Source organism: Fodinibius sp. GM21 (assembly GCF_058386955.1).
This window is the reverse complement of the sequence record NZ_JBYEIQ010000005.1, coordinates 1-115343: the sequence shown is the minus strand read 5'-3', so window position 1 is coordinate 115343 and position 115343 is coordinate 1. Positions and strand designations below refer to the sequence as shown.

General features: G+C 42.6%; 106 protein-coding genes (1 of these 106 running past the window's edge). 43 read left to right on the top strand and 63 right to left on the bottom strand.

Annotation, left to right across the window (positions count from 1 at the left end; translation table 11 throughout):
- From rpoN to ACT3IB_RS13470, 9 genes are all read right to left on the bottom strand, one after another.
- A protein-coding gene (rpoN, locus tag ACT3IB_RS13510; protein ID WP_491539551.1) for an RNA polymerase factor sigma-54 crosses the window boundary here: on the bottom strand, positions 1 to 1058 show its 5' portion. The gene continues 436 nt to the left of window position 1, outside the view; only the first 1058 of its 1494 coding nucleotides appear in the window; its start codon is at positions 1056 to 1058; its stop codon lies beyond the left edge, outside the window.
- 17 nt (positions 1059 to 1075) lie between these two features.
- On the bottom strand, positions 1076 to 1666 hold the full coding sequence (locus ACT3IB_RS13505) for a DUF3109 family protein (protein ID WP_491539550.1): 591 nt from the start codon (positions 1664 to 1666) through the stop codon (positions 1076 to 1078).
- A 59-nt stretch (positions 1667 to 1725) separates the two neighbouring features.
- A complete protein-coding gene (gene dprA / locus ACT3IB_RS13500) occupies positions 1726 to 2913 on the bottom strand; it encodes a DNA-processing protein DprA (RefSeq protein ID WP_491539549.1) in 1188 nt (395 codons plus the stop codon).
- Positions 2849 to 3859 carry a GTPase ObgE gene (gene obgE / locus ACT3IB_RS13495; RefSeq protein ID WP_491539548.1) on the bottom strand — a complete coding sequence of 337 codons (1011 nt, stop codon included), beginning with the start codon at positions 3857 to 3859 and terminating at the stop codon, positions 2849 to 2851. The genes dprA and obgE overlap by 65 nt, the downstream gene beginning before the upstream one ends.
- A 1-nt stretch (position 3860) precedes the next feature.
- Positions 3861 to 6050 carry a S9 family peptidase gene (locus ACT3IB_RS13490; RefSeq protein WP_491539547.1) on the bottom strand — a complete coding sequence of 730 codons (2190 nt, stop codon included), beginning with the start codon at positions 6048 to 6050 and terminating at the stop codon, positions 3861 to 3863.
- Positions 6051 to 6164: 114 nt separating this feature from the next.
- Positions 6165 to 7016: an acetyl-CoA carboxylase, carboxyltransferase subunit beta gene (accD, locus tag ACT3IB_RS13485; RefSeq protein WP_491539546.1), complete on the bottom strand. Its 852-nt coding sequence runs from the start codon at positions 7014 to 7016 to the stop codon at positions 6165 to 6167.
- A 189-nt stretch (positions 7017 to 7205) separates the two neighbouring features.
- Positions 7206 to 7865, bottom strand: coding sequence for a tRNA (adenosine(37)-N6)-threonylcarbamoyltransferase complex dimerization subunit type 1 TsaB (gene tsaB / locus ACT3IB_RS13480; protein ID WP_491539545.1), 660 nt, complete (start codon positions 7863 to 7865; stop codon positions 7206 to 7208).
- A 60-nt stretch (positions 7866 to 7925) separates the two neighbouring features.
- Positions 7926 to 9917 carry a DUF3857 domain-containing protein gene (locus ACT3IB_RS13475; protein ID WP_491539544.1) on the bottom strand — a complete coding sequence of 664 codons (1992 nt, stop codon included), beginning with the start codon at positions 9915 to 9917 and terminating at the stop codon, positions 7926 to 7928.
- A 30-nt stretch (positions 9918 to 9947) separates the two neighbouring features.
- Complete coding sequence (locus ACT3IB_RS13470) at positions 9948 to 11249, bottom strand: dihydroorotase (protein ID WP_491539543.1); 1302 nt, start codon at positions 11247 to 11249, stop codon at positions 9948 to 9950.
- 126 nt (positions 11250 to 11375) lie between these two features.
- On the opposite strand from ACT3IB_RS13470, the gene xseA reads away from it, so the two are divergent.
- The 3 genes from xseA to ACT3IB_RS13455 all read left to right on the top strand — a co-directional run bounded on the left by xseA (position 11376) and on the right by ACT3IB_RS13455 (position 13731).
- Positions 11376 to 12569, top strand: coding sequence for an exodeoxyribonuclease VII large subunit (gene xseA, locus ACT3IB_RS13465; protein ID WP_491539542.1), 1194 nt, complete (start codon positions 11376 to 11378; stop codon positions 12567 to 12569).
- 54 nt (positions 12570 to 12623) lie between these two features.
- Positions 12624 to 13076, top strand: coding sequence for a hypothetical protein (locus ACT3IB_RS13460; RefSeq protein WP_491539541.1), 453 nt, complete (start codon positions 12624 to 12626; stop codon positions 13074 to 13076).
- Between the two features lie 100 nt (positions 13077 to 13176).
- Positions 13177 to 13731: an HDIG domain-containing metalloprotein gene (locus tag ACT3IB_RS13455; protein WP_491539540.1), complete on the top strand. Its 555-nt coding sequence runs from the start codon at positions 13177 to 13179 to the stop codon at positions 13729 to 13731.
- 6 nt (positions 13732 to 13737) lie between these two features.
- On the opposite strand, the gene pheA is transcribed toward ACT3IB_RS13455, so the two are convergent.
- From pheA to ACT3IB_RS13370, 17 genes are all read right to left on the bottom strand, one after another.
- Complete coding sequence (pheA, locus tag ACT3IB_RS13450) at positions 13738 to 14889, bottom strand: prephenate dehydratase (RefSeq protein ID WP_491539539.1); 1152 nt, start codon at positions 14887 to 14889, stop codon at positions 13738 to 13740.
- Positions 14890 to 15068: 179 nt separating this feature from the next.
- Positions 15069 to 16187 (bottom strand): ABC transporter permease, encoded by a 1119-nt coding sequence (locus ACT3IB_RS13445; protein ID WP_491539538.1) that lies wholly within the window; start codon positions 16185 to 16187, stop codon positions 15069 to 15071.
- The gene (locus ACT3IB_RS13440) at positions 16184 to 17317 is read right to left on the bottom strand and encodes an ABC transporter permease (RefSeq protein WP_491539537.1); all 1134 of its coding nucleotides are present in this window, start codon (positions 17315 to 17317) and stop codon (positions 16184 to 16186) included. The genes ACT3IB_RS13445 and ACT3IB_RS13440 overlap by 4 nt, the downstream gene beginning before the upstream one ends.
- Positions 17310 to 18050 carry an ABC transporter ATP-binding protein gene (locus ACT3IB_RS13435; RefSeq protein ID WP_491539626.1) on the bottom strand — a complete coding sequence of 247 codons (741 nt, stop codon included), beginning with the start codon at positions 18048 to 18050 and terminating at the stop codon, positions 17310 to 17312. The genes ACT3IB_RS13440 and ACT3IB_RS13435 overlap by 8 nt, the downstream gene beginning before the upstream one ends.
- Positions 18043 to 18966, bottom strand: a complete 924-nt coding sequence (locus ACT3IB_RS13430) for an ABC transporter ATP-binding protein (RefSeq protein WP_491539536.1) — start codon at positions 18964 to 18966, stop codon at positions 18043 to 18045. The genes ACT3IB_RS13435 and ACT3IB_RS13430 overlap by 8 nt, the downstream gene beginning before the upstream one ends.
- A gap of 99 nt (positions 18967 to 19065) precedes the next feature.
- Positions 19066 to 19968 (bottom strand): HlyD family secretion protein, encoded by a 903-nt coding sequence (locus ACT3IB_RS13425; RefSeq protein WP_491539535.1) that lies wholly within the window; start codon positions 19966 to 19968, stop codon positions 19066 to 19068.
- A 7-nt stretch (positions 19969 to 19975) separates the two neighbouring features.
- Positions 19976 to 21256: a TolC family protein gene (locus ACT3IB_RS13420; RefSeq protein WP_491539534.1), complete on the bottom strand. Its 1281-nt coding sequence runs from the start codon at positions 21254 to 21256 to the stop codon at positions 19976 to 19978.
- 6 nt (positions 21257 to 21262) lie between these two features.
- Complete coding sequence (locus tag ACT3IB_RS13415; protein ID WP_491539533.1) at positions 21263 to 21868, bottom strand: TetR/AcrR family transcriptional regulator; 606 nt, start codon at positions 21866 to 21868, stop codon at positions 21263 to 21265.
- Between the two features lie 291 nt (positions 21869 to 22159).
- Positions 22160 to 23872, bottom strand: a complete 1713-nt coding sequence (locus ACT3IB_RS13410) for an ATP-binding protein (protein WP_491539532.1) — start codon at positions 23870 to 23872, stop codon at positions 22160 to 22162.
- Positions 23873 to 23896: 24 nt separating this feature from the next.
- The gene (locus tag ACT3IB_RS13405; RefSeq protein ID WP_491539531.1) at positions 23897 to 25177 is read right to left on the bottom strand and encodes a hemolysin family protein; all 1281 of its coding nucleotides are present in this window, start codon (positions 25175 to 25177) and stop codon (positions 23897 to 23899) included.
- 102 nt (positions 25178 to 25279) lie between these two features.
- On the bottom strand, positions 25280 to 26056 hold the full coding sequence (locus tag ACT3IB_RS13400) for an enoyl-CoA hydratase/isomerase family protein (protein ID WP_491539530.1): 777 nt from the start codon (positions 26054 to 26056) through the stop codon (positions 25280 to 25282).
- A gap of 9 nt (positions 26057 to 26065) precedes the next feature.
- Positions 26066 to 26962, bottom strand: coding sequence for a hypothetical protein (locus ACT3IB_RS13395; RefSeq protein WP_491539529.1), 897 nt, complete (start codon positions 26960 to 26962; stop codon positions 26066 to 26068).
- Positions 26963 to 26968: 6 nt separating this feature from the next.
- Complete coding sequence (locus tag ACT3IB_RS13390) at positions 26969 to 27409, bottom strand: hypothetical protein (RefSeq protein WP_491539528.1); 441 nt, start codon at positions 27407 to 27409, stop codon at positions 26969 to 26971.
- A gap of 16 nt (positions 27410 to 27425) precedes the next feature.
- Entirely contained in the window at positions 27426 to 28214 is a 789-nt protein-coding gene (locus ACT3IB_RS13385; RefSeq protein ID WP_491539527.1) for a PspA/IM30 family protein, read from the bottom strand.
- A 360-nt stretch (positions 28215 to 28574) separates the two neighbouring features.
- Complete coding sequence (locus ACT3IB_RS13380) at positions 28575 to 29231, bottom strand: phosphoribosyltransferase (RefSeq protein ID WP_491539526.1); 657 nt, start codon at positions 29229 to 29231, stop codon at positions 28575 to 28577.
- A 17-nt stretch (positions 29232 to 29248) separates the two neighbouring features.
- Complete coding sequence (locus ACT3IB_RS13375) at positions 29249 to 29482, bottom strand: hypothetical protein (protein ID WP_491539525.1); 234 nt, start codon at positions 29480 to 29482, stop codon at positions 29249 to 29251.
- A gap of 2 nt (positions 29483 to 29484) precedes the next feature.
- Positions 29485 to 29889: a TraR/DksA family transcriptional regulator gene (locus ACT3IB_RS13370; RefSeq protein ID WP_491539524.1), complete on the bottom strand. Its 405-nt coding sequence runs from the start codon at positions 29887 to 29889 to the stop codon at positions 29485 to 29487.
- Positions 29890 to 30184: 295 nt separating this feature from the next.
- On the opposite strand from ACT3IB_RS13370, the gene ACT3IB_RS13365 reads away from it, so the two are divergent.
- Genes ACT3IB_RS13365 through ACT3IB_RS13355 form a run of 3 tightly spaced genes read left to right on the top strand, consistent with a single transcriptional unit; the run spans position 30185 to position 34406 of the window.
- Positions 30185 to 30844, top strand: coding sequence for an ABC transporter ATP-binding protein (locus ACT3IB_RS13365; protein WP_491539625.1), 660 nt, complete (start codon positions 30185 to 30187; stop codon positions 30842 to 30844).
- 4 nt (positions 30845 to 30848) lie between these two features.
- Entirely contained in the window at positions 30849 to 33212 is a 2364-nt protein-coding gene (locus ACT3IB_RS13360; protein WP_491539523.1) for an ABC transporter permease, read from the top strand.
- A gap of 3 nt (positions 33213 to 33215) precedes the next feature.
- Complete coding sequence (locus tag ACT3IB_RS13355; RefSeq protein WP_491539522.1) at positions 33216 to 34406, top strand: efflux RND transporter periplasmic adaptor subunit; 1191 nt, start codon at positions 33216 to 33218, stop codon at positions 34404 to 34406.
- 55 nt (positions 34407 to 34461) lie between these two features.
- On the opposite strand, the gene ACT3IB_RS13350 is transcribed toward ACT3IB_RS13355, so the two are convergent.
- The 4 genes from ACT3IB_RS13350 to ACT3IB_RS13335 form a co-directional block, all read right to left on the bottom strand.
- Positions 34462 to 35583 (bottom strand): GNAT family N-acetyltransferase, encoded by a 1122-nt coding sequence (locus ACT3IB_RS13350; RefSeq protein ID WP_491539521.1) that lies wholly within the window; start codon positions 35581 to 35583, stop codon positions 34462 to 34464.
- 2 nt (positions 35584 to 35585) lie between these two features.
- Entirely contained in the window at positions 35586 to 36683 is a 1098-nt protein-coding gene (locus tag ACT3IB_RS13345; protein ID WP_491539520.1) for a DUF3419 family protein, read from the bottom strand.
- A gap of 127 nt (positions 36684 to 36810) precedes the next feature.
- Positions 36811 to 37374: a menaquinone-dependent protoporphyrinogen IX dehydrogenase gene (gene hemG / locus ACT3IB_RS13340; protein WP_491539519.1), complete on the bottom strand. Its 564-nt coding sequence runs from the start codon at positions 37372 to 37374 to the stop codon at positions 36811 to 36813.
- Between the two features lie 451 nt (positions 37375 to 37825).
- Positions 37826 to 39166, bottom strand: a complete 1341-nt coding sequence (locus ACT3IB_RS13335) for a thymidine phosphorylase (RefSeq protein ID WP_491539518.1) — start codon at positions 39164 to 39166, stop codon at positions 37826 to 37828.
- A 68-nt stretch (positions 39167 to 39234) separates the two neighbouring features.
- Here ACT3IB_RS13335 and ACT3IB_RS13330 point away from each other — a divergent pair, with 68 nt between their 5' ends.
- The gene (locus ACT3IB_RS13330; protein ID WP_491539517.1) at positions 39235 to 40362 is read left to right on the top strand and encodes an NAD(P)-dependent oxidoreductase; all 1128 of its coding nucleotides are present in this window, start codon (positions 39235 to 39237) and stop codon (positions 40360 to 40362) included.
- Here the strand turns inward: ACT3IB_RS13330 and ACT3IB_RS13325 are convergent.
- Positions 40355 to 41116 (bottom strand): TatD family hydrolase, encoded by a 762-nt coding sequence (locus tag ACT3IB_RS13325; RefSeq protein ID WP_491539516.1) that lies wholly within the window; start codon positions 41114 to 41116, stop codon positions 40355 to 40357. The two genes, ACT3IB_RS13330 and ACT3IB_RS13325, sit on opposite strands and share 8 nt — an antisense overlap.
- Positions 41113 to 41964 carry a hypothetical protein gene (locus ACT3IB_RS13320; RefSeq protein ID WP_491539515.1) on the bottom strand — a complete coding sequence of 284 codons (852 nt, stop codon included), beginning with the start codon at positions 41962 to 41964 and terminating at the stop codon, positions 41113 to 41115. The genes ACT3IB_RS13325 and ACT3IB_RS13320 overlap by 4 nt, the downstream gene beginning before the upstream one ends.
- 139 nt (positions 41965 to 42103) lie before the next feature.
- Between ACT3IB_RS13320 and ACT3IB_RS13315 the strand changes: the two genes are divergently transcribed.
- The 12 genes from ACT3IB_RS13315 (at position 42104) to rodA (ending at position 55003) form a co-directional block, all read left to right on the top strand.
- Positions 42104 to 42886, top strand: coding sequence for a tryptophan 2,3-dioxygenase (locus ACT3IB_RS13315; protein WP_491539514.1), 783 nt, complete (start codon positions 42104 to 42106; stop codon positions 42884 to 42886).
- 25 nt (positions 42887 to 42911) lie between these two features.
- The gene (locus ACT3IB_RS13310) at positions 42912 to 44105 is read left to right on the top strand and encodes an aminotransferase class V-fold PLP-dependent enzyme (RefSeq protein WP_491539513.1); all 1194 of its coding nucleotides are present in this window, start codon (positions 42912 to 42914) and stop codon (positions 44103 to 44105) included.
- A 192-nt stretch (positions 44106 to 44297) separates the two neighbouring features.
- Entirely contained in the window at positions 44298 to 45362 is a 1065-nt protein-coding gene (recA, locus tag ACT3IB_RS13305) for a recombinase RecA (RefSeq protein WP_491539512.1), read from the top strand.
- A gap of 2 nt (positions 45363 to 45364) precedes the next feature.
- Complete coding sequence (locus tag ACT3IB_RS13300; protein ID WP_491539511.1) at positions 45365 to 46033, top strand: regulatory protein RecX; 669 nt, start codon at positions 45365 to 45367, stop codon at positions 46031 to 46033.
- Positions 46030 to 47109, top strand: coding sequence for an AI-2E family transporter (locus ACT3IB_RS13295; protein WP_491539510.1), 1080 nt, complete (start codon positions 46030 to 46032; stop codon positions 47107 to 47109). The genes ACT3IB_RS13300 and ACT3IB_RS13295 overlap by 4 nt, the downstream gene beginning before the upstream one ends.
- 81 nt (positions 47110 to 47190) lie before the next feature.
- Positions 47191 to 47793 (top strand): phosphoribosylglycinamide formyltransferase, encoded by a 603-nt coding sequence (gene purN / locus ACT3IB_RS13290; protein WP_491539509.1) that lies wholly within the window; start codon positions 47191 to 47193, stop codon positions 47791 to 47793.
- 15 nt (positions 47794 to 47808) lie between these two features.
- Positions 47809 to 49389, top strand: coding sequence for a bifunctional phosphoribosylaminoimidazolecarboxamide formyltransferase/IMP cyclohydrolase (gene purH / locus ACT3IB_RS13285; RefSeq protein ID WP_491539508.1), 1581 nt, complete (start codon positions 47809 to 47811; stop codon positions 49387 to 49389).
- 133 nt (positions 49390 to 49522) lie between these two features.
- Positions 49523 to 50575 (top strand): rod shape-determining protein, encoded by a 1053-nt coding sequence (locus ACT3IB_RS13280; RefSeq protein WP_491539507.1) that lies wholly within the window; start codon positions 49523 to 49525, stop codon positions 50573 to 50575.
- Positions 50576 to 50590: 15 nt separating this feature from the next.
- Positions 50591 to 51433, top strand: a complete 843-nt coding sequence (gene mreC, locus ACT3IB_RS13275) for a rod shape-determining protein MreC (protein ID WP_491539506.1) — start codon at positions 50591 to 50593, stop codon at positions 51431 to 51433.
- Complete coding sequence (mreD, locus tag ACT3IB_RS13270) at positions 51430 to 51900, top strand: rod shape-determining protein MreD (RefSeq protein ID WP_491539505.1); 471 nt, start codon at positions 51430 to 51432, stop codon at positions 51898 to 51900. The genes mreC and mreD overlap by 4 nt, the downstream gene beginning before the upstream one ends.
- Positions 51901 to 51903: 3 nt before the next feature.
- Positions 51904 to 53775, top strand: a complete 1872-nt coding sequence (mrdA, locus tag ACT3IB_RS13265) for a penicillin-binding protein 2 (RefSeq protein WP_491539504.1) — start codon at positions 51904 to 51906, stop codon at positions 53773 to 53775.
- A complete protein-coding gene (rodA, locus tag ACT3IB_RS13260) occupies positions 53753 to 55003 on the top strand; it encodes a rod shape-determining protein RodA (RefSeq protein WP_491539503.1) in 1251 nt (416 codons plus the stop codon). The genes mrdA and rodA overlap by 23 nt, the downstream gene beginning before the upstream one ends.
- A gap of 3 nt (positions 55004 to 55006) precedes the next feature.
- On the opposite strand, the gene rnhB is transcribed toward rodA, so the two are convergent.
- Positions 55007 to 55606, bottom strand: a complete 600-nt coding sequence (rnhB, locus tag ACT3IB_RS13255; RefSeq protein ID WP_491539502.1) for a ribonuclease HII — start codon at positions 55604 to 55606, stop codon at positions 55007 to 55009.
- A gap of 112 nt (positions 55607 to 55718) precedes the next feature.
- On the opposite strand from rnhB, the gene ACT3IB_RS13250 reads away from it, so the two are divergent.
- A complete protein-coding gene (locus tag ACT3IB_RS13250) occupies positions 55719 to 56828 on the top strand; it encodes a vWA domain-containing protein (protein WP_491539501.1) in 1110 nt (369 codons plus the stop codon).
- A 59-nt stretch (positions 56829 to 56887) separates the two neighbouring features.
- Here ACT3IB_RS13250 and ACT3IB_RS13245 read toward each other — a convergent pair whose 3' ends face one another.
- The 13 genes from ACT3IB_RS13245 to pyrG all read right to left on the bottom strand — a co-directional run bounded on the left by ACT3IB_RS13245 (position 56888) and on the right by pyrG (position 72641).
- Positions 56888 to 57439 (bottom strand): OmpH/Skp family outer membrane protein, encoded by a 552-nt coding sequence (locus ACT3IB_RS13245; protein ID WP_491539500.1) that lies wholly within the window; start codon positions 57437 to 57439, stop codon positions 56888 to 56890.
- An 18-nt stretch (positions 57440 to 57457) separates the two neighbouring features.
- Complete coding sequence (locus ACT3IB_RS13240; RefSeq protein WP_491539499.1) at positions 57458 to 57994, bottom strand: OmpH/Skp family outer membrane protein; 537 nt, start codon at positions 57992 to 57994, stop codon at positions 57458 to 57460.
- Between the two features lie 76 nt (positions 57995 to 58070).
- Positions 58071 to 58508, bottom strand: a complete 438-nt coding sequence (locus tag ACT3IB_RS13235) for an OmpH/Skp family outer membrane protein (protein WP_491539498.1) — start codon at positions 58506 to 58508, stop codon at positions 58071 to 58073.
- 92 nt (positions 58509 to 58600) lie between these two features.
- Positions 58601 to 61081 carry an outer membrane protein assembly factor BamA gene (gene bamA / locus ACT3IB_RS13230; RefSeq protein WP_491539497.1) on the bottom strand — a complete coding sequence of 827 codons (2481 nt, stop codon included), beginning with the start codon at positions 61079 to 61081 and terminating at the stop codon, positions 58601 to 58603.
- Between the two features lie 50 nt (positions 61082 to 61131).
- Positions 61132 to 61950, bottom strand: coding sequence for an undecaprenyl pyrophosphate synthase (gene uppS / locus ACT3IB_RS13225; RefSeq protein WP_491539624.1), 819 nt, complete (start codon positions 61948 to 61950; stop codon positions 61132 to 61134).
- 80 nt (positions 61951 to 62030) lie between these two features.
- Positions 62031 to 62507: a 6,7-dimethyl-8-ribityllumazine synthase gene (gene ribH / locus ACT3IB_RS13220; RefSeq protein ID WP_491539496.1), complete on the bottom strand. Its 477-nt coding sequence runs from the start codon at positions 62505 to 62507 to the stop codon at positions 62031 to 62033.
- 3 nt (positions 62508 to 62510) lie between these two features.
- The gene (locus ACT3IB_RS13215; protein ID WP_491539495.1) at positions 62511 to 63350 is read right to left on the bottom strand and encodes a PHP domain-containing protein; all 840 of its coding nucleotides are present in this window, start codon (positions 63348 to 63350) and stop codon (positions 62511 to 62513) included.
- Between the two features lie 2 nt (positions 63351 to 63352).
- Positions 63353 to 64993, bottom strand: a complete 1641-nt coding sequence (locus ACT3IB_RS13210; protein WP_491539494.1) for a S41 family peptidase — start codon at positions 64991 to 64993, stop codon at positions 63353 to 63355.
- A 20-nt stretch (positions 64994 to 65013) separates the two neighbouring features.
- Positions 65014 to 67014 (bottom strand): LysM peptidoglycan-binding domain-containing protein, encoded by a 2001-nt coding sequence (locus ACT3IB_RS13205; protein ID WP_491539493.1) that lies wholly within the window; start codon positions 67012 to 67014, stop codon positions 65014 to 65016.
- 52 nt (positions 67015 to 67066) lie between these two features.
- Positions 67067 to 68737: an NAD+ synthase gene (locus ACT3IB_RS13200; RefSeq protein ID WP_491539492.1), complete on the bottom strand. Its 1671-nt coding sequence runs from the start codon at positions 68735 to 68737 to the stop codon at positions 67067 to 67069.
- A 10-nt stretch (positions 68738 to 68747) separates the two neighbouring features.
- A complete protein-coding gene (locus ACT3IB_RS13195; RefSeq protein WP_491539491.1) occupies positions 68748 to 70424 on the bottom strand; it encodes an amidohydrolase in 1677 nt (558 codons plus the stop codon).
- A gap of 91 nt (positions 70425 to 70515) precedes the next feature.
- A complete protein-coding gene (locus ACT3IB_RS13190) occupies positions 70516 to 70977 on the bottom strand; it encodes an NUDIX domain-containing protein (protein WP_491539490.1) in 462 nt (153 codons plus the stop codon).
- A gap of 11 nt (positions 70978 to 70988) precedes the next feature.
- Positions 70989 to 72641: a CTP synthase gene (gene pyrG / locus ACT3IB_RS13185; RefSeq protein ID WP_491539489.1), complete on the bottom strand. Its 1653-nt coding sequence runs from the start codon at positions 72639 to 72641 to the stop codon at positions 70989 to 70991.
- 163 nt (positions 72642 to 72804) lie between these two features.
- On the opposite strand from pyrG, the gene dnaE reads away from it, so the two are divergent.
- Both dnaE and trxA read left to right on the top strand, forming a co-directional pair.
- Positions 72805 to 76287, top strand: a complete 3483-nt coding sequence (dnaE, locus tag ACT3IB_RS13180) for a DNA polymerase III subunit alpha (RefSeq protein WP_491539488.1) — start codon at positions 72805 to 72807, stop codon at positions 76285 to 76287.
- 124 nt (positions 76288 to 76411) lie between these two features.
- Positions 76412 to 76747, top strand: coding sequence for a thioredoxin (trxA, locus tag ACT3IB_RS13175; RefSeq protein ID WP_491539487.1), 336 nt, complete (start codon positions 76412 to 76414; stop codon positions 76745 to 76747).
- An 84-nt stretch (positions 76748 to 76831) separates the two neighbouring features.
- Here the strand turns inward: trxA and ACT3IB_RS13170 are convergent, their stop codons facing one another.
- Both ACT3IB_RS13170 and ACT3IB_RS13165 read right to left on the bottom strand, forming a co-directional pair.
- Complete coding sequence (locus tag ACT3IB_RS13170; protein ID WP_491539486.1) at positions 76832 to 77251, bottom strand: ATP-binding protein; 420 nt, start codon at positions 77249 to 77251, stop codon at positions 76832 to 76834.
- A gap of 60 nt (positions 77252 to 77311) precedes the next feature.
- The gene (locus ACT3IB_RS13165; protein WP_491539485.1) at positions 77312 to 78619 is read right to left on the bottom strand and encodes a Glu/Leu/Phe/Val family dehydrogenase; all 1308 of its coding nucleotides are present in this window, start codon (positions 78617 to 78619) and stop codon (positions 77312 to 77314) included.
- A gap of 315 nt (positions 78620 to 78934) precedes the next feature.
- On the opposite strand from ACT3IB_RS13165, the gene ACT3IB_RS13160 reads away from it, so the two are divergent.
- The 3 genes from ACT3IB_RS13160 (at position 78935) to ACT3IB_RS13150 (ending at position 81555) form a co-directional block, all read left to right on the top strand.
- Entirely contained in the window at positions 78935 to 79432 is a 498-nt protein-coding gene (locus ACT3IB_RS13160; RefSeq protein ID WP_491539484.1) for an HNH endonuclease, read from the top strand.
- A gap of 106 nt (positions 79433 to 79538) precedes the next feature.
- A complete protein-coding gene (gene mnmA, locus ACT3IB_RS13155; protein ID WP_491539483.1) occupies positions 79539 to 80669 on the top strand; it encodes a tRNA 2-thiouridine(34) synthase MnmA in 1131 nt (376 codons plus the stop codon).
- Positions 80670 to 80799: 130 nt separating this feature from the next.
- Complete coding sequence (locus ACT3IB_RS13150; protein ID WP_491539482.1) at positions 80800 to 81555, top strand: hypothetical protein; 756 nt, start codon at positions 80800 to 80802, stop codon at positions 81553 to 81555.
- A 19-nt stretch (positions 81556 to 81574) separates the two neighbouring features.
- Here ACT3IB_RS13150 and ACT3IB_RS13145 read toward each other — a convergent pair whose 3' ends face one another.
- Positions 81575 to 82438 carry an anti-sigma factor domain-containing protein gene (locus ACT3IB_RS13145; RefSeq protein WP_491539481.1) on the bottom strand — a complete coding sequence of 288 codons (864 nt, stop codon included), beginning with the start codon at positions 82436 to 82438 and terminating at the stop codon, positions 81575 to 81577.
- Between the two features lie 79 nt (positions 82439 to 82517).
- Between ACT3IB_RS13145 and ACT3IB_RS13140 the strand changes: the two genes are divergently transcribed.
- Entirely contained in the window at positions 82518 to 83693 is a 1176-nt protein-coding gene (locus ACT3IB_RS13140; RefSeq protein WP_491539480.1) for a metallophosphoesterase, read from the top strand.
- Positions 83694 to 83699: 6 nt separating this feature from the next.
- Here the strand turns inward: ACT3IB_RS13140 and ACT3IB_RS13135 are convergent, their stop codons facing one another.
- The 3 genes from ACT3IB_RS13135 to ACT3IB_RS13125 form a co-directional block, all read right to left on the bottom strand.
- Entirely contained in the window at positions 83700 to 85790 is a 2091-nt protein-coding gene (locus ACT3IB_RS13135; RefSeq protein WP_491539479.1) for a thioredoxin domain-containing protein, read from the bottom strand.
- Positions 85791 to 86231 (bottom strand): methylglyoxal synthase, encoded by a 441-nt coding sequence (locus tag ACT3IB_RS13130; RefSeq protein ID WP_491539623.1) that lies wholly within the window; start codon positions 86229 to 86231, stop codon positions 85791 to 85793.
- A gap of 146 nt (positions 86232 to 86377) precedes the next feature.
- Positions 86378 to 88225: an adenylate/guanylate cyclase domain-containing protein gene (locus tag ACT3IB_RS13125; RefSeq protein WP_491539478.1), complete on the bottom strand. Its 1848-nt coding sequence runs from the start codon at positions 88223 to 88225 to the stop codon at positions 86378 to 86380.
- Positions 88226 to 88361: 136 nt separating this feature from the next.
- On the opposite strand from ACT3IB_RS13125, the gene ndk reads away from it, so the two are divergent.
- On the top strand, positions 88362 to 88793 hold the full coding sequence (gene ndk, locus ACT3IB_RS13120; protein WP_491539477.1) for a nucleoside-diphosphate kinase: 432 nt from the start codon (positions 88362 to 88364) through the stop codon (positions 88791 to 88793).
- Between the two features lie 76 nt (positions 88794 to 88869).
- Complete coding sequence (locus ACT3IB_RS13115) at positions 88870 to 90039, top strand: exo-beta-N-acetylmuramidase NamZ family protein (protein WP_491539476.1); 1170 nt, start codon at positions 88870 to 88872, stop codon at positions 90037 to 90039.
- 3 nt (positions 90040 to 90042) lie between these two features.
- On the opposite strand, the gene rlmB is transcribed toward ACT3IB_RS13115, so the two are convergent.
- Entirely contained in the window at positions 90043 to 90792 is a 750-nt protein-coding gene (rlmB, locus tag ACT3IB_RS13110; RefSeq protein ID WP_491539475.1) for a 23S rRNA (guanosine(2251)-2'-O)-methyltransferase RlmB, read from the bottom strand.
- A 77-nt stretch (positions 90793 to 90869) separates the two neighbouring features.
- Here rlmB and ACT3IB_RS13105 point away from each other — a divergent pair, with 77 nt between their 5' ends.
- The 3 genes from ACT3IB_RS13105 (at position 90870) to ACT3IB_RS13095 (ending at position 92425) form a co-directional block, all read left to right on the top strand.
- Positions 90870 to 91217 (top strand): hypothetical protein, encoded by a 348-nt coding sequence (locus ACT3IB_RS13105; protein ID WP_491539474.1) that lies wholly within the window; start codon positions 90870 to 90872, stop codon positions 91215 to 91217.
- A 1-nt stretch (position 91218) separates the two neighbouring features.
- Positions 91219 to 91551 (top strand): hypothetical protein, encoded by a 333-nt coding sequence (locus ACT3IB_RS13100; RefSeq protein WP_491539473.1) that lies wholly within the window; start codon positions 91219 to 91221, stop codon positions 91549 to 91551.
- Positions 91552 to 91615: 64 nt separating this feature from the next.
- The gene (locus tag ACT3IB_RS13095; protein ID WP_491539472.1) at positions 91616 to 92425 is read left to right on the top strand and encodes a glycerophosphodiester phosphodiesterase; all 810 of its coding nucleotides are present in this window, start codon (positions 91616 to 91618) and stop codon (positions 92423 to 92425) included.
- Positions 92426 to 92440: 15 nt separating this feature from the next.
- Here ACT3IB_RS13095 and ACT3IB_RS13090 read toward each other — a convergent pair whose 3' ends face one another.
- Genes ACT3IB_RS13090 through ACT3IB_RS13075 form a run of 4 tightly spaced genes read right to left on the bottom strand, consistent with a single transcriptional unit; the run spans position 92441 to position 94561 of the window.
- Complete coding sequence (locus ACT3IB_RS13090) at positions 92441 to 92860, bottom strand: secondary thiamine-phosphate synthase enzyme YjbQ (protein ID WP_491539471.1); 420 nt, start codon at positions 92858 to 92860, stop codon at positions 92441 to 92443.
- A gap of 1 nt (position 92861) precedes the next feature.
- The gene (locus ACT3IB_RS13085) at positions 92862 to 93692 is read right to left on the bottom strand and encodes an alpha/beta hydrolase (protein WP_491539470.1); all 831 of its coding nucleotides are present in this window, start codon (positions 93690 to 93692) and stop codon (positions 92862 to 92864) included.
- Positions 93693 to 93734: 42 nt separating this feature from the next.
- On the bottom strand, positions 93735 to 94277 hold the full coding sequence (gene thpR, locus ACT3IB_RS13080) for an RNA 2',3'-cyclic phosphodiesterase (protein ID WP_491539469.1): 543 nt from the start codon (positions 94275 to 94277) through the stop codon (positions 93735 to 93737).
- Between the two features lie 8 nt (positions 94278 to 94285).
- Positions 94286 to 94561, bottom strand: coding sequence for an acylphosphatase (locus tag ACT3IB_RS13075; protein ID WP_491539468.1), 276 nt, complete (start codon positions 94559 to 94561; stop codon positions 94286 to 94288).
- Between the two features lie 171 nt (positions 94562 to 94732).
- Between ACT3IB_RS13075 and ACT3IB_RS13070 the strand changes: the two genes are divergently transcribed.
- The 6 genes from ACT3IB_RS13070 (at position 94733) to ACT3IB_RS13045 (ending at position 100875) form a co-directional block, all read left to right on the top strand.
- Positions 94733 to 95671: a hydrogen peroxide-inducible genes activator gene (locus tag ACT3IB_RS13070; RefSeq protein ID WP_491539467.1), complete on the top strand. Its 939-nt coding sequence runs from the start codon at positions 94733 to 94735 to the stop codon at positions 95669 to 95671.
- 84 nt (positions 95672 to 95755) lie between these two features.
- A complete protein-coding gene (locus ACT3IB_RS13065; protein WP_491539466.1) occupies positions 95756 to 96703 on the top strand; it encodes a TerC family protein in 948 nt (315 codons plus the stop codon).
- Positions 96704 to 96712: 9 nt separating this feature from the next.
- Positions 96713 to 97150 (top strand): hypothetical protein, encoded by a 438-nt coding sequence (locus ACT3IB_RS13060; RefSeq protein WP_491539465.1) that lies wholly within the window; start codon positions 96713 to 96715, stop codon positions 97148 to 97150.
- Positions 97147 to 98130, top strand: coding sequence for an MBL fold metallo-hydrolase (locus ACT3IB_RS13055; protein ID WP_491539464.1), 984 nt, complete (start codon positions 97147 to 97149; stop codon positions 98128 to 98130). Before ACT3IB_RS13060 ends, ACT3IB_RS13055 begins: the two co-directional genes overlap by 4 nt.
- Positions 98131 to 98132: 2 nt before the next feature.
- The gene (locus ACT3IB_RS13050; protein ID WP_491539463.1) at positions 98133 to 99866 is read left to right on the top strand and encodes an ATP-dependent DNA ligase; all 1734 of its coding nucleotides are present in this window, start codon (positions 98133 to 98135) and stop codon (positions 99864 to 99866) included.
- A gap of 55 nt (positions 99867 to 99921) precedes the next feature.
- Positions 99922 to 100875, top strand: coding sequence for a DNA-3-methyladenine glycosylase family protein (locus ACT3IB_RS13045; protein WP_491539462.1), 954 nt, complete (start codon positions 99922 to 99924; stop codon positions 100873 to 100875).
- Between the two features lie 150 nt (positions 100876 to 101025).
- Here the strand turns inward: ACT3IB_RS13045 and ACT3IB_RS13040 are convergent, their stop codons facing one another.
- The 4 genes from ACT3IB_RS13040 to rsmA all read right to left on the bottom strand — a co-directional run bounded on the left by ACT3IB_RS13040 (position 101026) and on the right by rsmA (position 106093).
- Positions 101026 to 102843: a sodium:solute symporter family protein gene (locus tag ACT3IB_RS13040; protein ID WP_491539461.1), complete on the bottom strand. Its 1818-nt coding sequence runs from the start codon at positions 102841 to 102843 to the stop codon at positions 101026 to 101028.
- Positions 102844 to 103024: 181 nt separating this feature from the next.
- Positions 103025 to 104713 carry a chaperonin GroEL gene (groL, locus tag ACT3IB_RS13035; protein ID WP_491539460.1) on the bottom strand — a complete coding sequence of 563 codons (1689 nt, stop codon included), beginning with the start codon at positions 104711 to 104713 and terminating at the stop codon, positions 103025 to 103027.
- Between the two features lie 54 nt (positions 104714 to 104767).
- Positions 104768 to 105061, bottom strand: coding sequence for a co-chaperone GroES (gene groES / locus ACT3IB_RS13030; protein ID WP_491539459.1), 294 nt, complete (start codon positions 105059 to 105061; stop codon positions 104768 to 104770).
- A 255-nt stretch (positions 105062 to 105316) separates the two neighbouring features.
- Positions 105317 to 106093, bottom strand: a complete 777-nt coding sequence (rsmA, locus tag ACT3IB_RS13025; protein ID WP_491539458.1) for a 16S rRNA (adenine(1518)-N(6)/adenine(1519)-N(6))-dimethyltransferase RsmA — start codon at positions 106091 to 106093, stop codon at positions 105317 to 105319.
- A gap of 179 nt (positions 106094 to 106272) precedes the next feature.
- Here rsmA and ACT3IB_RS13020 point away from each other — a divergent pair, with 179 nt between their 5' ends.
- From ACT3IB_RS13020 to ACT3IB_RS13010, 3 genes are all read left to right on the top strand, one after another.
- Positions 106273 to 107487 carry an alanine dehydrogenase gene (locus tag ACT3IB_RS13020; protein ID WP_491539457.1) on the top strand — a complete coding sequence of 405 codons (1215 nt, stop codon included), beginning with the start codon at positions 106273 to 106275 and terminating at the stop codon, positions 107485 to 107487.
- A gap of 120 nt (positions 107488 to 107607) precedes the next feature.
- Positions 107608 to 107922: a hypothetical protein gene (locus ACT3IB_RS13015; protein WP_491539456.1), complete on the top strand. Its 315-nt coding sequence runs from the start codon at positions 107608 to 107610 to the stop codon at positions 107920 to 107922.
- Positions 107891 to 108259 carry a hypothetical protein gene (locus ACT3IB_RS13010; protein WP_491539455.1) on the top strand — a complete coding sequence of 123 codons (369 nt, stop codon included), beginning with the start codon at positions 107891 to 107893 and terminating at the stop codon, positions 108257 to 108259. The genes ACT3IB_RS13015 and ACT3IB_RS13010 overlap by 32 nt, the downstream gene beginning before the upstream one ends.
- A 58-nt stretch (positions 108260 to 108317) precedes the next feature.
- Here ACT3IB_RS13010 and acs read toward each other — a convergent pair whose 3' ends face one another.
- Positions 108318 to 110216 carry an acetate--CoA ligase gene (gene acs / locus ACT3IB_RS13005; protein ID WP_491539454.1) on the bottom strand — a complete coding sequence of 633 codons (1899 nt, stop codon included), beginning with the start codon at positions 110214 to 110216 and terminating at the stop codon, positions 108318 to 108320.
- Positions 110217 to 110374: 158 nt separating this feature from the next.
- Here acs and ACT3IB_RS13000 point away from each other — a divergent pair, with 158 nt between their 5' ends.
- The 3 genes from ACT3IB_RS13000 to ACT3IB_RS12990 all read left to right on the top strand — a co-directional run bounded on the left by ACT3IB_RS13000 (position 110375) and on the right by ACT3IB_RS12990 (position 114229).
- Positions 110375 to 112837, top strand: a complete 2463-nt coding sequence (locus ACT3IB_RS13000; protein WP_491539453.1) for a ligase-associated DNA damage response DEXH box helicase — start codon at positions 110375 to 110377, stop codon at positions 112835 to 112837.
- A 95-nt stretch (positions 112838 to 112932) separates the two neighbouring features.
- On the top strand, positions 112933 to 113607 hold the full coding sequence (pdeM, locus tag ACT3IB_RS12995; protein WP_491539452.1) for a ligase-associated DNA damage response endonuclease PdeM: 675 nt from the start codon (positions 112933 to 112935) through the stop codon (positions 113605 to 113607).
- Between the two features lie 4 nt (positions 113608 to 113611).
- Positions 113612 to 114229 carry a DUF6992 family protein gene (locus ACT3IB_RS12990; protein ID WP_491539451.1) on the top strand — a complete coding sequence of 206 codons (618 nt, stop codon included), beginning with the start codon at positions 113612 to 113614 and terminating at the stop codon, positions 114227 to 114229.
- Between the two features lie 3 nt (positions 114230 to 114232).
- On the opposite strand, the gene ACT3IB_RS12985 is transcribed toward ACT3IB_RS12990, so the two are convergent.
- Positions 114233 to 114799 (bottom strand): RNA polymerase sigma factor, encoded by a 567-nt coding sequence (locus ACT3IB_RS12985; protein ID WP_491539450.1) that lies wholly within the window; start codon positions 114797 to 114799, stop codon positions 114233 to 114235.
- Positions 114800 to 115343: the final 544 nt, after the last annotated feature.

Sequence of the window (115343 nt, the reverse complement as noted above, 5' to 3'; positions counted from 1 at the left end):
GAATCAATAAACCACTGCGCCGACTCTATCTTATTCTTGATAAAATTCTTCGTTTCCTTGGTCTGTTTGTTGGTCTTTTTCTTCTTTTTTAGATCATCCCACATTTCTTTATAACGCGGAGATATGCGTAGCGGAGGCACATTTCCATTATTGAGTGTAATCACAAAGTCACCTTCTTCTTCACCTTCAACATCCCCTTTTTCTGCAGGCTGATAATAAACCTCAAAATCAGGCTCAATATAATTTGAGGTATCATCTACTGCAGTTCCTACTGCACCCGGCTTGGGATCCAATCCGGTAACACAATCAAAAGCCGTTTGGAGTTCTTCATTATCGATATCGAGCTTCTTTTTTAACTTTTTGAAGTGTTTTTTCTCAAAAAGGTCCCAGTGATCGCGCAGCATTTTAATAGCATTATCACGACCTTCCTCATCATCCATCAATTCAAGCTGTACAAGCAGACAATCGCGAAGGTCGCGCGATGCAATACCCGGTGGATCCAGTCGCTGGATCTCCTTACGAACCTTCTCGACTTCCTCCTCATTGGTAAGTGTACCGTGATTAAAAGCAATGTTATCGACCACGGCCTCAATTTCGCGGCGAAAATATCCATCTTGATCCAGCGAGCCCAAAATCTGATCTGCAATCAACTTCTGCTCTTCATTAAAGTCCAGCAGACTAACCTGATGTTCGAGCTCTTCCAACAATGATTCGTGATAAGGATTCGGCAAATCGCGCCAACTTTCATCTCCACCACCGGTATAACTCGAGCCACGGCTATAATTTTCACCGTCGTACTCAGTATTTTGCATGAACTCATCCCAATCGATCTCTTCATTTTGATCAACGGGATCCAACTCTTCATCTTTCTGCTCTTCCCATTCCGATTGCTCCAACTCTTCAAAAGAATCTTCCTGCTCTCCCTCTTCCAATACCGGATTTTCTTCCAACTCTTCTTTAATACGCTGCTCCAACGCCACCGTCGGTAGCTGCAGTAACTTAATATACTGTATCTGCTGGGGAGACAGTCGCTGCTGTTGCGACTGCTTCTGATTCATTTGCTGGCCCGTTTTAATCATAGTACAGCGGCCTCACTATTTTGGATTCTCATTTCTTTACATCTTTCTTCAAACTCATCGTACCAATCTTTACCATACCGGCGGACAAGCGGTTCTTTTAAAAATTCCGATAAATAAATATCATCTTTTTCACCTTTTATACATGCCGCAGAGCATAATTTATTGACGTATTCAAAATTGGCATATTCTGTTTCACCCACTTTTTTCAGCCGAACGGGATACAAATGACAACTTATCGGTTTTTCCCATTCTATGCGACCTTCCAGAAAGGCCTTTTGAATAGCACAATAGGCTACATCATTATAGTAAGTAACAAAAATACACTCTTCATTATCACGGCAGGACAATTCTAAACCCTGTTTTGATTCTTGAACAACACCCTGTCTTTCAACGGTTTTACGAGATTCAGGATGCAGTTCATCCTTCAATATTTCAAAAGCCTGTTCTAAACGAGGAAGCTCATCTTCGGTAACAGGAGCGCCGGCATCACCAACCACACAGCACGCTCCTTTGCACTTCGGCAAATCGCATGCAAAGTGCGCCGTAGCAATATCATCAGACAATATGGTGTTTTGAACTCGAAACATTTAGATCAAAATACCTTTTCTGAGGACTAATTTAAAAACAGAATAGAAACAATAGCAGATTATAACAATTCAAAATTTTTGCCTGCCGTCTGACGGATTGCACCCTGCATTTCGAGCTCCAGGAGCTTTGGCATCAACTTATGTGTTTCTATTTCTAACCGTTCTGCCAGATGATCGATGTGTAACGATTGTTCGTCCAACGTTTCACAAATACTTATCGCCAGGTCATCCAACTCCATAGATTCCCATTTATTCTGAGAAGACCCGGAGATTTCTTCAGAATCCGATTCAGGTTCCTTCTCCCGGATATGAACATGAACTTCGGTAAGGATATCCTCAACATTCTGGACGAGCTTTCCCATACCTCTCTTAATGAGACTGTTACAGCCGATGGCATTGGGATGCCCGACTGGATGTGGAATCACGAATACCTCCCGATTTTGATCCAACGCCGACTTTGCAGTAATCATACTACCGCCCTCCAACCCCGATGCCACTACCAGTGTTCCCAAACTCATACCACTGACAATACGATTACGAACAGGAAAGTTACCCATCTCCGGGGCTGTTCCCAGCGGAAATTCAGAAATGACTGCGCCTCCGGTATCCACGATCTTTTTCGCCAACCCTTTATGATCACTCGGATAGATCCAATCTATGCCCGATCCAAGTACTGCAACTGTTTTTCCACCGGCATCTACTGTAGCCTGATGGGCTGCCCCATCCGTACCATAGGCCAACCCGCTAATAATTGTTAAATTCTGGTCAACCAGCTCCTTTGCAAATTTTTGGGCCATTTTCTTTCCATATTTCCCTACGCGACGTGTTCCAACAATAGAAATGGCATTGGTATCGAGCACCGAGCGATCTCCTTTAATCCAGAGCATTAGCGGCGGGTCGTAAATTTCGCGCAATAATTCAGGATAATCATCATCCCAGTATGTCATGATTTGTGCGCCAGTACGTTTGGTCTTTTCAAGAATGCGATCTACTTCATCCCACTCGTTGAAACCCAGAACCTCTTCGGCCGTTTTAGGACCAATTCCACGTATGGACTCCAGTTCATAGCGCTCAAGACGAAAGATAAGCTGCGGATGTTCTACGGCTTGCAACAACAACCGAATGCGCTGCGCACCCAGGTTATCAAGCAAATGTAATGCTACAAATTCTCTTACAGGCGGTTTATACGTCTTCTCTTGTTGATTCAACTTCTTGTAATTTCTCCCAGATGATTTCTTTAAGTTCATCTATATGGTAGTTGGTTGCAGACGAAATTTCAACTACCGGGATATCTAAATCAACTTTTTTCTCTTCATCGAGCTCATAATTCTCTTGTAGATCCATTTTGGTGATCGCCAAAACCCGAGGTTTATCCAACAGATCAGACCGATATTGTTTCAGTTCTTCAATCAACGCATTGTATTCGTACTCAATATCCTGCTGCGAGCTCACCATAAAAAGCAGTACGTTGTTGCGCTCGATATGACGCAAAAATTGAATCCCGAGTCCGCGACCATCATGCGCCTCTTCAATAATGCCGGGAATATCCGCCATCACAAATGTACGGTAATCGGGCATCGTCACAACACCAAGATTAGGCTGCAGGGTTGTAAATGGATAGGAATCAATCTTTGGCTTGGCACCGGACATCGTTGAAAGGAGCGTACTTTTTCCTGCATTAGGAAAACCTACAAGGCCTACATCGGCAATAAGCTTGAGCTCAATTTCTATCGCCCGTTCTTCCCCCTCTTCCCCGTCTTGGGCGTGCTGGGGAGTCTGATTGGTAGCACTTCGGAAGTGCCAGTTTCCCAGTCCGCCTTTACCTCCCTGGGCCACTACAATTTCTTGTTCATGTTCGGTGATTTCACCAAGACGTTCTTTTGAATCGGCATCATAAACCACGCAGCCTAATGGGGCTTCCAAGATCTCATCTTTTCCACTTTTACCCTTCTTTTTGCTGGGACCTCCACGTTCTCCGTCTTTGGCATTCACATATTTACGATACCGTAGGTCAAGCAGTGTATTCAGTTGCTCATTCCCTTTCAAGATAACGTCACCGCCATCACCACCGTCACCACCGTCGGGACCACCTTTTGGCACGTATTTCTCCCGACGAAAATGAACTGATCCCGGTCCACCATCACCGCCGGTAACATAAATTTTTGCGTAATCAGCAAATTGAACTCGACCCATACTATAAATTTTCTAAAATAAAATTGCTCATCATTTTATAGAGGTGATTGCGTGCATTGCCTCCATAAATCGCATGACTTCTGTTCGGATAATACATCGACTCAAATTGCACGCCTTCTGCCACCAATTCATTTACTAACTCAACGGAATTCTGGAAATGAACGTTGTCATCACCGGTGCCGTGCACCAACAAATAGTTACCTTCAATCTGATCGGCGTAGGTAATTGGAGATCCTTTTTTATAGCCTTCCGGATTCATTTGCGGCGTCTGCATAAAACGCTCGGTATAAATGGTATCATAATAACGCCAATTTGTAACCGGAGCCACAGCAATAGCTGTATCAAAAATATCATTACCCTGTGCCAGTACCAGGCTCGACATGTATCCGCCATAACTCCACCCCCAAATACCTAATCGGTCTTCATCAATAAAATCATAGGTTTCTGTTAGATACCTGGCAGCATCAATCTGATCGACAACTTCGTACTGTCCTAATTTTTTGTAGATCTGCTTCTCAAAATCACGACCACGAGCACCCGTTCCGCGATTGTCGATACTTACCACAACATACCCCTGCTCAGCAATGTATTTGTGCCACATCGCCCGCTGACCGGAACTGAAACTCTTTGTTACGGTCTGGGATCCCGGTCCGCCATATACATAAAACAGTGTAGGATATTTTTTATCGGGATTAAAATCAGAAGGCCTCATGATATATCCATTCAGCTCAGCCTGCTCTAACGGTATCTTAATATACTCTTTTGACGGCATTGTATATTCTGAAAGCTTTTGCTCTAACTCTTCATTGTCTTCAAGCATCCGAACCTGGGTACCACCTCCTTCATGCAAAGTATAAGCCGGGGGATTTCCGGGGGACGAAGTGGTCTTTATATAATATTTATAATCCCGACTCATATTGACGCTATTCCAGCTCTCACCATCACTCATCTTTGTCTTCCCGCTACCATCAACATTAATACTATACAAGTGCCGCTGTAGCGGGGATTCTTCTGTACTTACATAGTAAATCTTATCGGAACGTTCATCATATCCCAAGTAATTAGTCACCTCCCAGTTGCCTTTGGTAATCTGGCGAATCTGCTCACCGGACATATCATACAGATAAATATGATTATAACCCGATTCCTCGGTTACATATATAAACTGCTCTCCGTTCTCCAGGAATTTCAAATCATCATTCACATCTATCCATGCATCCGAAGTCTCTGTTTTGATAATCTCCGTATTACCGGTATTCACATCAGCCAGCATCAAATCCTGTTTATTCTGCAGTCGATTCATCCGTCGAATCGCCAAAACCTCAGGATCTTTCGTCCAATTGATTCGGGGAATATACTGGTCGTTTTCGGATCCCACATTCATCCATGTCGTTTCCTCGGATTGCAGATCATAAACCCCGATTTTGACAATCGCGTTTTTTTCGCCGGCTTTGGGATATTTGAAGCGCGTAAGCCCTGGATATAACTCTCCCCAATCCGTCATAAAAAACTCTTTTACATGAGACTCATCAAAACGGTAAAAAGCAATCTTTTTCCCGTCAGGTGACCAGTACCACCCCTTGGCAAAACCGAATTCTTCTTCGTACACCCAGTCGGTAGCCCCGTTAATTATATGATTAAATTTTCCATCCTCAGTGATAGCTTTCTCTTCACCAGTTTCTAAGTCCACCAAGTAGAGATTATTATCCTGCACAAAAGCCGCTTTGTTTCCCGAAGGTGATAGCTGTGCGTACTGCTGCTTTTTACCAGACTGCGTAAGTTTTTGCGTTTCACCGGTTTCGAGATCATAGACAAAATAGTTTTCCCGCGTACTTCGTCTCCAGATCTGTTCAACATCCGATTTTATTAGAATCTTCTTTTCATCAGAAGAAAACTGGTATCCCTGAATTGGAATTGGTTTGTCTCTGCCATCAACCTGCAAATCGGTGGCTGATACAAGAACTTCGTAATCTCCCTTTAGAATATTGTACTTGCGTAGTTCAATATCGTTTTGCGTACGCTCCAGAGCCGTATAAAACTGTCCATCCTGCATCCAGTTTACGTTGCGTATCTGCTCTGGGGAAAACGTCTGGTCAACAACATGCTCAAATGCAATTTGTTTTTTATCCTGAGCCAAAGCTGGCTGAATCAGCCAACCTATTGCAAAAATAAATAGAAATAGTTTTTTCATAACAGGGGAATTAAATACTACAAATGGCGCCCCGAAATTTCAGAGTGCCATTCTAATAGGGTTTGCACGAATGTTATCGCGCTTTAGGATTATGTTGTAAAATGTAGTCAGAACTTACTCCTCGTATTTATGGAGTAGAATCTTAATCAGCTTGGTGAGTTTGTCTTTAATTTGAGGACGGGGAGTTATAAAATCCAGAAAACCATGCTCAAGAAGATATTCCGACCGTTGAAATCCTTCTGGTAAATCGCGGCCGATCGTCTGGCGAATGACCCGGGGACCGGCAAAACCTATTAGCGCTTCCGGTTCAGCAATATTAAAATCACCAAGCATTGCAAAGCTAGCTGTCACTCCACCCGTTGTCGGATTTGTCATCAGTGATATATAAGGTACACCGGACTCTTCGAGCTGTGCCAACTTCGCCGACGTTTTGGCCATCTGCATCAAGCTCAAAACGCTTTCCATCATACGCGCGCCGCCTGATTGGGAAATGATAATAAGCGGCTTTTCATTTTTACGAGCATGATCGATCGCCATACCAATACGCTCACCTACGACCGAGCCCATACTACCACCGATAAAATTAAAATCCATACAGGTAATCACCACATCCAGCTCATTCATTTTACCAATGCCCACGCGCACGGCATCAGTTTTACCTGTTTTTTCCTGATATTCATCGAGGCGGTCGCTGTATTTCTTGCGATCTTCAAATTCCAGCGGATCGGTAGGTACAATATCCTGGCCAATCTCCTCAAATTCTCCTTTATCAAAAAGGAAAGAGAAATATTCATCACTCCCGATACGGAAATGATACCCGCTCAACGGATCTACCCAGAGGTTATCCTCAAGTTCCCGTCGGTGCACCGTTTCGCCGGTTTTAGGCACTTTAACCCAAACGCCCTCCGGCATTTCTTTACGCTGATCGGTTTGTATATTTTTGTCTTTTCTCTTAAACCAAGTCATGTATGTCCTGTTTCTTTTAAATGATTCCCAAAAATAATGATTATCAGTCGAAGCTAAAATCTTTTATTTCTGCTTAGGATACAACTTCCTACATCAAAACTATGGAGCTAAACTACACAGATTTTTACTCATCTTCGAAATGACAACAAAAAGAGGGTTGGGCATGGTAACAAGAAAAGCACAATTCCATCAACCAACCTGGTTCGAAGTATAATATTTCGGCTCGAATGTTACCGGATCTTCCACCCGGTAAAAATCAGAAAACCCAGTCTGATACAAGCTTATAAGTGATTTGGCAGAAATGAAATGGGATCCAAACGTTTTGCCCTTATCTAATGCCTTTTTACCGATTCTTTTTAATCCCGTCCCGATAACCCTATCACCACTCCGAAACATCTTTTCAAATGCCTCAATCGGAATCACTTCAACCTCTTCTTCGGTCGTTAGCTGTTCGTTATCAATTACAAATTTTTGATGATACACATGCACCCGCCGCGCATCAATAATACTGTGAATATGCATTGCTTTCGGATCCTGTTGATGTGCATACATCGCAAATGAAGCCAGTGTATTTATACCAATTAAGGGTACCTCCGTCTGAAAAAGCAATCCTTTAACGGCACTAGCACTGATACGTAATCCCGTATAAGAACCCGGCCCCTCACTTACTAAAACAGCATCAAGATCCTTGATTTCGAAATCGTGCTCATCCTGCAACTGTTCTATAAAGAGAAAAAGTTGCTCGGAATGCGTGCCCCGTTGGGTTGTCCTCTGCTCATATATATTCCCATTCTCATCGTAATAAGCTACAGAGCATACATTGGTCGCCGTTTCCAAAGCAAGCAGCATTGTAAAATTACGTTTGTTAAAAGATTTCCGTTATACCAATTTTACCCTTAAAAATAGCTGTTATTCTTCAACAAGCCATGAGCTGTTACTGAGCTCAACCCAACGGTCGTACAACTTGTATAATGATGGAAAATAGTCTGCTGAAAAATTCCGTTGATCAATGTTTATCTGATATCGGTAATTAAGTTGTCCGGTTGTATTGTCATACCGTTCTAAAAACTCAGCACCGGAAAACTTAATTGTTCGATCATCATCGACAGCTACGCTAAAGCCTTGGGGCAATTCAATTGAATATGAGAGGTCCAGCTTTTCGGGTGCATCAAGCGTAATAGGCAGATTACGATCGGGACCTGAAAATGGATTTTCATTCCTGTATCCAACCACCATGGGACTAAAATTGAGACCATCGGTAAAACTCGTCGCATAATTCTCAATTTTAAAATCCGCTGATAATTCTATTTGTTGGCCGTATTTCTCTTCATTTTTGACTACTACATTGGAGACGCTCATCTGGGGATATCCATCGAATAACGTTTGCCGCAAGATCTTCTTGTCACTACTTCCATCCGCTTTTTGCTGACGTATTATTTGAGCCGGATAACCCCGCTGCACAGATTCTACTGTTCCGATAAGTGTACCATTCCGTTGGAGCCGTCCATCTATTTGAACCTGTATATCAAAAAGACTTTTATCGGGGTTAATATCGATCCATTCATAACTATCTTCTCTGAGCACTAACCCACGGCTACCGTAGGTATCAACCGGAATCAGCCCCGGCTGACTATACGCAAATCCGGCATCCATCAGGTATGATTCTTCTCCAATTTCGGATCGTACCATCATCCCGTTAAACTGATAAAAGGAAGGGAAATCCATATTAATTTTTCCGGACTTCCGGGTCGAAATCAGAACAGGATTCGCTTCAATGTTGGCGGCACGAAGCATAGCAACAAGAGTCTGGTTGATAGCTGCCTGGCTCGAAGATTCTCCCGCCAGCACTTCTTTTCCCGTAGTTTGGCTAAAGGCCGTATGCTGGCCTGAAAAGTTAATACGATTGTTAAGGTAGTGATAAATGCTGTCCTGAATCTGACTTTCAGGTGCCCCATCCAACGCCGCTGCTATTGAATCTCCCGCTGTTTTTGCCGCTCCATTTCTGTTGATTAATTCCCATGGATCCGTTTTATCCCGGATACGGGCAACTACTACTTCCCAGTTGTTTTCGAGCTGCTGTCGCGGAATCCCAAACTCACTCAACAAAAATTTAATCTTCCCCCGGTAATCATCCAGCGAAGATATATAAGCTTCTTCTTTGACAGGAGGAATATCCCGCGCTATCCATCGCTCAGTAACAATAGGCTGCGGCTGGGGAATGGTAAACACTTTAGGGACGGAACTGGTATCGGTATACACCACATCATGTGTTATGGTGCCATCAAAGTTTTCTGTGTAAGATTGGTATCGCAAGTATTTGGGATACGTAATCGTTAGCTTCGCATTATCTGTGGGTACTTTGTGAGAAAGATAAAAGTCGGGCAACTCCTCAATATAACGACGTTCGATCGTATAGCGATATTCAATCACTGCTCCATCCTCAACGGCAGGCATAGCAAACTCTTTGACGCTATAACGCGAATTAATGTTGATGGTACGAATATCCTGCTCCGACAAAGTTGCACGTTCACCGGAAGGAAGGTAGGTATAAGCCTCAAGGGAAGTTACACGCTCCATATCATTCTCAAAATAATACGGTATCGCAACAACAGAGGCTTCCCGGACCGAATCATCGAAAACTTTAATCCGAATATGGTGCTCCAATATTGCAATTATTGACTCATTTGCCTCTTGAAAAGATATATTAAGCTCTTTGTTGGTTATCCTGTAGGGCGTCTCATCATTCGGTTGTTGCATCTGAAACAGTGAGTCGGGGATGTTACCAAACTCTGCATCCGGCACATTTTGTGCTGAACCCCCACCAATACTAAGCAATAAAATAAATGTTGTCAGAAAATATCGATCCAAAAGAAATGCTGTCAATTCATATTTAGAACTCAATAACGTATAACCAGCCGTTTCATTCTGTTATTAAATCTCATTAACCACAAAACGGCCATTATTGTAAATTGCCTCAGCTCGCCCCTTCAATGTTTCTCCTAAATAAGGAGAATTTTTTGATTTGGATCGTACTGTTGATTCAGCAAATGTCCACTCCTCATCTACATTAAAAAGGGTCAAATTCGCTTTAGCCCCTTCTTCAATTTTTGGAATATTCAGATTTAAAATCTCACGAGGTTTTTCTACAAACTTTGTCAGCAATGTTTGTAGATTAAGTACATTCGAATCCAGCAGTCTTTTCACACTAATACTCCATGCCGTCTCCAAACCTATAATTCCGTTGGGCGCATAGATAAATTCCACTTCCTTCTCCTCGATCGCATGAGGCGCATGATCGGTACAAATCGTATCAATAGTACCGTCAGCCAGTCCTTCAACCATGGCATCAACATCTTTCTGCGTACGTAGCGGGGGGTGCATTTTTACGTTCGTATCGAAATCACGCCGTTCAATTTCCTCGTCTGTTAAATCAAAATGATGGGGACAAACTTCTGTTGTTACGTTGATGCCATCAGCCTTGGCCTGTCGCACCAGATCTACCGCCTTCGCCGTACTGATATGCGCCACGTGAATATGTCCCCCGGTAAATTCGGCCAATAAGATATCCCGCGCGATCATTGTTTCTTCCGCAATGCCGGGGGTTCCATCAATACCAAGCCGGGCAGACACTTTTCCCTCATGCATATGTCCCGGACGCGAAAGCTTTAAATCCTCCTCGTGATTAATAATCGGCATCTCCAGCATCGAGGAATATTCAAGTGCCACACGCATAAGTTGCGAATTATATACGGGATCACCATCATCACTAAACGCCACGGCACCGCCTGCCTTCATATCACCCATCTCGGCAATCGATTTGCCTTCACGCTCTTTAGATACACAACCAATAGGATATACCTCAACAGCTAATTTCTCAGATTTTTTCTTAATAAACTCAACAACGTCTCGGGTATGAATGGGTGGATTCGTATTGGGCATGCAAGCTACTTCCGTGAATCCCCCGAAAGCGGCCGCAGCACAACCGGTTTCGACTGTCTCTTTATGCTCATATCCGGGCTCGCGTAGGTGCACATGCATATCCATCCATCCGCCGGAAACATAGGCCCCACCGGCATCGTGGACTTGCACGTTATTATCTTCTTGTGGATGCAAGTCGGTGCCGATCTCAGAAATAATTCCATCCATTATCTGAATATCAACCGCTTGTGAACCGTCAAAATCTCCACCGACCGGCCGGACATTTTGTAATAGTAAATTAGGCGTGTAACTCATAAAAACTTTCCGTTATTTTTATGAGCAAATATACATGTTTTCAACAGAATTCAATAACCTGCAAATGGTGTCAGCCATCAGAAAAAAGATAACTGCTGAATACTGACTATCGAAAGCTTAGTAATAATGGATCAATCAGATCTTTTTACCCCACAAATACTCTCAGTATCGGAATTAACCGGCGAAATAAAAACTCTGCTCGAAGGCAATTTTCTCGACATCAAAGTTGAAGGGGAAGTCAGCAATGCTTCTACCAGCAGAGCAGGGCATACCTATTTTACGATCAAAGATGAAGATGCACAGCTTTCGTGTGTTATTTGGCGTGGTGTTAATCAACGACTGGGCATTGAGCTCGAAGACGGACAACAAATTATTGCCGGAGGCGATATTCAAGTTTATCCACCACACGGAAAATACCAGCTTATTGTGCGATCTGTTGAACAAGCAGGTAAGGGTGCATTGCAAGAAGCCTTTGAAAAACTCAAAAAAGAACTTAAAGAAGAAGGGCTTTTTGATGACGAGTACAAAAAGGCATTACCCCAATTCCCGTTTAAAATTGGGGTGATCACCTCTGCCACGGGAGCCGCTTTTCATGACATCCGTGATACGTTGGAACGTCGCTGGCCGGTGGCCGAAGTACTGCTCCACCATGCGAGCGTGCAGGGCGTAAATGCAGCTCCACAACTGGTAAAAGCCATCAACTGGTTTTCGCAAAAACAAAATGTGGATTTACTCATCGTTGGTAGAGGCGGCGGATCGCTGGAGGATCTTTGGCCATTTAATGAGGAAGCCGTAGCCCGGGCACTATTCAATTGCAATATCCCAACCGTTAGCGCTGTGGGTCATGAAGTGGACTTCAGTATCTCCGATTTCGTAGCTGATGCCCGTGCTGCCACGCCTACTCAAGCTGCTATTTTGGCAACGCCCGACATCAACGAAGTTCGCATGTTCGCCGATGACCTAACTACCCGACTACATGATATTATCCACGAGCGAACGACCGAGCAAAAAGAGCGTATCCAACAGCTGGTGCAATCACATGCCCTGCAAGTGGTTCAGCAAAAGGTGGAAAATAATCACGAAAAAGTGAATAATTTGGTGGATCGCATGCATCATCGGCGGGAAGTCCATTTCATGAAAAAACATGATAAACTCAAAGAATTGCGTCATCGACTGGAGCTTAAAAATCCCAATACAGCCCTTGAACAAGGGTATTCGCGTATCTGGCAAGAGGAAGAATGGGTTCGTTCTGTTGATGAATTTGATGCTGATAAGGAAGTTACCATCGAATGGAAAGATGGAGAAACAACGTTGAACTGAAGATATTTCCACCTATAAACACTACATTGAAACATCTAATGCAAATATCTAATTATGCTTGAGCAATATCGTATTCAAATCGATTACAAAACACGTGAGCGTCAAATATTAAATGCCCTATTGGCACTTGTTACCGGATGTCTCACGCTTATTTATCCTAATTTTCTATACCTGATTGCAGGCGGATATCTCGTGGCCCTGGGTTTACTATTTATTGCATTTCGCCTTTCACCCACACTTTCAGCAATACCCATTGTAACAGGAGTGCTAATTTTTATTTTTCCGGAGCTTATTCCCGTCACCTTCGCTGCCTTTTTAGGACTATTTGGATTTATCCTACTATTTGGATTTCAATTTTCTATAGTAGGTGCTCTTACACTGATCATTGCTTTACTCATTGTAGCTAATCCCGATTCTGTGGCCTATCTGATTGCCACCTTTTTACTGATTTATTCTGTGTCAAATCTTATTCGTTTTTATCAGGATTGGAAGCGCCAGCGTGCATAGTAAATCCATTGGAAGTTCAGAAAAGCTTTGATAATACTATCTCTCAGACTGAATAACTTATTTTTTCAATGTGATCTTTTACGCCAAAATAAATAAGCCCATGAAAAACCGAAATCAATCCGTAGAATTACTAAAACAGTATATTGAAAACGAGAATCTCCGGCATCACTGTCATATGGTGGCTGCCGCCATGGAGGGGTATGCCCGAAAACTGGAGAAATTTCACGAAGAGATCGAAGCGTGGTGGACGGCCGGCCTGCTGCACGACCTTGACTGGGAAAAGTATCCTGAAGAACATCCCAAAAAAGCGGTAGAAGAAATCCTCCCTGAAGAAGGATATCCGCAAACTATTATTCAAGCAATTGAAGCTCACGCTCCTGAACGTACCGGACGTGAGCCGGAAACAGAAATAGAACGTTATCTATTTGCCTGTGACGAACTTTCCGGTTTCATGAATGCAGTTTCTCTGGTTCGTCCCAATGGTTTCGCAGATATGCGAGTAAAGTCAGTTACAAAAAAACTTAAAGACAGCAGTTTTGCAGCGGATGTACCACGCGACGATATCAAAAAAGGTGCCCAATTAATTGATACTGACCTTCATGATCATATTACATTCTTAATTGACGTATTCAAGGAAGAACCCCAATCTCAATAATATATCTTACTCATCAGGGGTTCCCACTTGGGCCGGATAACACCCAAGCACCTTCAGCGAGCTGGCTTCTTGTTCTAATTCCTGAAGAGCCAACCGGACTTCAGGGTTCGCAATATTTCCTTCTATATCCAGATAAAACTGGTACTTCCACGGTTCATTGGGCTTGGGACGCGATTCGAGTTTCGTCATATCAATGCCGTGATCGGCTATAATATTCAGACAACCGACCAGCGCTCCCTGCTGATGCGTGGTCACCATCAGTAATGAGGTTTTGCAAGGAATCTGAGGATCGACCTCCACCGGTTGGGGTCCCACCACCACAAAACGAGTAAAGTTTTCGGATTGGTTGGCTAAATCGCGTTTCAATATGTTGAGTCCGTAAATATCAGCGGCATGGCTTCCCGCAATAGCAGCTTGGGATAAATCTCCATCTTCCAGCACTTTTTTTGCCGACATCGCCGTATCGATATAAGATTCAACTCGACAATCATGGAGCTTTGCCAGAAAGTTACTACACTGTGCAATGGCTTGGGGATGTGACATAATTCGCCGAATGCGATTAAGGGGAATATCCTCCAACGCCAATAAGCAATGAATGATGCGAATCGCTTCTTCTCCAACAATATGTAAATCATCATCTGCTAAAAGATCATAGGTTTCATTAATGGAACCTGCAGTCGTATTTTCAATAGGCAGGATAGCGTAATCCACCTTTTGATCTTTCACGGCCTCGGCCGCCTGTCGAAAAGTGTCATAACCGAAACAATCAATTTTGTTATAGCGCTCTTCAAAATGTCGATAAGCGGCCTGATGACTAAACGCTCCATCGGTTCCCTGGTATGCTATTTGAACAACATCTGCCTCCTTTTCAACATTATGATGGTCAACAAGTGAATGCGTCTGAAAACGGACAGAGTGGTGAATAATATCCGTAAACAACTGTTTGGCAAAGTAGCGATCAAGGCCGGCTTCGCGAGCCAACTTTGTAATCTTTGACAGTAATTCTTCTTCCCTTTCGGTATCTCTTATATCAGACTCATCATCGATTTTTAACTCCGAAATTTCGCGGACTAATTCCTGCCGCTTGGCCAAAGACTCAACAATGTTTTTATCTGTTTTATCGAGTAATTTACGTATAGAGTCAAGTTTATCAGACATCAATAATAAAATGGTGTTAAACTGAATAAGAATTCATAGAATATTGCATTCCCGGCTTTAATGAAAGAATTATTACTTTCCCTGAAGATAAACCATAAAGCTATGATTGCAGCAAATCAGGCCTCCAGAACAGAAGATTATTTTGCTATTCTGTTTATTGATGTTTGTAGGCTACAAATTTAAGAGCTAGATTTACGATACCTGAAAATAGCGGCCGGCAAAATCACTCCCGCCATTACCGCAAGTAACGCGACTAAATGCTGAACCTCTCCCCATCCTGCTCCTTTAAGCATCACACTTCGCATTATCTCGATAAAATGAGCAATAGGATTGAAAATGGTAAGATCCTGTGCCCAAACCGGCATGCTTTCAATGGGAGTAAACAATCCACCCATCAGTATGAATACGACCATAAGAAACCAAGCAATAAACATGGCTTGCTGTTGGGTATCTGTGACTGTTGATATAAATAATCCAAGTCCCTGCACGACCAGTAAAAAGATTCCGGCAATCCCAAAAAGTAGCCATGCACTACCTACAAAGGGTACGCCAAATCCATAGCGGGCAATAAGCAAACCAATTGCCAGCTCGAAAAGTGCAATAATCCAGAATGGCAATAACTTTCCGGTAATAAACTGATAGCGTTTGATCGGCGTAACATTAAGCTGCTCGATAGTCCCAATTTCCCGTTCACGTACAATATTCATCCCCGACAAAAACATCCCGATCATCGAAACAAGCACCACTAAAATACCGGGTACCATATATTGGATATAATCAAGGTTGGGATTGTACCAACTGGCGGGAATCACTTTTATACCTTGCCGATTCATCAGCTCAACGTTTTCAACTTCCGGACCAACTCTACTGCTATAGTCCTGAATAATTGATCGCCCATAACCCTGAATGAGTCCGGCAGTTGTTCCATCCACGGCATCAATATTCAGTTGCACTGAAGCAGGCTGCCCCGATTTTAGGCGTTTTTCAAAATCCTGAGGAATTACCAACGCCAATCGGATATCATTACTACGCATTTTCTCGATTCCATCATCCACATCAAAAGAACTGCTTTGCAGATTAAAATATCCGGAGGCCTGAAATTTCTGTACTAACTCATGGGATGCTGATGATTGGTCAAAATCTACCAAATGAAAATTCACTTCCCGGAGTTCGTACGTCGCAGCAAAGGATAAGACAACCAGCTGCACTACAGGCATAAGAAATATAATCGGCAACATTCCCTTATTGCGAAAAACCTGCAGGAACTCCTTTTGTAAAAGAAATTTTATTGTTCTCATTGCAATCTTACTTTAAAGTTCTTCACGCTCAATGCAATAAATCCGAGCGTCATCACAAGCAGTATCAACGTTTCTTTCCAGAGCAATAGTAGGCTCGAATCTTTGAGCATGATGCTGCGAACAATTACTAAAAACCAACGAGCAGGAATTAAATTACTAATCCATTGCAACGGCCAGGGCATGCTGGAAATCGGAAAGATGAATCCCGACAAAAGTACGGTAGGCAATAAAAGGCCAGCCAGTGCTACCATCATTGCTGTCTGTTGGTCGTTGGCTTTGGTAGAGATAAATACGCCGAGTGCCAAAGCGGTGAAAATGAATAGCAAAGATTCCGTCATAAAAAGTCCGTATGAGCCACGAAACGGAACTCCAAATACCCATTTGGCCAGTGCCAAAACCGTAAGCACATTTACAAAAGCCAATACCAAATAAGGCAAGACTTTACCAATAATAATCTGTGCTGGACGAAGGGGCGAAACGAGCAAAATCTCCATATTTCCCATCTCCTTTTCACGAGTGATAGAAATAGAAGTCATCAGTGCAGAAATGAGCATTAATATTACGGCAATGAGTCCCGGCACAAATAAATTTACACTTTCGAGCTGGGGATTAAATAGCATATTAGCATTCGCTACAACTCCCCTATTCTGCTTATCGGGCGGACCGATCTTAGGCTGTTGCCAGTCCACAATAATGGAGGTGGAATACTGCTGGATGAGCTGCGCTAAATTGGGATTGGAAGCATCGGTTATAATATTTACTGCAGGCTGCTCGTCTCGCTGCAACTTACGGGCAAAATCAGATTCAAAAATAATAACCTCATCAACTTTTCCCTGCTGAAATAGCTCGTCAATTTCATCGTACCTTTGGATAGATCCTTCCACTGCAAAATAATTTGAGGCGTCAATTTTTCCGGTAATCTGACGAGTCACTTTATCTTTTGAATGATCCAATACCGCAACCTTGGCATTTTCTACCTCATTTCGGATGGCAAAACCAAAAAGCAACATCTGTATGATGGGCATCCCAAAAAGTACCAGCAGCGTCCGCTTATCGCGGTAAATCTGCTTAAATTCTTTTACGACAAAGCCGTTAAAGGCAGCTATTTTATTTTGTATTCGATTATTCACCACGATCGGCACCCCGGGCAAGCCTGATAAATACCTCCTCAACATCATCGGCGTTAAACTGTTTTTTTAATGCTGCAGGCGTATTCAGTGCATCAATGCGACCATCCACCATGATGGAAACTCGATCACAATATTCCGCCTCATCCATATAGTGTGTCGTTACAAAAACCGTTGTCCCTTCCTCAGCCACCTTGTAAATTTGTTCCCAAAACTGTCGCCGTGTTATGGGATCAACACCGCCGGTAGGTTCATCCAGAAAAACGATCTGGGGTTCATGAATTAGGGCTACCGAAAACGCCAATTTCTGCTTCCAACCCAGCGGTAATGCCCCTATCATCTTTTTCTGAAGCTCTTGCATATCCAGCATCTCAATTAGCTGATTCGACTTTTGGCTAATTTCTTTATCAGAAAGTCCATAAATACCGCCATACAACCGGATATTTTCACGCACCGTTAAATCTTCATACAACGAAAACTTCTGACTCATATAGCCAATCTGCTGTTTGATCTGCTCTGCTTTCTTTTCAACGTCCAATCCTGCCACACTTGCAGTTCCTTCCGTCGGAGCCAATAGCCCTGTTAACATGCGCATAGCAGTGGTTTTGCCGGCTCCATTAGCACCCAGAAAACCAAAAATTTCTCCGCGCCCTACCTCAAATGAGATATGATCTACGGCTGTAAAATCACCGAATTTTCGGGTTAGATTTTCTGCTTTGATTATTGGATTACCCATCATCCACCTCCTGCTCCATTAACCGCATAAAGGTATCCTCAATGTCAGGCATAACTTTCTTCACTATGGGATTAGTGATTCCATTCGCTTGTAAATAGTTTTTTAATTCTTTCTTGCCCACACCGGTTCGCTGATCGGTGTAATGGATGAATTCTCCAAACGGCTGAACCGAATCCGAAAATTCGTAATCGCGAAGAACCTGAATTAGCCGGTATTTATTGGAAGAGGTTACAGCCCAAAGCTCTTTATCAAATCGGTCGGTGATCGCTTCAGGTGTATCCACGGATAAAATATTTCCATCCTGCATTAATGCTACACGATTGCATTGTTCAGCCTCATCCATATACGGCGTAGAAACCAATATAGTAATATCCTGTTCTTTGAGACGATGCAGCATTTGCCAGAACTCTTTCCGCGAAACCGCATCGACGCCAGTCGTCGGTTCGTCCAAAAAAAGTACTTCCGGCTTATGGATGAGCGCGCAGCTTAACGCCAGCTTCTGTTTCATTCCACCTGACAAAGCCCCTGCCTTACGATCCTTAAACGGTTCCAGCTGCTGATAAATCGGCTTGATAAGATCGTAATTAGCCTCCACGGTTGTACCAAAAACAGCGGCAAAGAAAGAGAGATTCTCCTCCACCGATAAATCTTGATAGAGCGAAAACCGCCCCGGCATATACCCTACCCGGGGACGTATTTTCTTGTATTCAGCAATAACATCCAACCCCAACACAAGAGCAGTGCCGGCATCTGGTTTTAACAAGGTTGTTAGCATGCGAAAGAGGGTGGTTTTTCCGGCCCCATCCGGCCCAATAAGTCCAAAAAGTTCTCCCCTACTAACTTCAAATGAGATGCTTTTAACAGCCTCTATCTTGCCGTAAGATTTTTCGATATTTTGGACGTTAATAGGTTTCATGATTCATTGAATGTGTCATCCTGAACTTGTTTCAAGGATCTTCAGACTATTTGAATTATAGATGCTGAAATGAATTCAGCATGACATGTTGCTTTACAACTAAAAGTTCACCTCTCCGGGCATGCCAATTTTCAGGATTCCATCGGGATTTGGTACTTTTATTTTCAATGCATAAACCTGCGTTACGCGCTCCTCTTTGGTCTGAATCATCTTGGGCGTAAATTCGGCCTGTGATGCAATCCAGCTTATTTTTCCACTCAACTGCTGATTCTCCTCTGCATTTTCATCAACCAATACCTCTACCGATTGTCCCAATGTTACCGATGGCAGCTGAGCACCGCTCACGTAAGCCCGTAATTCGAGAGTATCTAAATTCGCAATCTGATAGAGCGGTTGTCCCTGACCCACGAGCTCATGCGCCTCAACATAGGTCGTAAGCACCGTACCATTTACAGGGTTGACCACATGGGCATCGTCAAGCTGTTGCTCAATTTGATTTAATCTGGCATCTATTGATTTCATTTCTGCACGCACCGAATTCTTCTGGGTTTCCAAGGCCTGAATCTGTTTCTGCATCGTCTGCACATTTCCTTGTGCATCATCCAATTGCTGCTCAGTAGCCGCACTATCTTTTCGCATTGCCAGAATTCTCTGCAGATTTTTTTGAGCCGTCTGCAATTTTTGCTGCTGAACGGCAATTTCTGCATCAATAGTCTCTATTTTGGCTTCTGCAGCTTCCCGCTGTGAATACAGTTCATCCATCTTCAGATTCAGCTGTACCGTATCAATTACTGCCACCTTTTTCCCAGCTGCAATGGCTTCCCCCTCCGAAGCGGTAAATGACAACAGCTCACCGGATACTTTAGCTGAAACAGTAGTTTCCACCGCTTCAAATTGCCCGTAAGCGTCTGATTTTTCGTTATTCGCGCATCCACCCGCCACCAAAATTAAGAGAATGCCTAACAATGATTTATACAAATTATTTCCCTTGGATCTCATCATATTGTCCTTATCTGTGTTCTGAAATACCTAATGTTGTTATATAATCTATTTTTGATTGCACCAACTTTGTTCGGTGAATCATCTGCGAAAGACGAGCCTGCGTAACCTTATTCAGCTCAGTGATATATTCCGTAGCGGTGACACTGCCGTTCTTCATCTGGCTGGCTTTCTCTTTCACCACTTTTTCTCGCAGCACTATAATCTGTTGATCTCGCTCTAATTTCTCCTTAAACAATGCTATCTGCTCTCTGATTTTACTTAAACTGGCTTTTAACTGACGCTCAAATGCCCGTTCTTCCTCGGATATTGTCTTCTGCTGCAACTGATATATCTGCTCTTTTTTTACTGCATTCTGCGCATTCCAAAAGCTCCAACGTAATCGCAAGCCCACCATGTAAAAAGCATGAAGGTTATCATCAAATACATTGTAGCCCGGACGTCCGTAAGCGGCACTCCCGAATGCAGATAGTGAGGGCCATTTCTCGGTCTGAGCCAATTCTTTCTGGTACCTCAACACTTCCCGATTGTTTTCAAAGAGTCCGAACTCAGGTCGTTGCCTCGGCATCTCTTTCCCGGCAGGCAAATCAACTTGTGGCATTTCAAGCCTGCTATTGGGATTGAGCTCTTTACCGATAAGCTCACTCAACATTTGATATCCTGACTTGATGTTCGTTTGTATTTCTGCGGAATCTTGTCGGGCGTTGATGAGCTCGGCATCCAGCGTGTATTTTTGACTCGGGAGGAGCACACCATGCTCTACTTTAGAGGATACCTCCTTGATCCGGGCCCTTAGGTTTTCCATCAGCGTGCTAATAACGCGAAGCTGCTCCTGAGCTAACAATATCCCAAAATATACTTGGTTAACCTGTTCTTTAATTTGACGCAACTGCACTTTGGTGGCTTTATTCTTTCCCTGTCCACGAATTTCCTCAAGCTCCTTTTTAATGCCTACAGCTCCGCTATTAAAAATAGTCTGCGATGCCTCTAGCGTAGCTTTATATTGATCTTTACTAAGCTCAGGAGCAGTAAACTGGCCTCCTGATGGAAACGGAAGATCAGTCACCTCGGATTGGTACGTTGCGGTTGCACTGAAATTTAGTTGTGGATAAGCAGCCGTACCGGCGATCTTTTTGTTGAGTTCGGTAATATCATCTTGCAGGTCAACCTTTTCTGCCAATGGATAGCTTGCTTCTATTTGCCTGTGAATATCCTCAAGCGAAAGTGTATCCTTTGGGATCGGCTGTACACCTAGCAAGGTGATTATTGAAAACAGCAGCGCAGTTAGCATATCGAATTACTTTTTAACGGCGTTTAAAATAAATTTTGGCAGTTCTTTCTTGCGTTTCTCTAAAAATTGTTGAAACTGCTCATCATTCATTTCAAAGATTGTTTCAATCATGGGACGAGCAATCAAAGGAAATACACAAAGACCGATGGTATTAATGATAAACTCACGGGGATTAATCTTTTGCATAGTCCCTGATTCAATTTCAGAACGAATTTGATTTACAAATGTCTCTGGAATTTCAAAACCCATATTTTTCACGAATTCTTTGAAGCGTTCGGGATGCTGATTCATCTCGTGAATAACAAAGCGTGGCAGATGAGGTTGTGCCTTAAACATCTCGTAATAGGTTTCTACCAGCTTTTCTATTTTGGGAATGAGTGCTAAATCTGCATTCAGTACCTTAAGTATTTCAGGAAAAAACTGTCTAATGCTATCCTGGAATACTTTCTGAAAAAGTTTGTCTTTGCTACGGAAATAGTAGTGCAACATTGATTTATTAATGCCTGCCTCGTCTGCAATTTCCTGCATTCGTGCACCGGCAAAACCACGTTCCTGAAAAATCTGTTTTGCCGCTTCTAATATCTGTTCCTCGGTCTGTAATTCTTCTGCCATAGTTCAATTTGCTTCAAATTCAATTCTAAGTTAATGACTTCAACTAAAAAATTCAACTATTTAGTTAAACTATATAGTTATCATCAATGAATATATTCTGACGGGACTCTCTTTTTTTAATATTGAGGCAAAGTTAATCCCGGTATGTCGGGGTCAGCATGAGACAGAGATGAATTTAAAAGCTTTAAATAACTACCCTAAAAACACACTAATTGCTATCAGGGGTAGAAGGAAGCTTGTGATATTTTTTAATTGGATTGCAAATACAACAACCCAGCCAGCAATGCACCTTTAGCCAATACGATATTTCAATTCTTCGATTTTACTAAGAATCTCACCACGGTCCATTTCCTGGTATCGTTCGGGCAACAATTCTTTGGAGGTACATTCGATAACCGCGCTGAGTGTTTGCAGTTCAATTTCTTCGGGATAGGTGGGCGGAAGAAAATCGTTTAGAGCAATATCTAAAATTTCGGGCGTAACCTTCTCCAAATCTTGTGCAGCTGCGCGGAATTTTGCTCGTGTAAGGGCCGCTTCCATATCTGCACCGGAGAACGTTTTTAATCCCTGTTCAATAACTTGTGGAATGTATTCTTCGGTAAGCTGCAAGCCCGTTTTCTTTTTCATAGCGTTGAAAAGATCCACCCTTTCTTCTTTGGTATGCGGTGGAAATAAAGCCAAGTGTTCTTCGGCTCGTCCCTGCCGCTTAAGATCCACCGGCATAAGATCTGGACGTGCCGTCATTAAGAACCAGATAATTTCACCTCTATTTCGGGTATCACTCATAAACGTAGCAATCTGTGAAAATACGCGACTGGAAACACCACTGTCACCACTAGCGTCACGATCGCCAAGATAGGCATCGGCTTCATCAATCATCACCGCTACCGGAGACATCGCTTTGAGCAGACCCAGTATTTTCTCCAAATTTCCTTCAGTCACACCCTGCCATTGGCTGCGAAAGTTTTTCAGTTTCACCATCGGTATTCCCACTTCACTTGCAAAGCAGGTAACCAAAAAAGTTTTTCCTGTACCAACGGGACCACAGACCAGATATCCCATTGGTAGCACATCTTGTCGGCCAGATTTTAGGGCTTTGACAGCATATCGCAGATGCTCTTTTACTTTGGTATGTCCCGCTACGTTTTCCAGGGTATATTCTGTTTCCACAAATTCTAACAGACCATAGGCTTCCGCCTCAATCAATTCTTTCTTTGCTTCGGATAATCGATCATGCGTAATATTTTCTTTATTCTCTCTGGCATTGGAAAGAATGCTACGCAGATTTATAAAATTTAGACCGGCCGTCTGCTGAGCTACAACCTTTTCGCTGACATTTGAAAATGCCTGAAATTCCTCATCTGAGGACTCATAATCGATGAACTGTTGACGCTGCTGCTCATTGGGAATATTGATTTTAATATCCGTGGTGTAGGGATTTTGTACCAGCGTTTTATTTAGATCTGCAAGATTTTCGGTGAGCAATACCGTTGTAAAATCTGCCGCCAAGAACATGGGATCATGTGCCCATCGCGAGAGGTATACCATCGCTGTACGATCTTCTGAACCGCTGGCTCCAGCTTCATTCATAGGCACGATGGTATCGGCGTAATCAACAATCAACGCAATACTCTTTTTGTCATCGATACGTACACGGAAATATTGCTCCAGCAATGAAAAAACACGCACCGGATCCTTCGGCATTTTATTCGCGTAATCCGTACCCATTAAAGAGTCTCGGCCGGACAAAGCTCGGTTGAAATCTTTTTTTGACTCTCCATCACGAAAGTAAATACCCGATGATCGATCATAGAAAATGACGTAATCACGCGCGCCGAAAAACTCTTCTGACAAAAACGATTTAAGGCGTACAAAATCCGTCTGCTTTTTGCGTTGGAGCGGAACCAAGTCGTGTACATTCCCATGCAGGATAAACTGATTAATCGTACGGCTTAAATATTTCTGGGCAAACTCTTGGGCCCAACTGGGATAATGGTCAAACATAAGCGTTGTATTTGGTGGAAATGATCAGAGTTGATCCATCACAATTACTTTAACGGTCTCGATGCGGCTTGGTGTTGCTTTACTGATAATGATCTTTTTGCCGTCAATTAATAGCTCTTCATTGACCTTTGGTATCCGCCCCAATTCATTAATGATATACCCGGCTATGGTTTCGTACTCCGTGGATTCCTCTGGCAGATCAATTTCAGGGAATTTTTGAAGCAAATCCTCAATCTCAACTCCACCGCTCAAAATGTAGCTATTGCCGGATATCTTTTTCAGAATTCGGTCTTCCGTATCGTATTCATCCTGAATATCACCCACAACTTCCTCCAAAAGATCTTCAATGGTGATCATTCCCGCTGTACCGCCATATTCATCGATAACAATGGCCACCGAAATATTGGAGCTGCGAAATTCGGAAAGCAGATCTTTCGACTTTTGTGAGGCAGGAACCAACTTAATGGGGCGTATAATTTCGGACAAACTCTTGGGATTACTAAACAGGTCGTAAGCAAAAATAACCCCAATTATATCATCAATAGATTCCTGATAGACGGGAAGCTTGGAAAATCCTGAAGAGATAAAAAGCTTTAGGGTTTCATCAATGCTGGTATTTTTTTCAACGGCCACAATATCTGTACGCGGTATCATGGACTCCTTCACGCGCTTGTTCGAAAGTTCAAGCACGTTGTGGAGGATCTCAGAATCATCTTTGTCCAAGTCATGGCCTCCGCTATCCCGCAACTCTTGAAATATCAGCTCAACATCTTCGCGTCGAAATACTTTGCCCGAGCGATCTACCTTGGGATTAATAAGCCTAATAATTAAATCCGAAGATCTATCAGCAACAAAGATAAGTGGTTTAAAAAGCTGGTTGCACACTTTTTGAGGAATAGCAATTATTTTCATCCACCAATCGGCATTTATGCGGAACAGGGCCTTGGGAATTATTTCACCAAAAAGCATAATAACTACGGAGGCAATAACCGTTTGGATCACTAATACCAATGCTTCGGAAGGCAATACTCCCATCCAACTTTGATAAATTTCGGTAATGGGCCCGACCAAAAAGATTGTCATCAAAGTAGCATATATAACATTAACCACGTTATTGCCTACCAAGGTGGTGGTCAAAAAGGTTTCGGGGTTATGGATAAAATCATTTACAATCCGCCCCGTCCATGAGCCTTTTCGGGACTCGATCTCCAGCTTTAGCCTATTGGAGCTAACAAAAGCTATTTCTGATCCCGAAAAAAAACCGCTGAGAAGTATGGTAAATATTATAAGCAGTAATTCGATCACTATAGTATCTTGTGTACCTTAGCTTGCCCAAGGCATATTACGCATTAATTTGCCGAAATAATTTAAAGGAAATCTCAAAAGAAGATACAGAAAACTATGTTGTTATTTCCCTTTGAACTCAGGTTTTCGTTTTTCAAGAAATGCTGATGTACCTTCCATACAATCTTCGGTTTCGCAAAGTTCGCCAAAAACATCTGCTTCTACCTGATATCCGGAACGATGATCCGAATGATAAACAGCCTTAATAGCATTTCTAACAGCAATTGGACCGTTTTTCAAAATGTTATTTAATAACTCTTTTGAAGCTTCTACTGGATCAGCACTTATTTTATTTACCAAACCGAGCTGCAAGGCTTCTTCAGCCTTTACCTGTTTTCCGGTTAAAATCATTTCCAGGGCACGAGCCTTTCCAATTATCCCGGGCAGGCGTTGCGTGCCTCCGTATCCCGGAATCAACCCCAGTCCAACTTCCGGCAACCCAAACACTGCATTTTCGCCGGCTACGCGTAAATGACACGCCATAGCTAGCTCAGCACCACCACCTAATGCATATCCATTTACGGCTGCAACAACCGGCTTTCGAGTATCCTCGAGAAGTTGAAAAATCTGCTGGCCTTTTTGAGAAGCCATTCTGCCGGACCGATCATCCAGGTCGCGGAGCTCTTTTATATCAGCCCCGGCAACAAAAGCCTTATCCCCGGCACCCTTTACAATAACAGCATTTGTTTCTTCATCAATTTGAATATCCTTAAAAACATCCGCAAGCTCATTCAATACTTCATCATTTAAGGCATTCAGTTTTTGGGGACGATTAATTGTAACAGTGGTTATTCCCTTGTCATCAGTCTCCAACGTAATAGTATTAAGCGATTCACTCATAAAAATACTTTATTCCTTAACTCGACTTGAAGTGTCAACCTTCGAGTCGACTTCTTTTTCCTGTTTTAGTTCATCTTCTATTTCTAAAAAATCAGAATCTAAATCAATATCATCAAGATCGGAACTGTAAGGTAAAATATCACTATCCAAATCATCAATCAGCTGTGATGTTTCTTCAACCTCCTCAAGAAGGTTATCGAGCTGGAAACCAATTTCTTCGGGATTACTCATCGTCATGGATTGCTCATAAATATATCGGATGGCATCTTCTATCGTTTCAAGATGGGTTTCACAGATTAGGTATTTTTCTTTGGCAACCTCAAACTTTTTGAGGCGTTTTTTCAAAATTCCCACGCGCCGGGCAGTAGTTCTTTTCAGTCGTTCCGACTCCATATCATGCATTTCACGCTGCTCTTTCTCAACCTCCTTTTTCAAACTTTCTTCAACCGAGGTATCCATATATAAACGATACCGCTTATGAAGATCTAATAAGGTAAGATAATTAGAGAGAAGTTCTTGGATCTTATCACGAATGTTTTCCAGTAGTCCCTGTGAGCTATACGGAAGCTTATCAAAGTTCTCCTTAATAAGCTTAGCAAGGTGCTTTAACACCAAAAAACGTTTCTGACTTTTTTTATCAAGCTCCTGAAAGGTAGACTTTTCCTTTGCGGCAGGATTTTGCTCCCGCACTTTTTTAAGCTTAATATTTTTTCGGAATCGGGGCAGCCGCGGCACAATCCCCAAATACATAAGCTCAACGCCGAATGTCATGGTAAGAATTAGGCTTGATACCAGACCCATTCCACTCATTGCAAAAGCAGAAATTGCGGCGATTAGCAATACGCCTAAATTAACGGGATGTAAAAATGCTTCGCGCGTAAAATTTATGGATTTGTCATCACTCATAATCACTTACTCCTCTTCAAGTTCATTGTCAGGCTTTTCAGAAGCCCTGCCAATCGTTTTATTGACTTTGATGTTATTTGCCTGTTCTTCAATCTCATTGTACAGGAGTCCCATCTCCATCTTAACTTGCCGCAGGGTATCTTTTGCTTTGGACTTCCTTATCTCCTCATCCATTTCTTGCTGACTAACATCACCACTTTCATCTACAAGGCTATCCATAGCCAAGTCAAGGCGGGCCTCGACCGAGGCCAGTTTATGCTTTACGGAATAAAGAAAATCATCAAACGAGTTCAACATTTCTGTTTTATCCATATTTTTAAGCGCACTTGCGATATTCTGCGTACGCTTGGTCCGTGATGCACGCTCTTTTATTTCGCGCATCTTGCGATAGTGTGTCTTGTACTCTTCTTTGAGACGTTCCCGCTCACTTCTGCTATCGTTAGCCATGGTTCAAAACCATTATTTAGGATTTGGATCGTTCTTTATTGCCGATCGTTTTATCCTGCTGTTTTTCGGGAGTTTGCTCATCAATTTCAATTTCTTCTTTCCCGTCAGATGATCCTACACTCTTTTCTTTTTCAGATGTATCCACCTTACCCATTTCAGCCTTAAATTGTTCTACCAGCTCATGGGCACGTAGCTTCTCAGCATTAGCTTCGATCTCCATCGTTTCCGTATCGATGCTATCCAACGCTAATTCCATGCGGGCTTCATTTTTAGCCGTTTGTTCATTAAGCCGATTGACCATCTCATCATGGGTCTGGTCAAGTCCACCGGTTTCAAATTGCTCCAATGCATCGGCAATTTTTCCTTGCCATTCAGCACGTTCACTGGCACGCATCGCTTCTTTAGCTTCTTGAATCTTGCGATCCTTTTCTCGCATGAATGCTTTTTTAACTTTTATCGCCTTTTCATAGGCCTGCTCAGCAAATTTTAACTGCTCTTTTGTTGTCTGTAAGTTTTCTTTGGCCTTCTCAAGCTGCATAGCGTATCCTTCAGCAATATCGTCACGATCAGCCTGGATTGCAGATTTTATTTTAGCCGTTAAATCCTCAATCTTTTTCTCCAGCTTATTCACCTCTTTCTGGAGCATAATTTTATTCGCCTTTACCGTAGCGATATTTTCATTCATCTGGGGAATCTGATCGTTAAGATCCCGGATATTCTGTTCCAGAATAAGCTTTGGATCTTCCATTGAACTTACGAAACCACCAAATAGCGACTTAATTGCTCGAATAAATCGTTTAAACATGATGTGATTGGTTTTATTAGATTTTGCCCTGCCCTGTCAGTTCTACTTTAAATCTCTGTAGTACAAAGTTGCATTACATATTGCTTCTCTGTGTATCTGAATAACCTAAGTAACAATATACAAAAATCGCAACTTTCAGATATCTTTCAGGTTTAGAAATAGCATACGAAAAGTATTTCAAAATGTTAGAAAAAACTCCATTAAAGATTTTGGCTTTACCAAATAACCAAGACTCCCTAGGATGCCTTGACAGGCGGAAGAGTAAAAAAAAGTATGTTAAACTTTACCATTCCAACAAATTACAACTTAACTGCCTTTTAGTTTTTTGTATTTAGGATAGGCTTAACTGACTCGATGTAATCAATGATCGGAACCGATCTTTTTCCGTGCCTTTTGCCGCCACTGATCCATAAAATGCATCACCTCATTATCAGATAGATTAGTAAAATTTTTGTACGCTTGAGATACGGCCATGAGATTTCTCTTTTTCGCAAGAACTACAACTTCATCAGCCTTTTCTACAAGCTTAGAAACTTGACTGCGAGCCGAAACCGGCGCAGCTACTATAAGTTTTCGGGGATTCAGTTTACGGCACATGTTAATTGCTGCAAATACGGTAGAACCTGTAGCAATCCCATCATCCACCAAAATTATTGTCCGGTCCTTAAAATCTGGCAGCTCCTCCCCTTCCCGATAAGTCTTTATCCGACGTCTTATCTCTTTTTTCTCCCGGGCAATAACGTTCTCAATTATTTCTTTAGTTAAATACTTTTTTGACCACGGATCCAGATACAAGCTTCCATCTTCTGCCAATGCACCAAAAGCAGCTTCGGGTTGTTGGGGATGACCAAGTTTACGTATGACAATTATATCAAAATCACTATTCAACTTTACAGCCACGTGGTATCCTACTTCTACTCCACCACGTGGAATTCCAAGCACCAGCGAATGCTTAGGTTCATACGCCTTTAGTACTTTCGCAAGCTTATTACCGGCATCTTCTCTGTTCAAAAACATATCAGTATTAAATTTTCTCACTGATCCAAATACAGATCAATTTGATCTATACATTTTTTTAGCGCTTCATGTTCGGTTTCACCGCTTGCAGAAATTTTCATACCCTGTTTGCTAGTAACCGTTACTTTTATTCCATCCCAGTGCTTCTCTCTGTCTTTTACAGAGAATCCCCGGTAACTCCTTGAGGCCAATAGATGGGGCCTTTCGTGAAATACAGGGTCCATATCGTATCTGAAGTTTGAATCTTCCATAATTAAAGATCTTTTACCAGTCCTTGTTCTTTAGCTTTAATACTATACCGCGTATGGGGTACCGCCTCCAGTCGACCTTTTGAAATAGGTTTACCGGTAACCTGACAAATGCCATAGGTTTTATTTTCGATGCGTTCCAAAGCATCGTTGATATGCTGAATATATTCCCGTGTTCGTTCAATCTGCAGATAATTCATTTCAGTATCCTGCTCGTCAGTACCCACATCTCCCAAGTGATGCGTAACTGACGAATAATCTGCATCATCAGCCTCACTTGAGTTCTGTTGAGTCCGGCGAATGTCATCCAGTTTTTCCTGAGCTTCGGCTCGTTTTTCAAGAAGCAACTCCTTGAAATATTGCAATTCCTGCTCATCTAAAGGGGGCGTCGTCGTTTGCTTATTATCCATAGTTCCTGCCTTTAAATTATCCTAAGTTGTCTTTAATTATTGCTTAATACGGAAGAAAATCTATCAGAGAGGCGATGAGATTTTTGTAATAGATTAGCTTACACAGCTCGCAGTTTTCACTTGTAATCAATATCCCCACATGGCCGTAATAAATATCGGTTAAAACATTACGGGATGTTCGTACAGTAGTAACGTCATATAGGTTATACTTTTCCCAAAAACGACGACTATTTTGGTATCTACCCAATCTAAAAAGCACATTTTTTCGGCCCGGGCTCTCACTAAAAACTATCAAATGGGAGAAGTACAGGTGCAAGCCCTCCGAGGTATTAATCTGGAAATATTTGCCGGTGAAGTCGTCGTATTACTGGGGGCTTCGGGCAGCGGAAAATCCACACTTGTAAATATTTTAGGTGGGTTGGATACGGCCAGTGGAGGCCAAGTTGCCTACCGTGATATTGACCTGACTCACGCGTCCGAAAAACAGCTTACCAATTTTCGGCGCCTTAATGTGGGTTTTGTATTTCAGTTTTATAACCTGATACCCAGCCTGACTGCACGCGAAAATGTGGCGATCGTAACCGAAATTGCTGAACACCCGATGACGCCCGAAGAAGCCTTGGCATTGGTGGACCTTGAAAATCGTATGGATCACTTTCCGGCCCAAATGTCAGGTGGAGAGCAGCAGCGCGTAGCTATTGCCCGCGCCGTGGCTAAAAATCCGGATGTACTGCTGTGCGACGAGCCTACGGGTGCACTGGATTCCAAAACAGGAATTGTAGTGCTCAAGGCACTGCAGAAAGTCAACGAGAGCCTCGGTACTGCTACCGTATTAATTACTCACAATATGGTTATCGGGGGTATGGCTGATCGGATTATCAACCTACATGACGGGCAAATATCCGACATCAAAATAAATGAGACTAAAATATCTCCAGATCAAATGGAGTGGTAATACCATGCGAGCTATAAATCGAAAATTGCTGCGCGATATTTCCAACATGTGGGGCATGGTGTTCGTCATTGCCCTAATGATCACCTGTGGAGCAGCTACTTATATTACTTTTTTAAGTACGCTGGATTCACTCCGCCAAACCCAAGAGTCATACTACCAGGATTACTACTTTGCTAATATTTTTGCCTCGCTCAAACGTGCCCCTAATTCTGTTGCGGGACGTATGCGTGAGATCGAAGGGGTCAATCAAGTTGAAACACGTATCCAATCCGGCGTTAACTTGGAGGTTGTTGATTTTGATGAGACAGTGACCGGCATGATTATTTCACTGCCCAATGAGCGCGGACCACTTTTGAATCAGCTATATCTGCGACAGGGGCGCCTTCCTACTCCTTATGTAGATAATGAAATTGTGCTGGGTGATGGATTTGCCCAGGAACACGGCTTTTCGGTGGGCGATCAGTTACAAGCGGTTATCAATGGAAAAGAAAAACAGCTTGATATCGTTGGTATTGGGCTGTCGCCGGAATTTATTTACCAGGGCCAACCCGGCAGTCTTTCTCCCGATCTAAAACGTTTTGGTATTCTTTGGATGCGAAGGGCCCCGCTCGAAGCTGCTTTCGATATGGAAGGTGTCTTTAATAATGTAGTGATTTCACTCACCCACGCGGCCAATGAAAAAGATGTAATCGCAGCGCTGGACCAAATATTAGAACCTCATGGCGGTCTCGGAGCAATTGCCAGAGAAGATCAGAATTCTCACTTTTTCATCACTGAAGAGATGAAGCAGTTGAGTCAAACCGCTACGATTATTCCTACCATCTTTATCGCTGTTGCCGCTTTTTTACTAAATGTCGTAATAGGCCGCCTTATTAGGACTCAGCGCGAACAGATCGGTATCCTCAAAGCTTTTGGATACAACAATCGCGAAATCGGAACTCATTATGTGCTGATGGTTTCAGCAATCGTTGCCATCGGACTAATCGGAGGCGTGGTGCTAGGCTACTATCTCGGTCAAGAACTTTCTGCCCTATATGCTAACTACTATCGATTTCCCTATCTTACTTTCGTTATTAATCCTTGGGATATTATTGTTGCATCAATTATTAGTGCCGGTGCTGCATACAGTGGAGTATTTTTTGCTGTAAAGGAAGCAGTAATATTGCCACCTGCCGAGGCCATGCGTCCCGAACCGCCAAAGCTATACCACCGTAGCCTATTGGAAAAAATGGGGGCTGCAGCCTATTTAGATCAACCCACAAAAATGGTATTGCGTCAGTTGGGACGACAGCGCGTAAAAATCACTTTTGGCGTATTGGGCGTCGCTTTTGCAACGGCCCTGATGGTCGTGGGACGAATGAGTAACGATTCTGTAAAATATCTCATTGAAGTAGATTTCCGTCAGGCTCAACCTTTTGACCTGGGTGTTACTTTTCGGGAAGAGATATCCCAACATGCACTAATGGAAATGGTTCGACTACCGGGCGTCTATTACGGAGAAGCTTATCGCGCCGTACCGGTTCGATTCATTTCCGAACATCGGAACCATTTAACGGCCATACAGGCATACAAGCCGGATATGAAACTGCGTAAAATTCTTGATACCAAAACACAACCGGCAACAATTCCTAAGAATGGCTTGTTACTCACTGAAAAGCTCGGAGAAATCCTGCGAGTTACAAAAGGCGACACGCTTACGGTTAACTTTTTGGATGGAAGTAAGCGCTCAGCAAGAATTCACATTTCGGGATTTATCAGTCAATTCATTGGTCTTAATGGCTATATGAATATTGATGAGCTTAGTAAGTTACTCCCGGAACGTTTGGTAATCAGCGGCAGTTATCTGCTGGTCGATAAAAAATTTGAAGAAGTAATAACTGCTGAATTACAAGATAGCCCATTTGTAGGCGAAATTATATCTAAGCAGAAAATTATTGAGCGTTTTTATGAATCCACTGCCCAAACCTGGTTAATCATAGCGCTGTTTATTTCGCTTTTTGCCGGAGCCACCGCTTTTAGTGTAGTCTATAATAACGCACGAATATCGTTGTCAGAGCGCAGCCGGGAGCTAGCCAGCCTTCGGGTCTTAGGCTTTACCCGAGGGGAAATTTCGTATATTCTATTGGGAGAACTAACCATTCTCGTACTATTTGCTATTCCTATTGGCTTTCTTCTGGGTTGGGGGCTAACTTGGTTCATCACTTGGTCAATGCAAACTGAACTTTATCGCCTACCAATGAATATCAGCCGTGCCACTTATACGCTGGCAGCATTAGTGGTCATCATTTCAGCCTTACTTTCGGGGGGCTTCATCCGTAGAAAATTAAATCGCCTGGATCTAATTGGCGTACTCAAAACGAGAGAGTAGATCATGAACATCACCAGAAAACAAATATATTTATCAGTTTCTGCCCTTATCGTCATTCTTGTCATGGTTTGGGGATTCCTTCCATCCCCAATTCCTGTAGATGTAGACCAAGTTCAAGAAGCTCCGCTGGAAGTAGTCATCGAGGAAGAAGCAATAACCAGAGTTACCGATCGATACACTATTTCTGCACCGGTTACCAGTTATATTTTGCGAATTCAATATAAAGTAGGAGACTCAATCAAGGCCGGACAAGAACTATTGCAAATGCAGCCGGTACCGGACTTGATCAGTGCCCGTCAGCGCGAAGTGGCTGAAGCCCAGCTCGAAACGGCCAAGGCCCAATTAAAACAGGCCGAGGAAAATCTAAATCTGGCTCGAGAAGAAAAGCGAATTGCTGACATAGAATTACAACGCATCCAAAATCTCTATGAATCCGGCATCGGGAGCGAACAAGGATTGGATCAAGCCAAGCTGGCTGCTCGTCGAGCAGACGCCCAGCAAGCATCAGCCGAGTTTGCCGTGAATGTAGCTGAGTTCGAAATTCGTGCTGCCCGGTCTGCCTTGCAAGCATTTCAGGCATCGGGCGGACAGGAGCAAATTTCCATTGAAGCACCCGTCAGTGGACGTCTCCTAAAAATTCATCAGAAAAGCGAAGGCACAGTGCAAGCCGGTATGCCCATCCTGGAAATTGGTGATCCGTATTCACTGGAAATTAAAGCTGATTTACTCTCCACCGACGCCGTACAAGTAAATCAAGGCACCTTTGTACGTATTAAACGATGGGGATCAGATCGAATCCTTGAAGGTATGGTAAGAGTTATAGAACCTGCCGGTTATACACGAATTTCGGCATTAGGCGTCGAAGAACAACGCGTCCCGGTAATAGTAAATATTCTCTCCCCTCACGAGCAGTGGCAACGACTCGGCGACGGCTATCGCGTGGTAGCAGAGTTTATTATATGGGAGTCTGACGAGGTTTTACAGGTGCCATCATCTTCCCTATTCCGAACAGCGGGTGAACAATGGGCGCTCTTTGTGGTTGATGATGGCACGGCCCAACTCCGCAAGGTAGAAACGGGGCAACAAAGCGGACTCCAAACACAAATTGTTAGCGGATTAGAGTCAGGAGAATCCGTAATTACACATCCCGATGAGCGTATTGAAGATGAAGTAAAAGTAGAAATTAGAAATTGAGTATGGTACTCAGAATTTGATCCCAAGAATACGAGAGCATAAGCCTTTCTTGTATTTAAATCTGTATTGCATCAGCATGAATAAACGGTTGCGGCTCTATTTCTTTCGCTTTTTCTATTGCTCCCAAAATTACATTCGAGCAGACCTTTTGCGACCAAAAGATATCGGTGGCCTTTAGTATGGGATCGTTTACATCCGAACCTATGATAATAGAATGATATCCTTCTTTCTTATAAAGTTTATAAATATGGCGGAGAAGAGCCTCCAAAATTTCGGGATCCCGATTTTCTACGGCATATTCCGCAATCGTAATATCTCGAAAAGCTTCTCCTTCCTTTGGGAGTTTGGAGCCACCGAAAATCCGTGCTGCCATATTGTAGAAAAATCGGACGGTTTTCATCTTTAAACCGCATTTCAGGATCCTATTCTTTTTGAAGGGGGTCATATCCCATGCAGAACAAACGCCCACAACCTTATTTTGGAATAGTGCTACAAAATAATTGGAAATATCCAGATAAGGCCGATTCGCTAAGTTATTCAAAAAAACATCCCGATCTATATAAGGGGCAAGAAATTGCTGCGAATATTCTTTTTGGAGTAGCTCAATGATACCGTCAATGTCAGAAAATGTAGCCCTTCTTATTCTATACTTTTTATTCAGTTTAACGGGCAAAAGCAAAAGGATCGTAATCATAGATATTTTTCCTATTCTGCTGGGAAAGAGATATCCAAGATCAACCAGTTTCATTGCAGGTTTATTATGTTCAATGATATATGCATAGAGGTATTCTACGCCGGTGCCTTTGGGGATGATATCATAAAAACGTTTCGTTAGAAGTTCGAGCAATTCTCGTCCCAGGCCCTTTTTAACCACATGCATATTTCCCAGATAGATAACATTAACAACACGTTGGTGAATATACCGTTTTTGGTATGTAGCCATTGCATAACCCACAAGCTGACCCTCTTTAAATAAACCTAAGCAACGGTATTTATACGATGTTAATTTGGGTATGGTGAAAATATCTGGAGAACGATCGAAAAGTATCTGAAAAGCACCTGCTTCTACCGGTGATTGGCGGTTTAATTGTAACAGCCGCTTATTCCATTTCTGATCCAACACCCGCAATTCATATTCAGATGAGTCTGTATTATCCTCTGTACGTAGATTGTTCATGATCAACTATTAACTTGAAAAGGAATCAAATTGTAAAAAGGGAACCGATCCCGTCCCAGCAGCTTTTTACCCCATTGCGGATTACGTTGAACAGCATCTTCTAGCTCGACGGGAATATATCCGGGTGAATGAATATAGCGTATTAGACCACAGGCATTACTTCCGGATTTATTGATGATCAGATCTATTAGCTCTGCAAAATCCTCATCCGTCAACCAATCACTGACATTCGAAAGAGCGAACTTATTGTACGTTCCTATCTTAGCATTTTGCAGGATCTCGGTGTACGATTGTTTTATAAATTTCAGGCGATCATTTTCATTTTGTAATCGTTCTCGTCCTTCAGGTAGAAGATAAGAGGGCAAGGCATTTTCAAAGAGAACTTGGTTAAACAATACAAACTGCAGTATCCAGTTTTCACGAACCGGTGTTTGGGTACAAAAATCTCTGAACTTATTATAGAATGTTACTCCGATGTTTTGCTCACCCATATGGATCAGGCCTTGTTCAGAAACGCCCTGATTTTTGTAAAGTCGCCGGTGAAACATCAGCTTGAAAAGATTTTTGAGCAATCCCGACCGGAGTTGGGTATCGAAGTATGTTTTCTGCTCTTGGATGTTTTCGCATTCAAACAGCCTATGTATTTTATGTTTCCCCCCAAGTAACATTCTTCCCAGCGGGGCAAAAAGAGCGATATAGGTCTCATATCTTCCCAAATGAATGGGGCCGTCCTCAAATATTTTTGGATTATCCTCCCAAAAGTAAACCTCTTGCTCTGGGAGTTTCCCTTTAATTTGCTGAAACCAGTTTTTCCTGCTTTGCTCATTCGAAGGGAGGTACCCCAGAAAACGCGCAGCTTCATCCGTTTCAAGTGTTACTGCTGTATTCAACTTTAGGTTGGATAGCATCAGCTGTGAAGGAGCAATATCTACGGCATCAATTGCAATTGAACGGCCACTATTTACCAGCAGTTCAAGAGGAACTTCGCCAGCACTGGCAATACATAAAACGCGATCGCCGGGAGTAAGCTCAAGAGCTCTAAGTTCACTTTGGGGATCGTCCTGGGAAATCCCAAAATCATAAAGATATTTTCGTTTCATAATCCCTGACTCTTTATAAGAAAATATCGTGGCATTGAGTCGCTTTAATTTCGCCATCGAGCAGACTGATGATCGACATATCTACTACCCTAATCTTCTCTTTAGATTTCTGAATCTGCCTTAACAACTATCGCTTACTCACAGGGCTTCCACTTTTAGATTCCTTCACTTCTTTCATTACCCGGCCCAACAACATTTTTAACTGGTCCCAATCGGTATATTCTACATCTTTGGAAGTGTCCGTACTACCGCCACTTTTCTTAGCGATCATCCGCATGATGAACTTTTTCAAAAAGTTGTACTTCGTATACCGCAGGGCCCCCGCCACCTGTTCGACAAATGTTGGATTCCACCCGGTCTTATTTAAAAACTCCTCTGTTTGATTTCTGAGCTCCTTCCATGATTCTTCCTCGTCGCTGGCGGCAGTTAAACTGACAGAAAGGAAAGCTGTAATCTTGCTGTTCAATTCCTGATGATGTTCGTGAACATAATGTTCCACTGCAGCCTGATACCTTCCGCCATGAACTGAAGACCCAACAATAACGGCATCAAACTCAGCTGGATGAATATGTGATTCAAGCGAATTTACTAGAGAAACCTGATAACCCGCTTCTTTTGCTTCATTACTAATAAATTCACAAATCTTTCGGGTTTGTCCCTCTGTAGTGCCATACACAACAAGAAGTTTCATAATGATCTATATATTTGAGTCTACTATTACTTCAAAATTTATTAAAACAAAGATCATCAGAGCAGAAGGATAACGAGGAGTTTGTCCTAAGAAAATCTCCTACATTAATGAGACATATAGACTTATGGCAAGAAACCAATAGCTGCAGGAGCTATTTATATTGATCGATGAGCCATGAAACTTCCTAAAGTTTGAGACACTTCTGTGCACTTAGTTAATTGGATACAGGATCTCTGAACTAGTTATTATCTGGGGCAGACTCTGAGCTGTAAATAAATGAAATGAATAAGATGATCGCTAAGAAATCAAAAGAGTTTAAAAAACAAAGGTGGCTGGAAACATGCGTTCAGCCACCTTAGTTAAACTAAAATTATAATTGACTTTCAGTGTTAGATATGCCGGTAAAAGAGATTACCAATGTTTATTTGGTGATAATGAAATTAGTAAGTGCCTATAATTTATGAACACCATTTTTATCAACACGGTGGGTGATCATTGTCAGCTTATTCACTGACTCCTCACGAATTGAAAACGCATTTTTCAACTCATCAACCGCTGTATCTTCTAACTGCTTATTATTGGTATATCCCACAGCTAATGTTTCACCTCTTTTAACCGAATCACCTATTTTCTTCTTCAATGCTATTCCGGCAGCTGGATCAATGTTATCTTCCTTTTTCTTACGTCCCGCTCCTAACTCAAGCGAAGCCATCCCTACACTATAAGCATCTATTTCAGAAATATATCCCGCTTCTCCAGCCGTAAACTCAAAAGAATATTCAGCATGATCATAGGTTGAGAAATCTTTGAGCACGCTGGTGTCTCCCCCCTGCTCTTCTGTCAGTTCCAGCCATTTATCAAAAGCCTGACCATTTTTCACTGCCTTGCAACTCATTTCGATCCCTTCTTCGACTGTATCAGCCTTACCACCGAGCATAATCATCGTTCCGGCCAGCATATGTGTGACTTCCATCACATCATCGGGACCATTCCCTTGTAGACCTTCCATAGATTCTTCAACTTCCAACCAATTCCCAACTTTATATCCTAACGGCTGATTCATATTCGTCAGATAAGCCACAGTCTCCTTGCCAAAATCTTCACCGATGGCAACGAGTGTTTCGGCCAGCTCTCGGGCATCTTCATGTGTTTTCATAAAAGCCCCCGAACCAAATTTCACATCCAATACCAAGGCATCAATACCTTCTGCCAGTTTCTTGCTCATGATACTTCCTGCAATCAATGGAATAGATTCTACCGTAGCCGTTACATCGCGCAGCGAATATAGCCGCTTATCGGCCGGAGCTACTTCCTCGGTTTGTCCGGCCATCACCATATTGCACTTTGCTAATATTTGTTGATATTGCTCTAAGTTTATATCAACGTTAAAGCCGGGAATAGATTCCATCTTATCAAGCGTACCCCCGGTATGCCCTAACCCGCGACCGGATATCATGGGCACAGGTACCCCGTAGCTGGCAACAATAGGTGCCAGAATCAACGATAGCTTATCTCCAACGCCTCCCGTTGAGTGTTTATCTACTTTTTTACCAGGAATATTACTGAGATCAAGCACACGTCCCGAATGGAGCATAGAATGTGTCAGGGCTGATGCTTCATCTTCATTCATGCCATTCAAAAAAGAGGCCATCAAAAATGAACTCATCTGATAATCAGGCACTTCATCTTTTGTATATTCGTCAATTAGATAAGATATCTCATCTCTGGTAAGTGCATTACCGTCTCTTTTTTTTCGAATTAAAGAAACAATATTATACCCTGTGGTACTCATACAATAAATGCTGTTAAATTAACTTTACGGTGTCTCAAATAAATTAATCTACTTAAGTAAAATCTCAGATGATCAACGTTTTAGCCGACCAATATCTATATAATATTCAGTCTTATCTACCTGAAAGTATAAATTTAAAACTTTTTGACCCTGCCCGAGGATTACCGTCCGATCTTGAAAAGACCAATGCAATGCTCATCCGTACGGTCATTCCCATAAACAAACAGACCCTTCCAAATATTCCAAAGGATCTTACATTTATTGGCACTGCTTCTTCAGGAACAGATCATGTAGATTCACAATATCTAGTTGATCACAATATTCACTTTGCCGATGCAGCCGGATGTAACGCTCGGTCTGTGGCCGAATTCATAGCGACGGCGCTTTTACTTTGGACAGAAAAGCGCCGTAAGGATTTATCAGCACTTTCGTGCGGCATTATTGGCGCTGGTCATGTTGGCACAGAAGTAGTAGACCTTCTTAATAGAATCGGATTACAAACAATAGCATACGACCCACCCCGCGAACAACGCGATCCCAATTTTTCATCAGCATCACTTGATGAAGTATTGGGTTGCGACCTCGTATCTTTCCACACTCCGCTTGACAAAGAAAGCGAACATCCCACTCATCACTGGTTAGACCAATATAAATTAAAAAACCGAGCATTTGACCTAGTTATTAATACAGCGCGTGGCGGGGTGGTAGATGAAAACGCACTGCTTGCAGCTATGAAAAAAGGTGCGGTCAGAGACACCATTATTGATACCTGGGAAGATGAACCAACAATACATCTTGACACTTTTGGTGCAGCATTCCTGAAAACACCGCATATTGCCGGATATTCGGAACAAGCCAAACGGAATGCATCAAAATTTGTCGCTGATGATTTAATTAGTCACTTTGAGTTGAACCCACCAGAAATTGAATCATACAATAAAAAGATCACTTTCGATAAGAATCCGGATAAATATCATTCGCTCTCCTCACTCTTGACCGACCTGCACCCCATCAAGAACTATGAGCAAAAACTATCTGACATCGTTACAAACCACCCCCAAAAACGCGGTGAGTTATTCAATAAATTGCGGGCTGAATTCCCTCTGCGACAACAATTTACGCAAATAAAGCTGACAAAAGCATACTTCAATCAATATCCCGTACTAAAAGAGCTGGGATTTTCAGAGATCAGCTAATCCCAAAAAAACGCAAAGCATTTTTGTCCGTAATCGCTTCTACCTCTTCAAGCGATATATCCATCACTTCTCCCAGCCGCTCAGCGGTATATTTTACGAAGGCAGGCTCATTGCGTTTACCGCGCTTGGGATCAGGTGCCAGGTAGGGGGCGTCGGTTTCGACCATCATATGCTCGATGGGTAGCTCAGCTACTGTTTGGTCAACACCGGCATTTTTAAACGTAAAAATACCGCCAATACCTAACTTCAATCCCAATTCAACAGCACGCCTTCCTTCATCCACAGAACCGGTGAATGAATGCCAGACTCCCTTTAACCTTCCATCCTGCTCTTTTTCAACTATATCAAGGAGATCGTCGGTACTCTCACGATTGTGCAACACAATGGGCTTTTGCACTTCTTTAGCCACCCTGCAATGCATTCGAAGGCTTGCTTGCTGTTCTGACTTATAATCTTCACTCCAGTAATAATCCAAACCTGTTTCTCCCACCGCTGTATATTCCGGTTGACTGCAAAGGTCATACAGTTTTTGCTCGATAATCCCTTTGCCGTCATTTATACTGGTGGGGTGAATCCCCGCCATTTTATGAAAGGCAATTTCGGGATGGTGAAGCTTATCCATTTTTGGAAGGGAGTCCAGATCAATTGCTGGCAGAAAAATATGTGATACTCCTGCTTCTTCCGCCCGACCTAAAACCGCATCTAGATCGTCTTCAAATTGGTCGAGATAAAGATGACAATGTGTATCAATCACGACTGTTGGAGAGCTGGATCTGAGTGAAATGTTACCAATCGATCCATCGGGTTCTTAACAAACAAGCCCGCTCTAAGATCATGCTTATTTAAAATTTCTTTGATTAAATTCTGATGGGCAAAGGCAACTGATCCAATAAAACGGACCTCGTAATCTGTGGCATCGGTATAGTTTAATAAGATGCGGGAAATAAAACTCTCAAATCCTTTATACAGCATTTCTTTGATAAAAGGATGGTCGGCATGGTCACCCAAAAATGATCCATAGGAAGCAATAAACCTACTTTTTTGATCGCCGTCATACAGTTCCCTGGTAATATGGTCGAGGGACATGTTATAATTTTTCTCAAGGTCTTCCTTAAGATCACTGGGAATCTCAAAACGGAAATATTTATTAATTAGCTTCTTGCCGAAATAGCCCGCACTGCCCTCATCCCCTAAAATAAATGCCAACGAGGGAATATGTTCAGCAATTTTTTCACCGTCATAAAGACACGAATTGGAACCGGTTCCAAGAATACAAGCAATGCCGGGCTTATGGTGGAAACACGCTCTTGCCGCTCCCAGCAAATCATGATAAACATTGTTATTTGAATCAGCGAAGCAGGAATCAAGCGCTTTTTGCACCACTTGATCTTTCTCATCACTGTCGCACCCTGCTCCGTAAAAAAAAACCTCATCAATGGATACTTTGATTTTGGGCAACAAATTTTGCCGGATAACCTCTGCAATACTCTCTGTTGTATGATAGTACGGATTTAATCCTTCCGTAAAATGTGTTTCCGTCTCATCATTAACCAAGCACCATTCCGTTTTCGTAGCTCCACTATCAGCAATTAATATACTCATAAACACTTTTCTTTTATTAATTCCGCGACAAATCTAAGCAATTTTAGCTACATACAACAGCCGGAATCTAAGATAGAGACTATCTCAAATTCTACCTATTATTAGCTGATGCCTAAATGTATAAAAATACCTATTGGGGATGAAACTTACCTATAGCAACTATCTGAAAATCGATGAACTTCTGGAACTACAACAGCTTCAGTCTGATCCGGAAGAGCACGACGAAATGCTCTTTATCATTATTCATCAAACCTATGAGCTCTGGTTTAAACAGATTCTGCACGAGATGGATAAGCTTCGTGATAATCTAAAAGCGGGCAAAACCTGGGCGGCCGTTAAGACAATGAAACGCATATTAACCATACTAAAAACGATGGTCGCTCAAATTGATATTCTGGAAACCATGACTCCACTTGAATTTGAGAGCTTTCGTGGGTTTTTGGATGAAGCCAGCGGATTTCAGTCGGTGCAATTTCGCGAGATGGAAATCGTATGTGGCCATCGATCCGAACACATCCTTAAAGTCCATGAAGGTCAACCCCAATATATCGATAGAATGAAAGAACGAATGGCTGAGCCTACGCTCTGGGAATGTTTCTGCATATACCTACAGCTAAAAGGATACGATGCCAAAATACCCGAACGCAAACACAAGAATGGCTTGCTTTATGATCCCTCGGAAAAAAACCAGCAAATCTTACTCGATGTTATGCAAAATGATCAAGAAACGGCTATGCTCTGCGAGTTGTTTGTAGATTTTGATGAGGGAATGCAGGAATGGCGTTACCGCCACGTAAAAATGGTAGAACGTACTATAGGAAATAAAATGGGTACAGGCGGTTCAAGCGGTGTAGACTACCTTCGCAAAACGCTGCACCAGCGCATTTTTCCCGATCTGTGGGAAATTCGATCAGAAATTTAAACTACAGCGTATAAAAATTGCATCAATGATGTCACAAGATATTAATCAACTTGCCCAAAAACTGGCACCGCATTATTCCCGTTTTGATGTCAGCAACCGACTGCTTTTTACGGGTCATTCTCACCAAGCCTGGCCGGACGTTGCCCGAGAAGGCCTGCTAGAATCTTTCGATGTTGCAGCTTCGGATGTGGATAACAAATGGGAGGCGGCATTTGAAAAAGTAGAAAAGCTCCGCAACTATCTACGTAACTTTTACGATGATCCGGATGGAATGTACTGCCTTGGGGAAAATACCCATCATTTGTTGGTGTCGTGGCTATCCAGTTTTGATCTGCAGGGCAAACCAAAAATTATCACTACCGACAGCGAATTCCATTCGATGTCCCGTCAGCTAAAACGATTAAAAGAGGAAGGGCTTCAAATCATTACTGTTGATGGTCATGCAAATGATATTGTTGAACAAATCGAGAGTCATATCGATGAAACAGTATCAGCTGTGATGCTATCGCGCGTTTATTTTAACAGCGGGATTATAAACCAGCATATCAGCGAAATTGCGGAGGTTACCAGAGCGCAAAACGTCCCCTTTTTGATTGATGATTATCACGGAACTAACGTTATTCCGCTTTCTATTTCTGATAAAAACCTCGAGGACTGTTACGTCCTAATTGGTGGTTATAAATATCTACAGTGGGGCGAAGGAAATTGTTTTTTACGATATCCCAAAGATTGCGATTTACGTCCGGCTATCACAGGCTGGTTTTCTTCTTTCAGCAAGCTTGATGAATCGAAAGATAAAGAGAAGGTATCCTATACTGATCCAAATCAACGTTTTGCCAGTGGCACTTTCGATTCCACCTCTCAGTTCAGAGCAGCTAAAGTCGTTGATTTTTTCGACGAGATGGGGTTGACTCCCCAGGTGCTCCGCAAACAATACCAAGCACAAATAAAGCGGCTGCGAGATATTTTCTTAGAGCATAACTTTAATTCCGAAGTTATTCGACTTACCCATCAACAACCTCCAGAACACATTGGCGGGTTTCTGGCCCTACAATCCCCCTTTGCGCGAACAATCAGGGCCAAGTTAATGGAAAAAGGAGTGTTTACAGATGCCCGAGGCGACATCCTCCGCTTTGGCACAGCGCCTTACATTACAACTCAACAGATCAACAAAGCAATGGATGAGTTGGAAAGTGTGGTATCTAAAATAAGTCCATAATGTAAGGATTCATAGCCTAAGGGATCTTACTAAATAGGCTACCGCTAAGACACCAATATGTATTTTAGGAACATAACTCGTTTCCTTAACGGTGTACTTTAAGATTACAAGAAGATAAACTGACACTACGTTGTCATTATTATTTAATATATTGATCGATGAAAACACAAAAATCTAATTACTCTTTCATTTATGTCTGATAATAAAGATCGCGAAAAGGCACTGGAAATGGCCATTGGCCAAATTGAAAAACAGCACGGAAAAGGCACCATCATGCGGCTTGGGGATGAAGCTACTCAGGATGTTCCCAGCATTTCTACCGGATCTATCATGGTAGATTACGCACTGGGTGTAGGGGGCGTACCCCGCGGCCGTGTTACCGAAATTTACGGACCTGAAGCCAGCGGTAAAACGACCCTTGCACTTCATGTTATTGCTGAAGCACAGAAAGCTGGTGGGTATGCCGCTTTTGTTGATGCTGAACATGCGTTCGATCCCCGGTATGCCAAAAACCTGGGCATTAATACTGATGAACTACTTGTGTCTCAACCTGACAGCGGTGAACAAGCTCTTGAAATTACCGAAACGCTCATCCGTTCTGCAGCGCTGGATGTGATCGTAGTTGACTCGGTAGCTGCACTCGTTCCCCGGGCGGAGCTCGAAGGCGAAATGGGAGATTCACACATGGGACTGCAGGCACGTTTGATGTCTCAGGCGATGCGTAAAATCACCGGTATCATCAACAAAACCCGAACATCTGTAATTTTTATCAACCAAATTCGTGAAAAAATTGGGGTCATGTTCGGTAATCCGGAAACAACCTCCGGCGGACGTGCACTTAAGTTCTATTCTTCTGTACGGATGGATATCCGTCGCATTGGCTCCCTCAAAAAAGGAGACGATATGGTTGGGAACCGCACCAAAGTGAAAGTGGTCAAAAATAAGGTTGCCCCTCCCTTTAAAGAAGTTGAATTCAATATTATTTATGGCGAGGGAATTTCGCGCCTGGCCGAAGTTCTTGATATGGCTGTAGAGTTTGACATCATCGAAAAACGCGGCAGCTGGTATCGATATGATGGCGAGCCTATTGGTCAGGGTACCGATAATGCAATCGAATTTCTAGAGTCTGACCCCGAACTTGCCGATAAAATTGAAAAACAGGTTCGCGAGCAGATGAATCCTTCTGAAGAGAATGAAAAAGCAGAAGAAAACGGACAGGAAAAAACTGAGGAAGAAGATTCTGACAGCGACGATTAGTAATGGCCGATGAATCAGACCAACAGTTACCCGGAGTAATAAGCTCCATCAGCGTTCAAAAAAAGAATAAAGAGCGCTATTCTATTTTTGTTGATGAGGAGTTTCTGATCGGTGTTTCCGAACAGACACTCCTCAAATTCAATCTGGCCAAGGGAGAGACGGTAACCCATGCCCTGCTCCGAAAAATTGAACGGGAAGAGGGACGATTTGCGGTCAAATCATATATGATGAGGCGATTGGGCAGTCGCGACCATTCCCGCAAAGAACTTTTTACGAAAGCCATACGCAAAGAGTATCCCAAGAATATTATCGAGAATGTCCTTGATGAACTCGAAGAAAAGGGATATTTGAATGATATCAGTTTTGCTGAAAAGTTTGCCCGGGATAAAAGTCATCTGAATAAATGGGGGCCCAACAAAATAAAGGCCCACCTCTATAAAAAGGGGATTGCGAGTGATGTAGCTGAGCAAAGCATTCAAAAAGTATTTGCGAATAAAAACATTAAAGAGGTTTTGTTACATTTGGTTTTAAAGAAGAAAAGGCGCTTTTTGAGAGAAGAAGATCCTTATAAGAGGAAGAAGAAAGTAGTTGATCATCTGGCCCGAAAAGGATACCGATCCTCAAATATCTTTAACCATATTGATGAGCTAATGAAAGCTATTGAGCAATGAACAATATTACTCTTGAACGCGTAATAAAGTCAGTGGTAGGGTTAGCAGCTATTGGGGTAGTTAGCTACTTAGTGTTTCGGTATGGCACACTGGTAGGATATGCGATTATAGCAATGATATTTAGTTATATTCTTGATCCACTGGTAAACCGCATGCAATCAGCCGGTTTAAATCGGACCTTTTCCATAACGCTGACATTAAGCTCGCTTGTATTGATTCTCGTCTGGATCTCGACGAATGTTATCCCCATCATTGCCAATCAAATGGTAGAGTTGGCCAGTCAGCTCAGCATTAAAAATATCCAAAGCATCACGCAGAAAATTGAAATTCAGCTTACAGAGAAGTTTACCTTCTTGCCGGATGGTATCCTGAGCAATAACTTGGCTGCAGCTCTTGAAGAACTGTTTGATATTGGAGAGATACCTTCTGCGCTCAGTAATCTTATCGGTATCTTTACAAATATCTTCTCTGCTGCACTCATTATTCCATTTGCCACCTTCTTCTTTCTGAAAGACGGCACTAAAATCCGTCGCGATATTCTGAAGTTAGTACCTAACAAATATTTCGAAACGGTTTTAAGTTTAATAGACAAAATTGAAAGTCGTCTGGGATTGTATTTCAGAGGAGTAATGCTGCAAAGTCTAATTATCGCATTTTCTGCTTGGGTTGGATTATCAATCGTTGGACTTAACAATTCACTTTCCGTTGGAATTGCAGTAGGAATCGCCAATACTATCCCCTATTTCGGACCAATCATCGGATATATCTTATCAATTGTAGTTTCCATTATTGAAGTAGGAAACTTCTCGCTCGTACTACCATGTGTACTAGCTATACTTGGCGTTCAAATGCTCGACAATGTTGTGCTCCAACCAATTATCTTTTCCCGATCTGCTGACATTCATCCGGTGGCCATATTATTTATTATAATGATTGGCGCCGAAACGGCCGGTATTCTGGGGATGTTGGTTGCCGTACCAATAGCTACGATTATCAAAATTACGTTTAACCAGATTAGCTGGAGCTTTAATAATTACTACGTTTTCAGGGCTGGAAATTCCTCAGAAGCGGAGTAAAGTATTCAAAATCGACACTTAATCTGTCTGCTTTTTTATTTATCTTAGCGAGCAAATTAATAACCATTTTGCTCCGTTATCTTGATTAACATAGTCGTATTTGCCTCGGGATCGGGCACAAATTTCCAAGCTATCATTGATGCTGTTGAAAACAACCAGATTAATGGGCGCATTGTTGGTCTTATCACTAACAAAAAAGGCATCAAAGCCATAGAGCGCGCTCAAAAATACAATATTGATCACAAGTATTTAGCACCCTCCGACTTTTCCTCCTATCCCAATTATATTGAAGCTTTACTCAAGCAACTGGGACGATGGGATACACAGCTTATTGCCCTGGCAGGGTACATGATCAAAATTCCATCAGAAATAATTGATAAATACAAAAATCGCATTGTAAATATCCATCCTTCCCTCTTACCTAAATATGGCGGCAAAGGATTTTACGGGATGAACGTACATCGGGCTGTCATTGATAATGAAGAAGCACTATCAGGCTGCTCAGCACATATTGTTACCGAAGAATATGATCAGGGACCCATTTTAGGACAACGAAAAGTGCAAGTCAAAGAATCAGACGACCCTGAATCGCTAGCTCGACGAATTTTAAAAGAGGAACACAAATTATTTCCCGAAGTAATTGCAAAATTAGCTAATCAACTAAATAAAAAGTCTAACGCCTAACTTTACTCTTTACTCGTGTCATTACAACCACTCGACTCTCTCCCCAAGACCCCTCTAAAAATTAACAAAGCACTGCTCTCTGTTTCCGATAAAACAGGCATTGTTGAACTAGCCCGGCAGTTACATCAGTCAGATGTAGAAATTATTTCTACCGGAGGAACTGCCCAGAAAATACGCGAAGCTGATATTCCCGTGACTGATGTGAGCGAGATAACAGGATTTGATGAGTGCCTCGATGGGCGGGTTAAAACGCTCCATCCCATGATTCACGGGGGGATCTTAGGACGCACCAGTCATGAACCCGATCTAGATGAAATGAAGCGCCTGAATATCGATCCCATTGAATTAGTTGTGGTAAACTTATATCCCTTTGAAGAAACGATAAAAGACCCTGATTGCACTCCTGCGATTGCCACTGAAAATATTGACATTGGCGGCCCTACGATGATTCGCGCTGCGGCCAAAAACTTTGCTCACGTCTGTATTTTGACATCCCCCAACCAATATCAAGAGTTTGCTCAGGAACTTGGAGAAAAAAATGAAATTACATTCGAAAAACGTAGACAATGGGCACGAACAGCTTTCAATCAAACGGCCCATTATGATGCTAACATCGCAAATTATTTTAATCTTCTGGATGAAAGTGATGATAGGCTGCCTCAACAGCTAAATATTTCATTACCAAAATCACAAGAACTTCGATATGGCGAAAATCCTCACCAAAAAGCAGCAGTTTACGGAAATCAAGATGAAATTATCGACTGCTTTCACGGCAAGCAGCTCAGTTATAATAATTTCACCGACGTCGATGCGGCGCTTAATCTTATCGCCGATTTTAAAGATGATAAACCAACCTGTGCAATATTTAAGCACACAGTTCCATGCGGCGTAGCAGTCTCTGATAACCTCGCTGATGCCTGGGATAAAGCCTTTGCTACTGATACCATGTCTCCTTTTGGTGGGATTGTGGTCGTCAATAACGAGCTGGATATTGATACAGCACAAAAGATTGATGAAATTTTTACGGAAATTATCATTGCACCATCATACAGCGAGAAGGCATTAAAACTGCTGCAACAAAAGAAAAACAGAAGACTTATCCGTATTCAAAAGTTTCCTAATACTGATCAAAACCTGCAGTTTCGATCAATTTTCGGGGGAGCTTTGAGCCAAGAAGCTGATACAAAAACCATCACAAAAGAAGAGTTACAAACAGTAACAGAAAGAGAACCTACTTCAAAAGAACTACAAGATCTTCTTTTCTCCTGGAAAGTTGTGAAACATGTTAAGTCAAATGCGATTGTATATGCAAGGGATGGGCAAACAATTGGCATTGGCACGGGACAAACGAGCAGGGTTGAAGCATCAGAAATTGCCATCGCCAAAGCAAAACAAGAAGGACTTTCCCTGGAAGGCACAGCCATTGCTTCCGACGCCTTTTTCCCATTTGCCGATGGTGTTGAAGCCGCGGCTGAAGCAGGGGCATCCTGTGTCATCCAGCCCGGTGGCAGTATTCGTGATGAAGAAGTTATTGAAGCTGCTGATAAACTAAATATGACCATGATCTTTACCGGCAACAGGCATTTCAGACACTAAAATATTCGACAATTTGGTTTTTACTTTTAATCCTGATTAATTCGCAAATAGACTTACAAAATTGTATTTTCATTCTTTGAAATTACTCAGGCGATCAACTTGATTACAATTAGCTCATCTACAACACATAATCATGGATAAACACGCATCTAAAAAGAAGAAAGATCAGCAAAATGCTGGCTGGTTTGATTGGCTATATACCGACATAGCTATTGACCTCGGTACGGCTAACACACTCATCTACTCGCGCGGCGAAGGTATTGTATTAAATGAACCTTCTATTGTAGCACTGAACTCACAAAATGAGCCGGTGGCAACAGGTCACGAAGCACGGCTAATGCACGAAAAAACGCATAAAAACATCCGTACTGTTCGTCCGCTCCGCGATGGAGTCATAGCCGATTTTGAAGTCGCCGAGCAGATGATCCGGGGGATGATTGACAAGGTTAAAATGAAATGGTATTCAAGCACGCGTCAGATGGTAGTTTGCGTGCCCAGCGGTATCACTGAGGTAGAACGCAGAGCAGTGCGTGACAGTGCTGAACATGCCGGAGCCAAAGAAGTTCACTTGGTTGATGAACCAATGGCAGCTGCCATTGGTATTGGTCTCAATGTCCATGAACCTATCGGGAATATGATTGTAGATATTGGCGGCGGCACTACCGAAATTGCCGTTATAGCCCTTTCAGGTATTGTTTATGCCCAATCTGTTCGTCTGGGCGGTGATGAGCTTAATGATGATATCATCAACTACTTCCGGCGCAATCATAACTTATTAATCGGGGAACGAACGGCCGAAAAGATTAAGTGCGAAATTGGTTCTGCAGCCCCCCTTGATGAAGAGTTGGATATGGAAACAAAGGGGCGCGACTTGGTCAATGGAGTCCCCCGAATTCGTCATGTTTCTTCAAAAGACGTTCGCGAGGCGATTTCTGAATCAGTAAATACTATTGTAGAATCTATTACCAAATCGCTCGAGCAAACACCTCCCGAACTATCAGCCGACATTCTTGATCGTGGCATTATGCTAACCGGCGGCGGCGCCAAGCTCAAAAATCTGGATAAGCTAATCATTGAAACTACTGACCTGCCCGTCCACATTGCTGAAGACCCACTCACAGCGGTAGTTCGCGGAACGGGAGCTATTCTTGAAGATATTGAATACTACAGAACTGTCATTTCTTAAATCCAGTGAAGGTGAATGCGATTCAAACTTCCCAGCATAGCTGATGCTAAAGATCATATACTCACAGCGCTCATTCTGATTATTGCAGTAGCGCTGATGATCGGACGATATCAAGGAGGTTTAAACAACCTGCGTAAAGCATCGATAACGGTGTTCAGCTATCTGGAAGAACCACTTTCAAATGTTCGGGTATACCGACAGGCACTAAAAACGAACACCTATTTAAGGAAACAAAACGTACTACTTTTAGATGAGCTAAGCCGCCTCAGAGCAGCAGAGCAGCGAAACGAACAACTCAGGGATCTATTGCAATTTAGTAGTGAGAGCAACTTAAGCCTGTATCCGGTACAAATCGTGGGCAAAGAACTTAATCAGGTTACCAACTCTCTTACGGTAGATGCCGGAAAAGAAGAAGGTATCACCAATGGCATGCCAATGGTTTCATCCGAAGGACTAGTGGGCAAAGTGATCTTAACAGCGAACGGCTATTCGCAAATAATGCCCTATTATAATACCCTTTTTAAGGTTAGTGCAAAACTTCAGCAATCTAATGCCTATGGCATAGTATCGTGGGATGGGGAAAGCAAAACAGAGCTACAGCTTAATTATGTACCCCAAACTACCAATGTTGATACTGGTGAAGTTGTGGTTACTTCAGGATACAGCAATCAGTTTCCACCTGATATTCCCATCGGGAAAGTACTGCGAACTGAACCACAGGAAGGCAAAGAAACCCAACGTGTATATATAGAACCATATGTAAATCTATTTGAGATTGCCGAAGGCTTTATTGTAAAATTTGAGCCAGATACCACCATCAAGAACCTAAATGAAGATTATGAAAATCTTTTACAATGAATCCTGAACGCTTTAAAAATTTTGGTATTGGGATTGCCTTCCTCTTGATTCAAGTTATGCTTTTTCGGCATCTTAAAATCATGCAGGTCCAACCTGATCTTTTGCTCATTTTTCTTGTGTGGTATATGGCAGGTAAAGATCGAACATCTGCGTTACTTATAGCTGCAGGGTTAGGGTTTTTACAAGATGCTATGCTTGATTTATGGGGACTAAATATGTTTTCCAAAACGTTGTTAGTATTCATGAGCTATAACTTCATTCCAAGAGGATCAAAAAAACAGTTACTTATTGGACAGGTATTTTTAACTATTGCTATTGCTTCTTTAATCCATAATCTCATATTTCTCGGACTCAATGTTGCTATTCAAAGTTATACCGGAGAATTTTATTTCTGGCGTCATCTTATAGGCAGTAGTCTGTATACTGCTTTTGTAGCAAGTTTTATTCAATTATTTAGAACAAAATAAACCATGCAATCCCGAAAAAAAATACGTACCAAAACCTCTCTACGGGTGCTACAGGTATGTATTATTATTTTGGGACTTATTATTTTAGGACGATTGTTCCAACTACAGATACTTGATTACGACACTTATAATCCCCTTAGTCGGGAAAACTCGCTACGCCAGGAAGTTATCAATCCTGCCCGGGGCTTGATCTACGATCGCAATGGTAACCTAATTGTTGATAACCAACCAATCTATACCATTACCGTTACACCGGCCAGTTACGATTCCAAAAATACTCCTATTCTTGCTGACCTTATGGATGTACCGGTAGAAGAGGTCGAAAATAGAGTGCAAGAAGCCCGAGACTATTCCTATTATCGATCCTCACGCATCTTTACTGAAGTTGATTTTGAAACCTTCTCCATCATTCAAGAAAGTATTTGGCAACTTCCGGGAGTAGGACACCAAATTGAAAGTAAACGCGATTACCCTGTGGACAGCCTTCAGGCTTCTCATATTTTGGGGTATTTGCGGGAGGTATCCAAAGAGGAATATCTGAGGACACAAAGTTATCATCTCGGGGACAAAACGGGTAAAAGCGGTCTCGAAATGGCCTATGAAGAACAGCTGCGCGGCACCCTCGGTACCAAGTATATTCAGGTTAATGCCATGGGGCAAAACATGGGATCATATCAGGATGGGGCTATTGATGAAAGTCCTGAAAAAGGATCTGATTTATATACTACCATTGATACAGAACTGCAGCTCCTTGCTGAAGATCTCATGGAAGGTAAACAAGGAGCTGTTGTGGCATTAAATCCGGATAACGGAGCTGTTCTCAGTATGGTAAGTGCTCCGGAGTATAACATTAGAAAACTATCAGGGCGCCTCGACAAAACGTATTGGGATAGCATCAATGCCGACACTACCAATCCGCTTTACAATCGGGCGGTATCAGGGAAACAACCCCCCGGCTCTACCTTTAAACCGCTTATGGCGCTGATGGGCTTGGAACTCGGTATTATCACGCCGGAAACAGAAATTGACAATCCGGGCTACTACTACCGCGGGCGTCGATATAACGACTTGGCCGACCCCGGCAAATATGATGTTGAAAAAGCGCTCCAAGAATCCAGCAATACCTTTTTCTTCTGGCTGATGGATAAAATTGCTATTGAAAAAGGTATTGATAAATGGCAAGAATTGGCTACATCCTTTGGATTGGGACAGTACAATAACATCGATATTCCCAATGAAGTAACAGGTACCATACCGGACAGTACATTTTTTAACCGTGTATTGGGCGAAGGTAAGTGGGGAATTGGCGATCAGCTTAGCTTAGGTGTTGGGCAGGGGTTTGTGGCCGTATCCCCACTGCAAATGGCTCTGGTAGCTGCCCAAATTGGCAACGGCGGATATAAGGTTCAACCTCATTTCGTTAGCGCAATTCGAGAAAGTAACGGGACGATGATGTTAACTAATCCCAAAAAAGAAAAAATTGGCTGGGTCGATCCCGACGAAATAGCAGTTGTAAAAAATGGTATGCGCAGAGTTGTTACCGATGGGAGTGGCCGCTACTATGCCGATCTGGATAGCGTTAAAGTTGCCGGAAAAACAGGAACAGCCCAAAACCCGCATGGACAAGATCATGGATGGTTTATTAGTTTTGCGCCGGTAGATGATCCCAAAATTGCTGTTGCCGTTCTTGTTGAAAATGGAGGTTATGGATCTATTTCTGCTGCCCCAATTGCCTCTCTGTTAATCGAGCAATACCTGACTGGAGAAATTGATCGATCGTATGTGTACAATTATGTAAAGACTTTTGAGCCCCGAAAACAGACAACCGATGAAGAAGAGGAAGAAAATATAGATGATCAATCTCAAGGAACTTAGCTGGTCGCTTGTCATAATTTGGACGAGCCTTATTGCTGTGGGATTGGTAGCTATTTACAGCGCTACGCAAGGTCCTGTCGCTGAGTTTTTACCCAGTTATATACAGTTCAATTTTTATAAACAATTGATCTCCTTCGGCATTGCAGTGCTGCTTTTAATAGCACTTCAATTCATTAATCCGCGTACCTTTCAAGAGGGCTCTTATATATTTTACGGGCTTGGTATCATACTAATGATTCTCACTCTTTTAATCGGAAAAGAAGTAAACGGTGCCAAAAGCTGGCTTGTACTGGGACCGTTTAACTTGCAAGTGAGCGAACTAATGAAAATCGCAACCATACTTGCCGTTGCTAATTACTTAACCAGCCGCCGAAATATATCAGCAGAGAATTTAAAGTCAGCAATAATTGCTGTTTCTCTTATCGTCATTCCGGCCTTCCTTGTCATTCTACAAAATGATATGGGTACGGCCATGATCTATTTTGCATTGATACCGGTAGTATTGTTTTGGTCAGGCCTGCCTTACGGTATCTCATTATTTATAATTTCTCCTGCCATTGTAGGCTATCTTACTATTATATCATGGTACTGGGGCCTTGTTGCCGCAATAGTTACTACCCTGGCAATTTTTATGATCCAGCGACGAACTTGGTTAACATTCACTTCGTTTGTTACCGGAGTTTTACTTGTCATTGGCATTCAGATTGCCCTGAATCAAGTTTTACAGCCGCATCAGCGGGCTAGAATAGAAGCCTTTACCAATCCTTCTTTTGATCCTCAGGGAGCGGGTTGGAATGTCATCCAAGCAAAAACAGCGATAGGGTCGGGAGGAATTTACGGTAAAGGATACCTTGAGGGAACCCAAACACAACTACGATTTTTACCAGAACAGTGGACCGACTTTATTTTCTGTGTAATCGGGGAAGAGTTTGGTTTTATTGGTGCCGGATTTACGGTTCTATTACTACTCGCGCTCACATTACGATTACTGCAAATGGCCGCTGTCCACAGGCACCCCTTTGCCCAGCTGGTGATAGTGGGTGTATTAACTATTTTCTTTACTCATTTCTTCATCAACGTTGGATCGGCCACCGGCTTATTGCCCGTTATTGGGATCCCCTTACCTTTTGTTAGCTATGGAGGTTCTGCCCTAATCACTAATACCCTGATGCTGGGAATCTGCTTAAATCTTGATTTCTATAAGCGGCAGTTCAGCATCTACCGATAACTGTTATTCTTCTAACTGCTTATCGGTGCGCAAGTTAAAACTCTGTCGATGGAATTTAGTGGCTCCGTGCTTCTTTAATCCCTCATAATGCTTGGCTGTTGGATATCCAACATTCGTATCCCAGCCATAATGTGGATACTCTTCGTGAAGCTTGATCATCCACTCATCTCTATACACTTTTGCAATTATTGAGGCTGCAGCAATACTCATCGATCGATCATCCCCCCCTACAATACATTTGTGCGGACATAAACCAGCACTAAAGCGATTCCCATCCACAAGCAGATAATCCGGATTAGCCCCGTCCGCTTCAGCACATTTTGTCATTGCTTTAATTGAGGCATGCAAAATATTTAGCTCGTCAATTTCAGTTGGCGTACACCATTGAATAGTCCAATACAGTGCCTCTTTTTTTATCTGTTTTGTTAGTTGCCTACGCTCATCAAGGGTTAGTTTTTTACTATCACGAATCGCTTCTACAAAAGTCCCCGGCTCAAAAATAACGCCCGCTGCCACAACGGGTCCCGACAGACACCCCCGTCCTACTTCATCCAAGCCCATCACTCGATCATACTCTTCTCCCCAGAGCTGGCGTTCGAACATAGTCCGGTCTGTAGATTCAACATTATTTAAATTGCTCGAATTAATCATTACAATGAATTAAAAGGATTTCGAAAGCGTTAGTTTTACTCAGGCTAAAGTTAATTTTTTTACTATGCATTTCAAGTACCAAAAATGGGATGAACGCTTCGCCAAATCCAAGGGCCAATCCCCTTTTGACGCACTATGGGACACTTTCCAAGAGCTACTAACCATTGCCAGTGGTGATGTGCAACAAGCCCTGCGCTGGCTCACAGAACTGGACAATGATTATGACCTCACCGATCAGTTTGACGATTATAACATTGGTGATTTTATTGATGAACTGAAAGAACGCGGCTATATCGAACAAGATGATAACCAACAAATATATGTTATCACACGCAAAACGGAGCGGAGCCTGCGCCAACGATCACTCGAAGAAATATTCAACAATCTAAAGAAAGGAACTGTCGGCAATCACCAAACCGATCATACCGGCAAAGGCTTAGAACGCCAACCCGAAACCCGCAAGTGGCACCAGGGTGATGACATTGCCAATATTGACAGCGTGGGTACCATGATGAATATGCTGCGGCACAGTAATATTGATCAGATGCAACTGCATGAAGACGACATACGTGTTCATGACACTGATCACTACACATCGGTTGCTACGGTATTGCTCATAGATTTAAGCCACTCTATGGTGCTTTATGGCGAAGATCGCATTACTCCGGCTAAAAAGGTTGCTATGGCACTTTCAGAACTCATCCTGAATAATTACGCCAAAGATTCGCTGGATATCGTTGCCTTTGGTAATGAAGCATGGAAAGTAGACATCGAGGATCTTCCCTATTTAAAAGTAGGCCCATACCACACAAATACTCAGCAGGCACTCGAATTAGCCCGCCATACCCTGCATCGACGCAAGTTTGCCAATAAGCAGATTTTTATGATTACTGACGGCAAACCATCCTGCATTATTGAGAATGGAAAGATGTATAAGAATAGTTTTGGGCTCGACCGAAAAATCGTAAACAGAGTGTTGGATGAAGCTGTTAAATGCAGACGTGATGATATTGATATCACAACCTTTATGATAGCCCGAGATCCTTACCTGCAAGATTTTGTACGAGAGCTTACCGAAGCTAATAAAGGACGGGCTTACTTTGCATCTCTTGACAACTTGGGCGGCTACATTTTTGAAGATTATATCCGGAATCGTAAGCGAAGGGTTAAATAAAAAAAGGCAGCCCATTACGAGCTGCCTCAATCAAAAATGATCTGAAACTGCTTGCTGTCTTAAATGCCCAGCTCCTGCATTACCTGGTCAGTAATGTTGTATTTCTCTTGGGCTTCATTAGAAGCATAAAGAATAATTTGATCACCCTGACTGGTAGTAGTATTGATCACATACGTGAGTCCCATATCTTCTGCGACAGTACCAACAGCGTTATCTATCTGATCCAGAAGTGGCCCTACCAATTCTTGTTGTTTCTGCTGTATCTCCTGCTGAATTTGGGATTGATACTGCTGCAACTCAGCATTTAATTTACCGAGACGTTCTTCTTCACGTTTACGAGCCGACTCATTAATAACATCAGCTTTTTGTTGATACTCTGTAAGCTGCTGTTGGAAGTCTTGCTGCTTAGTAGAGAACTCTTCTCGTTTGCGCTCAATAAAGTTTTGCAAACGCTGCTGAACCGCCTTCATTTCAGGCATTTTATTCAAAATTGCCTGGGGGTCAACATAGCCAATTTCCATTTTTTGCCCCTGTGCTTGTGCAGTAGAAAGGCCTGTAAAGCCAACAGCCAAAAAACAAAGTAGTGATATAGATAGTATTCGTTTTAACATAGTATGATATATTTTCAATTAATTCTGGTCTGATGTTTCATTGATGTATTGTAAAACTTGCTGGGTAATATCCATTTTCTCACTAGCAGCATAGTAAACAACATTTTCACCACTGCTGGTAGCCTCGTTGATCACAAAGTCGAGATCATTACTTTCTGCAACTGTACTAATAGCTTCATTCATCTTAGTATACAGAGGTTCTAACAGTGTGGCCCTGCGTTGTTGAATCTGCTGCTGAAGTCCCTGCTGAAATTGCGTCATTTCAGCCTCCATTTGGGCAAGCTGTTTTTCTCTTTTTTGGATTTCAGCATCAGACATATTCGCCTGGTTCTGCTGGAATTCAGCAACGGAATCCTGAAATTCTGTTGTTCGCTCTTGTAGTTCTTGTCGTTTTTCCTTTATAAAATCATTCAACTCCTGCTCTACTTGTGATCGTTCTGGCATTTGGCTCATTACTTCCTGAGTATTCAGATACCCAATATTAAGCTGTCCAAATGCCGATGTACTTACAACAAAAAAGAATAGGAGAAATAAACTTGCTAACTTTCTAAACATCAGATCAATTTATCTTTGGGATTCAATTATTCGGCGTGTGAGTATAAAAACTATTTTTATCAATTGCTTGCTTCATTTAACGTATACCAAGCTCTTGTAGTACCTGTTCATTCAAATTCCATTCCTGTTCACCATAAAGCATGTTGGAATTTTGGGCACGATCAAAAACAAAATCAAAATTCTGATCATTGGCTATTTTATTGATAGCGTTAAAGACTTTACGCTGAATAGGCTCAAGCAGCTCTTTTTGTTTCTCAAAATATTCCCCTTTGGCGCCAAATTTTTCATCTAAATACTGCTGGCGCTGTTGTACTTTGTTTTGGATTTCCTGCTGTTTCTGCTTTTTGAGCTCTTCAGTATATAAGATCTTTTTTGCTTCAAAGTCTTCCTTAAGTTTTTCAATCTCCTGCTCCATTTGATCCAGCTTTTTATTCCACTCAGAACTAAGCGTACTCAACTGTTGCTGGATTCCCTGATATTCCGACATTTGAGTTAAAATTTGATCAGTATTCACATAGCCAATCTTTTGATCCTGGGCAGTGGTAAAACTGGCACAGAACAACAAAAAACAACAAGTAATAACGCTATGTAAAAACAGATTTCTCACTATTCAAAAGGAGCTCCAATATTAAACAGGAATTGCCATTCTCCTGCCGGAATAGGATTGTTCGGGATGGCTACTCCGTCTAAACGATATCCATAGCTAAGATCAACCAACCCAAGAATTGGTAGGTAAATGCGGGTACCAAAACCTACCGATCGTTTTACATCAAATGGAGCAAACTCCCGCGTATTGGCAAAAGCGTTTCCTGAATCAAAAAACATGTATGGGTGTACCTGTGCCTGCTGTTCAGTTATCGCAGGATAACGAAGCTCAAACGCATACTTAGTGTACAAGCGCCCGCCTACTGGCTCTCCATTTTTAATTGGTGAAATAGAACCATTACGTCCGCCGGGGAAGCCGCGTAAATCAATATTATCATCCAAAAAGCTCTGTCGCTGCTGCATCTGAGTACCACCCAGCTTGAAGCGTTGGAAATCACTACGCTGACTATCACTCAAATAACCCAAGTAACCGTACTCGACTGTATTGGTCATTACCAATTTACCGACAACCGTAGTGTGATTTTGGTACTTTGTTTTCAACTTGTAAAACTGTGAGAAGCCGGGGAAGGGCGGTGCAAGTTCACCGGAAATACTGAATTTAGATCCTGTTGACGGCGAAATAGGATTATCCACAGAATTACGCTCCAGTACCTGCTTCAGACTCAGAATACTTGAAGTTCCTTCTGCCAAGAATGAGGCTCCGCCCGCTACATCATATAATTGATAAGAAATTACCGAACGATGGGTAAAATAGTCATCAGGCCAGTTCAACCGCCTTCCGAGAGAAACACTGCTCGAAAGTAATTCATTGCGGGAAGATGAGCCTCGATAGCTGATTAAATCGTAACTCATATTCACACCCAGCGACAACGGCCTGCCTCCTAACCACGGCTCTTGAAATCCGAGACTATAACTTTGATAGCCGCTGCCGGTAACCTGTACGCCCAAAGATAATTTTTGGCCGTCTCCTGAAGGAATAGGGTTCCATCCCTCACCTTTTACAGCACGCTGTATAGAGAAGTTATTGAAATTCAATCGAGCTGATAAAATGAGTCCTATGCCTTGTCCACCAAATCCACCAGAAAACTCGAAGTTATCCGTACTCTGGGATTCATCAAGCTGATAATTAATATCTACCGTGTGGTTCTCGCGATCAGGAGATAAGTTTGGAGTAATTGCTTGAGGTCGGAAGTATCCCAACTGTCCCAACTCACGTATGGTACGAACGATTGCTTGCTGACTGTATTTTTGGCCCGGCACGGTACGTAGAGTTCTTCGCACTACATCATCGTGCGTTTTGTTGTTCCCGGTAAAGGATACCTCTTCGATATAAGCAATTTCATCTTCATAGATATTCATATTTAGATCCACCGAGTCTTCACCAACCACCTCAATTTCAGGCTCAACTCTGAAGAACAAATATCCAATATCACGATAGAGACTCGTTATGTCGGTACCTTGTTGGGAGAATTCTATCTTATCCTGGAATTTTTTCTGGTCAAAGATATCTCCCTTTTCAAAGCCCAACACTTGGGTAAGCCTTTCATCAGTGTAAACGGTATTACCTTCCCACATAATATCACGGACCTTGTATTGTGGTCCCTCATCAACCGTTAATTTCACCTTTATTCCTTCGGCAGGGGTTTCCAGAAACAATAACCTGTGCTGCGTATATGGAAAGGTATAAACAGTATCACTGGTTATGCGAAAATCAAGAAATCCATGCTCTCCATAGAAATCTCTTAAATTTTGCTTGGAGGTTTCAAAATCTTCTTCTTTAAAAAGTTTTTTAGAAAAGAATTTCCACCAACGATCTTCATTAATTTCACCCAATTCTTTTCGGAGTGTACGATCACTGAATTCCTCATTACCTTCAAATGTAATTTCTTTTACCTCAAGGCGTTCACCGGGATCAATATTGAAGTGAACCGTCACACGATTACGTACAGTATCCGGCTTGGATTTCTCAACTTCGATATTAGTGTACCAATATCCCTTATCGTCATAATACCGTTTTATGGTATTTCTTGCCTGCGCTAATGATGATTCGGTAACGGCATAACCTCGTAGTAGGGTAATCTCTTCTTCGAGATCTTTACGATGAGATCGCTTTGCCCCATGAATCTCGAATCCCTCTAACCGCGGCTGTTCTTGAACTACGATTTTCAAGTAAATACCACCCGGTTCGCGATCAGTCTCAATTATTTCTACATCAGAAAATAATCCTGTCCTGTGAAGACTTTTAATAGCCCGTGATAAATCTTCGCCGGGAATGGTGATTTGGGTGCCTACTTGCAGGCCACTAGTCCCAATTACAAAATCTTCTCGCGAAGTTGTCAAGCCTTCTACTTCTACTCCCAGCACTTCGTATTGCTGGGGTCGATTATTCATCGGGTTTTCGATATTTATAGAGGTATCCTGAGAAAAAACAGGATTATAGATGAAGCAAAGGACGAAAAGAGTAACTAATAATTTCTTCACGTGGGTTTGTTGTTGAAACAAAATTGAGCTTACGATATTTGTATGAAAGGTTAGGGTGTCAGCTCTTGAACGTATAGACCTACAGATTTCTTCTGTGTGTTCTCTGAAATTTTGCCGAATCTACGTTCTCGTTGTTGAAATGATTGAATAGCTTTATATAACTCCTCCCGGCGAAAGTCCGGCCAGCATGTTTCTGTTATATAAAGTTCGGAATAAGCCAACTGCCATAGCAAAAAATTACTGATTCGATATTCGCCGCTTGTCCTAATTATCAACTCCGGATCGGGTATATCGGCAGTAGATAAATGTGCGCTTATCATCTCATCGTCTATTTCATCGGGATCAACCTTGCCTTCTTTCACCGATTGAGCAAGCTTTTTAACCGCTTCGGTGATATCCCAGCGGCCCGAGTAACTGAGTGCAAGGCATAGTTGCAGCCGGTCATTATCTTTGGTCAGATCAATAGCTTCCCCTAATTCTCGCTGACAATTTTTAGGAAACCGGTCGATCTGTCCAATTGTTTCAAGCTTAATATTATTTTCATCCAGATTTTCCGCCTCATTACGCAGTGAGCGAGCCAGTAAACGCATCAAAGCACTGACTTCCATTTTGGGTCGTCCCCAATTTTCTGTCGAAAACGCATATAATGTCAAATACTTAACGCCAATTTGTGCACAAGCCTCAGTCACATCCCGAACAGAATCTACACCAACTTTATGCCCGTATGAACGAATATTGCCGCGACTTTTAGCCCAACGGCCATTCCCATCCATAATAATTGCGATATGCTCGGGGACTGCCCCCTGCTCTATCAGCGCGGACTGTGCCTTCTTGTCACTGCTATTCTGTTCTTTATTTGTGAGCGAAATTGGTTCCAATGCGTAGTATCAGTGTTTTATTAAGCTATCAATATTAGAGTTTTATACCCGTTATTTCAAGCTAATAAGAATTATAATTTTTCAAATTTTTCATTCAATGAAATCATTTCAACAAGGGCAAGCGCAGCTTCTGCTCCCTTATTTCCTTTATCCCCTTTGAGCCCAGCACGTTCCTGCGCCTGAGCTACATTATCCGTTGTTAAAACGCCAAATACCACAGGCTTATTACCTTCTAAATTAAGATCCGTCACACCACGATTCACAGCATCACAAACGTAGTCAAAGTGGGGCGTATCGCCGCGTATAACAGCTCCCAACGTTATTACACCGTCAGTCTGGTCTAATAATTTCCGAGCTGTAAATGGTAACTCGTACGCTCCGGGACAGCGAGCCACCAATAATTGTTCGTCACCAAACCCTTTACTCTTTAGCACATTTAGCGCCCCTTCCAATAATTCATCCGTTATGAATGAGTTCCATTTAGCAACGGCAATACCTATACTAAAATCATTAGCATCAGTTTCACCCTGTAAAATATTCTTTTCCATAACCTAGACTTTGAGTGCTTTTCGCTGATCAGTCAACCGAATCAAGCGATTCACATACTTGATATTAATAGTGACTACTCCAAAAAATTTCTGATATTCTTTATCTCCACCATGAAAATCGCTGCCACCGGTCTTCAATAGATTATGTTTTTCGGCAAATGCTTCTATCTGTTTTTGCCTGTCATAATCATGACTCGGATGGATAAATTCAATTCCGTCGATCCCAGCCTCTACAAGTTCTTTTAGTTCGTCATCAGAATACAAATTTCCCGGATGGGCAAGAACAACCGCCCCGCCAGCCTCCTTCACGTTTTCAATAATCTGATGGTGTGAATAATACTCATTATAAATGCTACCGAGCGACTGATCACTCAGATAACGAATAAATGCCTCCTTGAAAGAGGCAACATACCCCTTATCGATGAGCACCGAGGCAATGTGCGGACGGCCAATATTGCTGCCATTTGCCTCAGCCTTTACCTCCTCAATATCTACATCAAGCCCTTTTTTTGTTAGCTCATTCACAATCCATTTTCCCCGTTCCAGCCGGGAACGATAGTGCTGTGCTAATATCTGAGTAATTACTTTATGATCAGGATCAAAACAATAAGCCAACAGGTGACACTCACGACCATTAAAATCTGATGTGATTTCTACCCCGGGTAGCAATGTTATATCTGTTTTTTCAACTTCTTTGACGGCTTTTTTATAGCCGCGAATGGTATCATGGTCAGTGATAGATATGACATCCAGGTTATGCTTTTTGGCATTTTTTATAATTTGCTGTGGCGTTGAATGTCCATCTGATGCTGTTGTATGAATATGTAAATCTGCTTTAGCCACTCCTAGTTAGCCCCTGCTAAAATACTGTTATACTGTTCATTATTCTGCAATATCGAAATCGCTTCATTAACTGACCTATCATGCGGAAGCCATGCAGCCGTTTGCCCCTGCTGGCCTTTGTATCGTGCTATTAACTCCAGATATAATCTCTTCTCAAGATCAGAACGCTTTTGGGCATACTGTTGCTTCTTTTTCTTATCAATAATTTTTTCCAATTCCTGAATATGTTCCTTTCCATCACCCTCCACCCCATTGAGAAGCGAATCAATTCTCGCTAAATGTTTCTCGGAGGTCGTTTGGTATTGAAAATTCTTCTCGGACACGTATGCCGTAAATTCATCATAGAGATCATCAGAACCAAAAGACTCGCTTAAACTGTCATGGGTAGACGCATATTGGTTAGCAAAATCAAAAAACAGATTCTCCCTCAAAAGAGAAGTTTCGAGCAGTGATGGTTCTTTATCATTGATCTTGATATCCGGGGCAATACCATTGCCATCATAAACCGTTCTGCCATTGCGCGTCTTAAATTCCTTGCGTAGTGAATCGGGTTTCAATACTGCACTGTTGTCATCATCATGAGTATAGGTTATGGATTGAATGCTGCGACCACTGGGAATATAATATCTTGAAATTGTCATTTTAAGGGCCGTGTTATACGAGAGTTGTGTTACGGTCTGCACCAACCCTTTCCCAAAACTTTGTTCTCCCATGATCACTGCCCGATCATAATCCTGCAATGCACCTGCCACAATTTCTGATGCACTGGCACTGCCTCCGTTTTGCAGTACCACCAGAGGCATATTCGGTAAAACGGGTGTTTCTTTGGTTGTGAATATGTTGTTATGCTTGCTTTGACGTCCCCGAGTTTCAACAACCATCTGGTTTTGCGGGATAAATTTATCAACAATACCCACAGCCTCTTCTAACAATCCACCGGGATTATTGCGAAGGTCCAAAATTAACCCGTTAAGCTGATTATTTGTGGTGAGGCCCTCAATCGTTTTGCGAACTTCGTCTGCTGTGCCTTGTGAGAAGCGATTTAATAGAATATAGCCAATTTTTTTAGTGCTCCCCACCAAACCGGCATACCCTACATTTCTCACTTCAATGCGCTGGCGTTCCAGCTCAAACTTTATGGGACTTTCTATACCATACCGCGTAATCGTCAACGTAACTGTGGATCCCAGTTCTCCATCTATCAGCCCTTGTACCTCCTCGGGCATCAAATCCTCAACCGATACGCCATCCACCTTTTCAATAACATCACCCGCACGAATACCTTTTCGGTGTGCCGAATATCCTTCTATAGGCGCAACAACAACAATTTGACCGCCCCGAAACCCCACCTCCAAACCCACCCCTCCATAACTGCCACGACTGATGATCTCCATATTTTGCTGTTGTGCTTCATCAACCATCACAGTATAGGGATCAAGCGACTCCAGCATCGCATCAATCCCTTTACGCATCAGTTTTTCGGGGTCCACCTCATCCACATACTCCAGGGAAACTGTGCGATACACCTCACTAAAAATGGTAAAATTCTTTTTGATGAGGAAATAAATATCCGGGTTACGTGCCACACCTATAAGCGCCAGGAAGGTCAGCGCCAGCAGTCCGGCAACTATAAATTTCCTCATTTTACTCATTGAAGAATATCTTATTTAATCTTCAACTGCTGACCAACAAAAATTCTTGATCCATTGAGATTATTTAAGCGTTTTATCTGAGTTACAGAAACACCAAATGAATTAGCAATCTGTATCAATGTATCATTAGATTGGACCGTATAAGTAAGATCTTCACCATCATCAGCTGATGCCAAATACGCTTCGGTAATATCTTTACCGGACCGCTGTTCACGTTCCAGTTTCTGTTTCTTATTAAACGACATGCTATTGATCTGACTGTAATATGACTGCTTAGATTGGGGAACGTAAATTGTCAGATTTTCTCCCGGCCTAATGTAGTTTGTTGTTCCATTCCAAGAACGTATTTGCCAAGCCCGAACATCATACCATTCTGCTATATGTCCGATCGTATCACCTTTTTTCACCTTGTAACTTAGCTGAGCTGAATTAGCTGGTGCCTTAGACTTTGATCGTCCTTGTCTTGTAGAGGTATTACCCCTGGGTTGATGCGTAGGTTTATTAATAGCAATCTTTTCACTGCTTCCCGGTGCCAGTGGTACTACAATTTTTTGACCCGGATAAATGGTATTTGAAAGACTTTCGTTGGTCTCATAAAGTGCACGTACCGAAGTACCGTATTTCCGGGCTATATATCCCAAAGTTTCTCCGCTATTTACCGTATGCATAGCTACATTCTGGCTGCGCTCTTCCTTGGGAATGTCGTCATAATTCGCAGCAAATTGCTCTTTCGTTCCTGCAGGCAACTTTAACGGGTAGCTATTTCCCGGAGGTGTTGCCCATCGCAGCAGCTCGGGATTATATTCTTTAAGTTTTTCGGTAGTAATACCTGCAGCATCGGCCAAAGCATCAAGCGGCATCAGTGGGGCAACCTCAAAAACTTCGTAATCATACTCCTCGGCCTCATAAGTCCCTTTAAATCCGAACTGTTCAGGATTCATTTCAATCATAGTCGCTGCAATAAACCCGGGCACATACCCCTGTGTTTCACGTGGCAGATAAGGCAGTGCGGCCCAGTAATCTTCTTCACCGGCTGCTCGAATTGCCCTTTTTAAGCCACGTGGACTAATATTATAATTAGCAATAGCCAGGTGCCAATCACCCCAAATATTGTAAAGATCCTTTAAATGTCGAGCCGCTGCTCGTGTAGCCTTTTCCGGATCGCGGCGCTCATCAATCCACCAATTAACCTCCAGCCCATACATAGAGCCTGTTGCCCGAATAAACTGCCACATTCCAACGGCGGAAGCCCAGCTTCGTGCCTCGGGATTTAACCCACTTTCTACCATTGCAAGGTGAATTAATTCTGTTGGCACCCCCTCATCTCTAAAAATCTTTTCCATCATTGGAAAATACTTCTTGGTACGCTGCAACCAGGTTTCCATTACTTCCGGACGTTTAAGCGTATAGTACATCAGGTGACGATTAACCTGGCGGTTTTGAACAAGCGGCACTTCGGTTTTGGGAGTTGTAATATTCTCCGGAAGTACATACTCCTCATTTTCATTCATCCAGTCGTCTTCTTTGGAATACAACTCTTTCTGAATAGCAAAAATATCACCCTTAACCTCTTTCGAAGAATCTTCAACTCCATAAAATGCTCGGTATTCGGTCATTACCGATCGATACAATGCACTGAAGCGTTTATTGGATTGTACTTCTGGATAAGTATCCAAGAGGTTTTGCATGGCATTAAGCGCATCGGTGATGTGAGTCTCAGCACTTAAGGGATCATCCTGTATTTGTGCCTCAATTGCATTAACATGCATGCGATATATATCAGCGATGCGGCGCATCAAATCTTTTTGGAAATTATCGAGCTTTTCTTTCGGTCGGACTTCTTCTGCTGCAAAATCATCATCACTCGATATCATAGGATTATTATAGGGAAGCAGCTTGGCAGGCAAAGGACTTTCCTCCAGCTGTATGTCTTCATCCTGTTGCTGTGCCAATGAAGGAGCAACACCTATGATTAAAACAAAAACAAGTAAAAGCGGTAGCCTATTCTGCATAGAATTTTACGATGTAGAGTTAATTTTTTGTTGATGCGCTTCTGTAATAACGTCAATTTCGATTATTTGTCCAACGCTGTACCAACGGCCAACGCCGTCCCGTTCCGAAAGCCTTATCACTAACTTTTATTGCAGGAACCGCCTGAAAGCGCTTATACTCATTACGATCAACCAGTGCAATAATTTCCCGAACGATATCAATATCAAAACCCTGTTCGGCAATTTCTGCAACGGAGTGCTGCTTTTCAATATAAGCCTCCAGGATAGGATCTAAAATATCATATTTCGGCAAACTATCTGCATCTTTTTGATCAGGACGTAATTCGGCACTTGGCGGCTTGTTTATTATTGCAGAGGGAATAATTTCTTCACCATAATATTCTTCATTCAGCCACCGAGCCATTTCAAATACTTCCAACTTATACAGATCCGCAATAACTCCCAGCCCTCCGGCCATATCGCCATATAACGTACAATAACCGGTAGCCAACTCAGATTTATTACCGGTATTTAATAGCATATTGCCAAATTTATTTGAGTATGCCATCAATAATGTGCCCCGAATGCGCGGTTGTAAATTTTCCTCAGCCACTCCAAAGGGTGTATCTTTAAAGAGCGGCTTCAAAGTAGTGTTAAACTGATTATACAGACCTTTGACTGCTACCTCGTGCAGCTCGATTCCAAGATTTTGTGCCAGCTCTTGTGAATGGGTAACGCTACCTTCCGATGAAAATTCTGAAGGCATTGTAATACCAACTACATTTTCTGCTCCTAACGCTTCCGTTGCAATAGCAGCAACTAACGCAGAATCAATACCCCCGCTCAATCCCAAAACAACATCTTCGGCAATACCTGTTTTGTTGAGATAATCTTGCAATCCCAATTTCAAAGCACTGAACATCTGAGCAATTTTCTTTGGTATATTGACAGGAGCAGAGCCAATATTTTCTAATGTATCTACTTCCGGCTGCCAGTCGATATCTATAAAGCTCTCTTCAAAAAGCGGAGCTCGTCCCACTACCTCGGTATTGCTTTTAATAGCCATCGAGTCGCCATCTGAAACCAACTCCGTATTTCCACCTACCTGATTAGCATAGAAAATGGGTACCTCTAATCTTTTAGCATGTTGCTGCAACATTTTTTGACGACTATGTGGTTTGTTTCGAGTATAGGGCGAGGCTGAAAGATTGAAAATTGCTTCCGCTCCTCTTTCTACCAACTCTTTGGCAGGATTTACATCGTAGGTCAAATAAGAAAGCTCAAAGTTATGCCATATATCTTCACAAACAGTAATACTAATTTTCGTCCCTTGAAACTCAATACACTCAAAAGTATCATTGGGTTCAAAATACCGAAGCTCGTCGTACACATCGTAAGTAGGAAGCAATGTTTTATGAACTTCTGTGACCTTTTTTCCATTTTGCGCCAAAATCGCACTGTTAAAACATTTGCGACCGGCACCCTTATTGGGAGTTGCAGTTCCAAACAACACCCCAGTGTGAGTAGAATTTGTTACAATTCGGTCATTCGCTTGAAAAATGGCGTCCAAAAAAGCCTGGCGTTCAATTAAATCCATCGGGGGATATCCGCAAACCACTAATTCCGGCAATACCAGTAAATCCACATTATCTGCTTCTGCAGTAGCCATAGCCTGCTCAATCAGTGCAATATTACCACTGATATCACCTATCGTAGGATTTAACTGTTCTAAACGGATAATCATGAATCAACAATTAGTCGTCTGCAGAATATACTTTCTTGCCTCCCATCCAGGTCTCGAGGACTTTGGTTTGCCAGATCTCAATTTCAGGAACTTCAAAATAATCCCTATCTACAAGAATAAAGTCGGCCCACTTACCCGGCTCTAAACTGCCGAGCATATCTTCCTGATGAGCAGCATAAGCCGCATCCAGCGTAAAAGAACGTAGTGCCTGTTCGCGACTTAAACTTTCGGATGCATACCACCCGCCTTCAGGGTTCCCTTGATGGTCTTGCCGTGTAACTGCTGAGTATAAACCATAAAACGGATTTACATGTTCCACCGGAAAGTCTGAACCAGAAGCTACCGTCGTACCCTGATTAACAAATGTTTTCCAGGCATAACCGCCTTTAATGCGTTCAGGTCCCACGCGATCTTCTGCCATATTCATATCGCTGGTGGCATGGGTTGGCTGCATGGAAGCAATAACATTCAGTTCATTAAATCGGGGAATATCTTGCTGAGAAACAATCTGTGCATGCTCTACCCGATTTCTCAATCCCTGTTCTCCCAAACTGTCTTTGGCATTTTCAAACGCATTGAGCACCTGTCGATTGGCGGCATCTCCGATCGCATGAATGTTGGTCTGAAATCCATTTGACATTGTTTTTAACACCTTCTGATTCATCTCTTCCTGGGTGTGGAAAAGAAGACCCGTATTATCTGGATCATCAGAATAAGGTTCCAACATAGCTGCCCCTCGACTACCAAGCGCACCGTCACCATAAATTTTAACACTGCGCAATGCTAACAGATCATCCGCATAGGAAGTAATGGGACCATTTTTTCCAAGTTTATCAAATGTATCTTCGGCTCCGCCAATCATTGCATAAATACGCGTGGATAATTCTCCTTTATTAGCAAACTTTTTGTAGAGTTTCCAAGTCTCAGCAGAAACTCCGGCATCATGAACACTCGTCAGACCTTTGCTACGCATTTGTTGAAGGGCCTTTTCCAACGCCATCTGCCGCTCTTCGGCCGTTGGCTCAGGAATATGTGAGGCAATAAGCTGTTCCGCTTCATCGACAAACACACCGGTGGGATGCCCATTTTCATCACGGATAATTTTTCCACCTTCAGGCGATTCGGTTTCAGCGGTGATTCCTGCCAGTTCCATCGCCTTACTATTTGCCCAACCGGCATGACCATCGACTCGACTCAACCAAACCGGACGATCATTTACCACTTTATCGAGGTCTTCGGCTGTGGGAAATCCTCCATCCTCCCAATGCGTATTGTTCCAACCTCTTCCTTCAATCCACTCTAAATCAGGATTTTCAGATGCGTATTCTTCGATGTGTGCTAACGCTGAATCCAATGATTTAATGCCCATCAGATCCACATTCATAAGCATAGTTCCCAACCCCATAACGTGGGCATGAGCGTCTACAAGACCGGGAAGCATAACTTTTCCTTCCCCATTGATAACTTCCGAAGAAGCATCAGCAGTGAACGTAGTATCATCATACACATCTACGACTTTACCTTCTTTGATTTCAAGTGCTGAAAACTGTATCAAATCGCCATCATAAAAGGTATACCCCTTTACATTTTGTATTACTGTTGTTTTCGATGGTTGATCACTCTGGCAAGAATACCCTATAAAAGCCATACACAAAACAGCAATAACTGAAAGTCGCAGATTATACATAAGAATAGATGTGATTAAAATTTGGCTTCTAAATTTATGACAATCCCGTTAGGATTAAAAAACAGATTGCCTTCCTCATTGTAAGAAGCTGTTAAAATACCGGATAGTTAAACCGTCGATCCCAATGTTGCACTTTCTCAACAAGACTGGAGGGAGCAAAGTCTATTTCAGAAAGCGTATCAATAGGCATCCATTGTAAATCGTGCAAAAGTTGTCGATCCCAAGATAGTTCGGGATCTTTACCTACTTTTTCTGTCCCACCTATTTTTTTGACTTCAAAAAAACATTCTACAGCATGGTACGGTTTGCGTATAAGCTCATTAACGTGCACCAATTCTTGAACTTTAACTGATAGATTAGTCTCTTCCTTAAATTCTCGCTTGAGGCCATTCTTCATTGATTCCCCAAAAGTTAGCCCACCGCCCGGCGGCATCCATACTAACTGTTTAGAAATCGGAGAATGGATTTGTGCCAACAATATTTCATTGTTCCGGATCAGTACTCCGCAAACGCGAACTCGTAATTTATTGGCACACGTCTGATCCTGTGGCATAGCCTTTCCTATTAATTGATTACAACCTTTTCCCGTTTAATGGGCTCAGCCAAATTATTTTCCTTGGCATGCTTCAGGCTGGTCTTAACAAAATCTACGAAGAGCGGCTGTGGATTATTAACCGTTGAACAATATTCGGGATGAAACTGAACACCTACAAACCATGGATGGTCAGGCAATTCAATAATCTCAACAAGATCACGCTCAGGATTAAAACCGACCAGCTTCATTCCATCTTCTACCAGCTTATAACGCAAGTTGTTATTCACCTCATAGCGATGGCGATGACGCTCCTGTACCAATTCCTTTCCATAAGCCTCATAGGTATTGGAATCCTTTTTTATTTTGCAATCATACAATCCCAGCCGCATGGTCCCGCCTTTGTCTTCAATATTTTTTTGATCCGGCATCAAGTCAATAATAGGATACTCGGTATCTTCATCAAATTCGGTGCTGTTCGCTGTTTCCCATCCGCATACATTCCGGGCAAATTCGATAACGGCGCACTGCATTCCCAGACAAATGCCAAAGTACGGAACCTCATTTTTACGGGAATAATTAGCCGCAGCCAGCTTGCCGTCGATGCCTCGGCCTCCAAAACCGGGAGCCACCAGTACACCGGAAACCCCTTCCAGCTTGTCGTTAACATTATCTGCTGTCAAATCATCCGATTGTATCCAACGGATATTTATTTCGCAATCGTTGACCGCTCCACCGTGTATCAACGCTTCCGCAATGGATTTATAGGAATCATGATGTTCTACGTACTTACCAACGAGCGCAATCGTAATTTGGGTGGATGGATTTCGGACCGCTTCCACAAATCCTTTCCAACGCTCCAGATCTGCTTCGCCGGCATCAAGCTTGAGCTTCTCAATCACCCTTTTATCCAAGCCCTCGTCCTGCATTAAAAGCGGAACCTGGTATATACTTTCGGCATCCAGCGATGCAATTACATCATCATATTCTACATTGCAGAACTGGGCAATTTTATTGCGGATTGTATCATCAAGTGCATACTCAGAACGAGCTACAATAATATCAGGCTGCAATCCACTTTCGGAAAGCGTTTTAACCGAGTGTTGAGTAGGCTTAGTTTTAAGCTCTCGGGCTGCTGATAAATACGGTACCAGTGTTAAATGGATGGAAAGCGTATTCGCTCGTCCCACATCATACCGCAGCTGACGTACCGCCTCTATGTATGGCAAACTTTCAATATCTCCTACCGTACCACCGATTTCGGTAATCACCACATCGTAATCGCCAGACTCACCGAGCTCGACAATATGGGATTTAATCTCATCAGTGATATGTGGAATCACCTGAACGGTTTTTCCCAAATACGCACCCTGACGCTCTTTGGAAATAACATCATTGTAGATACGACCGGTAGTAACATTATTTTCTTGGGAGGTTTTGATATCCAGGAATCGCTCGTAATGCCCCAAATCGAGGTCGGTTTCCGCACCGTCTTCGGTCACATAAACCTCCCCATGTTCGTAGGGATTCATCGTGCCCGGATCCACGTTAATATACGGATCAAGTTTTTGGACCGTTACCTTCAATCCGCGTGCAACTAGCAACCGCCCCAGCGATGCACAAATAATTCCCTTTCCCAGTGAAGATGTAACTCCGCCCGTTACGAAGATATACTTGGTGGACATATTAGATCAGTTTGGTTAGGTAAAATTAAAAATAGAATGTTTCTGCTCACCATTCAAACCCGAATGAATTTTTTTTAAAATTTATCCTGAAATACGCCTTAATATTGTCGGTCAGGAATAGTATTATTATTCCAATCTAAGGATTAAAAGAAAAGCCTCCTGAATGAACTTCTCACACCTCCATAATCACACGCAGTTTAGTATGCTCGACGGTGCCGCGAGCATCAATCAGCTGATCAAGAAATCTAAAAAACACGGCATGCCCGGGATCGCTATCACTGATCACGGAAATATGTTTGGGGTACCGGAATTCGTTAACACGGCCAACCAACATGACGTAAAACCTATTATTGGCTGTGAGTTTTATGTAACGCCTTCTGGAATGGAGGATAAAAAAGATCGTACCCGTTATCACCAGGTACTGCTCGCCAAAAACATGACGGGTTATAAAAACTTGTCGAAACTGTGTTCACTCGGATATACTGAGGGACTGTACTACAAACCGCGCATTGATAAAGAAACGCTGGCCGAGCACGCTGAAGGACTTATTGCTACCACCTGCTGTATTGCCAGTGAGATTAATCAAACGATTATCAATAAAAGTGAGAAGGAAGCGCGCGCCATTTTTGAATGGTATCTCAATCTTTTTGGGGATGATTACTACATCGAGTTGCAGCGTCACGGTCTTAATGATCAGGACCGTTGTAATGAAATTCTCGTAAAATGGTCGAAAGAATACAATGTGAAAATGGTGGCCACAAACGACTGCCACTATGTGAATGAGGAAGATTCGGAAGCTCACGACATCTTGCTTGCCCTGCAGACCAATGCCGACATCAATGATCCCAATCGCTTTCGGTTCACGGATGACAACAACAACCTGAATACCGATTTCTATCTAAAAACGCCTGAGGAAATGGAGGAGCTCTTTAGTGATCTTCCACAGGCCATTGATAACACAAATGAGATTATCGAGAAGGTCGACAATATTGATCTTAGTTCTGAGCTCCTGCTTCCTCATTATGGTATTCCGGATCAGTTTGATTCCATGGATGAATACCTCCGCCATTTGACCTTTGAAGGGGCCAAAAAACGCTACGGCGAAATTACCCAGGAAATCAGCGAACGTATTGAACAGGAGCTCGGTATTATTAGCCGGATGGATTTCTCCGGTTATTTTCTAATTACGCAGGACTTTACAACCGAAGCGCGCAAACGGGATGTATTCGTTGGTCCGGGACGTGGTTCTGCAGCGGGCTCTGTTGTAGCCTACTGTTTGGGGATTATCAATGTAGATCCCATGCGCCACGACCTGCTTTTTGAGCGTTTTCTAAATCCCGAGCGCGTAAGTCCGCCGGATATTGATATCGACTTTGATGACAGCGGGCGCCAGCAAGTCATTGACTATGTGGTAGAGGAATACGGTCGCCAGAATGTAGCCCAAATTGTAACCTACGGCACGATGAAGGCCAAAACAGCCATTCGTGATGTGGGACGCGTACTGGGAGTACCATTGCAGGAAGTAAATCGAATTACGAAACTATTTCCCGATCAGCCCGGTCTCAACACGTTTGATAAGGTCTTAGATAAATCAAGGAATCCCGAGTCGGCAGCTGATATCCAGGAATTATTTGAGCACCCAGATCCCCAGATTCAAAAGATGATGCGCTTTGCCCGTACGCTGGAAGGTTCGGCCCGGCAGACGGGAGTGCATGCAGCGGGTGTTATTATCGCACCGGGGGAAATTAGCGAATATGTGCCGGTAGCCCTATCCAAGGACAAGGAATTGATTACACAATACGACGGGCCGCACGCCGAAGACTGCGGTCTGCTTAAGATGGATTTTCTTGGGCTAAAAACACTCTCCATTCTCAAAACATCTATCAAGTATGTAGAAAAAAATCACGGCATCCATTATGAGCTGGATGAGATTCCCGAAAATGATGAAAAGACCTTCCAGCTATATCAAAAAGGGAATACTATCGGCACCTTTCAGTTTGAATCGGATGGCATGCGCAAGTATCTCAAACAGCTGAAGCCAACCGAGCTGGACGACCTTATTGCCATGAACGCCCTCTACCGTCCGGGCCCCATGCAGTTTATTCCGGAATATATCGACCGCAAGCACGGACGTTCGGAGGTGGAATATCCGCATCCAGACCTTGAAGAACTCCTGAAGCCGACCTACGGTATTATGATTTACCAGGAGCAGATCATGAAGGCGGCCCAGAAAATCGCCAATTACTCCCTCGGTGAAGCGGATTTGCTGCGCCGTGCCATGGGTAAGAAGAAGAAAAAGGTGATGGATGAGCAGCGAGAAATCTTCACCAATCGCGCTATCGACAATGGCGTTTCTGAAGAAAAAGCCGAAGAACTATTCGATATCATGGCCGAGTTTGCTAACTACGGCTTTAACAAATCGCACTCAGCTGCTTACTCGGTAGTAGCATACCAGACCGCCTTTTTCAAAGCCAACTATCCGGCAGAATACATGGCGGCTGTTCTCAGCCATAACATGGGCGACATTGACAAAGTGTCGAAGTTTATTGAGGAATGTAATCGTATGGGCATCACCGTGGATCCGCCCAATATCAACAGCGGACAAGGAAAATTTGTGGCTGTAGATGGGCGCATCCAATACGGGATGGAAGCGATTAAGGGTGTTGGATCCAATGTGGTTGAGGAAATTGTAAAAGAACGGGAAGAAAACGGAACATTTGATTCCATCTATGACTTCGCGCGCCGGGTTGATTCCAGCGTCTGTAATAAGCGAACGTTGGAAAGCCTTTTCCAGGCCGGAGCTTTTGATGAGCTGAATGCCAATCGGCGACAGCTTTTGCAGCACATGGAGATTTTACTTAGTTACGGATCGCGCGTGCAGGAGATGGAAAACTCCAACCAATCGGATCTGTTCGGCAATGGTGGTGACAATTCATCTGCCATTGACGAACCCCAATTGGAACCGGTTGATCAGTGGTCAAACATTGAGCGACTTAATAAGGAGCGGGAACTCATCGGCTTTTACCTGAGCGGTCATCCGTTAGATAAGTTCCAGGAAGATGTACGCATTTTTTGCTCACATACCTTGGATGCTGAGAAACTGAATCAGCTTAACGATGGAACAGATGTACGCGTTGCCGGTATCATCACCAAGGTCAATCGTGTGACGGATAAAAAGGGACGTCCCTTTGCTTTCCTTGAGATGGAAGATCGTCATGGACACGTAGAAGTCGTTGTGTTTAATGAGGTATACGATCGCTGCCTGGGCATGATTCAGGAAGATACGCGCGTGGTAGTGGATGGTAGCTTTGATTCCTCACGTGGAAAGCTGCAGATCATTGCCAATGGTTTTGAACGCATCGAGAGTATGCGCGAAAAGTATCAGGATCAGATTGAATTGAAGCTGGATATCGATACCAACTACGTGGACGAAGAGGATCTGGAACAGATGGCACAACTCTTCAGTAAAAATAAGGGGGAAACAAATGTACGCTTTAACGTGTTAAGCAGTGAAGCCAAGAGGCCATTTGCGATGCACGTTCGCAAATTTGTTATTGATCCCAATGAAGAATTACTGGAGGGATTAAGATCCATTGTAGGCAAAGAAGCCGTTGCACTAAACCGTTATAATGGTAACGGTAGGTAAGATAAGTTTTGATAATGTATTCTATAATAAGAAACGATGTGATAATTGGATTATATTATCCGATATTTACTTTGTTGAATTAAAGGATATTTAAATTACAATTAACGAAGGTGAAAGAAATATTATGAGTAAAGCAATCGAACTTACAGACAACTCTTTTGAGGATGAAGTCATTAATGCCGATGCTGAGAAACCCGTGTTGGTAGATTTCTGGGCAGAATGGTGTGGCCCTTGCAAGATGGTTGGACCTGTTGTTGAAGAACTTGCCGAAGAGTTTGAAGGAAAAGCAAAAGTTGGGAAGGTAGATGTTGACTCAAATCCCGAAACGTCTACAAAATATGGTATCCGAAGTATTCCATCGCTGCTTATTTTCAAGAACGGCGAAGTAGTAGATCAAATAGTTGGAGCGGTACCTAAAGCTCAGCTTAAGAAGCAGCTAGAAGCTCAAGTAACAAATTAACAGCTTCAGCAAGTTCCCCCATTAAGAAAGGGCGATGAGGCTTGTGTTTCATCGCCCTTTTTATTTTCTCTTTTCAACCTAATTTCAACTATCTAATTGAAAAATAATAGTAGCCTTTGCCCCCCCTTTGGAAAATTGCAGTTCATCGGCATACTGCCTGATCAGATAAACACCCCTTCCACCCTCATTTAATAAATTCTCTTCTTTCAGAGGGTCGGGAATTTCTTCGGGATCAAATCCTTCCCCTTCATCTTCAACACTGATCGTAAGGGTCCGATTTTCCTTGTCTAAAGTTGAGAGCACAATTACCTGTTTCTGCGGATCTTCATTATTACCATGAATAATAGCATTATTCACAGCTTCACTAAGCGCAAGCATAATCCGGCCGGAATCTTCATCATCGATATCAGCCCGCTGCTGAAGTTCATCGATGAATGGTTCTAACCGTTCCATCTCTTCAAACTTGGAATCTAGAACAAGTTTATTAGTATCAGTTTTTGACATAGACGAAAGATGTAAGAAGGAGTGTCTTTCATTTTAAACACCCCTATAATGCAAAAGCTACTAAGCGTATAATCCACGCAATTTCAGCGTCATAGCAACCTTATTAATACCAAATACATAAGCAGCTTGCCGCAGCGTAATGTCATACTGGTTCCGAACTTCAAACAGATTATCAAAGGCGTTGCGCATCATCCTGTTAAGGCGACGATTCACACGCTCTTCAGTCCAGAAATATCCCTGACGATCTTGGACCCATTCAAAATAGGAAACCGTAACACCTCCGGCATTCGCAAGAATATCAGGCACTACCATAATACCCTTATCTTCAAGAATGGAATCAGCATTGGCAGTCACCGGACCGTTGGCCCCTTCGGCGATAATTTTGGCATTAATATCAGGTGCATTCTTTTTATTAATCTGATCTTCTTTAGCAGCCGGAATTAATACGTCGCAATCCATCTGCAACAGTTCGTCGTTGGATATTTTCTCGGCCTCAGGATATCCTTCAAGCGAATTATCATTGTTTTTGGAATACTCTATTGCAGCCGGAATATCGATTCCGTTTTCATTGTAATAGCCACCGGAAATATCACTGATAGCAATAACCTTGGCACCTTGCTCGTACATTAACTTTGCACTAACGGAACCTACATTACCAAATCCCTGTACAGCAACGGTGCACTTATTAGGCAACAGACCCACTTTATTAAGTGCCGCTAATGTAACCGTTACCACGCCACGGCCTGTAGCTTCTTTACGTCCATGTGAACCACCTAGTATGATCGGCTTGCCCGTAACAACCGCTGTTTCTGTCTTATGGGCATTCATGCTATAAGTATCCATTACCCATGCCATAACCTGCTCATTTGTATTCATATCAGGGGCAGGGATATCGCGATCGGGACCAAATACCTCGAGCATATTTGCGGTATAACGACGGGTCAAACGCTCCAATTCGCCATCCGAAAGCTGTTTCGGATCAACACGTACACCACCCTTAGCTCCACCAAATGGCACATTCACAATAGCACACTTCCAAGTCATCCAGGCAGCCAATGCATTTACCTCCTCAAGCGTTACATCAGGCGCGTAGCGAATCCCACCTTTAGACGGTCCCAGCAGGTTATTATGGATAACTCGATATCCTTCAAAAACACGAATATCGCCACTGTCCATAACAATAGGGATAGAAACAGTTACCTGCTTAACGGGACTAGCCAAATATTGAAACATACCTTCGTCAAGCTCAAGCACTTCCGCGGCAAAACGAAAACGTTCTAACATAGACTCAAAGGGAGATTCTTCATCAAGCTTGGGCCCGGGCTCCTTATAATATCCGGTGGTATACATATTTTTGTTGTAAGGCATAAATTGATATTAAAAATCTGATCTTGTTACTGTTAAATGGTAAAAATCTTTTTATAATATTGATTGCCTGATAGCAATTTTAAAAGACAGAAAGGTATAAAAAAATTATTAGATGATATAGGTAAGATTTGAGAAGTGTACTGTGAATACTTTCTGCCATTACAGTACAAATAATATAATACTATTCCCTCATTGATATAACGACATCTTGCATTTCAATAAAATTTAATGTTGCTTCTACACATTAAACATGCAGACAAACGTTATAACATCTTTTTGATGTTAATTTCATTGCTGTAAAACAACGTAGATGCTATGGACGCAAATGTGCTGGTATTAAACAAAGATTACCAACCATTAAGTATTTGCTCGGTACACCGTTCGGTTAAACTTCTATTTTTAGATAAGGCCGAAATGGTTCATGACTACCCCGAGCGAACTATTAGCACCGTTTCAAGGGATTTTTCTTATCCCTCCGTAATCCGATTGCGCCGATACATCAACATTCCCTACAACAAAATTGTGTTGTCTCGCCATAACATTATGAAGCGAGACCATAAGACTTGCCAGTACTGCGGTTCATCAAAAAATCTTACAATTGATCACGTAATGCCGAAAAGCCGTGGGGGCAAAGACACCTGGGAAAATCTCGTAACAGCCTGTAATACATGCAATGTCGAAAAAGGAAACCGCACTCCTAAAGAAGCAAAGATGCCATTAAAGCAAAAACCTTTTCGACCCATTCATATTACTTTTTTACAATCTATACTCGGTGGGGTTCAGGAGGATTGGAAGCCCTATCTGTATATGTAATACGTCAAAGATATTTATTAAAGGTCCCGAATTCTCTTCACAAGAAATACATAAAAAAACCTTATCTTCGGGGTTCATCCACAATTCACAGAATTCAACCAGTACCATGAGTAGCAAAGGACGAGTATTAGTAGCTATGAGCGGAGGGGTAGACTCCTCTGTTGCAGCTGTTATGCTCAAAGAACAAGGATATGATGTCATCGGAATTACGATGAAAACATGGGACTATTCCCGTGTTGGCGGCAAATCGGATAAAGAAACCGGATGTTGTACCCTTGAATCCATGAACGATGCACGACAAATTGCCGTCAACCATGGCTTCAAGCATTTTATCGTGGATATCCGTGATGAATTCGGTGATTGGGTTATTGATCGTTTTGTAGATGACTATATGAATGGACGCACGCCCAACCCATGTGTTCTGTGTAATACGCACATCAAGTGGGCGGCACTGCTGCGTCGCGCCGATAACCTGGGATGCGATTATATCGCTACCGGCCATTATGCCAATGTGCGAGAAGAGAATGGACGATATGTTATTTCGAAAGGATTGGATCCCAAAAAGGATCAGTCCTATGCACTTTGGGGCGTCGAACAAAAGCATTTGGCACGTACCATATTTCCGTTGGGAAGCTACGAAAAGACTGAAATTCGTGATATGGCAGAAGAATTTGGGCTCACAAAAGTAGCCGACAAACCCGACTCCTACGAAATATGCTTCGTACCTGACGATAATTACCGACGGTTCTTAAAAGATCGTGTTGATGGTCTTGAAGAACGCGTCAAAGGCGGAAAATTTGTTGACCAGGATGGAAACATTGTTGGCGAACATGAAGGGTATCCCTTTTACACCATTGGACAGCGCCGCGGTTTGGATCTGGCACTCGGCAAGCGTGTGTACGTCACTGATATAGATCCTGAATCAAATATTATTACGATTGGTGAAAAAGAGGATTTGGTAGCTACTACATGCAAAGCCAAAAATATCAATTTGAGTAAGTATGGCGAAGTCCCCGGTGGAGAGATGGAAATTACCGGAAAAATTCGATACAACGATGACGGTGTTGTCGGCCAGCTAAAACAGTTGGGCGACGACGAAATCGAAGTCACTTTCCCTACCGGACGAGAAGCCATAACACCCGGTCAGGCAGTAGTCTGTTATGAAGGTGATGATGTTGTCGGTGGAGGCTGGATCCATAAAGTAAACGTGGATACCAACGTTCTCCAAGAAGCATAATCTTTTATGGTTACCAAACGTTAAACAGCCTGCTTGTTAACATGAGCAGGCTTTTTATTTTTAGCGAAACTTTGTATTTGTTATCGGTGTAAAAAAGCATAACCAATTATTTACCTAAACTTTTTTGATCATGAAAAAAGCGTCCTATTATCTATCGGCCATGCTCTTAGTTGCTTCTTTTAGTCAACAACCAGCTGCTGCGCAATTCGAGGGCAAAATAACCTTTAACAGCTATAACTATTCATCAGAAGGCGTTGAGCAAAAAGACGATAATTTTACGTTGTATATCACTCCAGACCGCATTCTACTGCAGGGTGAAAAGGAATACGGTTTTATGGAATCTATCCAAACTGAGGGGGTACTTGTTCGACTCGATTTTGAAGATTTTGTCTTCCTGACCGGAGATAATGAAGCTCTGAAAATCTCCAAATCCGATATTACTTCCATGATGAATATGTTTGGAAATGGACAAAATGCAAGTAAAACAGCTGAAAAAGCCGATAATGTTAATTACGAGCGCACCGGTGAATCAGCAACTATTCACGGGTATCAGACAGACAAATTTATTTTCCGTGATAACGAAGAGCCCAACGAACACACCGAAGTATGGATGACTAATCAGCTCGATGTAAACTGGGGCATGCTGGCCGAGTCCTGGAGCGGTAGTGCTGAAAATATCATCAGCAGCTTACCAACAAACCTTGTGTTCAAAGAGAAATACTTTCCCCTTAAAGTAGAAGTATTTAAAAACAATCAATTGGTATCAAAGTTAGAGACTACTGAAGTGAATACTTCATCGATTGCCAAAGCCATGGTTCAGGTCCCTTCAGGCGTTAAAGTACTCAGTTTCCAGGATTACCTCTTTCAAAAAATGAGTCAACAGTAGATCGTAGAAATGGGTATGATCACTGCCCATTAAAGCTTCCCATAAGGTGCATTTCGCCATCCGGTCGGGACGATTCGCCCTTGGTCTCCAGCGTAACGGCAAATGAAAAATTCTTGCTTTTATCCAAGCCATCTAAATTATCCGCCTGAAATAACGCGTCTCCATTGGCATCTACCGAAAATGAGCTGATATTTATAGCTTTATTATCAAAAATTGCCCAAAACTGGTATTGACCCTCTTCATCCGGAGCCGGCAACTCGGCAAGCCGTACAATGGCTCTGTTATTCTGAGAATCCCAAATTACATTGCCATAACCAAAAGGATTCGCCTCCATCCCCAGCAATCTCACTATATATAGTTGGCGCGAATCGGCCACCGCTAGCATTTCCTGCAACTCATTCATCTTATTTTCAAGACCAGCTATCTCCTCATCTTGAGTGGCAATAATACGCTCTTGGGCACTAATCTCCCATCGCAACGAAAAAGCATAAAACACCAGGCTTAAACAGATAAAACCCAAAACAATTGATATCACCAATGTAAGAGAAACACGGGTTTCCCCGTTGCCAGCAACATCATCTACAACCTCTTGATCCGTAGCTGACTCCGTATGTTGAGAAGAACGATTCGCAACCTTCTCATTCCGATCCTCTACTTCTGTAATCAGCTGTTCTCTCAGCTCCTCCGGCGAAGGATCATCCTTGTCAGAAAATAGCAACTCATTGCCCTTGGTACGCATCTGCTGATACAGTTCCCGCTCTTCTTCCGTCGCCTCATCCAGCATTTCTTCGAACCGCATCCGCTCATCCTGATCAAGAATATTCAACACATAATCTGCACAAAGTTCTTTGAACGTTCTCCTATTTCCTTGTCGTTTGGTCATCGCTAACGGTATATTTGATGAATATTACAGAAATCATTATTCCACATTAGATAACAGATAAAATAAAAACCAACAAAACGTGCCCTGGCTTCTCAGAATGACACTCGTGGTAGCTTCATTGATGCTACCCGCCGTACTTTACCTATCATTTCGCTATTACGCAACCTTCAAATCATACCTTCATAAATGGCTGGTCCCCATAGCACTGCTCACATTTTACGCTTTTCCATTTAGTGCTCTTATCGACTATTACACCACCGGCACCGTCGATCTGCTCAGCTATCCTCAGCCTTTGGCCTACTGGTTTTGGTTTGGGCTCATATTCGTATTTCAGCTGGCAACCTGGGTCATAATCACCGATCTCATCAAAGTAATCACCAACTACTTTTTTGGAGATAAAAACGTAATCTGCCGGTGGTATCCACACGTTATCGTAGCACTATTTGTAACTATATTCCTGTTTACCGCAACAAAAACCTATCTCCAAACCACTCAAGTGCAAGCAGAACATCATACCATAGCCGTAGAAGATCTGCCCGAATCACTCGAGGGACTCAAAATTGTTCATATTACTGACATACAGGGTGATGAATATACCGGACGTCATGAAATCAGGAACTATATCCAAAAAGTAAATGCTCAAGATCCGGACCTCGTTATTTTTACCGGAGATCTCATTTCTTACGGCACGGATTTTATTGAGATGTCGGCACAAGAACTGGGCAAAGTAAAGTCAAAATATGGAACCATTGCAGTAGTCGGTGATCACGACTACTGGGCTGGTCTCGGCAATATCGAACCTGCGCTCAACGAACAAAATATTCCTTTGCTCCAGGATAAAAATTACACCATAAGCATTGACAGCACCAGTAGTATTGCCATTACCGGTGTCACAGAAGTCTACAGCAAGCAATCCAATCCCGCTGAAGTAGATTCATTGACGAAAACTACTGGCGCCAGTGCGCTAAAAATATTTGCTTCCCACCAAGTCAACGACCAATTAATACCAAAAGCTCAAAAACAGAACTACCAGCTTATGCTATCCGGACATACCCACGGCGGGCAAATTCATGTGCCATTTATGGGTATGAACTTTTCCGCATCCCAGCAAGAAACAAAATATGTTCATGGAATGTACCGGGAAAAAGGCTTGCCCATCAATGTAAATAATGGATTGGGATTTACACTTGCCCCCATTCGATACGAAGCTCCACCCAATATCTCAGTCATTACACTTCAAAGAAAAGGTAAATAAATAGCATCAACGAAGCAGCTCCAGCATTGTATCCGGATCATTTGTCGGCAGCTCACAAGCATAATTCTGACACACATAGGCAGTAGGGTTCCCCTCTTTCATTCCAAAATCAGAAAGGTACGGTACTAAATCACGAATCGCATTGTCATCCCGATCATGGAAAACAACAACTGCCCGAGGTAAAAAACGAGCGTGCAGCAGACGAGTAAATTGTTCTGTCTCAGAATCATTTTGATACCCTGTGATAACAATTTCTCGGGTGTCTCCCTCCAAAAAGTCTACACTCTGCAGAGCGGCTCCAAAACTCGTCGGCGCTTTTTCAATATTATTTGCAAATAACTTAAGCGATTCGTCCGCCATCTGTTCCCACTTCGTATTTGCCGTCATTCGTCCCAAGCGAAGCAGGTTCCAGATGGCGACAGAATTCCCCGAAGGCATCGCTCCATCATAAATCTCTTTCTTACGTCCCAGCAGTTCCTCTGCTGATTCAGCCGTAAAGTAGAAACCTCCGTTTTCATAATCCCAAAAATGTTTAATAAACTTCTTATTCAGTGAAACAGCATGCTGCAAATACTCCGTTTTAAAGGTAGCTTCATACAACTCCAAAAGACCCCATATGACAAAAGCATAATCATCAGCATGACCATCAATAGCTACATCACCGTTGCGATAACGGTGTTTAAGTCCGTTGTCTTCAGTTAACATCTCATCTTCAACGAACGACCAGCACGCTTTCGCCTTTGCAATATAATCCTGGTTGTCGAGAGCCGATCCCGACTTGGCCAGTGCTGCGATGATCAATCCATTCCAGTCGGTAAGAATCTTATCATCCAGCAGCGGATGCACTCGCTTTTTGCGTTCTTCTAATAATTTTTCTCGAATTGATGCCAATGCAGATCGAAGATTTTCTGGCTCCATATCCCGCTCCAGGGCAAGCTCCTCAAATGACATTTGCAGATGCGGAATATTCTTACCTGTTTTCCGACCGGTAGCCTCATCATGATAATTCCCTTCATCGGTTAAGTTATAGGCCTCAATAAAAAGCTCCGCCTCAGCCAACGGCAATTGTTCTCGAATTTCCTCGATGCTCCATACATAAAACTTACCTTCCTCACCCTCACTGTCAGCATCTTCAGCGGAATAAAATCCGCCATTTTCATCCTGCATCTTTCGCATCAGGTAACTGACAATTTCATCTACCGTCTGCTTGAACAAATCATTCTTAGTGCACAGCCAACCTTCGGTATAAGCCATGAGTAACATTGCCTGATCGTAAAGCATCTTCTCGAAGTGGGGCACCAACCATTTCTGGTCCGTTGAGTAACGATGAAATCCTCCACCGACTTGGTCAAAAATACCGCCCATTCGCATCTGAGTAAGAGTTTTCGCTACCACTTCCAGTGCTTTTGATTCCTCTTTGCGATCTGCATAGCGCAGCAAAAACATCAGATTATGCGGACTCGGAAACTTGGGGGATGAACCAAACCCACCATAATGCGTATCAAACTGCTGCTCGTACTGTTGATACGCCTCATTTAAAATATCACTGTTCAAATGATCAGCCGGCGAAAATGCATTCGACTTCTGAAAAGCAGAGACAATTTCATCGGTGGAATTCAAGATTTTCTTCCGATCATTCTGCCAGAGCTCAGAAATCCACGGGATAAGCTCTCGCATGCCTGGCCGACCCTGCCGCCCTACTTTGGGGATATATGTTGCCGCGTAAAAAGGCTTTTTATCAGGGGTCAAAAAGACGTTCAAAGGCCATCCGCCGCTACCGGTCAGCATCTGACAAACCAACATGTAGGTATTGTCGATATCAGGACGCTCTTCGCGATCTACCTTAACATTCACAAAAGCACGGTTCATCAGTTCGGCAATCTCTTCATCCTCAAACGACTCATGTGCCATTACATGGCACCAGTGGCAGGTTGCATAGCCTATGGATACCAGCACCGGTTTTTCTTCTTTTTGGGCCTGTTCAAATGCCTCTTCTCCCCACGGATACCAATTTACCGGATTGTCCGCATGCTGCAGTAAATATGGACTGGATTCATCGGCCAGATTATTTTGATTGTTGTCTAGAGAATCATTCATCTATTTATCTACATCTTTTGAAAAGCGCTGGCTGTAATCTACGATAAAACGATCATACTCCTCATCAATCAAATCCGTTGAGATCATAAAATCGGCTGATGATCGGTTACACGCCATCGGGATGTTGTAAAGTACGCCAATCCGGAGCAGTGCTTTTACATCTACATCATGCGGTTGAGCTTGTAATGGATCCCAGAAAAAGATCATCATCTCAATCTTATTTTCTGCAATGGCAGCCCCAATTTGCAGGTCGCCCCCCAGCGGACCGCTATTAAAGCGATTCACATCCAAACCCACCTTATCGGCAATCATTTGGCCTGTCGTACCTGTTCCAAACAGGTTATGTTTTGAAAGCGACCCTTTGTTAAAATCGCACCAATCGATTAAATCCTTTTTACGATTGTCATGGGCAATAAGTGCAATGTTCTTCTCTTTTTTCATCTTTTTTGCTCCGGGAGCAACGGGCTGACGAGAATTTTCTTTTGCGTTCATATCAGATATATGGTTTTAAAAATTGTATGGACAGCAGATAAGCTACGGTAAGTAGCGGTGGCTCTCAAGCTATAAATTCAGATAAGAAAACAATCCTATATCGCCAGTCGCAGAGGGGAATCACTTATTTGAATTCGCTTAATGGAAAATGATTCTTTATCAAATCCCTTCAGGCGAATATTCATATCCTCAATTCTCTCTTTATTGTCAGACTCCTCAAGCATTTCTTGCAAGTTATACTTGCTAAATACGTTCTGAGAAATAATAAGCTCATTTTCTGATGCGTAATCCACAAACCGGGAAGCAATATTAACGGTACTACCAAAGTAATCAATCCGACTGTTAAGATTGACAGCTACACAGCTCCCGTGATGAATTCCGGCCTTTAACTGAAAATTATCGGTGAAGCGTTCGTCGTCGGATATCATTTTTTGAGCCCTTAAATATGCCCGTAAAGCCTGATCGGGCTTACAAAATACCGCCATTACCGAATCGCCAATAGTTTTAACAATAGCACCGTTCTCTTTTGAAACAACCTGATGCAAAATTTCAAAATGGTCAATGACCTGTCCCACAGCTTTGTCATCGCCTTCCTCGTTGTACATGCCCGCTGAGTCAAACAAATCGGTAAACATCAACGTCAAATTATCAACGGATATCTTCTCACCCTTGCGCAATACTTCATTGGCAAAAAGATTGCGAAACAGCTGCGAAGATGTTGCCCGGGCGGCGCTTACGCCATCCAAAGACCAGCTCTTTTGTTCAAGAGTGATCAGCTGATTTTTGTCAGTCGTATTTTCAATACTCAGGTTGGGGCTGTTTGCAATGTGAACCTCTTCACCGGTAAGTCCGGATGGACTAATATTTACATGAACCGTATCATCTCCATCCTTATCCACATGAACCATTGCGGTGCCCTTTGATTGGGTCGATCGTAAAATATATTCCCCGGATTGTAAATCTGTCATTAAATAACGCTTTTGGCCTGGCTTGAGATACTGCTGGATCACCACGTGTGACTTCTGCTGAGGTCCACGCGTACAATATTCATCCTTATTTATTTTTCGGATGAGCGGATGCGGTGTAAAACTAAGTTGAACCGTTTTATTAAAATTAACCTTGAATTCCTGCTCACACTCATCACAATAGATCGGCTCATGAATCTGGTTCAAGGTTTTTACTGATTCTTGAACACCCCTGCAGGAAGGGCAATACAAATCCCAATTAAAATTTAACAGATTGGCTTTAGCAGCATGGATAAAAACCTCAAAAACCTTTTCCTTAGATAATCCCCACTGTTCTGCAAGTTTGGGTGGAGAAATTTGACGCAGCTCCAAGTCATCGGCGCGGCGAATAAACTCAATCAACCGTTCTAGTACCACGGCATCAACCTGGCTATTATGCAACTCTTCTTTAATTTGGCGTAGCCGCTTTTCACCACCCCGAACCAGTCCCTTTTTCTTGGCAATTTGATAATTTTGACGATTACTTATAGCTAACTGGTCATAGGTATCTATTACACTTTTAAAACGTCGCTTCACCAACGTCTTAAGTTTTAATGTTGTCCAAAATGAAAGGAGTTTATTTCTAGGAATAGCCCAAAGCTTAACCATTAACCGGGTGCCCTTTTCATTTTCCTTTAAGTCAACCTGTATTTTCAAATCCTTGTAGGCCCCCGACTGGTAATGTCGAACCATACCAAAGCGAAATGGATATTCCCACTCAAAAGGCTCTTCCTCCCACACCTCATAACGGTTGATACCATTATAGGATAGCTGAATCAAATCCTGATCTACCGACTGTGTAATATGAACCTTCTGGATACTAGGCTGATTTAAATCCTTAAACAAGCGATTGATATCCGTAATAAATGGCCAAATCTCTTGCGGAAGAGCATTGACCTGCCAGCTCCAAGATAATTGTACCGTTTTATGATTCACCATTTATCTGTAGATATTTATAAACAAAAAAGTTCTGCACAATCGACTTCGTGAATTAGTGCAGTAAGCGTTATATTTACGTCCTTTATTTAAAAGAGCATAGAAATACTAATCTGTTACAAATCTTTAAATTCATTTTATGGCAGTAGAACGAACACTCACGATCCTAAAACCAGATTGCGTACGAAAAAATCTAATTGGCGAAGTTACAAGCCGTATCCAAGAAGCCGGCTTTCGCATTGTTGCGATGAAAATGACTCGTCTGACCAAAGATACCGCAGGCGGATTTTATGCTGTTCACAAAGAACGTCCATTCTTCGATGAGCTTGTTGAATTTATGAGCAGCGGTCCCTGCGTGCCCATGATTCTCGAGAAAGAAAATGCTATTGAAGATTTTCGCGAATTTATTGGTGCTACCGATCCCAGCGAAGCTGAAGAAGGAACCATCCGCGCCGACTTTGCAGACAGTGTAGGCGAAAATATCATTCATGGTTCCGACTCAGTAGAAAATGGTAAAAAAGAAGCTGCTTATTTCTTTTCTGAATCTGAGGTAGTTGCTAATAAAGCCTAGCACAAGTTTCGAGGATATGCGAGCTGCAACTTTCCTTCTTACCGTTTGTGCGTGTCTAACTTTATTGGGCTGCAATTTGACCCAATCCCAGCCAACCGTAAAAGTAGGTGCTCATGTCTTGCTTCACCATCATCTTGATGAGCTCGAAGGCAAACGCGTGGGCTTAGTGATGAATCCAACTGCCCGCGTTGAAGGCTCGCATATGCTTGATACCTTAGTTGCTCGTGATATAAACGTCACTGCACTTTTTGCTCCTGAACACGGTTTCCGAGGCGACGTTGGAGCCGGAGAAACTATAGAAGACGGCATTGACCAGTCTACCGGTCTGCCTGTTTTTTCGCTTTACGGAAAAAACCGCACACCCACCTCCGAAATGCTTGAAAAGGTAGATATCCTGCTTTTCGATATTCAGGATGTTGGGGCCCGATTCTATACCTATAATGCTACACTAGGTAATATCATCGAAGCAGCGGCTGCCCAAAATATTCCCGTCTGGATTTTAGATCGTCCTAATCCCGCCGGCAACCTAATTTCAGGATGGATGATGCAGGAGAAACACCAAACATTTGTGGGCAAATATCCCATTCCGATGGTACATGGGATGACGCTCGGAGAACTGGCTAAAATGATGGTGGGTCAACAATGGATTAAAAATCCAGAACAAGCAACTGTTCGGATCATTCCCATGGAAGGATGGAATCGTTCCATGAAATGGCCTGACACAGGTCTTGATTGGATTCCACCTTCTCCCAACCTGCCCACTTTTTTTCATGCATATGTATATTTGGGGACCGTCCTTTTTGAGGGAACAACAATGTCTGAAGGTCGCGGAACCAATGACCCCTTTTTGCGAATAGGATCCCCGCAAACCAAACTGACCACTTCACATATAGCCCAGCTTCGCCGACAATTTGCCGGCGTCAACATTGAACGGCGCTCTTTTACTCCGGAATCTATTCCAGGCAAAGCATCCAACCCCAAATTTGAGGGCAAACGATGTCACGGTATTGCTATACAAGTAACTGATCCCAATGCCTTTAACCCCGTTGCACTCGGAGCTGAACTTTTAACGACACTACTTGAAGCAACCCCTAATGCCTCACTTAATGATTATATGCCCAAACTCAGCGGTGTTGATAATCCATTTTTACAAGAGCAGCTAAAAGACGATTTATACCTCAAAAAATGGGGGAAATCAGCTCAAGAATTCAAAGAGAAGCGCAAGCAATATCTTCTCTACAAATAATATTTAGCCCTGCACTTTCCGTTTCCATTCATAACAAAGAAGAGCAGCACTAACCGAAGCATTTAGCGACTCCACATTATTTTCCATGGGAATATGAAATTTATAATCGCAGTGTTCTAAGGTTTTTTCGCTAATACCACTACCTTCATTCCCAATGACAAATGCCAGCGGTCGATCGACCTCCAAATCCCATAACTCTTTATCACCGTTCATATCCAGTCCGCCGATCCAAAAACCTTCATCTTTTAGCTTCATGATGGATTGGTTCAGATTACCAACGCGAACAACTGGGATGCGACCCACTGTCCCGGCCGATGTTTTATGAACAGTAGCATTGATTGGAGCTTGGCGATGTTTGGGAACCAAGACAGCCGATATTCCCGCTGCCGCTGCTGTTCGGAGCATAGCTCCCAAGTTTCCGGGATCCTCAATTTCATCCAGCAGCAGAACAGCCGGATAGTCAGAGGTATCAACGGTATCGAGCCAATTTCCAAAATCCTGATATGATATTTGGCTCATCAGTGCTACTACACCCTGATCATTTACGGTTCCCACAAGGTCGTGAAGTTTAGAACCGGGAACATGCGAAATGGGTATACGATGTTGAGATGCTAAATTAAAAATCTCTGAGAGCTGAGAATCGTGTAGTGAATCGCGAACAAAAATCTTTTGCATGCGTTCGGCTTCATTCCTCAAGGCCTCAAGAATTGAGTTGCGACCATAAACATAAATATTTGTATCACTTTCTGACATAGTAATTCAGGAATTGAAATATTAATAATTTCGTTTAACTTATAAGTACTTAACGATTTATTAAAAACGGTTTACCTATGAAAGATAAGAACCCAAACGATGATTCTTTTCCATCTTCTGAATCGTCCAATATAAAGGATTCCATACATAATTCTGCCATTTCTCACTATGTAGAAGAAACACACTCACTCTCAACATTCTACATGATTGCTGCCATATCACAGATATTTTTAGGATTGGCAGTTGTTACGGTTTCCGTCTTGGGACTTATCCAACCGCATTGGCTATCCACCGGCTTAATTATGGTTGCCAGTGTAACAACTATGATTGGTTTCTATCTCATATATATTACCGTTTCCAAGAAGAATAATCGCAATTCATTGTTGCGCAACGCTATGCAGCGGATCATGCAACACAAAAATTGATATGACAGATTTTAGCGATTCTGACACGCAGGAACGACTTCAATCTTACCTTACCGTACACCTTAAGAAAGACGAACTTTCACTATCCGAAAGCAATAAAATAGATGCCCTTCATAAGAAAAAGCGGAATAAGTGGATTCAACTTGCCGTAAATATTGCCGCCATCCTGTTTTTTGGATATTCCTTCTATTTTGATATCACTCAGCTCGGCCAAACTTTTTTCATTATCATTTTTGGTGTTTTTGCAATCAATGTGGGATTAATATTCTATCAAAAGAATCAAATTGATGAGCTGCTGGATTACCTTCAATGGAAAATACAGCATGAGAATTAAGCTTCTCTGTCTTATCTTGGCTGTTGGTTCTTTTGCAACTGTTAACTGCTTAGCACAATCGTCTATGATGCAAAAACATAATTTACCCGTACTTTATAATGATGATGGGGATGAGTTTATTATCATCGCCCACCGTGGTGCCAGCGCTTACTACCCCGAGAATACGATGATCGCCTTTGAAAAAGCTGTTGAAATGGGTGCTGAGATGATTGAGCTGGATGTTATGTTGAGTAAAGACGGCGTGCCAATCGTTTTTCATGATGCTAAGCTTAATCGGCACACCAACGGCAACAGCTATGTTAAATATTATACACTCAAAGAGCTAAAGAAATTAGATGCCGGTTCATGGTTCAATCCAAAATTTTCCGATCAGAAAATTCCAACACTGGAAGAAGTACTTCATTTTGCATCGGGTAAAATTGCGCTCAATATTGAGATTAAAACCGAAGCAGTTTCTGATCAGATCAAAAATGGAATAGAAGAGAAAGTCCTTCAGCTCGTCAAAGAGCATGGTATGCAAAAGCATGTGCTTTTTTCCAGTTTTGATTATCGAGCCGTTCGTCATTTCAAAAGATTAGACCCGAATATTCCCGTAGCATTGCTCTACGAGAAAAGTCAATCAAGCCGACTACTGCCGCATCAACTCGTTGAAAAATATAATGTTGATGCTTTCAACTGTAGCTATCGACAGCTAAAAAAGAAATGGATCACTGATATTAACAAGTTTAATATTCCGGCATTTATATATACCGTAGATAGCAAAAGACGGATGCAAAAACTTATTACCGGAGGGATTACCGGAATTTTCACGAATAAACCGGACCTTCTGAAATCTGTTGTGCAAAGCTATCATCTGAATAGCACAACAAATTAGCACGCTTTTTTTAGCTTATTTCCCCAACGCCTGTAAAAAAATCCTGCGGTCCCTCGATTTATTGTCATGATTTATAATCACGATCTGCTGCCACGTTCCTAGGACCGGTTGACCATTGTGCAGGGGTACCGTTACTCCCGGCCCCATCATTGTTGCCCGCATATGCGAAAACCCGTTGTCATCACCCCAGGTTTCGCCGTGACGTGTTGTCTGATCGTGTGGAGCAAATTCTTCCAGCTTATCTTTCATATCTTGCACCAACGCTGGCTCAAATTCTATTGTTGATATAGAAGCCGTAGAACCTATTGGAAAAATATGGATAAGTCCCTCTGAAAATCCGCTTTGCTCAGCAAATTGCGTTACCTCTTCTGTGATGTTTTTGATATCCGAAAACCCCTCGGCTCCAATCGTAATCTCCTTGCTAATGATATCCATATCACTTATTTCTTACATTATTATTTAAAAACTCCTGCAGTGCCGTGCGATATTTCTCCCCTGTTTCCCAGAATCCGGAACCGTGCGATCCGTTAAGTTCCACGAATGTTTTGGGTTTATTGGCCGCTTCAAATAGTATTTTCCCGTGCTGATACGGAATAATTTCATCATCCTTGCTATGAGCCATAAATAGTGGCGACACAATCTGCTTGATATTTGCAAGCGTGTTGTAGTCATATTGGATGATGGTGCGCACCGGCAGCCAGGGATACAGATCAGATCCCAAATCTGCCGCGGAAGTAAAGGTAGATTCCAGAAGGGTAGCAGCCGGTTTTTTTTGTACAGCAAGCCATGAGGCAACAGCCCCGCCCAGCGAACGTCCCATGATCACAATGTTGTCATTTTGCTCATCTCTTTCTGACACTAAATAATTCCAGGCCGCTTGGCCATCGTAATAGGTTCCCTGCTCACTGGGACGCCCCTCACTTTTTCCATATCCCCGGTAGTCAAAAATAAAAATGTTGAGTCCCAAATCATGCAACAATTGGATCGTTTGTAAGCGACCTGAAATATTACCCGCATTACCATGGAAATATAACACGGTGGAATTACTACCATTGGGGATGTACCAACCATGTAGACTTATTCCATCCTCCGTTTTAAATGTAACATCCTGATATGATAGTCCAACATCTTCGGGGGTAAGAGTGATCGATTTTTGAGGATAATAAATCATTTGTGACTGGAGCAAGTACATCATAGCAACCAGCAACAGATATCCCACAACAACACCCAATAGAATCCATAAAAATGACTGCACAATTCGTAACATTAGTTAGTTGAATTGGAAGTAATAAATCAAAAATAACAAAACCTATTCATCCGATTTCAGAAAATAGGTTTGCAATCGGTGATGACGTGCTCCATCAGGATGCAATTTACTCTCATATAGTGCAAATTCATTAACTAGAATATCCCGAAGAACAAATGGTTCATGCTGATTTATATATGAAGTAACCGCTTTTTTGGGCGTATTTTTTGTTCGACCTATCGTAACATGGGGTTTATAAGGTCGGGGTTCGGGAGCAATTCCATTTTTCTCACAGCGGTGTTCCACTTTTTTATGCAGCTCCTGAAGGTTTGCATTTTCTTTGATACCTGCCCACAATACTTTGGGTTGTTTACCTTCAGGAAAGTACCCAATCCCCGCGATTGTCATAGCAAAGTGCGGATGAGTAATGTTATGCAGTTCATCCCGTAACTCTCCGGCAGTAGCTTCATCAACCTCTCCCACAAATTTAATGGTCAGGTGCATCTGCCCTTGAGACTGCCATCTAATTCCATTAATGGGCTGCTGTAAGTCCAATAATTTTTGTTTGATGTTTTGCAGCAGGGGAATAGCAATAAATAAACGCATAAAAAATATTAATGATAGCGGACCTCAAATTCTTCATAATCCTCATCAGCTTCTTCAACCGTAACGTCAATATTATCTACCCGGCTGGCCCCCGGTCCCTGCTCGCAACGGTTTACCATCTCCCTGATGTGATCCATAGGTCCCGCAAAAATGGCTTCCACCCTGCCATCGGGTAGATTTTTAACCCATCCGAATACGCCTACTTCTTCAGCATTTACTTTTGCAAAATGTCGAAATCCTACTCCTTGTACCCGTCCTTCGATAAATACATGCGCCTGTTGCATAATTGATATATCTATGCTTTTTATTAAATCGTTTAACTCTCGATTGTTTAATGATTCACGGCTAATGTACTAATCTGAAAGGAAATCTCGAACTTTCACAAATAAAAGTTCTAAAGTTTGTATAATTCCGTCAAACAGATTGTCACAATTACTGCTTTGAAATAGATTATTATGACTCTTACGCAACTCAAATATATTATTGCTGTCGACCGTTACCGCCATTTTGCCACTGCTGCTGAAAAATCATATGTCACCCAGCCGACCCTCAGCATGCAGATTCACAAGCTAGAAGAAGAACTCGGGATTACCATTTTTGATCGATCCAAATCTCCTGTTATACCCACAGAAATTGGCGAAAAAATTATTGCAGAAGCCAAGAAAATCATCAAACAGTCTAAGCATATTGAAGATATTGCTACCTTAAATGATGACGAACTACGAGGCACATTTCGCATCGGAATTATCCCCACCGTTGCCCCTTATCTGCTCCCGCTCTTTTTACGCAACTTTCGACAAAAACATCCCGACGTTCGACTCATATTCGAGGAAGTGGTAACTGATGAACTTCTGGACCTGCTTAATCAGGATCACCTTGATATAGGTATTATAGCCACACCGGCCGATCGTGGTAATATTTTTGAGGAAGACCTCTATTACGAACCTTTTTTGGGCTATGTGTCGGAAGATCATCCGCTTGCAAAGAAAGATCGTCTTTCGGTGGATGATTTGGAAGTAGCCAATTTGTGGTTACTCAACGAGGGGCATTGCTTTCGCGATCAAACCGTTAAACTGTGCAAGAAATTCAGAAAAAATAATCTCGATAATCCAAAAATTGAGTTTGAAAGCGGCAATCTGGAAACACTAAAACAACTGGTTGAACAAAATTTTGGGATGACGCTTTTGCCTTACCTTGCAAAGAATCAGATCAATGCCCATTGTGCTAAAGCTCATTTACGAGAGTTTGACGATCCGGTTCCCCGTCGAAAGGTGCGCATTGTGTATGGACGCGAATACCTGAAAAAGAATATTATTGAGGCTTTCAAAGAAGAAATAATGGCGTCTATCCCCGATGTACTAAAGAAAGAGGAAGATGGGTTTTTGGTCGAATAATCTAGTCAACAGATAGCTATTAATTTTGTCAAATAATACCTACTTTTGAGGCTTATTTTTAAATCTCAAAAATAGATCTCCATCTTGGATCACTCCATTCTGCTGTGGTCGATATTCAATGTGTTCATCATTGCGATGCTCATAGTCGACCTTGTCGTACTTCACAAAGAGGATGAGCCCGTCAGTATCAAAGAAGCCCTTTACTGGACGGGTATTTGGATTGCCTTGGCACTGGTCTTTGGCATTGGGGTGTATTACTATATGGGATCCCAGACAGCTCTTGATTACTATACCGGCTACCTGATCGAAAAATCACTCAGCGTTGATAATATATTCGTCTTCCTGCTGGTTTTTACCTATTTCAAAGTTCCGGATAAATTCCAGCACAAGGTACTTTTCTGGGGAATTTTCGGAGCTCTTGTCATGCGTCTGATCTTTATCTTTACCGGTGTGGCCCTCATGGAACGTTTCCACTGGATCATTTATGTGTTTGGAGGTTTCTTGGTTTTTACCGGTATTAAACTGGCCATGGAAAAAGATAAAGAAGTCCATCCCGAACGGAACCCGATCTTAAAACTAGTCCGGCGATTTTTCCCTACCACCAAGAGCTACCACGGCTCTAAATTTTTTATTCGTAAAATGGGAAGGCTTATTGCCACGCCTCTGTTCATCGTTTTAGTGGTCATCGAAACAACCGATCTTGTCTTTGCCCTCGACTCCATTCCCGCCATCTTAGCCATTACGCGCGATGAGTTTATTATCTACAGCTCCAACGCATTTGCCATACTGGGACTTCGCGCCCTCTACTTTGCTGTCGCCGGCATCATGCGTCTTTTTCATTATCTGCACTACGGGCTTTCGCTCATTCTTGTTTTTGTTGGAGTTAAAATGCTGGTTTCTGACTTTTATCACATACCCACCCCATATGCCTTAGCATTTATTGGCGGGGCACTTGCGCTGTCGATTATTGCTTCCGTCCTATATCCCAAAGAGGAAACCCCAGTCGAAGCCGAGAATCTTCCAGACGAATAATTCGACATTATGGATTTGGAAAGCTTTTCAACAAAATGGTTTGCCCTATACTATTCGGTACTGGCTATTTCTTTGATCGGAGCGGGAGGATATCTCACTATTAAGAAGGATCAATTTGCAAGCTATTTAACCAACAAAGCGGATCATGAAAATCCACCAACCCTATTTATCAGGGTTTTAAAATACTTCTTATTTTTTACCCTTCCCGGTATCATACTTTCGTTTACCCCTTTTTCATGGATTGAACTTCTCTTTACGATTTGGAGTTTAACCGTAGTGTATATCGCAGGACTTCAGCTGGTACGGTGGGAGCAAAGTCGAACGCTCATTAAAGCCAGCCGGCAGCTGCCCGGTATCATTAAAAGAAGCGGTGCCATTATGGTGGCAGTCGGATCAGCTATATTCCTGCTGGCATACTTAGTAATCACACGACATCCAATGTCATGAATATCACCAAAGCAGGATATCACGGCATTCTGCTCCCGGATCTTAACATCGGTTTTGACTACAGCGGTACTGATACCCAGCATACCTTTATTTCGCATGCCCATGCTGATCACATGCCGCGTAATCGCAAGAGTAGCGTTTACTGTACCCCCAATACGCTAAAGCTGATGCAGCGCCGCGGATACAAAGGCGATGCAACAGTTCTGGATTTCGGCGAATCAATAGAAACTAACAGGGCACAAATTACCCTTTATCCCGCTGGACATATTCTCGGCTCTGCGATGGTATATGTAGAATCTGAGGATGGGTCCGTGCTCTATAGCGGCGACTATCGCACCCCGCCGTCTCCGGCTTCAGAGGGATTTTCCATTCCCGAGCAGGTCGATCATTTTATTACTGAAGCCACCTTTGGACTGCCTATCTACAAATGGGATTCTCACGAAAACCTCGGACAGCAAATTCGTTCCTTTGCCTCAAAATCCCTAGAAGATGGATATACCCCAATATTTTTAGCCTATAATTTAGGTAAGGCACAAGAAGTGATGCATCTGTTGGCACCACTGGGGCATAAAGTACAGATTCACGGTGCAGGATTTAAGATGTGCGATGTGTATGAAGAAGCTGATATCGATTTAGGCAATTATGAACCGTATGACAGAGATACCTGTGAGGGCAAAATTTTAATTACGACCAACGCTGCCCTAAACAGCGGCTTTGCGTCTAACGTCCAAAAAAAGCGCATAGCCTATTGCTCCGGATGGGCTACCCGTGAAGCGGCTCGTAGTCAATTGACTGTGCACAAACTCATTCCGCTTTCCGACCACCTCGATTTTTTTGAACTGATTCGCTTATGCGAAGAATTAAATCCGCAAAAAGTACACATTACCCATACTTCCAATGCCGATGTTGTTCAATATTATTTGGAAAAACGAAATATTGAGTCACGGTTTTTAGATATGGAAATGGAAGAAGATGATTAGCTATGGCTGAGAACTCTTTTCAAAAATTAGCACAGACCGCCCAACAAATCAACGAAACGCGTAGTACCAACGCGAAGATCACCTGTTGTGCTCGGTACTTTCAGTCTCTGGAAGAAGATGACTTAAAGCTTTCGGCTCAATTTTTGGGTGAAGGAGCTTTTTCATCGATCTCCGGGAAAAGAGCAACGGTGGGGAGCCGAACGTACTCAACCTGCGCAGCCGAATTCTGCGAAATTGACTATGAAAAAGTATTTAAACCGTGTAAAACTGCCTTGGGCAGTGCTTCCGAAGCTATCGAAAAGCTGATGCACAACATTGAAGCTGCTCGCAACAAACGCAAACCGGCACAATTAAGTCTCCGAGATATCGAATCGATATACGAGGATATTTACAACGTTTCCTCGCGGGCAGACAAGCAGCACATTCTTAGAAATGCCTGGAAACATATGACCCCGGTCGAAATCAAGTTCTTCATCCGAATTATGACGCGGGGATCGCTGCGTATCGGCTTTGAAACCAAAAGCGTCGTTTCTGCATTGGCCGAAACTTTCGACAAAAAAGTAGATGATGTTCGTTATGCCCACATGATTACCGGCAGTATTGGAAAAACAGCCGTGCTCTGTAAAAACGATCAACTGGATCAAGCAAATTTCAAGTTGTTCCACCCTCTTTCATTTATGCTCGCCTCCCCAATGGAGAGTCGCGCTGTTGAGAACCTGGATGGATACATAGCCGAAGAAAAATTTGACGGCATGCGGGCACAAGCTCATATCAGCGGACAACAGGTAGAGCTGTATTCTCGCGACCTCAATGACATCACCCATTCATTTCCAGAAATCGTACAGTTCTTCGTAAAAAAGGATTTGCCCGACGCAGTCCTGGATGGTGAAATATGCGTATTTAAAGACGATGAAATTCTGCCATTCCAGTTACTCCAAAAACGGATGGGACGAAAAAAACCTGGCAAAGAGATTATTGAGAAATACCCGGTCTTGTTTATCTCATATGACATGCTTTATTATGACGATTATCCCATCTTTGAGAAGAAGCTAAGGGAACGCCGCAATTTACTTACCGCATTATCGCAAACCCATAAACTCCCTATCACCAATCAATTTAAAGTTGAAGACCATGATCATCTTGATGAGCTATTTGAACGTGCATTAGCCCATGGCAATGAGGGATTAATGCTCAAAAAGGTTGACAGCACTTATGAATACGGTCAGCGTAAGAAATCATGGCTCAAAGTCAAAAAGCCGGGCGGTACGCTCGATACGGTAATGATGTATGCGCATGCCGGCTCCGGAAAACGAGGGGGATACTATTCTGATTTTACGCTGGGCATCCGGGTTGCAGAAGATGAGCGCTACGAAGAAGAGTTTATTCCCATTGGCAAGGCGTATGGCGGCTATACGGATGAAGAAATGGAACGAATAAATGAGCGTATTAAAGATTTGACCGTCGAAAAATACGGACCAACCCTGGGATTGATTCCCGAAATTGTGATTGAGCTCGAATTTGATGATATCCAGAGAAACAAACGTACAAAGGCAAATTACTCGTTGCGATTGCCTCGATTTAAGGCCATTCGTTGGGATCTAAATCCCGATGATACAGACACGCTCAAAGATGTGGAGCAATTATATCAACAGAAAATTAATAGAACACGATTGAAACAAGAAGAAAATCCATCTTTTTATATTGAGCAGATAGACCGCGAAACAAGTGGCGAATAACAAAGGTTGAAATAGTTTATATCAATATTACACTCTTAATTTTCAGTACATTATTATGAGCAACTGGACCCTTGAATCCATACCACCGCACGATTGGTTTCTTTGCCTGGATATCGATCAGTACTTCGATCATGAACACGATCCTGAAAAAGTCTTTGAAGAGGGATTTACCCGCCCTATCCCTTTGAAGGATCGGGATATCCTTGTTAGCTCTTTTTTCAATGGGGATCCGGAAAATCCCGAATTTCACTTCGAAAGTAATGCATCGTTAAGTACTGACGAAATTAAAGAAGCCAATAAAAGCTTAGCCCGTATTTTTGGCACTAACATCGATCTGCGTCCCTTATACGATCAAGCTTCCGATGATCCGGTACTGGGTCCCTTGCTTACTGAGTACTATGGATTCAAGCGGATGGCCCGCGCAAATCTGTTTGAGGATACTATTAATCGGATCATCCAAATGCGACTATCCCACAAGCCTACGGCCAAAAAAATGGTCTATAATGTGCGTAAAAACTACGGATCCCTGATTAACGCAGAAGGAGACAACCTCCCTGCCTGGCCGCGACCGCATCAGCTCATTAAGGCCACCCCAATGAGTATTCGGCAGCTCGATCCCGGGCCAACGAAAAGAAAAGGAGAATTTATTATTGGCTTTGCCGAGGATTTACTATCGGGAGAACGAGATCTCCATCACCTGGAAACTTGTCAACCAGAAGTCTTTTATAATACTATATCCAAGGTACGAGGTATTGGTCCAACTTCTGCCCAACAGCTAATGCTTTTTCGGGAACGTCCCGATGCCGTTTTCCCAAGTAACAAAAAGAAAGGAAAAGAAAAGGGACACCGGCGGTGGATTATTCTTAATTATGGTGGAGATCCGAATAATACCTCCGAAGAAGAATTTCAGGAGATGATCAAAAACTGGGAAGGATATGAATCAGCCGGACTTGAGTTTTTATTTGTTGACTGGGTTATGAGCGAGAAGGAAAAGAAACAGAAAAATTAAAACACTTTGCGTATCATCCTAAATTTGTGGTGTCCCAAATATTTGAGATTTTAACATCTATCATGCAAGATCCCGAAATAAGTTCGGGCTGACAGGATGCCATATTTATCAATCTCGTTCTACGACATTCCTCACCACCAAAGATTTCAGCTACTCTTCAAACAACTCCTCATCGGGACGAATTTTTATCAGCTTGCGCCAAGCCTTATAAAGCAAACCGGATGAAACAATAGCAACAACAGTAATTATCGAAGCTAACATCCATTTGCCGTAAATCCAGTAGCCGGTCGCAAAGAGCGCGCCGTAAACGGCGATGCATCCCAAGACCATACAAAGCAATCCTTGGGGAACGCGCCAGGCTTCATCTTCGAGCGGTTCTATATTCTCTCCATTATCTTTAGCTCGGCTAATAACATGCTGCCAGCCGGGTCCCCCGGGACGCGCTGCCTCACAAAAGTTAACGAGTGTTTCGTGATCAGTGGGTCGCGTCATAAATGTTACCGACAGCCAACCGATTGTTGTAACAATCACTCCAATAATGAGTTCTTGCCAACCGGTAACTACCGGAAGACCTGTATGGGAATGGCCAAATTGGAAATATAAAGCTACGGCAAAAGCGATAAACATGGCGGCGATCTCACTCCCCGCATTAATACGCCACCAAAACCAGCGAAGAATAAACAACAATCCCGTACCGGCTCCAATCTGTAAGATAATCTGAAAACTGTCGAGCGCGTTCTGAAGCAGTAACGCAAGTGCCCCGGCTACGATCATCAGAATTACGGTAGAGATACGCCCAACAGCGACAAGCTCTTTTTCCGAGCTTTCAGGACGCACAAACCGCTTATAAAAGTCATTAACCAAGTAAGAAGATCCCCAATTTAGATGGGTGGAAATGGTAGACATATATGCAGCTGTCAATGACGCAACCACCAATCCCAACCATCCTGTCGGGATAAACGTAAGCATTGCAGGGTATCCCATATCATGATCAGCTACGCCCGAAACATCGGGAAACGCTTCTTTCAAATCAGCAACTTCAGGAAAAACAATAATCGAACACAATCCCACTATAATCCATGGCCAGGGACGCAGGGCATAGTGGGCAGCATTAAAAAAGAATACGGCAGCAATAGAGTTATTTTCATCTTTAGCAGCAAACATGCGCTGTGCAATATATCCCCCGCCGCCCGGTTCAGCACCCGGATAATAGACGCTCCACCATTGAATAACCAGCGGGATGATAAAAATGCCAATAGCCTGCGAAGGATCAGAAAAATCAGGTAAAATATTTAGCTGCCTCACTACTTCTTTGTGTTCCAGCAATCCACTGAGTCCCCCAACCTCCGGATGATTTAACGCCACATAGGCAGCAATTAAACTCCCGCCAATGGCTAAAAAGAATTGGAAAAAATCAGTAAGCAGTACGCCACGTAATCCCCCGAGAGAGCTGTAAACAACCGTAACAAGTCCGCCTATAACGACCGTTTCTACTGGGGTTAAGCCCATTAATACACCACTTATTTTTATCGCCGCAAGCGATACGGTTGCAATTACAACCACATTAAAAATAAATCCAAGATATACGGCACGAAAGCCACGCAGAAATGCGGCCATCCTGCCACTGTAACGGAGCTCATAAAATTCAACATCTGTCAGAACTCCCGAACGCTTCCAAAGATTGGCATAAACAAAAACGGTCAGCATACCCGTAAGAAGAAAGGCCCACCATACCCAATTACCTGAAACACCATCAGTACGCACAATATTAGCAACCAGGTTGGGAGTATCTGTTGAAAAAGTAGTAGCTACCATTGATATCCCCAACAGCCACCAAGGCATATTTTTTCCTGCAGCAAAAAATTGTTCTGAGTTCTTACCTGCCTTGCGCATGACCCATACCCCTATGAGCAGAGAAAACAATAGGTAAGCACCAATTATGGCCCAATCAATGGGAGCAAGAATCATAGTTCTTTATCAGAATTACGTTTGTTTATCCGAAAGAACTCTAACAAACATAAATTTATCGAGATGCTCAACGAGAATTTGAAGGCAAATATAAAACATTAAAATAAAAAAGCCCCGTCCCTAAATTGGGACGAGGCTCTTAAATCGTCTTATGAAAGACGAGTTCTTAAGAACGGTTGGCTTACATCATGCCACCCATTCCGCCCATTCCTCCGGGCATACCGCCTCCCATGCCGCCTGGCATACCGCCGCCGGCAGGTCCGCCATCATCGTCATCATCATCGCCTTTAGTAGGCTTGTCAGAGATGAGGGCTTCAGTTGTCAGCATTAAGCCGGCAACAGAAGCAGCATTTTCAAGAGCAGTGCGTGTTACTTTTGTAGGATCAATCACGCCTGCTTCGATAAGATCTTCATACTGCTCGGTTCGTGCGTTGTATCCAAAGCCGCCTTCGCCTTCAAGGACTTTCTGTACAACAATGGAACCTTCAGCACCGGCATTATTTGCAATAATTCGAAGCGGCTCTTCAAGAGCACGACGAACTATGTTGAAACCAACTTTCTGATCAGGTACTTCAGCTTCTAACTCATCCAGTGCTTTTCGAGCGCGAAGCAGTGCAACGCCACCACCTGCTACAATGCCTTCTTCAACAGCGGCACGAGTAGCGTGGAGGGCATCTTCAACACGGGCTTTCTTTTCTTTCATTTCTACTTCAGAAGCAGCACCAATGTTGAGTACCGCAACACCGCCGCTCAACTTAGCGAGACGCTCTTGCAGTTTTTCGCGATCATAATCAGAAGTGCTGGACTCAATCTGTCCTTTAATCTGATTTACGCGTGCTTGGATGTCATTATCTTTGCCTTGACCGCCAACGATTGTGGTATCGTCTTTGGTGATGTTGACACGATCAGCAGTACCCAAGAAGTCAAGCGTAGCATTTTCGAGCTTGTATCCACGCTCCTCAGAAATAACGGTACCGTCAGTCAAGATCGCGATGTCTTCCAACATCTGCTTACGACGATCGCCAAATCCAGGCGCCTTAACAGCTGCAATCTTAAGCGATCCGCGCAGCTTGTTAACAACCAATGTAGCCAGTGCTTCGCCTTCAATATCTTCAGCGATGATAAGCAGCGGCTTGCCGGTTTGAATAACTTTTTCAAGGATAGGAAGAAGATCCTTCATGTTACTAATCTTCTTATCGAAGATCAGAATATAAGGTTCTTCCATCTCTGCGACCATATTTTCGGAATCAGTCACGAAATAAGGTGACAGATATCCGCGGTCGAACTGCATACCTTCTACCGTTTCGAGATAGGTTTCAGTACCTTTCGCTTCTTCAACAGTGATAACACCGTCTTGGCCAACTTTTTCCATTGCATCCGCAATGTTCTGGCCAATTTCTTCATCACCGTTGGCAGAAATGGTACCAATTTGCTTGATACTTTCTAGGCTGTCACCAACAGGTTGACTGTTTTTGCGAAGCTCCTCGACAATTGCTTTAACAGCAATGTCAATGCCTCGCTTCAATTCCATCGGGTTCGCACCGGCAGTCACATTCTTCAGACCGGTTTGAATGATGGACTGGGCAAGAACGGTAGCCGTCGTTGTTCCATCGCCAGCATTATCACTGGTTTTGGAAGCAACTTCTTTTACCATTTGAGCGCCCATATTTTGTCGCTTGTTGGACAGCTCAATTTCTTTTGCAACAGTGACACCGTCTTTAGTAACTGTTGGTGCACCAAATGATTTTTCGATTACTACGTTTCGTCCACGCGGTCCCAAGGTGACCTTGACAGCATTCGCAAGCTTGTCAACGCCCTGCTTGAGAGCATCGCGTGCTTCCATATCGTAATGAACTAATTTTGCAGACATAATTGCCTATTTAATTTTTTTGAGTTTTTGTTTGAAAAATATTGAAAGAATTGCTTAGGAAACGATTCCAAGAATGTCGGATTCTCGCATAATCAAATACTCTTCACCATCCAGCGTAACTTCAGTGCCAGAATACTTTCCGTACAACACTTCGTCGCCTTCCGTAACCGACATATCAATCTTGTTTCCGTTTTCCACTTTGCCGGGACCTGCAGCTACGACAGTTCCTTCCTGTGGTTTTTCTTTTGCCGAATCAGGAATAATGATTCCGGATTCTGTCTTCTCTTCCGCAGGTTTCGGCTGAACCAAAACACGATCGCTTAACGGTTTAATCTTAGATTTAGCCATAAGTATGACTCCTAATTTTAGTTAATAGTTGAAATTTGAAATTCTTGAATCCAGCAATATTGCTGTTAATACTTTTGAAATTCCTCTGTTTGAAATCACATCAATTTCAACAGGGTTATAGGTGAGCAAGTACCATACCAAACTTTGAAAGAAATGTATTTTTATCGTACGACCGGCATTAGAAGTGTTAAAATCCCCAATTAGCGGTACTTCTAATTTTGAAAGATCAAATTGGAAAAAGGTGTGGTCGAAATTTCAGGTCAAAATGCCATCTTCGACCAGTTGTGCTGTCAACTTTTCATATTCGGATGGTTCCCATGCCTCGGCCCGCTTGTCAAAGTTGAACCCTTTGGGCTGCTTATCTTTACTGACCAGCGGCTTAAGTGCGTTGCTCAATTTTTTTCGCCGCTGATTGAAGGCGGTACGAACAACCGTTTTTAGATTTTTATCCGAACAGTTTAACGCTCCCTTATCGAAACTTAATTTAACGATGGCGCTTTCCACATTAGGCTGCGGACTAAAACAGTGACGAGAAACAGGGAACAGAATTTCAGGCGTACACATCAGCTGCGTTTGTACGCTCAATATTCCGTAATCTTTGGTTCTGATAGAAGCCACTAATCGCTCCGCCACTTCTTTCTGCATCATCAGCAGCGCATCGGCCAGTAAGTGCCGATTTTCAAGGAGTGAAAACAAAATCTGACTTGTAATATAATAGGGAAGATTCCCAACCACATGGGTTTTCTGTTTTCCAATAGATAACTTCTCCCATTCGACATCCAACACATTTTCGTGATGAATTTCCAATCCATCAAACTTTTGCTCAAGCACTTCTATGGCTCGTTGATCCAACTCCACAGCCACCACATCTTCAAAACGATTGAGCAGTGCTCCGGTTAATGCACCAGTACCGGGACCAATCTCGATAACTCGGTCCCCCTTTTGGGCAGGAATAGCATCTGCTATTTTTTCAATAATATTTTCGTCAGTTAAAAAGTGCTGGCCTAAACTTTTTTTGGGTCTAATACTCATTTCAAAAAATACTTAATGCGTTCAGATCCGCAGGATTTCTCAAAGAACTACTCATTTAATTTGCTTTGAAACCTTACTAACACCCTGAGATCTACTCGCTTAAACTTAAATTGTCTTTTTGCTTAGCGTCAGTAGGTAGATTAAATTAAGCTACGTTACTTCTCGTAAAATTAATCAATATGGATATTAACCCCCTAGAAACAGAACAAATTGGAATACAGACGCTGGAAAAGCGTCTGATGAAATCGGAATCCAATATTTCCCTAAAGATAGGGGTACCAAAGGAAGTCTCCAATGATGAGCGCCGAATTTGTTTAACCCCTGGTGGTGCTTCGGTATTGATAGCCAACGGGCATGAGGTTTTTATTGAACAAGATGCCGGTGCCGAAGCCAATTTTACCGATCAGGAGTTTGCTGACGCCGGGGCTGAAGTTGCTTTCAGTATCGACGAGGTGTATAAAAAGTCCGACATGATTGTTAAAGTCGCACCACCGTCGGATTCTGAGTTAGAGCTTCTGGAACAAGACCAAACCCTCCTTTCAGCCCTTCATCTGGGTAATGCCACAGAAGAATTTATTGATCTTTTGATCAAAAAGAATATTACAGCTATCGGCTTCGAGTTTATTAAAGGTGATGACAAAGAGTTTCCCCTTGTGCGCATGATGCATGAAATAACCGGATCGATGTCGGTACAAATTGGAGCACACTATCTCGAGAAAAACGAAGGCGGTCAAGGTATTATGCTTGGTGGTATTTCAGGAATCCCACCAGCCACGGTTCTTATTCTGGGAGCTGGCATTACCGCAGAATATGCAGCGCGTACAGCTCTGGGTTATGGCGCCCAGGTTTTTGTGATGGATAACGACTTGGCCCGACTCCGACATCTCGAAAATGCACTTGACCGGCGCATCATTACGGCCACTGCGAATTATCAATACTTATCCTCGGCCATCCAATCTGCCGATGTGGTGATTGGCGCTGCCATGTTTGAGGGTGAACGCGCTCCAGTACTCGTTACTGAACCTATGGTTGCTTCCATGAAACCTGGCAGCGTAATCGTAGATACCGTAATTGATCAAGGGGGATGTATTGCTACCAGCAGAGCCACCACTCACTCTAAGCCTACATTTATGGCACATGATGTAATTCATTACTGCGTTCCCAATATTCCATCCAATGTTGCCCGCACCGCCACCTATGCCCTCAATAATGTAATTGTCCCTTACCTCTTGGCTATTGGTGATGCAGGAGGAATTCGAGAATGTTTATGGACCAATACGGCGCTGCGCAATGGTACATATGTTTATAAAAAACATCTCACCAAAAAGTCACTTTCCAAAATTTTTGATATGCCCTACCGTGAAATTGAGATGCTGATTGCCAGTCAAATTTAAGAATTGAATTTTTCAATGGACTTAAATAAATCTTCCAAAATTATTCTGGGGGTCTTGACATTCCTTCCCCTTTTGTTTGCGATAAGTTTTCTGGGCTTTATCGTAATAAATTTTCTATCTGTGTTTTTTTCACAGGAGCCTGTAATGCCTATGATGGTTTTTTCCTATCTGAGCTATATTCTTCCCTATGTATTTCCCATTTTCCTGCTTGCTCTGGGATTATTTGTTTTCTATATCGTCCATATTATTCAAAACGCTTTTTTAGACACTGAAAAGCGAATTTTGTGGATCGTTGTTGTGTTACTTGCATATGGACTTGCATTACCCACTTATTGGTATCTTCATATCTGGCAAAACACCCCATCCAATGTGAATAAAGCTGATCAACTAACAGACGATTACGATGAACCAGGAGCTCGACCCCAGAAATTTTAAGCGTATCAGCATTATCAACTGGATGCTGAGCGTACCTTTTTTCCTGCTTTTTGCCTGGCCCTACTGGTATTTAGCAAATTTGTCAGGTATTGAACAGTTTATTATTTACGCAGGTTGTTGTCTTTTTTCCATCCCGTTTATGATTACCATTCTCCACGGGCATGTAACCATGGCACTGGGCGAAGCACATCGACATCACTACTATGATTGGCTGAGCAAAAAACCTCTTACCTATGGCTTATTTTTTCATCCCATGATGATGCGCACGAGATTTCGACTCATCCTTTTAGTGATAAGTATCTTACTCTTCATTATGGGGTTTTTCCTATCGATATAGAAAAGGACACACCAAACTAATGATGTGTCCCTGTAAGATTATTTGAGTATATCGGTGATCAGTATGCGGTACCTTCTATTATTTCATCTACCACACTGGGATCGAGCAATGTGGAAGTATCGCCCATATCATCCGTTTCTCCGGCCGCAACTTTGCGTAAAATTCGGCGCATAATTTTACCTGATCGCGTTTTCGGCAATCCATTGACAATCTGAATTTTATCCGGTTTGGCAATCGGACTAATTATTTTGGTTACCAAATCATCGATTTCCTTTTTAAATGTTTCCGGTTCCGAGACTCCATCGTCACACGTCATAAAGGCGAAAATACCTTCGCCTTTAACATCATGCGGATATCCCACGATAGCAGCTTCTACCACTTTGGGATGTTCATCAATCGCATTCTCTATTTCAGCAGTTCCCAATCGGTGACCAGAAACATTTAGCACATCATCAACACGACCAGTTATTCGATAGTAGCCATCTTCATCGCGACGACAGCCATCACCCGTAAAGTAATATCCGGGATAATCCTCAAAATACGTTTCCATATAGCGCTCTTGGTTGCCCCATATTCCGCGGGTCATTCCCGGCCATGGCTGCTTGATCACAAGATTTCCTTTAACACCGTTGCCATCGATCTCCTTTCCATCATCGTCCATTAAAGCTGGCTCAATACCAGGTAACGGCAGCGTAGCAAACCCGGGTTTAGTTGGTGTTACTCCTGCAAGCGGGGAAATCATAATACCGCCAGTTTCCGTTTGCCACCACGTATCCACAATCGGGCACTTTCCGTTTCCGATTTTATCGTGATACCAATGCCAGGCCTCTTCGTTAATCGGCTCACCCACCGTTCCGAGTACTTCGAGTGAACTTAGATCGTATTTATTTACATACTCAATATCTTCTTTCATCAGCGCACGGATAGCTGTTGGGGAAGTATAGAAGTGCGTTACATTATACTTTTCACAGACCTCCCACAGTCGACCAGGATCGGGATATGTTGGAGTCCCTTCGAAAATGATACCTGTTGCACCATTCAGCAGCGGACCGTATAAAATGTACGAGTGTCCCGTAATCCAGCCCGCATCAGCCGTACACCAATAAACGGAATCTTCTTCAACCTGAAACACATTGCGGAAGGTATAACTCGTGTAGACCATATATCCCCCGCAGGTATGTACCTGTCCCTTAGGCTTGCCGGTCGATCCCGAGGTATAGAGAATAAAGAGTGGATCTTCGGCATCCATCTCTACGGCTTCATGTTCTTTAGATGCATTTCGAATCAGCAGGTGCCACCATTCATCACGTCCTTCGACCCAGTCGATATCGCGGTTTGTGCGCTGGCACACAATCACTTTTTCAACCGTAGGGCATTCTTCCAGGGCTTCATCTGAAATATCTTTAAGCGGCACATGTTTTTCTCCGCGGCGCAACCCATCATTCGTGATAAGCATTTTTGCATCGCAATCCTGGATACGCTCGGCCAGTGACTGGGCAGAAAATCCGGCAAACACAATAGAATGCACTGCGCCAATACGAGCACAAGCTAATGCGGCAATCATCAGCTCCGGCGTCATTGCCATATAAATAGCCACGCGGTCACCCTTTTCAATACCTTTGTTTTCGAGAACATTGGCAAAACGGCAGACATCCTCATGCAATTGCCGATAGGTAATCGTCCGTCGAAAAGAATCCGGGTGATTGGGCTCAAAGATAAATGCAGTTTTATTACCAATAGTGTTCAGGTGACGATCCAGACAATTTTCGGTAATATTCAGTTTGCCACCTTCAAACCATTTCACATTCCCATCCTTAAAGCTCCCGCTATGGGTTTCATCCCATCGTTTTCGCCAATAAAACGTTCCCGCTTCATGCTCCCAAAATTCTTCTGGGTTTTTAATGCTATCATTATAGACTTCTTTATACTCTTCAAACGAATCAATATTTAACCACATGGCAATAGTATTTAAGTTGGGAATATTCTTATCTCACTGACCATCATATTTTAAATAATTAAAGCAGATAATCAAGTCAACTAAAGAAACAAATTATATTCAAATCATTTCCGTTAATTACCCTTACGCGATTAGAAATAAACAAGATTTCAATCTTAATGAAAAGCGACGGCTATCAAAAAATTGAACAGTGGTTTACTCAACGTGGGTGGGAGCCATTTGACTATCATCGGAAAGTGTGGAAAGCTTTTTTATCAGGAAAGAATGGATTACTGAATGCTCCCACAGGCAGCGGAAAAACCTACGCCCTGTATATGCCGATGCTCATTAAATGGATTGATGAACATCCGGAAACATATACCGAACTTGCTGATAATGGCCTTCAATTGTTATGGATTACCCCGCTTCGTGCCTTGGCTCGCGATATCGAGCAAGCGCTTCAAAAGGTTGTTGATGATCTGGAAATACCCTGGCAGGTGACTCGTCGGACCGGTGACGTATCATCCTATCAGAAACAAAAAATGAAAAAACAGATGCCGGAGGTGCTCATTACCACGCCCGAAAGCTTACATATCCTGATGGCCCAAAAAGGATATAAAAGCTATTTCATAAATCTTGAAGCTGTAGTCGTTGATGAGTGGCACGAACTATTGGGATCAAAGCGGGGAACCCAAACCGAACTTGGGTTATCACGGTTGAAACACATACAACCAAACCTGAAAATTTGGGGCATCTCTGCAACTATTGGCAATCTAAAAGAAGCGCATGATGTGTTGCTCGGAATACATGCCGACAACCAAAATTCTGTTATCATAAAAGCTGACATAGAAAAGAAGTTAGAAGTACGATCTGTTCTACCTGATGATGTCGAAAAGTTTCCATGGTCGGGACACCTTGGTACAAAGTTACTGCCTAAAGTGTTGCCTATCATCGATGAAAGTCGATCTACCCTTATTTTTACCAATACCCGCTCCCAGTCAGAGATTTGGTTCCAGCAGCTTTTAAATGCCAAGCCTGAACTGGCCGGAACCATCGCCTTGCACCATGGGTCGCTGAGCAAAGAAGTTCGTCGCTGGGTTGAAGATGCGCTACATGAGGACAAACTAAAAGCTGTCGTTTGTACTTCAAGCCTGGATCTCGGTGTCGATTTCGCTCCTGTTGAAACGGTTATACAGGTTGGCAGCCCCAAGGGCGTTGCGCGTTTTTTACAGCGTGCGGGACGTAGTGGTCATCAGCCGGAATCAACCAGTCGTATCTTTTTTGTGCCAACCAATGCCCTGGAATTGATCGAAGCTGCTGCACTTAAGACGGCAGCTACTCAAAGGGTAGCGCTTGAAAGTCAGGATCCTATCCTAAAACCATACGATGTCCTTATTCAATATCTGGTTACACTGGCGGTTTCGGATGGATTTAAACCCAATGAGGTTTACGAGCAAGTTAAAACAAGCTTTGCCTACCAGACGCTGTCTCAAAAAGAGTGGAACTGGATTATGGATTTTATAACAACCGGCGGGCAATCACTTACAGCTTATGATGAATATTCTAAAGTAGTTGAAGAAGATGGCCTTTTTAAGGTTGTTGACAAGAAAATTAAGCGCCGTCATAGAATGTCGATTGGTACGATAACCAGTGATACGATGATGAGCGTCAAATATCTAAAAGGAGCACATCTGGGTAGTATCGAAGAATGGTTTATTGCCTCATTAAAACCGGGTGATAAATTCTGGTTTGCAGGTCGAAGTCTGGAACTTGTGCGAACCAAGCAAATGACCGCCTATGTACGGAGGGCAAACACATCCAAAGCAAAAGTACCCAGCTGGATGGGCGGACGTATGTCGCTATCTTCAAATATGAGTAGCTTGCTTCGCCGTAAGATGCATCAAGCCATTGAGGGCTCTGCCAACGATATTGAACTTGAAACTATTCAACCGATACTGGATGTCCAAAAAAACTGGTCCACCCTGCCAGATGAAAATGAACTGTTAATTGAACAAACGACTTCTCGCGAAGGGCACCACCTATTCTTTTATCCTTTTGAAGGACGTTATGTACACGAGGGAATGTCAGCATTAGTGGCCTATCGAATATCTCAGCTTACACCGATCACTTTTTCTATTGCGATGAATGATTATGGCTTTGAACTGTTATCGGACAAGAAAATTCCTATTAAACAAGCTCTTGAGAATAAGCTATTTTCCGATGAACATCTTGTTGAGGATATCTTTTCGAGCCTGAATGATACCGAACTTGCCAAACGGCGATTTCGGGGAATCTGTCATATTGCCGGACTTATTTTTAAGGGGTTCCCCGGCCAGCAAAAAGCCAGCCGCCATCTGCAATCTTCGTCGAGTCTGTTTTTTGATGTATTTGACCAGTATGAGCCAGACAATCTGTTGCTCCAGCAAGCCTACGATGAAGTGCTTTCCTATCAACTTGATGAAGTGCGGTTACGGAAAGCACTAAAACGTATTCAATCTCATAAAATAACACTTAAAACTACCGAGCGATTTACACCGTTTGCATTTCCAATAATGGTAGATCGACTGCGCGAACGGCTGAGCTCTGAAAGTCTCACCGATCGTGTGAAGCGGATGCAGTTACAACTCGAAGAACATGTATAAATTATTTTTGGAAAACTACCTCAGTCCAAATACCTAATAGTTAAATGTCATTAAATAAATGCACCCATAAAGTAAGATAAACACCTTTTGAGTATATGAACTCCAATTCACGAACTTTCAACCTAAAGCACCAACGTCTCTGGCTCTTGCCTCAAAAAGCAATCTACTGGCAAAAGAAAAAAACACTTTTGGTTGCCGATCTGCATATCGGCAAGTCGGGACATTTTAGAAAGAGTGGTGTTGCCGTTCCCAAGGAAGTAGCGCAATCAAACCTAAACAAACTGGATGAGATGGTCGACCTTACAGAAGCCGATCACCTCATAATTTTAGGAGATCTTTTCCATAGTAATATTAATAAAGAGTGGAATCAATTTATCAATTGGCGTAAAAATAATCGGCAACTCGAAGTGAGCTTGGTAATTGGTAATCATGACATTCTTGAGACTGCAAATTATCATCGGGGAATTATCAATGTATTTTCAAAATTATCCGCAGGTCCCTTTTTATTCGTTCACGATATCGATCAGCACCAGGATTTAAGTAAATCAAATCAATATATTTTAAGCGGCCATATCCACCCTGCCGTACAATTAAAAGGGCGCGGTCGACAAGCTATGAAATTACCATGTTTTTATTTTGGAACAGAGTACGGAGTCTTACCGGCTTTTGGCGGATTTACCGGTACGCATGTAATTGAGCCAACAGAAAAAGATGACATTTTTATCATTGCAGATTCCAAAATAATCTCACAAAATGAACTAAACTATTGATGCGATGAAAAGTTTACACGCCAAGCTACTGTTCTTTCTATTTCTAATTGTCTCCTCTCTTTTACTTTTGACCAATAACAGTACTGCCCAAAATCTATCGGAATCCCTTGCTTCTTTTAACCAACAACGGATAGATCTGAATATAAAGGGCATGCATATCCTATCGGGTTGGGCTATTTCAAATATTGCTGTAGGTTCTATCGGTTACTTTAAAAGCAGCGGAAGTACAAAATATTTGCACCAAATGAATGTTGGATGGAACCTGGTAAACCTTGCAATTGCCGGAGGTGCCCTGTATCAGTACAGCCATGCAGATCCTACTTCATTTTCATTAGCTCAAAGTCTCAATGAAGCCCATTCCATTGAGCAAATTTTACTTTTGAATATTGGATTAAATATGGGGTATATGGCTACCGGTGGATTTTTATGGGAGCGTGGGATCCGCAAATCGAAAGACCGTTTTATTGGATATGGTCAATCATTAATTATCCAAGGTGGTTTCCTCCTATTGTTTGATTCCTCCCTCTATTTTTTGAATCAGACAAATAATGAAACCTTAGATAAGATTATGGAAACTGTATCTATACAAGGAACTCTGCTCTCAGTAACGATTCCACTCTAATAATTATTGACGCCATTTGCGTTTAAAACAGTGATGCAATCGGCTTAAAATACGTGATTTTTTGGTGCGCACGTTGGCTCCGCTGATATCAAAATGAGCGCTTGCCTCTTTGGTTGTGGCATCAGGCTTATCAATAAAATACTCAATAAAAGTACGCGACTTCTCCCGAAGTTCGTTCAGACAGGCCTCCAAAATAGCCTGGCGATCTTTATCCATTAAATTCTGAAACTGCTCGGCGGGATCGACCAGATGATCTTTATGATCCTCAACAGGATTATTAAAACGGTGCTGCTCTTTAGAAAGGCGGAAATATTCGTGCCGACACGCACGTATCATATAACTGAATATATATTTCTCCTCCCGAATATTGTCTTTCTGTATCTGTTCGTAAACATTAAGAAATGCTTGTTGCGTACATTCCTCAGCATCTTTTTCATCTGCGTTAAGCACCACCTTCAAGTAATCTTTAAGCCTGTGCATCAGTTCTTCCAACAGCTCATTGGCCTCACCTTCCCTATTCTGCTGAAGAGCATATACTAATTCTGAATAATCAACTCTGGAGTTACTCAAGGTAGCTTATAAACCTAAATTAACTGACCCGTTCATCACGAAATGAATAAATAAAGCCTGCTGTAGTAATTGTGCTTTCTAATATATAACTATTGAATTGGCAAACAAATATTAGAATGTAATTCTATAATAAAATTGAAGTAATTTTTAATTATTTAAAAAATTATTTACTTAAATATTACTATTTATTGTAACATATTATTCTTTATTACTCTTGTAATCTGGAATAGAATATAATTAGAAATAAAAATTTAAATTATAATATAAATTTGTTACAAAATAATTTTATACGGTATGGCTTACAGACAAAGCTTTTTTTGTAACAAATTAAACTTTGATTACTCTTGTAATCAGCTATTAGTATGTCCGAAAAGTACAGGTTTAGCTATTCGGAAATACATTTTAACGAAAACGTTACAAATTTAATCTGAACACAAAATCAACAATCAGTTATGAAATCTTTTACTCACAAACTTCTCGCTATCGTCTTCAGCATCGCATTGTTCACCGGCTGCGCCTCGGTTACCGACCCCGGCCTCGACAA

What these genes read in the sequence shown, in the direction of transcription:
- ACT3IB_RS13170 (WP_491539486.1), bottom strand. Translation starts at nt 77,251, where the DNA reads ATGTCAAAAACTGATACTAATAAACTTGTTCTAGATTCCAAGTTTGAA.
- ACT3IB_RS13250 (WP_491539501.1), top strand. Translation starts at nt 55,719, where the DNA reads ATGCATTTCAAGTACCAAAAATGGGATGAACGCTTCGCCAAATCCAAG.
- ACT3IB_RS13055 (WP_491539464.1), top strand. Translation starts at nt 97,147, where the DNA reads ATGAATATCACCAAAGCAGGATATCACGGCATTCTGCTCCCGGATCTT.
- ACT3IB_RS13000 (WP_491539453.1), top strand. Translation starts at nt 110,375, where the DNA reads ATGAAAAGCGACGGCTATCAAAAAATTGAACAGTGGTTTACTCAACGT.
- rnhB (WP_491539502.1), bottom strand. Translation starts at nt 55,606, where the DNA reads ATGTTCGAACGCCAGCTCTGGGGAGAAGAGTATGATCGAGTGATGGGC.
- ACT3IB_RS13505 (WP_491539550.1), bottom strand. Translation starts at nt 1,666, where the DNA reads ATGTTTCGAGTTCAAAACACCATATTGTCTGATGATATTGCTACGGCG.
- ACT3IB_RS13050 (WP_491539463.1), top strand. Translation starts at nt 98,133, where the DNA reads ATGGCTGAGAACTCTTTTCAAAAATTAGCACAGACCGCCCAACAAATC.
- mreD (WP_491539505.1), top strand. Translation starts at nt 51,430, where the DNA reads ATGAATCCTGAACGCTTTAAAAATTTTGGTATTGGGATTGCCTTCCTC.
- ACT3IB_RS13390 (WP_491539528.1), bottom strand. Translation starts at nt 27,409, where the DNA reads ATGGCTAACGATAGCAGAAGTGAGCGGGAACGTCTCAAAGAAGAGTAC.
- hemG (WP_491539519.1), bottom strand. Translation starts at nt 37,374, where the DNA reads ATGAAACTTCTTGTTGTGTATGGCACTACAGAGGGACAAACCCGAAAG.
- ACT3IB_RS13415 (WP_491539533.1), bottom strand. Translation starts at nt 21,868, where the DNA reads ATGGCAGAAGAATTACAGACCGAGGAACAGATATTAGAAGCGGCAAAA.
- ACT3IB_RS13075 (WP_491539468.1), bottom strand. Translation starts at nt 94,561, where the DNA reads ATGCAACAGGCGCATGTATTTATCGAAGGACGGGTACAAGGAGTAGGA.
- ACT3IB_RS13380 (WP_491539526.1), bottom strand. Translation starts at nt 29,231, where the DNA reads ATGTTTTTGAACAGAGAAGATGCCGGTAATAAGCTTGCGAAAGTACTA.
- ACT3IB_RS13470 (WP_491539543.1), bottom strand. Translation starts at nt 11,249, where the DNA reads ATGAGTTACACGCCTAATTTACTATTACAAAATGTCCGGCCGGTCGGT.
- ndk (WP_491539477.1), top strand. Translation starts at nt 88,362, where the DNA reads ATGGCAGTAGAACGAACACTCACGATCCTAAAACCAGATTGCGTACGA.
- ACT3IB_RS13070 (WP_491539467.1), top strand. Translation starts at nt 94,733, where the DNA reads ATGACTCTTACGCAACTCAAATATATTATTGCTGTCGACCGTTACCGC.
- ACT3IB_RS13445 (WP_491539538.1), bottom strand. Translation starts at nt 16,187, where the DNA reads ATGAGAACAATAAAATTTCTTTTACAAAAGGAGTTCCTGCAGGTTTTT.
- dnaE (WP_491539488.1), top strand. Translation starts at nt 72,805, where the DNA reads ATGAACTTCTCACACCTCCATAATCACACGCAGTTTAGTATGCTCGAC.
- mrdA (WP_491539504.1), top strand. Translation starts at nt 51,904, where the DNA reads ATGCAATCCCGAAAAAAAATACGTACCAAAACCTCTCTACGGGTGCTA.
- mreC (WP_491539506.1), top strand. Translation starts at nt 50,591, where the DNA reads ATGCGATTCAAACTTCCCAGCATAGCTGATGCTAAAGATCATATACTC.
- ACT3IB_RS13160 (WP_491539484.1), top strand. Translation starts at nt 78,935, where the DNA reads ATGGACGCAAATGTGCTGGTATTAAACAAAGATTACCAACCATTAAGT.
- pyrG (WP_491539489.1), bottom strand. Translation starts at nt 72,641, where the DNA reads ATGTCCACCAAGTATATCTTCGTAACGGGCGGAGTTACATCTTCACTG.
- ACT3IB_RS13375 (WP_491539525.1), bottom strand. Translation starts at nt 29,482, where the DNA reads ATGGAAGATTCAAACTTCAGATACGATATGGACCCTGTATTTCACGAA.
- ACT3IB_RS13350 (WP_491539521.1), bottom strand. Translation starts at nt 35,583, where the DNA reads ATGAACAATCTACGTACAGAGGATAATACAGACTCATCTGAATATGAA.
- ACT3IB_RS13430 (WP_491539536.1), bottom strand. Translation starts at nt 18,966, where the DNA reads ATGAAACCTATTAACGTCCAAAATATCGAAAAATCTTACGGCAAGATA.
- ACT3IB_RS13040 (WP_491539461.1), bottom strand. Translation starts at nt 102,843, where the DNA reads ATGATTCTTGCTCCCATTGATTGGGCCATAATTGGTGCTTACCTATTG.
- ACT3IB_RS13210 (WP_491539494.1), bottom strand. Translation starts at nt 64,993, where the DNA reads ATGAGGAAATTTATAGTTGCCGGACTGCTGGCGCTGACCTTCCTGGCG.
- ACT3IB_RS13490 (WP_491539547.1), bottom strand. Translation starts at nt 6,050, where the DNA reads ATGAAAAAACTATTTCTATTTATTTTTGCAATAGGTTGGCTGATTCAG.
- ACT3IB_RS13460 (WP_491539541.1), top strand. Translation starts at nt 12,624, where the DNA reads ATGCTTGAGCAATATCGTATTCAAATCGATTACAAAACACGTGAGCGT.
- ACT3IB_RS13400 (WP_491539530.1), bottom strand. Translation starts at nt 26,056, where the DNA reads ATGAGTGAATCGCTTAATACTATTACGTTGGAGACTGATGACAAGGGA.
- ACT3IB_RS13280 (WP_491539507.1), top strand. Translation starts at nt 49,523, where the DNA reads ATGGATAAACACGCATCTAAAAAGAAGAAAGATCAGCAAAATGCTGGC.
- ACT3IB_RS13125 (WP_491539478.1), bottom strand. Translation starts at nt 88,225, where the DNA reads ATGGTGAATCATAAAACGGTACAATTATCTTGGAGCTGGCAGGTCAAT.
- pheA (WP_491539539.1), bottom strand. Translation starts at nt 14,889, where the DNA reads ATGTCTGATAAACTTGACTCTATACGTAAATTACTCGATAAAACAGAT.
- pdeM (WP_491539452.1), top strand. Translation starts at nt 112,933, where the DNA reads ATGAACTCCAATTCACGAACTTTCAACCTAAAGCACCAACGTCTCTGG.
- ACT3IB_RS13010 (WP_491539455.1), top strand. Translation starts at nt 107,891, where the DNA reads ATGAACCAGGAGCTCGACCCCAGAAATTTTAAGCGTATCAGCATTATC.
- accD (WP_491539546.1), bottom strand. Translation starts at nt 7,016, where the DNA reads ATGACTTGGTTTAAGAGAAAAGACAAAAATATACAAACCGATCAGCGT.
- ACT3IB_RS13425 (WP_491539535.1), bottom strand. Translation starts at nt 19,968, where the DNA reads ATGATGAGATCCAAGGGAAATAATTTGTATAAATCATTGTTAGGCATT.
- obgE (WP_491539548.1), bottom strand. Translation starts at nt 3,859, where the DNA reads ATGGGTCGAGTTCAATTTGCTGATTACGCAAAAATTTATGTTACCGGC.
- ACT3IB_RS13135 (WP_491539479.1), bottom strand. Translation starts at nt 85,790, where the DNA reads ATGAATGATTCTCTAGACAACAATCAAAATAATCTGGCCGATGAATCC.
- trxA (WP_491539487.1), top strand. Translation starts at nt 76,412, where the DNA reads ATGAGTAAAGCAATCGAACTTACAGACAACTCTTTTGAGGATGAAGTC.
- rsmA (WP_491539458.1), bottom strand. Translation starts at nt 106,093, where the DNA reads ATGAGTATTAGACCCAAAAAAAGTTTAGGCCAGCACTTTTTAACTGAC.
- groL (WP_491539460.1), bottom strand. Translation starts at nt 104,713, where the DNA reads ATGTCTGCAAAATTAGTTCATTACGATATGGAAGCACGCGATGCTCTC.
- groES (WP_491539459.1), bottom strand. Translation starts at nt 105,061, where the DNA reads ATGGCTAAATCTAAGATTAAACCGTTAAGCGATCGTGTTTTGGTTCAG.
- ACT3IB_RS12990 (WP_491539451.1), top strand. Translation starts at nt 113,612, where the DNA reads ATGAAAAGTTTACACGCCAAGCTACTGTTCTTTCTATTTCTAATTGTC.
- xseA (WP_491539542.1), top strand. Translation starts at nt 11,376, where the DNA reads ATGGATCAATCAGATCTTTTTACCCCACAAATACTCTCAGTATCGGAA.
- ACT3IB_RS13360 (WP_491539523.1), top strand. Translation starts at nt 30,849, where the DNA reads ATGCGAGCTATAAATCGAAAATTGCTGCGCGATATTTCCAACATGTGG.
- ACT3IB_RS13200 (WP_491539492.1), bottom strand. Translation starts at nt 68,737, where the DNA reads ATGATTATCCGTTTAGAACAGTTAAATCCTACGATAGGTGATATCAGT.
- ACT3IB_RS13335 (WP_491539518.1), bottom strand. Translation starts at nt 39,166, where the DNA reads ATGAGTACCACAGGGTATAATATTGTTTCTTTAATTCGAAAAAAAAGA.
- ACT3IB_RS13060 (WP_491539465.1), top strand. Translation starts at nt 96,713, where the DNA reads ATGGATTTGGAAAGCTTTTCAACAAAATGGTTTGCCCTATACTATTCG.
- ACT3IB_RS13090 (WP_491539471.1), bottom strand. Translation starts at nt 92,860, where the DNA reads ATGGATATCATTAGCAAGGAGATTACGATTGGAGCCGAGGGGTTTTCG.
- dprA (WP_491539549.1), bottom strand. Translation starts at nt 2,913, where the DNA reads ATGAACTTAAAGAAATCATCTGGGAGAAATTACAAGAAGTTGAATCAA.
- ACT3IB_RS13205 (WP_491539493.1), bottom strand. Translation starts at nt 67,014, where the DNA reads ATGCAGAATAGGCTACCGCTTTTACTTGTTTTTGTTTTAATCATAGGT.
- ACT3IB_RS13345 (WP_491539520.1), bottom strand. Translation starts at nt 36,683, where the DNA reads ATGAAACGAAAATATCTTTATGATTTTGGGATTTCCCAGGACGATCCC.
- ACT3IB_RS13245 (WP_491539500.1), bottom strand. Translation starts at nt 57,439, where the DNA reads ATGTTAAAACGAATACTATCTATATCACTACTTTGTTTTTTGGCTGTT.
- ACT3IB_RS13240 (WP_491539499.1), bottom strand. Translation starts at nt 57,994, where the DNA reads ATGTTTAGAAAGTTAGCAAGTTTATTTCTCCTATTCTTTTTTGTTGTA.
- ACT3IB_RS13365 (WP_491539625.1), top strand. Translation starts at nt 30,185, where the DNA reads ATGGGAGAAGTACAGGTGCAAGCCCTCCGAGGTATTAATCTGGAAATA.
- ACT3IB_RS13130 (WP_491539623.1), bottom strand. Translation starts at nt 86,231, where the DNA reads ATGAAAAAAGAGAAGAACATTGCACTTATTGCCCATGACAATCGTAAA.
- ACT3IB_RS13370 (WP_491539524.1), bottom strand. Translation starts at nt 29,889, where the DNA reads ATGGATAATAAGCAAACGACGACGCCCCCTTTAGATGAGCAGGAATTG.
- ACT3IB_RS13395 (WP_491539529.1), bottom strand. Translation starts at nt 26,962, where the DNA reads ATGAGTGATGACAAATCCATAAATTTTACGCGCGAAGCATTTTTACAT.
- ACT3IB_RS13300 (WP_491539511.1), top strand. Translation starts at nt 45,365, where the DNA reads ATGGCCGATGAATCAGACCAACAGTTACCCGGAGTAATAAGCTCCATC.
- ACT3IB_RS13020 (WP_491539457.1), top strand. Translation starts at nt 106,273, where the DNA reads ATGGATATTAACCCCCTAGAAACAGAACAAATTGGAATACAGACGCTG.
- ACT3IB_RS13385 (WP_491539527.1), bottom strand. Translation starts at nt 28,214, where the DNA reads ATGTTTAAACGATTTATTCGAGCAATTAAGTCGCTATTTGGTGGTTTC.
- ACT3IB_RS13165 (WP_491539485.1), bottom strand. Translation starts at nt 78,619, where the DNA reads ATGCCTTACAACAAAAATATGTATACCACCGGATATTATAAGGAGCCC.
- rlmB (WP_491539475.1), bottom strand. Translation starts at nt 90,792, where the DNA reads ATGTCAGAAAGTGATACAAATATTTATGTTTATGGTCGCAACTCAATT.
- ACT3IB_RS13455 (WP_491539540.1), top strand. Translation starts at nt 13,177, where the DNA reads ATGAAAAACCGAAATCAATCCGTAGAATTACTAAAACAGTATATTGAA.
- ribH (WP_491539496.1), bottom strand. Translation starts at nt 62,507, where the DNA reads ATGGAAAAGAATATTTTACAGGGTGAAACTGATGCTAATGATTTTAGT.
- thpR (WP_491539469.1), bottom strand. Translation starts at nt 94,277, where the DNA reads ATGCGTTTATTTATTGCTATTCCCCTGCTGCAAAACATCAAACAAAAA.
- mnmA (WP_491539483.1), top strand. Translation starts at nt 79,539, where the DNA reads ATGAGTAGCAAAGGACGAGTATTAGTAGCTATGAGCGGAGGGGTAGAC.
- ACT3IB_RS13355 (WP_491539522.1), top strand. Translation starts at nt 33,216, where the DNA reads ATGAACATCACCAGAAAACAAATATATTTATCAGTTTCTGCCCTTATC.
- ACT3IB_RS13310 (WP_491539513.1), top strand. Translation starts at nt 42,912, where the DNA reads ATGATGTCACAAGATATTAATCAACTTGCCCAAAAACTGGCACCGCAT.
- ACT3IB_RS13190 (WP_491539490.1), bottom strand. Translation starts at nt 70,977, where the DNA reads ATGCCACAGGATCAGACGTGTGCCAATAAATTACGAGTTCGCGTTTGC.
- ACT3IB_RS13105 (WP_491539474.1), top strand. Translation starts at nt 90,870, where the DNA reads ATGAAAGATAAGAACCCAAACGATGATTCTTTTCCATCTTCTGAATCG.
- ACT3IB_RS13085 (WP_491539470.1), bottom strand. Translation starts at nt 93,692, where the DNA reads ATGTTACGAATTGTGCAGTCATTTTTATGGATTCTATTGGGTGTTGTT.
- ACT3IB_RS13195 (WP_491539491.1), bottom strand. Translation starts at nt 70,424, where the DNA reads ATGTATAATCTGCGACTTTCAGTTATTGCTGTTTTGTGTATGGCTTTT.
- rodA (WP_491539503.1), top strand. Translation starts at nt 53,753, where the DNA reads ATGATCAATCTCAAGGAACTTAGCTGGTCGCTTGTCATAATTTGGACG.
- ACT3IB_RS13150 (WP_491539482.1), top strand. Translation starts at nt 80,800, where the DNA reads ATGAAAAAAGCGTCCTATTATCTATCGGCCATGCTCTTAGTTGCTTCT.
- ACT3IB_RS13410 (WP_491539532.1), bottom strand. Translation starts at nt 23,872, where the DNA reads ATGTTTGACCATTATCCCAGTTGGGCCCAAGAGTTTGCCCAGAAATAT.
- ACT3IB_RS13100 (WP_491539473.1), top strand. Translation starts at nt 91,219, where the DNA reads ATGACAGATTTTAGCGATTCTGACACGCAGGAACGACTTCAATCTTAC.
- ACT3IB_RS13095 (WP_491539472.1), top strand. Translation starts at nt 91,616, where the DNA reads ATGATGCAAAAACATAATTTACCCGTACTTTATAATGATGATGGGGAT.
- ACT3IB_RS13320 (WP_491539515.1), bottom strand. Translation starts at nt 41,964, where the DNA reads ATGAGTATATTAATTGCTGATAGTGGAGCTACGAAAACGGAATGGTGC.
- ACT3IB_RS13420 (WP_491539534.1), bottom strand. Translation starts at nt 21,256, where the DNA reads ATGCTAACTGCGCTGCTGTTTTCAATAATCACCTTGCTAGGTGTACAG.
- ACT3IB_RS13315 (WP_491539514.1), top strand. Translation starts at nt 42,104, where the DNA reads ATGAAACTTACCTATAGCAACTATCTGAAAATCGATGAACTTCTGGAA.
- recA (WP_491539512.1), top strand. Translation starts at nt 44,298, where the DNA reads ATGTCTGATAATAAAGATCGCGAAAAGGCACTGGAAATGGCCATTGGC.
- ACT3IB_RS13295 (WP_491539510.1), top strand. Translation starts at nt 46,030, where the DNA reads ATGAACAATATTACTCTTGAACGCGTAATAAAGTCAGTGGTAGGGTTA.
- ACT3IB_RS13045 (WP_491539462.1), top strand. Translation starts at nt 99,922, where the DNA reads ATGAGCAACTGGACCCTTGAATCCATACCACCGCACGATTGGTTTCTT.
- ACT3IB_RS13435 (WP_491539626.1), bottom strand. Translation starts at nt 18,050, where the DNA reads ATGGGTAATCCAATAATCAAAGCAGAAAATCTAACCCGAAAATTCGGT.
- tsaB (WP_491539545.1), bottom strand. Translation starts at nt 7,865, where the DNA reads ATGCTGCTTGCTTTGGAAACGGCGACCAATGTATGCTCTGTAGCTTAT.
- ACT3IB_RS13330 (WP_491539517.1), top strand. Translation starts at nt 39,235, where the DNA reads ATGATCAACGTTTTAGCCGACCAATATCTATATAATATTCAGTCTTAT.
- acs (WP_491539454.1), bottom strand. Translation starts at nt 110,216, where the DNA reads ATGTGGTTAAATATTGATTCGTTTGAAGAGTATAAAGAAGTCTATAAT.
- ACT3IB_RS13145 (WP_491539481.1), bottom strand. Translation starts at nt 82,438, where the DNA reads ATGACCAAACGACAAGGAAATAGGAGAACGTTCAAAGAACTTTGTGCA.